111 protein-coding genes and 9 pseudogenes (1 of these 120 only partly in view) are annotated in these 108,803 nt (G+C 62.3%); 65 read left to right on the top strand and 55 right to left on the bottom strand.

Annotation, left to right across the window (positions count from 1 at the left end):
- The first annotated feature begins 263 nt into the window (after positions 1 to 263).
- The gene (locus HJB91_RS16550; RefSeq protein ID WP_221122622.1) at positions 264 to 1,301 is read left to right on the top strand and encodes a LacI family DNA-binding transcriptional regulator; all 1,038 of its coding nucleotides are present in this window, start codon (positions 264 to 266) and stop codon (positions 1,299 to 1,301) included.
- A 103-nt stretch (positions 1,302 to 1,404) separates the two neighbouring features.
- Complete coding sequence (locus HJB91_RS16555; protein WP_221155459.1) at positions 1,405 to 2,325, top strand: LysR family transcriptional regulator; 921 nt, start codon at positions 1,405 to 1,407, stop codon at positions 2,323 to 2,325.
- Between the two features lie 60 nt (positions 2,326 to 2,385).
- Here HJB91_RS16555 and HJB91_RS16560 read toward each other — a convergent pair whose 3' ends face one another.
- Both HJB91_RS16560 and HJB91_RS16565 read right to left on the bottom strand, forming a co-directional pair.
- On the bottom strand, positions 2,386 to 3,339 hold the full coding sequence (locus tag HJB91_RS16560) for an NmrA/HSCARG family protein (protein ID WP_210628720.1): 954 nt from the start codon (positions 3,337 to 3,339) through the stop codon (positions 2,386 to 2,388).
- A 207-nt stretch (positions 3,340 to 3,546) separates the two neighbouring features.
- Complete coding sequence (locus HJB91_RS16565; protein ID WP_221155462.1) at positions 3,547 to 4,518, bottom strand: quinone oxidoreductase; 972 nt, start codon at positions 4,516 to 4,518, stop codon at positions 3,547 to 3,549.
- 71 nt (positions 4,519 to 4,589) lie between these two features.
- On the opposite strand from HJB91_RS16565, the gene HJB91_RS16570 reads away from it, so the two are divergent.
- Complete coding sequence (locus HJB91_RS16570; protein WP_221155463.1) at positions 4,590 to 5,456, top strand: LysR family transcriptional regulator; 867 nt, start codon at positions 4,590 to 4,592, stop codon at positions 5,454 to 5,456.
- A 30-nt stretch (positions 5,457 to 5,486) separates the two neighbouring features.
- On the opposite strand, the gene HJB91_RS16575 is transcribed toward HJB91_RS16570, so the two are convergent.
- The 4 genes and pseudogenes from HJB91_RS16575 to HJB91_RS16590 all read right to left on the bottom strand — a co-directional run.
- Complete coding sequence (locus HJB91_RS16575; protein WP_221155464.1) at positions 5,487 to 7,784, bottom strand: PBP1A family penicillin-binding protein; 2,298 nt, start codon at positions 7,782 to 7,784, stop codon at positions 5,487 to 5,489.
- Positions 7,785 to 8,109: 325 nt separating this feature from the next.
- A complete protein-coding gene (locus HJB91_RS16580; protein ID WP_210631673.1) occupies positions 8,110 to 8,550 on the bottom strand; it encodes a hypothetical protein in 441 nt (146 codons plus the stop codon).
- 291 nt (positions 8,551 to 8,841) lie between these two features.
- Positions 8,842 to 9,249, bottom strand: a complete 408-nt coding sequence (locus tag HJB91_RS16585; protein ID WP_259669913.1) for a hypothetical protein — start codon at positions 9,247 to 9,249, stop codon at positions 8,842 to 8,844.
- A pseudogene (locus HJB91_RS16590) lies at positions 9,238 to 9,631 on the bottom strand (sulfate adenylyltransferase subunit CysN); the annotation flags it as partial. The pseudogene HJB91_RS16590 and the gene HJB91_RS16585, both read right to left, overlap by 12 nt.
- Positions 9,632 to 9,745: 114 nt before the next feature.
- On the opposite strand from HJB91_RS16590, the gene HJB91_RS16595 reads away from it, so the two are divergent.
- Together HJB91_RS16595 and HJB91_RS16600 are read left to right on the top strand one after the other, a co-directional pair.
- A complete protein-coding gene (locus tag HJB91_RS16595; RefSeq protein ID WP_221155465.1) occupies positions 9,746 to 10,720 on the top strand; it encodes a sensor histidine kinase in 975 nt (324 codons plus the stop codon).
- Between the two features lie 6 nt (positions 10,721 to 10,726).
- Entirely contained in the window at positions 10,727 to 11,107 is a 381-nt protein-coding gene (locus HJB91_RS16600) for a response regulator (protein WP_221155466.1), read from the top strand.
- A 113-nt stretch (positions 11,108 to 11,220) separates the two neighbouring features.
- Here the strand turns inward: HJB91_RS16600 and cysN are convergent, their stop codons facing one another.
- The 3 genes from cysN to HJB91_RS16615 form a co-directional block, all read right to left on the bottom strand.
- The gene (cysN, locus tag HJB91_RS16605) at positions 11,221 to 12,717 is read right to left on the bottom strand and encodes a sulfate adenylyltransferase subunit CysN (protein ID WP_210628714.1); all 1,497 of its coding nucleotides are present in this window, start codon (positions 12,715 to 12,717) and stop codon (positions 11,221 to 11,223) included.
- Position 12,718: 1 nt separating this feature from the next.
- Positions 12,719 to 13,672, bottom strand: coding sequence for a sulfate adenylyltransferase subunit CysD (cysD, locus tag HJB91_RS16610; protein WP_210628713.1), 954 nt, complete (start codon positions 13,670 to 13,672; stop codon positions 12,719 to 12,721).
- Positions 13,673 to 13,803: 131 nt separating this feature from the next.
- Positions 13,804 to 14,544, bottom strand: a complete 741-nt coding sequence (locus HJB91_RS16615; protein WP_210628712.1) for a phosphoadenylyl-sulfate reductase — start codon at positions 14,542 to 14,544, stop codon at positions 13,804 to 13,806.
- Positions 14,545 to 14,758: 214 nt separating this feature from the next.
- Between HJB91_RS16615 and HJB91_RS16620 the strand changes: the two genes are divergently transcribed.
- Together HJB91_RS16620 and HJB91_RS16625 are read left to right on the top strand one after the other, a co-directional pair.
- Positions 14,759 to 14,902, top strand: a complete 144-nt coding sequence (locus HJB91_RS16620) for a hypothetical protein (RefSeq protein ID WP_221102613.1) — start codon at positions 14,759 to 14,761, stop codon at positions 14,900 to 14,902.
- A 61-nt stretch (positions 14,903 to 14,963) separates the two neighbouring features.
- Complete coding sequence (locus HJB91_RS16625) at positions 14,964 to 15,410, top strand: Rrf2 family transcriptional regulator (protein ID WP_210628710.1); 447 nt, start codon at positions 14,964 to 14,966, stop codon at positions 15,408 to 15,410.
- Here the strand turns inward: HJB91_RS16625 and HJB91_RS16630 are convergent, their stop codons facing one another.
- From HJB91_RS16630 to betI, 4 genes are all read right to left on the bottom strand, one after another.
- Positions 15,411 to 16,754 (bottom strand): chloride channel protein, encoded by a 1,344-nt coding sequence (locus HJB91_RS16630; RefSeq protein ID WP_210631671.1) that lies wholly within the window; start codon positions 16,752 to 16,754, stop codon positions 15,411 to 15,413.
- Positions 16,755 to 16,864: 110 nt separating this feature from the next.
- Complete coding sequence (betA, locus tag HJB91_RS16635) at positions 16,865 to 18,517, bottom strand: choline dehydrogenase (protein ID WP_210628709.1); 1,653 nt, start codon at positions 18,515 to 18,517, stop codon at positions 16,865 to 16,867.
- Positions 18,518 to 18,730: 213 nt separating this feature from the next.
- The gene (gene betB, locus HJB91_RS16640; RefSeq protein WP_210628708.1) at positions 18,731 to 20,194 is read right to left on the bottom strand and encodes a betaine-aldehyde dehydrogenase; all 1,464 of its coding nucleotides are present in this window, start codon (positions 20,192 to 20,194) and stop codon (positions 18,731 to 18,733) included.
- Between the two features lies 1 nt (position 20,195).
- Complete coding sequence (gene betI / locus HJB91_RS16645) at positions 20,196 to 20,828, bottom strand: transcriptional regulator BetI (protein WP_210628707.1); 633 nt, start codon at positions 20,826 to 20,828, stop codon at positions 20,196 to 20,198.
- 139 nt (positions 20,829 to 20,967) lie between these two features.
- On the opposite strand from betI, the gene HJB91_RS16650 reads away from it, so the two are divergent.
- From HJB91_RS16650 to HJB91_RS16670, 5 genes and pseudogenes are all read left to right on the top strand, one after another.
- Positions 20,968 to 21,516 carry an HdeD family acid-resistance protein gene (locus HJB91_RS16650; RefSeq protein WP_210628706.1) on the top strand — a complete coding sequence of 183 codons (549 nt, stop codon included), beginning with the start codon at positions 20,968 to 20,970 and terminating at the stop codon, positions 21,514 to 21,516.
- Positions 21,517 to 21,710: 194 nt separating this feature from the next.
- Complete coding sequence (locus HJB91_RS16655) at positions 21,711 to 21,953, top strand: type II toxin-antitoxin system ParD family antitoxin (RefSeq protein WP_210628705.1); 243 nt, start codon at positions 21,711 to 21,713, stop codon at positions 21,951 to 21,953.
- A gap of 119 nt (positions 21,954 to 22,072) precedes the next feature.
- A pseudogene (locus HJB91_RS16660) lies at positions 22,073 to 23,930 on the top strand (GGDEF domain-containing protein).
- Between the two features lie 77 nt (positions 23,931 to 24,007).
- The gene (locus tag HJB91_RS16665) at positions 24,008 to 25,003 is read left to right on the top strand and encodes an NAD(P)H-quinone oxidoreductase (protein WP_210628703.1); all 996 of its coding nucleotides are present in this window, start codon (positions 24,008 to 24,010) and stop codon (positions 25,001 to 25,003) included.
- Positions 25,004 to 25,164: 161 nt separating this feature from the next.
- Entirely contained in the window at positions 25,165 to 25,944 is a 780-nt protein-coding gene (locus HJB91_RS16670; protein WP_210628702.1) for a class I SAM-dependent methyltransferase, read from the top strand.
- 58 nt (positions 25,945 to 26,002) lie between these two features.
- Here HJB91_RS16670 and HJB91_RS16675 read toward each other — a convergent pair.
- Positions 26,003 to 26,443, bottom strand: a pseudogene (locus HJB91_RS16675) (MFS transporter); the annotation flags it as partial.
- Position 26,444: 1 nt separating this feature from the next.
- On the opposite strand from HJB91_RS16675, the pseudogene HJB91_RS16680 reads away from it, so the two are divergent.
- Positions 26,445 to 26,817 (top strand): annotated as a pseudogene (locus HJB91_RS16680) (helix-turn-helix transcriptional regulator); the annotation flags it as partial.
- Between the two features lie 48 nt (positions 26,818 to 26,865).
- Here the strand turns inward: HJB91_RS16680 and HJB91_RS16685 are convergent.
- Positions 26,866 to 28,077, bottom strand: coding sequence for an MFS transporter (locus HJB91_RS16685; protein WP_210628701.1), 1,212 nt, complete (start codon positions 28,075 to 28,077; stop codon positions 26,866 to 26,868).
- Positions 28,078 to 28,431: 354 nt separating this feature from the next.
- Between HJB91_RS16685 and HJB91_RS16690 the strand changes: the two genes are divergently transcribed.
- The gene (locus HJB91_RS16690) at positions 28,432 to 29,439 is read left to right on the top strand and encodes an asparaginase (protein WP_221155467.1); all 1,008 of its coding nucleotides are present in this window, start codon (positions 28,432 to 28,434) and stop codon (positions 29,437 to 29,439) included.
- Between the two features lie 58 nt (positions 29,440 to 29,497).
- On the opposite strand, the gene HJB91_RS16695 is transcribed toward HJB91_RS16690, so the two are convergent.
- On the bottom strand, positions 29,498 to 30,253 hold the full coding sequence (locus tag HJB91_RS16695) for a DeoR/GlpR family DNA-binding transcription regulator (RefSeq protein ID WP_210628699.1): 756 nt from the start codon (positions 30,251 to 30,253) through the stop codon (positions 29,498 to 29,500).
- Positions 30,254 to 30,393: 140 nt separating this feature from the next.
- Between HJB91_RS16695 and HJB91_RS16700 the strand changes: the two genes are divergently transcribed.
- Positions 30,394 to 30,750, top strand: a complete 357-nt coding sequence (locus HJB91_RS16700; RefSeq protein ID WP_064692660.1) for a hypothetical protein — start codon at positions 30,394 to 30,396, stop codon at positions 30,748 to 30,750.
- Positions 30,751 to 31,007: 257 nt separating this feature from the next.
- Complete coding sequence (locus HJB91_RS16705) at positions 31,008 to 31,628, top strand: glutathione S-transferase family protein (protein WP_210628698.1); 621 nt, start codon at positions 31,008 to 31,010, stop codon at positions 31,626 to 31,628.
- 82 nt (positions 31,629 to 31,710) lie between these two features.
- Here the strand turns inward: HJB91_RS16705 and HJB91_RS30800 are convergent.
- The 4 genes and pseudogenes from HJB91_RS30800 to HJB91_RS16720 all read right to left on the bottom strand — a co-directional run.
- A pseudogene (locus tag HJB91_RS30800) lies at positions 31,711 to 31,949 on the bottom strand (type II toxin-antitoxin system Phd/YefM family antitoxin); the annotation flags it as partial.
- Positions 31,950 to 32,012: 63 nt separating this feature from the next.
- The gene (locus tag HJB91_RS16710) at positions 32,013 to 32,816 is read right to left on the bottom strand and encodes an ABC transporter permease (RefSeq protein ID WP_221155469.1); all 804 of its coding nucleotides are present in this window, start codon (positions 32,814 to 32,816) and stop codon (positions 32,013 to 32,015) included.
- 2 nt (positions 32,817 to 32,818) lie between these two features.
- A complete protein-coding gene (locus tag HJB91_RS16715; RefSeq protein WP_221155475.1) occupies positions 32,819 to 33,619 on the bottom strand; it encodes an ABC-2 family transporter protein in 801 nt (266 codons plus the stop codon).
- Positions 33,616 to 34,617 carry an ATP-binding cassette domain-containing protein gene (locus HJB91_RS16720; RefSeq protein WP_221146825.1) on the bottom strand — a complete coding sequence of 334 codons (1,002 nt, stop codon included), beginning with the start codon at positions 34,615 to 34,617 and terminating at the stop codon, positions 33,616 to 33,618. Before HJB91_RS16720 ends, HJB91_RS16715 begins: the two co-directional genes overlap by 4 nt.
- 186 nt (positions 34,618 to 34,803) lie before the next feature.
- Here HJB91_RS16720 and HJB91_RS16725 point away from each other — a divergent pair, with 186 nt between their 5' ends.
- Positions 34,804 to 34,947 (top strand): hypothetical protein, encoded by a 144-nt coding sequence (locus HJB91_RS16725; protein WP_210628694.1) that lies wholly within the window; start codon positions 34,804 to 34,806, stop codon positions 34,945 to 34,947.
- Positions 34,948 to 34,995: 48 nt separating this feature from the next.
- Here HJB91_RS16725 and HJB91_RS16730 read toward each other — a convergent pair whose 3' ends face one another.
- Positions 34,996 to 35,553, bottom strand: a complete 558-nt coding sequence (locus tag HJB91_RS16730; protein WP_210628693.1) for a DUF2087 domain-containing protein — start codon at positions 35,551 to 35,553, stop codon at positions 34,996 to 34,998.
- Positions 35,554 to 35,913: 360 nt separating this feature from the next.
- Between HJB91_RS16730 and HJB91_RS16735 the strand changes: the two genes are divergently transcribed.
- The 3 genes and pseudogenes from HJB91_RS16735 (at position 35,914) to HJB91_RS16745 (ending at position 37,285) form a co-directional block, all read left to right on the top strand.
- A complete protein-coding gene (locus HJB91_RS16735; protein ID WP_210631670.1) occupies positions 35,914 to 36,129 on the top strand; it encodes a DUF2945 domain-containing protein in 216 nt (71 codons plus the stop codon).
- Between the two features lies 1 nt (position 36,130).
- Positions 36,131 to 36,592: a DUF2231 domain-containing protein gene (locus HJB91_RS16740; protein WP_221155477.1), complete on the top strand. Its 462-nt coding sequence runs from the start codon at positions 36,131 to 36,133 to the stop codon at positions 36,590 to 36,592.
- A 201-nt stretch (positions 36,593 to 36,793) separates the two neighbouring features.
- Positions 36,794 to 37,285 (top strand): annotated as a pseudogene (locus HJB91_RS16745) (GNAT family N-acetyltransferase).
- A gap of 45 nt (positions 37,286 to 37,330) precedes the next feature.
- On the opposite strand, the gene HJB91_RS16750 reads toward HJB91_RS16745, so the two are convergent.
- Positions 37,331 to 37,522, bottom strand: a complete 192-nt coding sequence (locus HJB91_RS16750; protein WP_210628691.1) for a hypothetical protein — start codon at positions 37,520 to 37,522, stop codon at positions 37,331 to 37,333.
- Positions 37,523 to 37,701: 179 nt separating this feature from the next.
- Between HJB91_RS16750 and HJB91_RS16755 the strand changes: the two genes are divergently transcribed.
- Positions 37,702 to 38,598 carry a LysR substrate-binding domain-containing protein gene (locus HJB91_RS16755; protein WP_221146828.1) on the top strand — a complete coding sequence of 299 codons (897 nt, stop codon included), beginning with the start codon at positions 37,702 to 37,704 and terminating at the stop codon, positions 38,596 to 38,598.
- 2 nt (positions 38,599 to 38,600) lie between these two features.
- Here the strand turns inward: HJB91_RS16755 and HJB91_RS16760 are convergent, their stop codons facing one another.
- Entirely contained in the window at positions 38,601 to 39,266 is a 666-nt protein-coding gene (locus HJB91_RS16760; RefSeq protein WP_210628689.1) for a glutathione S-transferase family protein, read from the bottom strand.
- A gap of 235 nt (positions 39,267 to 39,501) precedes the next feature.
- Between HJB91_RS16760 and HJB91_RS16765 the strand changes: the two genes are divergently transcribed.
- Together HJB91_RS16765 and HJB91_RS16770 are read left to right on the top strand one after the other, a co-directional pair.
- Complete coding sequence (locus HJB91_RS16765) at positions 39,502 to 39,741, top strand: hypothetical protein (RefSeq protein WP_210628688.1); 240 nt, start codon at positions 39,502 to 39,504, stop codon at positions 39,739 to 39,741.
- A gap of 49 nt (positions 39,742 to 39,790) precedes the next feature.
- A pseudogene (locus HJB91_RS16770) lies at positions 39,791 to 40,251 on the top strand (YbhB/YbcL family Raf kinase inhibitor-like protein).
- Positions 40,252 to 40,270: 19 nt separating this feature from the next.
- Here HJB91_RS16770 and HJB91_RS16775 read toward each other — a convergent pair.
- Positions 40,271 to 41,638 carry a TIGR03808 family TAT-translocated repetitive protein gene (locus HJB91_RS16775; RefSeq protein ID WP_221155479.1) on the bottom strand — a complete coding sequence of 456 codons (1,368 nt, stop codon included), beginning with the start codon at positions 41,636 to 41,638 and terminating at the stop codon, positions 40,271 to 40,273.
- 250 nt (positions 41,639 to 41,888) lie between these two features.
- Here HJB91_RS16775 and HJB91_RS16780 point away from each other — a divergent pair, with 250 nt between their 5' ends.
- Positions 41,889 to 44,183, top strand: a complete 2,295-nt coding sequence (locus HJB91_RS16780; RefSeq protein ID WP_221155480.1) for an EAL domain-containing protein — start codon at positions 41,889 to 41,891, stop codon at positions 44,181 to 44,183.
- Positions 44,184 to 44,222: 39 nt separating this feature from the next.
- On the opposite strand, the gene HJB91_RS16785 is transcribed toward HJB91_RS16780, so the two are convergent.
- Entirely contained in the window at positions 44,223 to 44,945 is a 723-nt protein-coding gene (locus HJB91_RS16785; RefSeq protein ID WP_210628685.1) for a LuxR family transcriptional regulator, read from the bottom strand.
- A gap of 460 nt (positions 44,946 to 45,405) precedes the next feature.
- Here HJB91_RS16785 and HJB91_RS16790 point away from each other — a divergent pair, with 460 nt between their 5' ends.
- On the top strand, positions 45,406 to 47,196 hold the full coding sequence (locus HJB91_RS16790; protein ID WP_210628684.1) for a PAS domain-containing methyl-accepting chemotaxis protein: 1,791 nt from the start codon (positions 45,406 to 45,408) through the stop codon (positions 47,194 to 47,196).
- A 19-nt stretch (positions 47,197 to 47,215) separates the two neighbouring features.
- Here the strand turns inward: HJB91_RS16790 and HJB91_RS16795 are convergent, their stop codons facing one another.
- Positions 47,216 to 48,187 carry a glycerophosphodiester phosphodiesterase family protein gene (locus HJB91_RS16795; protein WP_221155482.1) on the bottom strand — a complete coding sequence of 324 codons (972 nt, stop codon included), beginning with the start codon at positions 48,185 to 48,187 and terminating at the stop codon, positions 47,216 to 47,218.
- A 122-nt stretch (positions 48,188 to 48,309) separates the two neighbouring features.
- Here HJB91_RS16795 and HJB91_RS16800 point away from each other — a divergent pair, with 122 nt between their 5' ends.
- The 10 genes from HJB91_RS16800 (at position 48,310) to HJB91_RS16845 (ending at position 56,504) form a co-directional block, all read left to right on the top strand.
- Complete coding sequence (locus HJB91_RS16800; RefSeq protein ID WP_210628682.1) at positions 48,310 to 49,113, top strand: alpha/beta fold hydrolase; 804 nt, start codon at positions 48,310 to 48,312, stop codon at positions 49,111 to 49,113.
- A 51-nt stretch (positions 49,114 to 49,164) separates the two neighbouring features.
- Positions 49,165 to 50,175, top strand: a complete 1,011-nt coding sequence (locus HJB91_RS16805; RefSeq protein WP_210628681.1) for a ligase-associated DNA damage response exonuclease — start codon at positions 49,165 to 49,167, stop codon at positions 50,173 to 50,175.
- A 267-nt stretch (positions 50,176 to 50,442) separates the two neighbouring features.
- Positions 50,443 to 52,068 carry a cisplatin damage response ATP-dependent DNA ligase gene (locus HJB91_RS16810; protein WP_210628680.1) on the top strand — a complete coding sequence of 542 codons (1,626 nt, stop codon included), beginning with the start codon at positions 50,443 to 50,445 and terminating at the stop codon, positions 52,066 to 52,068.
- A 119-nt stretch (positions 52,069 to 52,187) separates the two neighbouring features.
- Positions 52,188 to 53,111 (top strand): S9 family peptidase, encoded by a 924-nt coding sequence (locus HJB91_RS16815; protein WP_210628679.1) that lies wholly within the window; start codon positions 52,188 to 52,190, stop codon positions 53,109 to 53,111.
- A 122-nt stretch (positions 53,112 to 53,233) separates the two neighbouring features.
- Positions 53,234 to 54,040, top strand: a complete 807-nt coding sequence (locus HJB91_RS16820; RefSeq protein WP_210628678.1) for a L,D-transpeptidase — start codon at positions 53,234 to 53,236, stop codon at positions 54,038 to 54,040.
- A 141-nt stretch (positions 54,041 to 54,181) separates the two neighbouring features.
- Entirely contained in the window at positions 54,182 to 54,916 is a 735-nt protein-coding gene (locus HJB91_RS16825) for a L,D-transpeptidase (RefSeq protein ID WP_210628677.1), read from the top strand.
- Positions 54,917 to 55,172: 256 nt separating this feature from the next.
- Positions 55,173 to 55,382 (top strand): cold-shock protein, encoded by a 210-nt coding sequence (locus HJB91_RS16830; RefSeq protein ID WP_011424508.1) that lies wholly within the window; start codon positions 55,173 to 55,175, stop codon positions 55,380 to 55,382.
- 167 nt (positions 55,383 to 55,549) lie between these two features.
- The gene (locus HJB91_RS16835) at positions 55,550 to 55,834 is read left to right on the top strand and encodes a cold-shock protein (RefSeq protein ID WP_221155484.1); all 285 of its coding nucleotides are present in this window, start codon (positions 55,550 to 55,552) and stop codon (positions 55,832 to 55,834) included.
- A gap of 56 nt (positions 55,835 to 55,890) precedes the next feature.
- The gene (gene rpsU / locus HJB91_RS16840) at positions 55,891 to 56,127 is read left to right on the top strand and encodes a 30S ribosomal protein S21 (protein WP_011424510.1); all 237 of its coding nucleotides are present in this window, start codon (positions 55,891 to 55,893) and stop codon (positions 56,125 to 56,127) included.
- Between the two features lie 140 nt (positions 56,128 to 56,267).
- Positions 56,268 to 56,504, top strand: a complete 237-nt coding sequence (locus HJB91_RS16845; RefSeq protein ID WP_221155493.1) for a hypothetical protein — start codon at positions 56,268 to 56,270, stop codon at positions 56,502 to 56,504.
- 39 nt (positions 56,505 to 56,543) lie between these two features.
- Here the strand turns inward: HJB91_RS16845 and HJB91_RS16850 are convergent, their stop codons facing one another.
- Positions 56,544 to 57,026 (bottom strand): MarR family winged helix-turn-helix transcriptional regulator, encoded by a 483-nt coding sequence (locus HJB91_RS16850; protein WP_210628674.1) that lies wholly within the window; start codon positions 57,024 to 57,026, stop codon positions 56,544 to 56,546.
- Between the two features lie 125 nt (positions 57,027 to 57,151).
- Here HJB91_RS16850 and HJB91_RS16855 point away from each other — a divergent pair, with 125 nt between their 5' ends.
- Positions 57,152 to 57,574, top strand: a complete 423-nt coding sequence (locus HJB91_RS16855) for an organic hydroperoxide resistance protein (RefSeq protein WP_003580247.1) — start codon at positions 57,152 to 57,154, stop codon at positions 57,572 to 57,574.
- Between the two features lie 167 nt (positions 57,575 to 57,741).
- Here the strand turns inward: HJB91_RS16855 and HJB91_RS16860 are convergent, their stop codons facing one another.
- Positions 57,742 to 58,263: a MarR family winged helix-turn-helix transcriptional regulator gene (locus HJB91_RS16860; RefSeq protein WP_210628673.1), complete on the bottom strand. Its 522-nt coding sequence runs from the start codon at positions 58,261 to 58,263 to the stop codon at positions 57,742 to 57,744.
- 88 nt (positions 58,264 to 58,351) lie between these two features.
- Here HJB91_RS16860 and HJB91_RS16865 point away from each other — a divergent pair, with 88 nt between their 5' ends.
- The 3 genes from HJB91_RS16865 to HJB91_RS16875 are packed head-to-tail and all read left to right on the top strand — an operon-like array spanning position 58,352 to position 60,420.
- Entirely contained in the window at positions 58,352 to 59,080 is a 729-nt protein-coding gene (locus HJB91_RS16865; protein WP_210628672.1) for a thioredoxin family protein, read from the top strand.
- A gap of 42 nt (positions 59,081 to 59,122) precedes the next feature.
- Entirely contained in the window at positions 59,123 to 59,590 is a 468-nt protein-coding gene (locus tag HJB91_RS16870) for a DUF1579 domain-containing protein (protein WP_210628671.1), read from the top strand.
- Between the two features lie 50 nt (positions 59,591 to 59,640).
- The gene (locus HJB91_RS16875) at positions 59,641 to 60,420 is read left to right on the top strand and encodes a VOC family protein (RefSeq protein ID WP_210628670.1); all 780 of its coding nucleotides are present in this window, start codon (positions 59,641 to 59,643) and stop codon (positions 60,418 to 60,420) included.
- Positions 60,421 to 60,627: 207 nt separating this feature from the next.
- Here the strand turns inward: HJB91_RS16875 and HJB91_RS16880 are convergent, their stop codons facing one another.
- Positions 60,628 to 62,148 carry an ABC-F family ATP-binding cassette domain-containing protein gene (locus tag HJB91_RS16880; RefSeq protein WP_221155494.1) on the bottom strand — a complete coding sequence of 507 codons (1,521 nt, stop codon included), beginning with the start codon at positions 62,146 to 62,148 and terminating at the stop codon, positions 60,628 to 60,630.
- 388 nt (positions 62,149 to 62,536) lie between these two features.
- The gene (locus HJB91_RS16885; protein ID WP_221155496.1) at positions 62,537 to 64,129 is read right to left on the bottom strand and encodes an ABC-F family ATP-binding cassette domain-containing protein; all 1,593 of its coding nucleotides are present in this window, start codon (positions 64,127 to 64,129) and stop codon (positions 62,537 to 62,539) included.
- Between HJB91_RS16885 and HJB91_RS16890 the strand changes: the two genes are divergently transcribed.
- Entirely contained in the window at positions 64,128 to 64,322 is a 195-nt protein-coding gene (locus tag HJB91_RS16890) for a hypothetical protein (protein WP_221155498.1), read from the top strand. The two genes, HJB91_RS16885 and HJB91_RS16890, sit on opposite strands and share 2 nt — an antisense overlap.
- Before the next feature lie 168 nt (positions 64,323 to 64,490).
- On the opposite strand, the gene HJB91_RS16895 is transcribed toward HJB91_RS16890, so the two are convergent.
- Positions 64,491 to 66,047 (bottom strand): helicase HerA-like C-terminal domain-containing protein, encoded by a 1,557-nt coding sequence (locus HJB91_RS16895; protein ID WP_210628666.1) that lies wholly within the window; start codon positions 66,045 to 66,047, stop codon positions 64,491 to 64,493.
- Positions 66,048 to 66,250: 203 nt separating this feature from the next.
- On the opposite strand from HJB91_RS16895, the gene HJB91_RS16900 reads away from it, so the two are divergent.
- The 3 genes from HJB91_RS16900 to HJB91_RS16910 all read left to right on the top strand — a co-directional run bounded on the left by HJB91_RS16900 (position 66,251) and on the right by HJB91_RS16910 (position 67,613).
- The gene (locus tag HJB91_RS16900) at positions 66,251 to 66,643 is read left to right on the top strand and encodes a hypothetical protein (RefSeq protein ID WP_221155500.1); all 393 of its coding nucleotides are present in this window, start codon (positions 66,251 to 66,253) and stop codon (positions 66,641 to 66,643) included.
- Between the two features lie 76 nt (positions 66,644 to 66,719).
- On the top strand, positions 66,720 to 67,175 hold the full coding sequence (locus tag HJB91_RS16905) for an NUDIX hydrolase (RefSeq protein ID WP_221146838.1): 456 nt from the start codon (positions 66,720 to 66,722) through the stop codon (positions 67,173 to 67,175).
- Positions 67,176 to 67,295: 120 nt separating this feature from the next.
- The gene (locus HJB91_RS16910) at positions 67,296 to 67,613 is read left to right on the top strand and encodes a hypothetical protein (RefSeq protein ID WP_210628663.1); all 318 of its coding nucleotides are present in this window, start codon (positions 67,296 to 67,298) and stop codon (positions 67,611 to 67,613) included.
- A 12-nt stretch (positions 67,614 to 67,625) separates the two neighbouring features.
- Here HJB91_RS16910 and zwf read toward each other — a convergent pair whose 3' ends face one another.
- Both zwf and HJB91_RS16920 read right to left on the bottom strand, forming a co-directional pair.
- Positions 67,626 to 69,143, bottom strand: a complete 1,518-nt coding sequence (gene zwf, locus HJB91_RS16915; protein WP_221155508.1) for a glucose-6-phosphate dehydrogenase — start codon at positions 69,141 to 69,143, stop codon at positions 67,626 to 67,628.
- A gap of 171 nt (positions 69,144 to 69,314) precedes the next feature.
- Positions 69,315 to 70,193 carry a LysR substrate-binding domain-containing protein gene (locus HJB91_RS16920; RefSeq protein WP_210628661.1) on the bottom strand — a complete coding sequence of 293 codons (879 nt, stop codon included), beginning with the start codon at positions 70,191 to 70,193 and terminating at the stop codon, positions 69,315 to 69,317.
- A gap of 172 nt (positions 70,194 to 70,365) precedes the next feature.
- Between HJB91_RS16920 and speB the strand changes: the two genes are divergently transcribed.
- The 7 genes from speB to HJB91_RS16955 all read left to right on the top strand — a co-directional run bounded on the left by speB (position 70,366) and on the right by HJB91_RS16955 (position 77,664).
- On the top strand, positions 70,366 to 71,424 hold the full coding sequence (gene speB / locus HJB91_RS16925) for an agmatinase (protein WP_221146841.1): 1,059 nt from the start codon (positions 70,366 to 70,368) through the stop codon (positions 71,422 to 71,424).
- Between the two features lie 108 nt (positions 71,425 to 71,532).
- Complete coding sequence (locus HJB91_RS16930) at positions 71,533 to 72,615, top strand: PotD/PotF family extracellular solute-binding protein (RefSeq protein WP_210628659.1); 1,083 nt, start codon at positions 71,533 to 71,535, stop codon at positions 72,613 to 72,615.
- Between the two features lie 60 nt (positions 72,616 to 72,675).
- Positions 72,676 to 73,710 carry an ABC transporter ATP-binding protein gene (locus HJB91_RS16935; RefSeq protein ID WP_210628658.1) on the top strand — a complete coding sequence of 345 codons (1,035 nt, stop codon included), beginning with the start codon at positions 72,676 to 72,678 and terminating at the stop codon, positions 73,708 to 73,710.
- Positions 73,707 to 74,564, top strand: a complete 858-nt coding sequence (locus HJB91_RS16940; RefSeq protein ID WP_210628657.1) for an ABC transporter permease — start codon at positions 73,707 to 73,709, stop codon at positions 74,562 to 74,564. Before HJB91_RS16935 ends, HJB91_RS16940 begins: the two co-directional genes overlap by 4 nt.
- Positions 74,561 to 75,358, top strand: coding sequence for an ABC transporter permease (locus HJB91_RS16945; protein ID WP_210628656.1), 798 nt, complete (start codon positions 74,561 to 74,563; stop codon positions 75,356 to 75,358). The genes HJB91_RS16940 and HJB91_RS16945 overlap by 4 nt, the downstream gene beginning before the upstream one ends.
- 141 nt (positions 75,359 to 75,499) lie before the next feature.
- Positions 75,500 to 76,630 (top strand): alpha-hydroxy acid oxidase, encoded by a 1,131-nt coding sequence (locus HJB91_RS16950; protein ID WP_221155511.1) that lies wholly within the window; start codon positions 75,500 to 75,502, stop codon positions 76,628 to 76,630.
- A gap of 14 nt (positions 76,631 to 76,644) precedes the next feature.
- Entirely contained in the window at positions 76,645 to 77,664 is a 1,020-nt protein-coding gene (locus tag HJB91_RS16955; protein ID WP_259669915.1) for an Ldh family oxidoreductase, read from the top strand.
- A gap of 125 nt (positions 77,665 to 77,789) precedes the next feature.
- Here HJB91_RS16955 and tam read toward each other — a convergent pair whose 3' ends face one another.
- The 3 genes from tam to HJB91_RS16970 all read right to left on the bottom strand — a co-directional run bounded on the left by tam (position 77,790) and on the right by HJB91_RS16970 (position 80,783).
- Positions 77,790 to 78,560, bottom strand: coding sequence for a trans-aconitate 2-methyltransferase (gene tam, locus HJB91_RS16960; protein ID WP_221146845.1), 771 nt, complete (start codon positions 78,558 to 78,560; stop codon positions 77,790 to 77,792).
- A gap of 74 nt (positions 78,561 to 78,634) precedes the next feature.
- Positions 78,635 to 79,915 carry a hemolysin family protein gene (locus tag HJB91_RS16965; protein WP_210628652.1) on the bottom strand — a complete coding sequence of 427 codons (1,281 nt, stop codon included), beginning with the start codon at positions 79,913 to 79,915 and terminating at the stop codon, positions 78,635 to 78,637.
- Between the two features lie 406 nt (positions 79,916 to 80,321).
- Complete coding sequence (locus tag HJB91_RS16970) at positions 80,322 to 80,783, bottom strand: cupin domain-containing protein (RefSeq protein WP_210628651.1); 462 nt, start codon at positions 80,781 to 80,783, stop codon at positions 80,322 to 80,324.
- A 662-nt stretch (positions 80,784 to 81,445) separates the two neighbouring features.
- Here HJB91_RS16970 and HJB91_RS31275 point away from each other — a divergent pair.
- A complete protein-coding gene (locus HJB91_RS31275; RefSeq protein WP_405048793.1) occupies positions 81,446 to 81,625 on the top strand; it encodes a DUF1127 domain-containing protein in 180 nt (59 codons plus the stop codon).
- A gap of 215 nt (positions 81,626 to 81,840) precedes the next feature.
- Complete coding sequence (locus HJB91_RS16980) at positions 81,841 to 82,188, top strand: YciI family protein (RefSeq protein WP_221155518.1); 348 nt, start codon at positions 81,841 to 81,843, stop codon at positions 82,186 to 82,188.
- Between the two features lie 181 nt (positions 82,189 to 82,369).
- Here HJB91_RS16980 and HJB91_RS16985 read toward each other — a convergent pair whose 3' ends face one another.
- The 9 genes and pseudogenes from HJB91_RS16985 to HJB91_RS17020 all read right to left on the bottom strand — a co-directional run bounded on the left by HJB91_RS16985 (position 82,370) and on the right by HJB91_RS17020 (position 89,720).
- Positions 82,370 to 83,098: an SDR family oxidoreductase gene (locus HJB91_RS16985; RefSeq protein ID WP_210628648.1), complete on the bottom strand. Its 729-nt coding sequence runs from the start codon at positions 83,096 to 83,098 to the stop codon at positions 82,370 to 82,372.
- Between the two features lie 22 nt (positions 83,099 to 83,120).
- The gene (locus HJB91_RS16990) at positions 83,121 to 83,849 is read right to left on the bottom strand and encodes an SDR family oxidoreductase (protein ID WP_221155569.1); all 729 of its coding nucleotides are present in this window, start codon (positions 83,847 to 83,849) and stop codon (positions 83,121 to 83,123) included.
- A gap of 25 nt (positions 83,850 to 83,874) precedes the next feature.
- On the bottom strand, positions 83,875 to 84,945 hold the full coding sequence (locus HJB91_RS16995; protein WP_221155520.1) for an ABC transporter ATP-binding protein: 1,071 nt from the start codon (positions 84,943 to 84,945) through the stop codon (positions 83,875 to 83,877).
- Positions 84,946 to 85,075: 130 nt separating this feature from the next.
- A pseudogene (locus HJB91_RS30805) lies at positions 85,076 to 85,189 on the bottom strand (3-oxoacyl-ACP reductase); the annotation flags it as partial.
- A gap of 1 nt (position 85,190) precedes the next feature.
- A complete protein-coding gene (locus tag HJB91_RS17000) occupies positions 85,191 to 86,231 on the bottom strand; it encodes an NAD(P)-dependent alcohol dehydrogenase (protein ID WP_221155525.1) in 1,041 nt (346 codons plus the stop codon).
- 4 nt (positions 86,232 to 86,235) lie between these two features.
- Complete coding sequence (locus tag HJB91_RS17005; RefSeq protein WP_207241065.1) at positions 86,236 to 86,439, bottom strand: DUF2160 family membrane protein; 204 nt, start codon at positions 86,437 to 86,439, stop codon at positions 86,236 to 86,238.
- A gap of 4 nt (positions 86,440 to 86,443) precedes the next feature.
- Positions 86,444 to 87,277 (bottom strand): carbohydrate ABC transporter permease, encoded by an 834-nt coding sequence (locus HJB91_RS17010; protein ID WP_210628645.1) that lies wholly within the window; start codon positions 87,275 to 87,277, stop codon positions 86,444 to 86,446.
- Positions 87,274 to 88,152 (bottom strand): carbohydrate ABC transporter permease, encoded by an 879-nt coding sequence (locus HJB91_RS17015; RefSeq protein ID WP_097591494.1) that lies wholly within the window; start codon positions 88,150 to 88,152, stop codon positions 87,274 to 87,276. The genes HJB91_RS17010 and HJB91_RS17015 overlap by 4 nt, the downstream gene beginning before the upstream one ends.
- A 137-nt stretch (positions 88,153 to 88,289) precedes the next feature.
- Positions 88,290 to 89,720 carry an extracellular solute-binding protein gene (locus HJB91_RS17020; RefSeq protein WP_210628644.1) on the bottom strand — a complete coding sequence of 477 codons (1,431 nt, stop codon included), beginning with the start codon at positions 89,718 to 89,720 and terminating at the stop codon, positions 88,290 to 88,292.
- 243 nt (positions 89,721 to 89,963) lie between these two features.
- Here HJB91_RS17020 and HJB91_RS17025 point away from each other — a divergent pair, with 243 nt between their 5' ends.
- A complete protein-coding gene (locus HJB91_RS17025) occupies positions 89,964 to 90,896 on the top strand; it encodes an AraC family transcriptional regulator (RefSeq protein WP_221155570.1) in 933 nt (310 codons plus the stop codon).
- Positions 90,897 to 90,976: 80 nt separating this feature from the next.
- On the opposite strand, the gene HJB91_RS17030 is transcribed toward HJB91_RS17025, so the two are convergent.
- Positions 90,977 to 92,020 (bottom strand): zinc-dependent alcohol dehydrogenase family protein, encoded by a 1,044-nt coding sequence (locus tag HJB91_RS17030; RefSeq protein WP_221146851.1) that lies wholly within the window; start codon positions 92,018 to 92,020, stop codon positions 90,977 to 90,979.
- 250 nt (positions 92,021 to 92,270) lie between these two features.
- Between HJB91_RS17030 and HJB91_RS17035 the strand changes: the two genes are divergently transcribed.
- Positions 92,271 to 93,158, top strand: a complete 888-nt coding sequence (locus HJB91_RS17035) for a branched-chain amino acid aminotransferase (protein WP_210628642.1) — start codon at positions 92,271 to 92,273, stop codon at positions 93,156 to 93,158.
- A 232-nt stretch (positions 93,159 to 93,390) separates the two neighbouring features.
- Positions 93,391 to 94,224 carry an ammonia-dependent NAD(+) synthetase gene (gene nadE, locus HJB91_RS17040; RefSeq protein ID WP_221155529.1) on the top strand — a complete coding sequence of 278 codons (834 nt, stop codon included), beginning with the start codon at positions 93,391 to 93,393 and terminating at the stop codon, positions 94,222 to 94,224.
- A gap of 8 nt (positions 94,225 to 94,232) precedes the next feature.
- Here the strand turns inward: nadE and HJB91_RS17045 are convergent, their stop codons facing one another.
- Entirely contained in the window at positions 94,233 to 94,904 is a 672-nt protein-coding gene (locus tag HJB91_RS17045; protein WP_221122627.1) for a glutathione S-transferase N-terminal domain-containing protein, read from the bottom strand.
- A gap of 115 nt (positions 94,905 to 95,019) precedes the next feature.
- On the opposite strand from HJB91_RS17045, the gene HJB91_RS17050 reads away from it, so the two are divergent.
- Complete coding sequence (locus HJB91_RS17050; protein ID WP_210628640.1) at positions 95,020 to 95,637, top strand: TetR/AcrR family transcriptional regulator; 618 nt, start codon at positions 95,020 to 95,022, stop codon at positions 95,635 to 95,637.
- Here the strand turns inward: HJB91_RS17050 and HJB91_RS17055 are convergent.
- On the bottom strand, positions 95,599 to 96,864 hold the full coding sequence (locus HJB91_RS17055) for an MFS transporter (RefSeq protein WP_210628639.1): 1,266 nt from the start codon (positions 96,862 to 96,864) through the stop codon (positions 95,599 to 95,601). The two genes, HJB91_RS17050 and HJB91_RS17055, sit on opposite strands and share 39 nt — an antisense overlap.
- A 117-nt stretch (positions 96,865 to 96,981) precedes the next feature.
- Here HJB91_RS17055 and HJB91_RS17060 point away from each other — a divergent pair, with 117 nt between their 5' ends.
- Positions 96,982 to 97,323, top strand: a complete 342-nt coding sequence (locus tag HJB91_RS17060) for a nuclear transport factor 2 family protein (protein ID WP_210628638.1) — start codon at positions 96,982 to 96,984, stop codon at positions 97,321 to 97,323.
- A gap of 15 nt (positions 97,324 to 97,338) precedes the next feature.
- On the opposite strand, the gene HJB91_RS17065 is transcribed toward HJB91_RS17060, so the two are convergent.
- The 3 genes and pseudogenes from HJB91_RS17065 to HJB91_RS17075 form a co-directional block, all read right to left on the bottom strand.
- Positions 97,339 to 98,070, bottom strand: a complete 732-nt coding sequence (locus HJB91_RS17065) for a sulfite exporter TauE/SafE family protein (RefSeq protein WP_210628637.1) — start codon at positions 98,068 to 98,070, stop codon at positions 97,339 to 97,341.
- 59 nt (positions 98,071 to 98,129) lie between these two features.
- Positions 98,130 to 98,783, bottom strand: a complete 654-nt coding sequence (locus HJB91_RS17070; RefSeq protein ID WP_221155538.1) for a class I SAM-dependent methyltransferase — start codon at positions 98,781 to 98,783, stop codon at positions 98,130 to 98,132.
- 195 nt (positions 98,784 to 98,978) lie between these two features.
- Positions 98,979 to 99,302, bottom strand: a pseudogene (locus tag HJB91_RS17075) (hypothetical protein); the annotation flags it as partial.
- Between the two features lie 212 nt (positions 99,303 to 99,514).
- On the opposite strand from HJB91_RS17075, the gene HJB91_RS17080 reads away from it, so the two are divergent.
- The gene (locus HJB91_RS17080; RefSeq protein WP_012483135.1) at positions 99,515 to 100,117 is read left to right on the top strand and encodes a superoxide dismutase; all 603 of its coding nucleotides are present in this window, start codon (positions 99,515 to 99,517) and stop codon (positions 100,115 to 100,117) included.
- A 124-nt stretch (positions 100,118 to 100,241) separates the two neighbouring features.
- Positions 100,242 to 101,087, top strand: coding sequence for a metallophosphoesterase (locus HJB91_RS17085; RefSeq protein WP_221155541.1), 846 nt, complete (start codon positions 100,242 to 100,244; stop codon positions 101,085 to 101,087).
- Positions 101,088 to 101,291: 204 nt separating this feature from the next.
- Here HJB91_RS17085 and HJB91_RS17090 read toward each other — a convergent pair whose 3' ends face one another.
- On the bottom strand, positions 101,292 to 101,984 hold the full coding sequence (locus HJB91_RS17090; protein WP_210628634.1) for a YafY family protein: 693 nt from the start codon (positions 101,982 to 101,984) through the stop codon (positions 101,292 to 101,294).
- Positions 101,985 to 102,113: 129 nt separating this feature from the next.
- On the opposite strand from HJB91_RS17090, the gene HJB91_RS17095 reads away from it, so the two are divergent.
- The 3 genes from HJB91_RS17095 (at position 102,114) to HJB91_RS17105 (ending at position 104,380) form a co-directional block, all read left to right on the top strand.
- Positions 102,114 to 102,749, top strand: a complete 636-nt coding sequence (locus HJB91_RS17095; protein WP_221155544.1) for a LysE family translocator — start codon at positions 102,114 to 102,116, stop codon at positions 102,747 to 102,749.
- Between the two features lie 141 nt (positions 102,750 to 102,890).
- A complete protein-coding gene (locus HJB91_RS17100) occupies positions 102,891 to 103,331 on the top strand; it encodes a cytochrome c (RefSeq protein WP_210628632.1) in 441 nt (146 codons plus the stop codon).
- A 134-nt stretch (positions 103,332 to 103,465) separates the two neighbouring features.
- Positions 103,466 to 104,380, top strand: a complete 915-nt coding sequence (locus HJB91_RS17105) for a cytochrome c (RefSeq protein WP_210628631.1) — start codon at positions 103,466 to 103,468, stop codon at positions 104,378 to 104,380.
- A 34-nt stretch (positions 104,381 to 104,414) separates the two neighbouring features.
- Here HJB91_RS17105 and HJB91_RS17110 read toward each other — a convergent pair whose 3' ends face one another.
- Together HJB91_RS17110 and HJB91_RS17115 are read right to left on the bottom strand one after the other, a co-directional pair.
- A complete protein-coding gene (locus HJB91_RS17110; RefSeq protein ID WP_210628630.1) occupies positions 104,415 to 105,044 on the bottom strand; it encodes a glutathione S-transferase family protein in 630 nt (209 codons plus the stop codon).
- Between the two features lie 42 nt (positions 105,045 to 105,086).
- Positions 105,087 to 105,581 (bottom strand): GNAT family N-acetyltransferase, encoded by a 495-nt coding sequence (locus tag HJB91_RS17115; RefSeq protein ID WP_210628629.1) that lies wholly within the window; start codon positions 105,579 to 105,581, stop codon positions 105,087 to 105,089.
- 277 nt (positions 105,582 to 105,858) lie between these two features.
- Between HJB91_RS17115 and HJB91_RS31280 the strand changes: the two genes are divergently transcribed.
- Both HJB91_RS31280 and bla read left to right on the top strand, forming a co-directional pair.
- Positions 105,859 to 106,173: a metal/formaldehyde-sensitive transcriptional repressor gene (locus tag HJB91_RS31280; RefSeq protein ID WP_409079590.1), complete on the top strand. Its 315-nt coding sequence runs from the start codon at positions 105,859 to 105,861 to the stop codon at positions 106,171 to 106,173.
- Between the two features lie 151 nt (positions 106,174 to 106,324).
- Positions 106,325 to 107,230 carry a class A beta-lactamase gene (gene bla, locus HJB91_RS17130; RefSeq protein ID WP_210628628.1) on the top strand — a complete coding sequence of 302 codons (906 nt, stop codon included), beginning with the start codon at positions 106,325 to 106,327 and terminating at the stop codon, positions 107,228 to 107,230.
- Positions 107,231 to 107,258: 28 nt separating this feature from the next.
- On the opposite strand, the gene HJB91_RS17135 is transcribed toward bla, so the two are convergent.
- Positions 107,259 to 107,498: a DUF1127 domain-containing protein gene (locus tag HJB91_RS17135; protein ID WP_221146857.1), complete on the bottom strand. Its 240-nt coding sequence runs from the start codon at positions 107,496 to 107,498 to the stop codon at positions 107,259 to 107,261.
- Between the two features lie 175 nt (positions 107,499 to 107,673).
- Here HJB91_RS17135 and HJB91_RS17140 point away from each other — a divergent pair, with 175 nt between their 5' ends.
- A protein-coding gene (locus tag HJB91_RS17140) for a BTAD domain-containing putative transcriptional regulator (protein ID WP_221155546.1) crosses the window boundary here: on the top strand, positions 107,674 to 108,803 show its 5' portion. It continues 877 nt past the right edge of the window; 1,130 of the gene's 2,007 nt are visible here — the first part of the coding sequence; its start codon is at positions 107,674 to 107,676; the stop codon falls past the right edge of the window.

Consider the following 108,803-nt stretch of genomic DNA (forward strand, 5'->3'; position numbering starts at 1 on the left):
TGACCTGCATCGCCTGGGCATTTGGCCAGGCAAAGGCCGCCTCCGCCGCAAGGATTAATGAGCTATTTCAGGGCGGTGCAGTGATCCGAGCGTCGCTTCAACGCCCATCGCAAAGCAAGCCATCTCGCGCTTTCCATCGAAATCGTATCTCAGGAACCGGCTGTAAACATAAAAGTTAGTAGACTCTAAATTATTTCTTGGTCAGGAAGTAATGACCGGGGAATCGGCCGCGGGCTAGTCTCGTCGGCGGCATCTGAGGGGCGATGAAGAATTCGGTTGAGCGGAGACGGAAAGCCGAGCGCGGGATGCAGGTGAAGCTGAGCGATGTGGCGAAGAAGGTGGGCGTCAGCCCGATCACCATTTCGCGCGCCTTGCGCAATCCGGAAATCGTCTCGGAGGATCTGCGCAAGGAGATTCTGCGCACGGTCGAGGAGATGGGCTATATTCCCAATCTTGCCGCCCGGGCGCTGGCCGGCCGCCACAACGGCACCATCGGCGTCATCACGCCCGCCCTGCATCAGTACGGTTTCGCCGGCCTGATGATCGGTATCGAGGATCGCTTCCGCGGCACGGAGTTCACCGTGCAATATTCCAGCACGCTGCACCATGGCGAGGGCGAAGCCGGGCTGCTGAAATCCATCCTGACGCAGAAGCCGGCCGGCGTCATCATCGCCGGCGCCGAATCCTATCGCGATCTTCTGCCGCTGATGGCGAGCGCCGCCTGTCCCATCGCCCATATCACCGATCTCAGCCAGGAGCCGCAAAGGCTGGTCGTCGGCCTTGATCACCATGCGGCCGGCGCCGAGCCCACCCGCTTTCTGCTGTCGAGGGGCTATAGTCGGATCGCCTTCATCGGCCGCGGCGCCGATGTCCGCTCGCGCCGGCGCATCGAGGGTTATGAGGCGGTGATGCGGGAAGCCGGCCGGTTCGACGACGATCTCATCATCGGCGGGGATGCGCCGAGCCGCATCGGCCTTGGCAGAGAGCTGTTTTCCCGCCTGCTCGAGCGCGTGCCCGATGTCGATGCCGCCTTTGCCCAGAGCGACGAACTGGCCTTCGGCGTGCTGATCGAATGCAAGGCGCGCGGCATCCGCGTGCCGGAGGATGTCGGCATCTGCGGCTTCAACGATCTGGAATTTTCGCCCTTCATCGAGCCGTCGCTGACGACGGTGCATATCCCGCGCTACGACATCGGCAACCGCGTCGCCGACATGCTGCTGCGCGTCATCCACGACGAGCCGCCCGACGAAGACAGGGTCAATTGCGGCTTTTCGATCGTGCCGCGCGGTTCGACGCGATAATCTGGCACGTGCCGCCATAATGGAAGTGGAGTTGGACCTTGATGCCTGGGCACAGCAAGGATTATTCCGTATATGGAGCGGATGGCGATCACTGTGCTGAAAAATGGATAAGACGGAATTGTCCTTCGACAGGATGCGCACCTTTGTTCGGGTCGCCGAGCGCGGTAACCTGTCAATGGTCGCAAGGGAGCTCGGCGTCGGCCAATCCACCGTGACGCGGCACCTCAATGAACTCGAGGAGGCTGTCGGCGTGCCGCTTCTCAGCCGCACCACCCGTCGCGTCACCCTGACGGAGGAGGGCAGTCGCTATTATACCAACTGCCTGCAGATCTTGCGCCTGGTCGAACAGGCTGCCGAGGAAGCCAGAGATGCCCGTCAGGCTCCGGCGGGCGCTGTTCGGCTTTCCTGTACGGCAGCGCTCGGTGTGATGCATGTCACGCGAATGATCTTCGATTTCCAGGACAGGCATCCGGACATCCGCATCGACCTCAACTTGACGGACGAGCGCATCGACCTCGTTCGTGAAGGCGTTGACGTGGCGCTTCGCCTTGGACCTCTCGCCGACAGCTCAATGAAACTCCATGCGGTCGGGGAGAGCCAGCGGCTGCTGGTCGGCGCTCCGTCCTATTTGTCCGCCCGGGGACGGCCGGAGCGCCCGGCCGATCTGTCACGCTACGAAACCATCGTGATGTCGAACGTGGCAGGCAGCAATCAACTCCTTCTTTCCTCTCCCGATGGCGCCAGCCTGATCATCCCGGTCGGCGGTCGGTTGCGTGTCGATCATGGGCTTGCGGCGCGCGAGGCTCTTGCTGCCGGACGCGGCATCGGTCCGACACATCTCTGGCTGATTCAAGATCTTCTGGACGACGGCCGGCTCGAGGTGGTGCTTGGAGACTACAGGCCTTTGCCGGTTCCGGTGAGCTTGCTGATTGTTCCGGAGCGTGCAGCCATTGCCCGCGTTCGGCTCCTCGTCGACTTTCTTGCCGCGGAGATTGCCAAGCTGCCGGGAATCCGGCCGTCGTAAGTCTTTGCTTCAAACATGCCGTTGCCACGGAACCGCCGCCCCGCTTTTGCGAAACAGGCTTCAACCTCCGAAAGACCGCTTGTCGCCGCGCCATCCCGTCTTGCGCAGAAACTGCTCCCAGTTGAGCGTCTCGGGATTGAGCCGGCGGCTCCATTCGAGATCGTGTTCCTTGCCGAAATAGCCATATTCGACCGCATATTCGACCATCCCGAGAATCTCTCGAACGAGAAATTCGTTGGCGGCGAGTTCCGGAAAATAGCGGAGCAGGCCATCCCTGGTGAAAGCATCTCGATACTCGGCCTTGAGGCCGGTGACGCGCTGGAAGGTTTCGACCATCTCCCGCGGGGAGATGACATCGCCGACGATCGGCAGCGTTTTGCCGTTGTAGCGCTCGGGGTGCGAGAAGATCTCGAGGACAACGGGCCCGGTCGCCGTCAGCGGATCGACGAAGGGCGCGCTGAAATCTTCCGGAAGATAAATCGGCAAGAGCAGGGTGTCGCCTTCCATGCGCGGCGCATAATACTCGATGAGGTTTGTGTAGAAGAATGCCAGCATGACGAAGGAATGAGAGATCGGCAGGCCGCGTATGTAATCTGCAACGCGCGCCTTGTCGGTAAAATGCGGCGCATATTTCGTTCCACCGGTGATCTTGTCGACATTCTCCAGCGTGCTGAAAACAATGTGCCCGACGCCGGCCTCCACGGCCGCATCCGCCAGTTGCCGGCCGAGGGGAGCTTCGGTCGTCTCCGGCGGGGCGATCGGCGGCGTCATCAGAAACGCCCCATCCGCGCCCCTGAATGCCGCGACGAACTCCTTCTGAAGACCGAGTTCGAGGGGCACGGCGGCGATTTCAGCGCCGAGTTTCTCAAGACGCAAGGCTTCGGGCGAATCCTTTCTTCGGGTGAGCGCACGGACACGGAAACGTCGGCTTTCAAGAAGCGTGGCAACGACGCTGCGTCCCTGTTTGCTCGTTGCACCCGTGACTGCGATCAGTGGCTTGTTGTCTGTAGACATGTCTTCATCCTTTCCCGTCACTCGACGCGGCCGGACAGGCCGGCGTCTTTGCGAGGCAGGGGGGCGCGTGCCCCGTTGCCGATTGCCCACCTCGATGGCGGCACTCTACCGAAGCATGTTTTGTCGCTGTAGACGGGCGGAATGAATAAGATAATGCCATTTTTCGGATAGATCGCGGGCGCATGCCGGCGTTCTTTCCCGAATGAATCAAGGGATCAGCAGGATACTGCCCGCCGCGCGCCCGGATTCCATCTCTTCGTGCGCCGTCGCAACGTCGGCCAAACGGTATTCGGCACCGATCTGCGAAATGATGCCTGTTTCCATCGCCCCGATGGCAGCCAGAGCAGCCTCGCGATACTGTCCGACGTCAGCGCACCAGGCCATGATGCTCGGATGGCAGAGGGCCTTGCCCGGGCGAAGTTCCTCGACAGGCACCGGTGGAATGGCGCCGGCGGCCTGACCGATGGTGACAGCCATGCCGAATGGGCGGACGGAACGTATGCTCTTGAGAAGCGTCTCGCCGCCGATCCCGTCATAGGCGACGTCGACGCCGAGCCCGTTCGTCAGCCGCTTCACTTCAGCGACGATATCGGCGCCGCGTCCGACGATCAGATGATCGGCTCCACAGGATACGGCGAGGGCTGCTTTTTCGGAGGAGCCGACCGTGCCGATCACGGTGGCTTCGAGCGATTTGGCCCAGCGAACGAGGATGCTGCCGAGCCCGCCCGCGGCCGCATGGATCAGAACGTGGTTTCCGGCACGCACATGATAGATCTTCTGCAACAACATGTAGGCGGTCATGCCTTTGAGGAGCGAACTCGCCGCCGTTTTTGTCGAAACGGTATTCGGCAGCTTGATCGCCCTTTCAGCGGCAATGTTGCGCGCGGAACGATAGGCGCCGACCGGAGGCCCGGCATAGGCGACGCGATCACCTCTCTCGAACATTGAGACGCCCGGACCGACGGTCTCGACGATTCCAGCCGCTTCGGCGCCGATCACCGCGGGGTAGGACGGCAGCGGATAGATGCCTTTCCGGTGATAAATGTCGAGAAAGTTTGTTCCGATCGCCTCATGACGGATTCTGATCTCGCCATCGCCGGGACCGTCACACTGGTGCTGCTCGACATGGAACTGGGTGATCTCACCGGGGGTGTTCAGCCAAATGATCTGGTCAGTCATCGCTCGTGCTCTCCTTGTTTCGGACAAATTAAGCGATGGCGAAATGGGTGAAAATTCCCTATTGCTGCACAATGATTGGGAGAGATTTCACAAAACTCGATTGGGATGACCTTCGGCATTTCCTGGCGCTCGCGCAGTCGGGGACCTTGCTTGGCGCCGCAAGACAACTCGGCGTCGAACATGCCACTATCAGTCGGCGCGTTTCGTCGCTTGAAGCCAGTCTCGCACGCAAACTCGTGGACCGCCGCGGACGCCGCATCATCCTGACTTCGGACGGAGAGCAGGTCGCCAGGCACGCGGCTCTCGTCGCCGTCCAGACAGCGGCCATCGAGCAGCTTGGTCGCAGCAGCGCCACGGAATTGCGCGGCCATGTCAGGATCAGCGCACCTCCAGCGCTCTCAAGCATGCGGCTTGCAAAACCGATCGCAGCCGTCAGGCGAGACCATCCCGGCGTTGAGATCACCCTCGTCGGAGAAAAGCGGCTCGCCTCGCTCAACCGGCGGGAGGCGGATGTCGCCGTGCGAATGTCCCGTCCGGAGGACGGAGATTACGCGATCGCCAAGCTCGGCGAGACGAGCTTCCATCTCTACGCATCGAAGGCCTATCTCGAAACGGTTCCACCGTCGGACTGGACTTTCATCGGTTACGACGAAACCATGAATGCCTCACCGCAGCAGTTGCGGCTGCTCGAACTGGCCGCCGGCCGGCCGATCGCTGTGAGGTCGTCCGTTCTGGAGTTTCAGGCCGCAGCTGCAAGCCTTGGTGCAGGTGTCGTCATGCTCCCCGATTTCGCCGTCGCGGAGTCGAGCGGTCTTCAGCGCATCGTGACCGAACAGCCGTTGACGAGAGAGGTCTGGCTGGTGGTCCATGCTGATATCAAGGACGTTCCCTCCGTCCGCGTCGTCGTCGATGCGCTGAAAAACGCTCTGGGCAGGTAGTCCCCGCGGTTGAATCTCTGCCGAAACACATCACTTTTCGCAGAGCCGTCGGCCGCCGGAATAGGGCTGATAGGTACAATCGGACGGGCGAAAGGAGCGGTAGCTGCGCGAGCAGGCCGTGATGTTACAAGACTGCGGTGCGCCCTGACCATCGACGACTGCTTCGGTCGATCGCACGCCGTTCAGGCTCGGTTCGGTCGTCGCCTCGCGGATGAAGTCCCGCCAGATATGGGCCGGCAGGGCGCCGCCCGTCACCCCCTTCATCGGCGCATCATCATCATTGCCAACCCAGACGCCGACGACGAGGGCGTCCGTGAAGCCGACGAACCAGGCATCACGATTGTTCTGGCTGGTGCCGGTCTTGCCGGCCGCAAACGTGCCGGGGTCTGCTCCACGTCCGGTGCCGCGCTCGACCACCAACTGCAGCAGTCCGAGGAGATCGGACTGGTAAGGCGAAAGATCGACGCCCGGCTTGGATTGTGCGCCAACGCGAAAGGCCTTGGGCTGCCCTGCGGCTTGGAAGTCGATGATACCCCAGGGCTTGACGGGGGCCTTGCCGAGTTGGACGGACGCATAGGCGCTGGTGAGATTGAGCAGATTGACTTCGGAGGTACCGAGCGCCAAGGACGGCGTGTCGGCCAGTGGCGCATCAATGCCGAGTTCGCGCGCCGCGGCAATCACATTGTCCAGACCGACTTCTTGGGCAAGCGCCACCGACGCGGCATTGAGCGATCGCGCGAACGCCTCGGCGAGCGTCACCCACCCACTATAATTGCCGCCGGAATTTTCCGGCGACCAGCCGTCGATTTCGATTGGCGCGTCCAGAATCTGGTCAGACAAGGTGAGCCCAGCCTTCAATGCTGCGTAGTAGACGAATAGCTTGAAGGTGGAGCCCGGCTGGCGCATCGCAGTGACGGCGCGATTGAACTGGCTTGCCTTGTAGTCACGCCCGCCGACCATGGCGACGACCGCGCCGTCCGGCGTCATCGCAACCAACGCGGCCTGCGATGCTCCCACGGTTTTTCCTTCACCGTCCAAGGACCTCTTCACGATCCTTTCGGCGATCTGTTGCAACTGCGGCACCAGCGTGGTGCGCACTGTCGTCGACCCTGGCGAGGAGCCGGCGATTTCGCTCGCCTGCGGCGAAATCCAGTCGGCAAACCAGCTTCCCGAGCGCGGCGTCGGCGTCGTTGGGTGCAGCTTGGCAAAGCTCCCCTTGGCCTCCGCCGCCTCCTGCGCGGTGATCTTGCCATTGGCCGTCATCGCGTCGAGAACGACCATGGTGCGCTGCCGGGCGCCTTCGAAATTGTCGATCGGGTTCCATTGGCTGGGCGCCCGCAGCAACCCCGCCAGCATCGCCGACTCCGGCAGGTCAAGGTCGCCGATATCCTTGTTGAAATAGATCCGCGCGGCGGCTGGCATGCCGGTGGCGCCGGCGCCAAGATAGACGCTGTTGAGATAGCGCGTCAGGATTTCCCGCTTGCCGAGCTTCCACTCCAGCCAGAATGCGATGACGACTTCCTGTATCTTTCGTTTTATCGTTCGATCGCTGTCGAGATATTGGAGCTTGATGAGTTGCTGGGTGATCGTGCTGCCACCCTCCACCACCGAGCCAGCCTCCAGGTTGCGCAGAAACGCCCTGCCGATGCCCCTGGGATCGACGCCGAAATGGTCCATGAACCGGCGGTCCTCGATCGACAGGACGGCATCGATCAGACGGGGTGGAAACTGGTCGTATCGGGCATATGGTCCTTGATAAGGCCCCTGTCTCACCAATGGCGCGCCGTCGGCGGTTTCCAGCACCACGACCGGCTTCAAGGTTCCATCCCGGATTTCGCTCCAGGGCACGTCTTTCAGTGCCCACACCAGCACACTGGTTACGAGGAGGCAGACAAGCAACGCCGACCCCATAGCGAATTTCCACCAGCCCGCCAGAAGCGGCCGGCGATGGCTGTTTTCAACCGGATTGGCACGTCGATTGCGAATTCGGCGCCGGGCTTTGGCTAGAGCAGCGGTCATCCACATGATTGGCGCTGATGCGGCTACCAGGCCCATCGACCTCCTCAGCTTCCGCCTCAAAACCGAAGCGGCCGTCCTGCTCTTCGCCAACGCAGAACTTGCCTGCAAATCGTGACGCAGCGCACGGAATAGATTGCTCGCGGCCCGTCTGGTTTGGCCGAAGGATCCACGGGGCGGTTGCTGAGCGTCGACTTCAGTGCTCACCGGTGAATCCGAGGCAGCCGCTTGCGCCGCCGGATCTGCTGTCTGATTGCGACCCGAGCTCGTGCTGCTAACGCTTTCACCTGAGGAATCGGGAGAATTGGGCATCGGTTACCGCTAGAAGGCTAATGCAGCATGTTCTTTATAGCGGGGTGATGGTGCGTGTTCCACCGCAAAAGGGCCAACACTTCCAGACCCCGCTGAGCGCCACCCGGGCGGTGGGCGTCGATCCCGTGGAGCAGGTGCTTCTCTGGAGCGGTTCAGCTTTTCACGGAAGCGCAGAACCGCTCTAACCTTATGGATTCACGCAATTTCCGGCAAAAGCGCTTCTCGCTTTGCCTGGAATTGTTCTGGCCGCGTCAGGCCGACGCAGTCTTGTGCCTGGCCGATAATGGAAGGCCGCTTCCAGCGAAGACGAACGGAGCGGTGGCCCTTACTTTACCGTGATGGCGATACCGCTGAGATCGGCGTTGACTTGCAGGCCTACCTGCTTGCCCGAGAGTTCGAGTTGGGCGCCCTTGTCATTGGTCATGACGATCACCTGGGCCCCTTTGCCGACCGCGCCGCCGCCACCCGCCGCACCGTAGACCCCCGTCACATCTTGAGCGCGGCGGATATGGCGAACGGTACCATGAAAATTGGTCTTAGAAGCCCCGAAGGCGAGGCCGCCCGAGATGCCGCCGACAGAGATGGGATAGCGGCGACCATGGAAGGTCAGTGTGCCTTCGCCTCCGGAACCACCCACAAAGAAGGCAGCCTTGTAGACTGAGAAACTGATCGTACCGCTGTCGGCATGCGCGGAGCCGGCAAAGATGATTCCTGCTGCAGCGATAACCGCAACCGCGACTGAACGAATTCTGGATGAAAACTTCATGATGCAAGTCTCCTCAAAATCGAGGCTTACCCAGCCAGGAGGGCGTGTCAGCGTCATGCCAAAGTCACAGCTGAAACAGTCTCGCCTGTCATTGGTTCCCAAGCACGCGGCCAGAATCCGACTGGGAGAAAGCTGCCATAAAACGAAGCCGATGGCAAACCTGGTCTCGGTGGGAGTGGGAGCGGACCGTCATGCACAATGAAGGCGCAGGACAGTCGCTGCGCCTTCAAAATCGATCTACCGAACGGACTGAGCCCAATCGCAATTCGCGCTGAGTGACCGTTGGCCTCCTCAGCGGGGCTTCACGATGGCGTGCTTGTTGGCGGCCTCCGTGTCAGTGGCCGGCGTCTGGGTGTCGTGTCCGGTGAACGGACTTCCCTGGCCGGGCGCCAATGTACCACTGTGACCGGCTATGTTGGTCGTAAAGGCGTGCGTCGTGGAGGCTGCCGTGCTGCCGGACTTCAATCCATGCTGTTCCGCCTGGAAAAGGTGGTCGTCCGCCTGGGCAACGTCGCAGGTGGAAATCAGCAAGAACGCCGCGGTAATCAAGGGATGGATATTCATCGCAAGAACTCCTTCGTTTTCTGCCCTGGACGACAACACCCTGGCCATTGCCGATATTCGCGGATTTTTCATCACATCCTCGTGAGCCACCGCCTGAAGAGCAATCACATCGCTGCCAAGGGCACCCGTCACCATGCCGCCGGCGACCGTGTTTTCTGCTCGTAAGGATCGAAGATCGCCGCTTCGCAGAAGGCAAGGCGCACCTTGCCGATCGCATTCATGCAGAGCCGCCGGGCGGGGTTCCAGGTGCCGGTCTTCGGTTCGAGCTGGCTCAACGGATGCAGCTGAACGCGCGGTGCGAACCGCTCTTCAGCCGTCGATCGAGACGATCATGTCGCCGCGCGCCCATGTCGACCTGGCTGTCGAGCACCAGTGTGATCGCGTCGCTGGCAACCGCGGCGTTGCGCACCAGATCGAAGGTGACGATCTTGGAGACGTTGGCGACCATGCCCGACCGCCGGATCATGACGCTGTCGCCGGGCTTGACCGAGCCGCCGCCTGTCGGACATTGCCAGCCATGCAGAAAAGATTACTTTAGATGCAGGGGCTTTACCTGTTGACCGGAAGATCCCGGCTGTGGGGCTTCCATAGTGTCGAATCGTTAGCGTGCTGCAAGGAGGGGCCGGCACCTATGTTGCTGGAAGATTTGTATCGCCTGATGAAGACCGGGCATGTTCAGGCCCAGGGCATTGTCGACACGATGACCCAACCCGTTGTCGTGCTGGATCAGAATTTCTGTGTGACGACCGCAAACAATGCGTTCATCAAGGCTTTCGAAGTCGCGCGGGACGACATCCTCTCCCAGAACTTCTTCGGGCTTGGCAACGGGCAGTGGGATATTCCGGAACTTCGGCGGCTCATATCCTCGGTCATCCCACGGGCGGCCGCCGTCATCGGCTATGAAGTGAAGCATGATTTCCCGACAATCGGCCAGCGTACCTTTCTTGTCGACGCCCGTCGCCTCGTTCACCCCGATGATAACAGTCCCAACATTCTGGTGATCTTCGATGACGTGACGGAGCGCCAGCGCCACGATGCCGAGATGGACTTCATCGTCGCCGAGATGCGGCACCGGCTGAAGAACCTCTCGGCCATCGTTCAGTCGATCGTGAACAACACCAGGACCGAAGATCCGGCTGTGGCAAGCTTCAAGGAAGCGCTGCTTGGGAGGCTGAATACCACCTTTCAAGCTCAGGAAATTGCCGCTGGCGGGGCGGTAGATTTCGAAGCATTGTTGAGAGGCGCGGTCGGCACGATGGTCTCGGAACGGCTCGAATGCTCTGGACCTTCCGTGGAAATTGGAAGTTTAAAGGTTCTTCCGGTCAGCATGCTCCTGCACGAGCTCGGTACGAACGCGTTGAAGCATGGCGCTGCCTCGGCACCCGGCGGAAAGATACGGGTGACGTGGGAATTGGAAGTCGGGCCGCGGGATCGGACGCTGCTCGTATGCCGGTGGCGCGAGGAAGCCGGGCCGCCTATTCATGAGCCTGTACGCAAGGGCTATGGGACCGAACTGATCGAAGGCCTCGCCGCCCATATGGGTGGAAGCGTGGAACTCAACTATCCTCCCAGTGGTTTTACTGCGACAATCAAAATCCCGATGTGAGGTCATGTGAGCGAAATTGTCGACACGAGGGCAGGCGCGACCAAGGTCCTCGTCGTCGAGGACGAGTTCTTCATCGCCGATGAACTCCGACGCAAACTGACCGCTGCCGGGCTGCGGGTGCTTGGCCAGGTATCATCGAACGAGCACGCTCTCGATCTTTTGGAGCAGGAGCGACCGGACGTCGCCGTGCTTGACGTTCATCTCGGCGGGGCAAGAGCGACCCCGGTAGCCGCGAAGCTACGGCAGTTGAATATTCCGTTCGTCCTCGCGACAGCAAGTCCTGCCCATGAACTTGCATCCGATCCGGTCCTCGCGGACGCGGTCATCCTGGAAAAGCCAACTGATTTCGGTCTTCTCATCGAAACCGTCCGCAGGGTGGTCAAGTGACGGTTCACAGGACCGCCCGCTCTCGGCGTCGTCTGCGTCGGGAATCCGCCACCCCGCAATGGACGGATCCGGGCTTGGATAAGAGGCCGGTCTGGTCGGCCCCTTGATCCCGATCAGATATCGCTGGCGGCGCTCGACCACAGCTCGGCCGCCTCGGCCGCCGTCATCCGGCGCACCTCTGCCTCGTGGCTGCGGCTGGCGAATAGTTCGCTGGCCATAATCTGCTCGGCAAGATCGGCCGGCAGCGAGAGGATGACGCGGGCATCGCCATTGTGCAGGCCGCCGAGTTCGGTGCGCTTGCCCGTCACCATGCCGCCGGCGACCGTGTTGTTGGTCTCCGGATCGATCAGGATGAAGGAGCCGGACTGCCGGTTCTGTTCGTAAGGGTCGAAGATCGCCGCCTCGTCGAAGGCGAGGCGCACCTTGCCGATCGCGTTCATGTAGAGCCGCTGGGCGGGGTTCCAGGTGCCGGTCTTCAGTTCGAGCTGGCTCAAGGGCTGCACCTGGACGCGCTGGCGGCGCGAACCGCTCTTCAGCCAGTAGCGCTTGCCGGGCTCGATGCCCTCGGGCTGCAGGGCGACGATCTGCGCATCGAAGGCAAGGCCGACCTGCGGCTGGGCGTCGATCGAGACGATCATGTCGCCGCGCGCGACGTCGACCTGGCGGTCAAGCACCAGCGTGATCGCGTCGCCGGCAACGGCGGCGTTGCGCACGAGATCGAAGGTGACGATCTTGGAGACGTTGGCGACCATGCCCGACGGCAGGATCATGACGCTGTCGCCCGGTTTGACCGAGCCGCCGCCAACCGTGCCCTGATAGCCGCGGAAGCTTTCGCCCGGACGCGACACACGCTGCACCGACAGGCGGAAGCCGACGGTCTGCGACGAGCGCACGGTGGCAAGCTCCAGCGTCTCCACCAGCGTCGGGCCAGTGTACCAGGGCATGGCGCCCTGGCCGGAATAGACGACATTTTCGCCCTTCAGCGCCGACATCGGAATGGCGGTGATCTGCTTGACGCCGAGCGACAGGGCGAATTCGCGGAATTCGTGGCTGATCTTCTCGAAGCCGGCGCGGTCATAGCCCGTCAGGTCGATCTTGTTGACGGCAAGCACGAACTGCCTGATGCCGAGCAGCGAGGCGATCGTCGCATGGCGGCGCGTCTGTTCGAGGATGCCGAGACGGGCGTCGACGAGCAGGATGGCGAGATCGGCGGTCGAGGCGCCGGTCGCCATGTTGCGGGTATATTGCTCGTGACCGGGCGTGTCAGCGACGATGAAGGAGCGCTTGTCGGTCGAGAAATAGCGATAGGCGACATCGATGGTGATGCCCTGCTCGCGTTCGGCCTGCAGGCCGTCGAGCAAGAGCGCGAAGTCGGGCAGGCCGAGGTCGTTCTGCTTGCCGGTGGAATCGCGCTGCAGCGTGGCGGCCTGGTCTTCCTTGACGGCCTTGGTGTCCCACAGCAGGCGGCCGATCAGGGTCGACTTGCCGTCATCGACACTGCCGCAGGTAATCAGGCGCAGCGGGCGCGAGTCGCGTTGAGCCTTCTGCGGCTCGGCGGCGGGCAGGCTGGCGACGGTTGCGGCCGAGACGGCGGTTTGGACTGCGGTCATCTCAGAAATATCCTTCACGCTTCTTCTTTTCCATGGAGCCGGACTGGTCGCGGTCGATGGCGCGGCCCTGGCGTTCGGACACCGTTGCGATTTCGAGTTCGGCAATCACCTCTTCCAGCGTGGTCGCCTCAGAGCGGATGGCGCCGGTCAGCGGGAAGTCGCCGAGCGTGCGGAAGCGGATCATGCCCTCCTGGCGCACTTCGCCGGGCAGCAGTTCCAGGCGCGGATCCTCGGCCAGGATCATCATGCCGTCGCGCTCCACGAACTTGCGTTTGCGGGCGTAGTAGAGCGGCACGAGCGGAATGTCCTCGGCCTGGATGTAGCGCCAGATATCGACCTCGGTCCAGTTCGACAGCGGGAAGGCGCGCACGCTCTCGCCCTTGCGGATCATGCCGTTATAGATGTTCCAGAGCTCCGGCCGCTGGTTGCGCGGATCCCAGCGGTGATCCGGCGTGCGGAAGGAATAGATGCGTTCCTTGGCGCGGCTTGCCTCCTCGTCGCGCCGGGCGCCGCCGAAAGCGGCGTCGAACTGGCCGGCATCGAGCGCCTGGCGCAGGCTTTCGGTCTTCATGATGTCGGTGAAGGCCGCCGAGCCATGGGTGAAGGGCGTGATGTTTTCGGCCGCGCCGCGTGGGTTGATGTGCTCGATGAGATCGAGATCGTACTTCTTCGCCGTCTCGTCTCGGAAGGCGATCATCTCGCGGAACTTCCAGCCGGTGTTCACATGCAGGAGCGGGAAGGGCACGCGGCCGGGATAGAAGGCCTTGCGCGCCAGGTGCAGCAGCACCGAGGAATCCTTGCCGATCGAATAGAGCATCACGGGACGCTCGAATTCGGCCGCGACCTCACGAAAGATGTGGATGGATTCGTTTTCCAGCGCCTTCAGATGCGGGTCGAGCGGCGCCTTGGCGCTCTGCGGATTGCTGAGTTCCGTATCCGGACGGCTATCGGGCATGTCTTACTCCAGACTGTCGGTCCTTGCGGCTGCCCGCAAGCTTTTGTCGATTGTGGCTCTCCCCGGGGAAGCTCGCTTCCCCCAAGGCTGCGGCGACCGCCGCGCCCTGATCCGGTAAGCTGGGAAGGTGATTATTGTGCGACGATCGCTGAGGCCTCTTCGGCGACATGCAGGCCGCATTCGCGTGTCTCGTCCTGCTCCCACCACCAGCGGCCGGCGCGTTCCGGCTCGCCGGGCTTGATCGCCCTTGTGCAGGGCTCGCAGCCGATCGAGGGGTAGCCGCGGGCATGCAGCGGATTGACCGGCACGCCGTTTTCGGAAACGAAGGCCTTGATCGCCTCGATGTCCCAGTCGGCGAGCGGATTGACCTTCAGCAGGTGCCGTTCGGCGTCATATTCGGCAAAGGGCGTTTCGGCGCGGTTGGCCGACTGGCCGCGCCGCAGGCCGGTGATCCAGATCGTCGCCCCTTCGAGCGCACGCGCAAGCGGCTTCAGCTTGCGCACGCCGCAACAGGCATGCCTGGCTTCGACGCTCTCGTAGAAACCATTGAGGCCGTATTGCGCGGCATAGGCGTCGATATCGGCCTTCTCGGGCGAAAAGCGCTGGATATGGATGTCGTACTGGGCCTCCGTTTCGTCGATCAGCGCCAGCGTCTCGGCAAACAGGCGGCCGGTTTCCAGCGTCGCGATGTCGATCGGCAGGCGGTGCGTGCCGATTTCGGCGGTGATCACCTGGTCTTCGATGCCGAGCGAGGTGGTGAACACCACGCGGCCGCCAAGGCCTGCCACCAGCGACAGACGTCCGGCGAGGTCGAGGCCTGCCAGCTTGTCGTTCAGCGCCTCGGCTTCTGCATTCGGATTGATAACAGTCATGAGAATCCTGTCCTTAGTTGACCGGAGTATCGCAGTTCAAGCCTGGATCGGACAGAAAAAGGGATTTCGAAAGCTGCGGCCACAGGAGCAAATATCTCTCCGAAGCTGCCGCAATGCAGAAAAGCAGCCGCCCGCGGGGAAAAACCCGCGCCGACAGCCTCAATGTCTATAAAATTAGTAGGCTTACACGCAGCCTGTCAATCGGAAATCTGAAGTGATGCTGAAAATGGTGCGGAAGGCGCTGATTTGGCGTAGTTTGCAAGGGCTTGGCCAGCGTGAAGAACAAGGCCAAAAATACTTGTCCCTCAAGGCTTTCAGCCGGCGCGTTCAAATTCCGTTCATGCTGGTTGTGCCATAGAGGCGAATATACGTGTGAAGCGGCGCGAAAATGCGCGCCGCCTGTGTGTCGACGGTCTGAGATGATTACGCAAAAGGCGAAATATGCGCTGCGGGCGCTGACGGTTCTGGCGGATGCCGATGCCGACGAACCGGTGATGATTTCCGACATCGCGGCGCAGCAGAAGATCCCGAAGAAATTCCTCGAACAGATCCTGCTCGATCTCAAACATCACGGCATCGTCGTCAGCCGCCGCGGCAAGCAGGGCGGTTATCTCCTGCTCAAGCCCGCCCACACCATCACCTTCGGCGAAATCCTGCGCATCATCGATGGCCCGATCGCACCCTTGCCGTGCCTGTCGATCACCGCCTACCGCAAATGTGACGATTGCGACGGCGAACAGACGTGCGAAATCCGCCATGTCTTCGCCAAGGTCGCCGACGCCACCCGCAAGGTGCTGTTCTCGACGACCATCGCCGATGCCGTCGGCCCGGGGCATGGCGCCGAAGTCACCCGCCTGCTCGCCTGATCAGCTCTCAGCCGTTTCCCTGGCGCGCCGGGCCCGGATCGCCGCAGCGATGAAGACGCGCGACAGGCCGTGATAGAGCGGCTCGCGCGACAGGATCCGCGAGGTGATGTAGCCGATCATCGATACCGCCATAATCGGAATGATGGCCTGATGGTCGCCGGTCATTTCGAGGATGATGACAAAGGCGGTCATCGGCGCCTGCACCACGCCGGAGAAATATCCCGCCATCCCGAGAATGGCCGCAAGCGCGATGCTGCTGCCCATAATCTGGCCGATGGTGCTGCCGAAGCCGGCGCCGACGGAGAGCGACGGCGCGAAGATGCCGCCCGGAATGCCCGACATCATCGACAGAAAGCCGGCAAGAAGTTTTTCCAGGAAGAACAGCAGGGGCAGGGGATTGCCCTCGACGGCGCCTTTCGCCTGGTCGTAGCCCGTTCCGAAGGTCATGCCGCCCGAGAGGATGCCGATCGCCGCGACGGCAAGGCCGCAGGCTGCTGCCAGCGTTACCATCCGCCGCAGCGGCTGCGGATGCGCCCACCTGCGAACGTGCTGACCGAGATGGAGCGCAAGCCCGCTGAAAGCCGCACCCAGTGCGCCGCCGCCGATGCCGCAGACCAGCACCAGTTCCCAGTCGCGCACCGAGGCGGGCGCGACCGCGGTGGAGCCGAAATAATTGTAGCTGCCGGCAAGTCCGAGCGCTGCAAGGCCCGAAAGGATGACGGCCGTCAGCACCAGGCCGTTCGCACGGGACTCATAGGTCCGGCTCATTTCCTCGATGGCGAAGACGATGCCGGCGAGCGGTGTGTTGAAGGCCGCGGCGATGCCGGCCGCAGAGCCGGCGAGGATCAGGCCGCGCGCCTGCGCCATGCCGCCGAAGCGGGCGACGGCCAGCATGATCGATGCGCCAACCTGCACGGTCGGTCCCTCGCGGCCGATCGACGCGCCGCTCGCGAGCCCCAGCACGGTCAGCAGGATCTTGCCGAAGACGAGCCGCAGCGACAGCAGCCGCGCGCGGTCCTCCGGATCACGCAAATGCCGCGCGGCAATCGCCTGCGGAATGCCGCTGCCCTGCGCGTTCGGGAAGAATGTAGCGGCGAGATAGGCCGACAGCATGAAGCCGAGCGGGGTGATGAGAAGCGGCAGCAGAAAGCTCCATTGCCCCGAGGCGATCACGCCGGCAAAGCCGCGCTGCGCCAGATCGGCCAGCCTGGCGAAGCCGACGCTGATGATGCCGATCGCAAAGGCGCCGAACCAGAAGATCAGCCGCGGACGCCAGAGGGAGAAGGAGCCCCACAGGACACGCGATCTGCGAAGAAGTCTGGACTTGCGATGGAACACGGGCAGCCGAGGAACATTGGAGATGAGCTCTTCCTAAACCGGTTTGCAGGGAAGGGGCCACCTCTTTCTTCCGAAAATTGCTACTGTGATTGCGGCCTGACAGCTTTCGCCACTCATCACCGATCGCTGACCGCCGCCCGCGGGTTGACCCAGGGCTCCTGGTTCGAGCGCGCCAGCGGCTGCTTGCCGAGGATGTGGTCGGCGGCCTTCTCGCCGGTCATGATCGAGGGGCCGTTCAGGTTGCCGTAGGTGACGTGCGGGAAGATCGAGCTGTCGGCGACGCGCAGTCCATCGACGCCGATCACCCGCGTCTGCGGATCGACCACCGCCATCGGATCGTCCTTGGCGCCCATCTTGCAGGTGCCGCAGGGGTGATAGGCGCTTTCCAGATGTTCGCGCAGGAAGGCGTCGATCTCTTCGTCGCTTTGTACGCCTTCACCCGGCTGGATCTCCGGGCCGCGATAGGCGTCGAAGGCCGCCTGCCCGAAGATCTCGCGGGTCAGTCGCACGCAGTGGCGGAATTTCTCCCAATCCTCGGGATGGCTCATATAGTTGAAGCGCAGCACCGGCTCGGCCTTGGGGTCGGGCGAGCGCAGCGTCACGTTGCCGCGCGATTTCGACAGGTTGTAGCCGACATGCACCTGGAAACCGTGGCTTTTCGCCGCCGCCTTGCCGTCATAGCTGATCGCCACCGGCAGGAAATGATATTGAATGTCCGGCTGCTTCAGCCCGGGTGCCGAGCGCAGGAAGGCGCAGGCTTCGAACTGGTTGGAAGCGCCGAGCCCGCCCTTCGACAAGAGCCATTGCGCGCCCGCCACCCCCTGCCAGAACCAGGGCAGCCAGGAATAGAGCGACACCGGCTTGGTGCTGACCTGCTGGAAATAGAATTCCATATGGTCCTGCAGGTTGGCGCCGACACCAGGGCGGTCGGCCTTCACCTCGATGCCCATTTCCTTCAGATGCTCGCCCGGGCCGATGCCGGACAGCATCAGGAGCTTCGGCGAATTGAAAGAGGAGGCCGAGACGATCACCTCGCGGTTCGCCTTCACCACCTCTGTCCTGCCGCCGCGTTCGATTTCGACGCCGGTCGCGCGCCCGTTCTCGATGACGATCCGGCGCGCCATACCGTAGACGATCCCGACATTGTCGCGCTTCAGCGCCGGTTTCAGATAGGCATTGGCGGCAGACCAGCGGCGCCCGGCAAAGATGGTCTGCTCCATCAGTCCGAAGCCTTCCTGCTTGCTGCCGTTGTAATCCTCGGTCGTCTCGAAGCCCGCCTGCTTGCCGGCCTCGACGAAGGCCCGGAACAGCGGATTGGTGAAGCCGCCGCGCTGCACATGCAGCGGCCCGTTGGTGCCGCGCCAGCCCTCTTCGCCGCCATGCGAATGTTCCATCCGCTTGAAATAGGGGAGAACGTCGGCATAGGCCCAGCCGCTAGCACCGAGCTCTTCCCAGCGGTTGAAGTCCTCGGCATGGCCGCGCACATAGACCATGCCGTTGATCGATGACGAGCCGCCGATCACCTTGCCGCGCGGCGCCGTGATGCGGCGGTTGTTGAGGTTCGGCTCCGGCTCGGAGAGATAGCCCCAATTATAGCGCTTCATGCTCATCGGCCAGGCAAGCGCTGCCGGCATCTGAATGAACGGCCCGAAATCGCTGCCGCCCGCCTCGATGACGAGGACGCTGTTCTTGCCGTCTTCGGAGAGGCGATAGGCCAGCGCCGAGCCGGCCGAGCCGGAGCCGATGATGACGAAATCTGCTTGTTGCATCTTCTTGTTTTCCTTGAGCTGCCGTGATCTGGCTGCTTCTTGTTTTCTCAGAGCCGGCCCCTCATCCGCCTGCCGGCACCTTCTCCCCGTAAACGGGGCGAAGGGGATATGCCGCACTGGCTTCCCCTATCTTCGACGTTGCTTTGGGCACGTCGCCTCTCCCCGCGTGCGGGGAGAGGGTTAGGTGAGGGGCAAGGGCGTGGACAGATGTCTTCAATAAGGCGCCGCCACCGGCCCCATGCCGACGTAAACCGTCTTCAGCTCGGAATAATGCTCCAGCGCCGCCAGCGAATTCTCGCGGCCGAAGCCCGATTGTTTCGAGCCGCCGAAGGGGATCTCGACCGGGCAGAGATTATAGGTGTTGATCCACAGCGTGCCGGCCTCCAGCCGGTCGACGACGCGGTGGGCGCGGGTGAGGTCGGCGGTGAAGACGCCGCCGGAGAGGCCGAATTCGCTGGCATTGGCGCGGCCGATCACCTCGTCCTCATCGTCGAAATCGAGCACCGACATGACAGGCCCGAAGATCTCCTCGCGGGCGATCGTCATGTCGTCGGTGACATCGGCAAAGACCGTCGGCTGCACGTAATAACCTTCGCCCGAGACATTGTTCGGAATGCCGCCGCCGGCAATCAGGCTTGCGCCTTCGGCCTTGCCCTTTTCGATATAGGCGATCACTTTCTCGCGCTGCGCCCAGGAAACCATCGGGCCGATCTGCGTCGCCTCATCCATCGGGTCGCCGATCATCATCGCCTCGGTGCGCGCCTTCAGCCGCTTCAGGAACTCCGTCTTGATCCCCTTCTGCACGAAGACGCGGGTGCCGTTCGAGCAGACCTGGCCGGTCGAATAGAAATTGCCGAGCATGGCGCCGCCGACCGCCGAGTCGAGATCGGCGTCGTCGAAAACGATGAGCGGCGACTTGCCGCCGAGTTCCATGGTCACATGCTTGAGGCTGCCGGCCGCAGCCGCTGCCACCCGGCGCCCTGTTGGCACCGATCCGGTCAGCGACACCTTGGCGACGTCGGTATGGTTGACGAGCAGCGGCCCGGTCTCGCGGTCGCCTTGGATGACGTTGAAGAGCCCCTTCGGCAGCCCCGCCTCGTGCAGGATCTCGGCGATCTTCAGGGCGCCGAGCGGCGTGTTTTCCGACGGCTTGAATACCATGGCATTGCCTGAGATCAGCGCCGGGGCCGCTTTCCAGCAGGCGATCTGCTGCGGATAGTTCCAGGCGCCGATGCCGACGCAGACGCCGAGGGGGACACGCTTGGTATAGGCAAAATCCTGGCCGAGCGGGATATGAGAGCCGTTGAGCCCGGCCGGCGCGACGCCGCCGAAGAATTCGAAGGCGTCTGCGCCCGACGTCGGGTCGGCGACGATCGTCTCCTGGATCGGCTTGCCGGTATCGAGCGTTTCCAGTTCGGAAAGCTCGCGGTTGCGCTCGCGCATGATCTCGGCGGCGCGCTTCAAGATGCGGCCACGCGCCATCGGGCTCATTGCCGCCCATTCCGGCTGGGCGCGTTTGGCCGCCGCGATAGCCTGTTCGACGATCGCAGGCGTTGCCGCATGCAGCCGGGCGATCACCTCGCCGGTGGCAGGATAAAGGCTCTCGATGACAGTGCCATCGCTATCCTCGACATATTCGCCATCGATGAAGTGCGAGGCTTTTGGCTGGGCTTTCATGTCATTTGTCCTTGGATGGTGCGAGGTAGTTTTTCCTTCCCCCGTTAAAAGGGGAGGCGCTGGCCAGAAGGGCGTTTACATAATCCTCCGTCAGCGCGATCGAGGCTTCGATGCCGATCGGCGCCGATTTCAGACTTTGCCTGATATAGAGCCCGTCGATCATCGCCGCAGCGCCCTCGGCGATGCGTTCTGCGGCGTCGGCTGGCAGCAGCGCCTTGAGATCGGCGAGCAGGTTGGAGCGCAGCCTGCGGGCATAGATCACCAGGAAGCGGCGCGTCTCCTCCGAACGCTGCGCTTCGGCGTAAAAGGCAAGCCAGGCGGCAATTGTATCGGGCGCGAACTGGTCGGCATGGAAGCTGACGCGGATGACGGCCGAAAGCCGCTCACGCGGCGTGCGCGCCTCCTTCAGCGCCGCCACCGTATCGCGGCGCAGCTGCCGGAGCAGCGAGCGGATCGTCTCGATCAGCAATTGCTCCTTGCTGCCGAAATAATGATGGGCAAGCGCCGGCGAGACGCCGGCCTGGCGGGCGATATCGGACATGGTCACGGCGAGCGAGCCGTGATCGCCGATCACCCGCAGCGCCGCATCGACAAGCGCCTTGCGGCGCACCGGCTCCATCCCGACCTTGGGCACGCCCGCTACCTCCTGAAAACGAGGCCCATCTTATTTTTGATTGACTGATCAATCAACAAAAATCTTAAGCGAATTGATTTGGCTCACATCTTTTCCGGAAGAACTGGGGCAACATATTCAAATGATCAGGAGGTGTGCTATGACCAGCGTCTTCAATGATATGCCCGAATCCTCGCTGCGATCGAAATGGGCATGGTTCCTCGGCCTCGGGGTCCTGCTTCTTATCTGCGGCCTCATCGCTCTCAGCAATCTGTTGATGGCGACCGTTGCTTCGGTCTTTTACGTCGGCATGCTCATGCTGGCCGGCGGCGTCATCTATCTCGTCCACGCTTTTCAGCTGCGCCGCTGGGATCAGGTGCTCTTCTGGGCTTTGAGCGGCGTGCTTTACGTGCTTGCCGGCATCTGCGCCTTCGTCAATCCCATTTTCACCTCGGCGGCCTTGACCCTGTTTCTTTCCATTGCGCTGCTCGTGGCCGGCCTATTCCGTCTCTGGGTCGGGATGCGCATGCGACCGCTCAAGGGTTGGCGCTGGATCGCTATCAGCGGTGTCATAACGGCGCTTGCCGGGTTTGTCATCGCGCTGGGCTGGCCGGTGAACAGCCTCTGGGTCCTTGGCCTCTTCCTGGCCGTCGACCTGATCGTCCAGGGATGGACGATGATCGCCTTCGGCCTTGGCCTGCGCAGTTGAACGGCGATGGGCCTTTTCTTTTTTGACAAGGGAATGGCGGGGGATTAGACTTTAGGGATTAGAGCCGTCCGGCATCTCCGGATGCTTCCGGTGCGAATGCACCAATGGCACCGGCGCAAGCGCCTGGAATGCCGAAAATGGTCATGCGTCCCCCAAAGGCAGGGTACTGCCTGAAGAAAAAAGGGAGGAAGTCCATGCCGATGGTCACCGTTTCCATCTCTCCGCAACAGGCAGCGGGCATCCGTGCCGCCGTCGACACGGGTGGTTACGCCTCGAGCAGTGAGGTCGTCCGCGAGGCGCTGCGCCTCTGGGATACCGCCCGCAAGCTCGGCGAAATCAAGGCAGATCTCCTCGACGACGAGAGCGTCGCCTCCGGCGGCAGATGCGTCGCCGACATGTTTGCCGATCATGAGGCGCAGCGCAGTCGCTCCGCCTGAATAAGCCAATGCTTGTAATGGGGAATTCGAATTCACGCGCAACGCGTGCCGGCGAGCCGCGTCTTTCACAAAACTTTCATATTGGCGAAAGGGTTCGTTGATCCTTCTGCGGCAGGTTCCTGACCAAGAAGAACAAGTCGCAGTGGAGATCGGCCCACAGTGAACACTGCAATATCTTTGGCTGGCGCCGTCGAGCCTGGCGTGCTGCGTCGTTATGCGAGCGATCAGATTGTAACCCTTGCCAAGCTCGTGGTCGAAAACGCCTTCCAGCCGATCGTCGAAGCCGGCACCGGTACGGTATTCGGTTACGAGTCCCTCATGCGCGGCCAGGAACGCATCGGCTACGACACGCCGGCCGATATTCTCGACGAGGCGCATCGGACCTGTCAGCTGCTGCAGCTCGAACAGATGGTCGCCAGCCGCGCGCTCGCCAAGTTCGCGACGCTGTCGAATTTCTCCACCTCGACGCTGTTCCTCAATCTTGACGTCCGGCTGATCCACGATGGCGAGCGCCTGGTGGAGAGCCTGCTGCAACATTTGCGAACGGCGAATATTCCGCCGTCCTCCATCTGTTTCGAATTCTCCGAGCGCTTCGACAATACCAGCGTGCCGGAATTCGCCGCCCTGGTTTCAAAGTTGCGGCGGGCCGGCTTCAAGCTGGCGATCGACGATTTCGGCGTCGGTCACGGCGAGATGAAACTGCTTTGCGATTATGCCGTCGACTATCTGAAGATCGACCGCCATTTCGTCGCCGAGATCGACCGCAGCGCCCGCAAGCGTCATCTGCTGAAGAGCATCGTCAACATCGCCCATGTGCTTGGCACGCGCGTCGTGGCCGAAGGCATCGAGACCGAGGCCGAATTCATCGCCTGCCGCGAATATGGCGTCGATCTCGTCCAAGGATGGTTCATTTCCCGGCCGACCACGCACATGTCGGAGCTGGCGCCGTCCTTCCCGCATCTGCAGGAACTCGGTAAGAGCAAGCGGGCGAGCCAGTCGCTCGACGAAATCCTCATCCGCAAGCAGATCGAGCTCTTGCCGACGGTCTACGAAAACGACAGCATCGACAGCGTCTTCGAGCTCTTCCGCCGCAATCCGCGCCAGGCCTTTTTTCCCGTCCTCAACGCCAATAGCGAACCGCGCGGCATCATCCACGAGCAGCACCTCAAAGAGTATATTTATCAGCCCTTTGGCCGTGACCTCCTGAAGAACAAGATGTATGAGCGCAGCATCTCGCATTTCGTCGAGATGGCGCCGATCGTTGGCCTCGACAGCGATGCCGAGCAGCTGATGGCGATCTTCGCCAATATGGAGGGCAGCAACTGCCTGATCCTGACCGACAATATGCGTTATGCCGGCGTTGTTTCCGCCGCTTCACTGATCAAGGTCATCAACGAGAAACAGCTGAAGACCGCCCAGGACCAGAACCCTCTGACCGGCCTCCCGGGCAATCGCGCCATCCGCGACTTCATGCGCCAGTCCGGCCGCGACGGCGATGAGGTCCGCCACTTCTGCTATTGCGACTTCGACAACTTCAAGCCGTTCAACGATGCCTACGGCTTCCATCTCGGCGATCATGCGATCTCGCTCTTTGCCGCGCTAATGCGCCGCTATTTCTTCGCCGAGCGCCATTTCCTCGGCCATGTCGGCGGCGATGATTTTTTCATCGGCGTCGTCGGCTGGACGAAGGAGGAGCTGACCGAGATCCTCGACCGGCTGATCAGCGATTTCCACGACGACGTGCTCGATCTTTATTCCGGCGAGCACCGCGCCGCCGGCCGCATCCTCGGCCACGACCGCACCGGCACCGAGGCCCTGTTCCCGCTGATGCGCTGCTCGATCGGCGTTCTCGAACTGCCGGAAGGCCTCGTCATCGACGATATCAACCGCGTCAGCGCCGAGATCGCCGTCATCAAGTCGGCCGCCAAGGAGAGCGATGAGGGCCTTGCCTTCCATTTCCTGGGCGAGGCGAATTGACGCCCTTGCCGCTTGCAGCCTTCCCAAGCCGGCCGGGCTGATCTATTCCGAACCTTCGGGATCAGGAGGGTAGCGCCATGTCATTGCCTCAGGAAATGCGTTTCGTTGATCTCAAGTCCTTCGGCGGACCGGATGTGATGGTGATCGGCAAGCGTCCGCTGCCGGTCGCCGGTGAAGGCGAGGTCCTCGTGCGCGCAGAGGCGATCGGCGTCAACCGTCCCGATATTGCCCAGCGTCAGGGCAGCTATCCCCCGCCCAAGGATGCGAGCCCGATTCTCGGGCTGGAACTCTCCGGTGAAATCGTCGAGGTCGGGCCTGGCGTCAGCGGCTATGCCGTCGGCGACAAGGTCTGCGGCCTCGCCAATGGCGGCGCCTATGCCGAATATTGCCTGCTGCCATCAGGCCAGATCCTGCCTTTTCCCAAGGGATACGACGCTGTGAAAGCCGCGGCGCTTCCCGAAACCTTCTTCACCGTCTGGGCCAATCTCTTCCAGATGGCCGGACTGACGGAAGGCGAGAGCGTGCTGATCCATGGCGGCACGAGCGGTATCGGCACAACCGCGATCCAGCTCGCCCGCGCCTTCGGCGCCGAGGTCTATGCCACGGCCGGCTCGATGGAAAAATGCGAGGCCTGCGAAAAGCTCGGCGCCAAACGAGGGATCAATTATAGGAGCGAGGATTTCGCCGCGGTGATCAAGGCCGAAACCGGCGAGGGCGTCGATATCATCCTCGATATGATCGGTGCCGCCTATTTCGATCGCAACATCGCCTCGCTTGCTAAGGACGGCTGCCTGTCGATCATCGCCTTCCTCGGCGGGGCCGTCGCCGAAAAGGTCAATCTCTCTCCGATCATGGTCAAGCGCCTGACGGTCACCGGCTCCACCATGCGCCCGCGCACGGCCGAGGAGAAACGTGCCATCCGCGATGATCTACTCTCCGAGGTCTGGCCGCTGCTTGAGGCCGGCACGGTCGCCCCGGTCATCCACAAGGTCTTCGCCTTTGAGGACGTCGTCGAGGCGCACCGGCTGCTGGAGGGCGGCAGCCATGTCGGCAAGGTCATGCTCACCGTTTGAGGTCAGCTTCGGACCAGCATTCGTGCGCAAGGTGAAGTTGATCCTGGCTGTCTGTGAGTCTCCGGGGTCGTTGAACAGTCGTCTGATCGAAACTTGGCCCCGAAACTGCGCATCCCGATGTGGCGTTGCTTGCGCGTTGTAAGGTCCCTACGAGGAATACAATGGCTCTATTCCACGCCTGCCCCATCTGCCGCAGCAGAATTCCGCATTTCGTACCGCTTCCGCGCTACTACATCGACAAGGCGGTCGAACATGGCTTTCCCTATCGCATCGATGAATTCGAGACGATCAACCATCAGGCCTATAGCTGCCCCAATTGTCATTCGACCGATCGCGACAGGCTTTACGCGCTGTTCCTGACGCCGGTGTTCCAGCGGCTCGACCAGGCAAAGGCCGTGCGCTTCCTGGACATTGCGCCGGGCCGGGCCTTGAGCTTCTGGCTCAAAAGCCACCCGCACGTCTTCTACCGCAGCTGCGACATGCATATGCCGGAGGCAGACGACAAGGCTGATATCCATAACCTGCCCTATGCCGATGAGAGCTTCGACTTCGTGCTTTGCTCTCATGTGCTCGAACATGTCGACGATCCGGTGCGTGCCACCGCGGAAATCCGGCGTGTTCTCAAGCAGGACAGCGTCGCCATCCTGATGGCGCCCATCTGCCTGTCGATCGAAGACACCTATGAAAATCCCGAGGTGACGACGCCGGAAGGCCGCTGGGCGCATTTCGGCCAGGATGACCATGTGCGCATCTTCTCGAGGTCCGGCTTCATCGACGTGATCCGGCGCGCCGGTTTGGCGGTCCAGCAGATTCCGGTCACCGATTTCCTGACGCCCGACGTTTGCGATACCTATGGCATCGGCCGCGGCTCCGTCCTCTATCTCGGCGTGAAGCAGGAGGTTGTCCAGCAGGAGCCGGAACCGGAGCGCAACGTCGCCTGAGAGCACGGAAATCATTCAGTCGTGAAAAGGCGCCCCGAAACCGAGGCGCCTTTTCAATTCACCTGTCTCTCAGGGTTATCGCCGTCGCAATCGCGATGATGCCCGGCAGCGCCATCAGCAGATAAAGCCAATGCGCCGCCAACAGTGCTCCTGGCACACCGCCCGGTTCGACGAGGCCGGCGCCATTGGCGATGAGCCCGGCAAAGGCGGCACCGAATGCCCCGCCGAGCGAGCTCATCGTCGGGATTGCCGCCGAGGCCTTGTCCTGTTCGTTGCTGGCGACGAGCTTCAGCACCACGGCGACGAGATGCGCCCAGCCGAGACCGAGGCCGAAGCCCATCATGAACATGGCGGCCGCCGCCGGCATGATGAGCGGCAAATCCCCCTGCGGATTGTCCTTGGCGAGAAACAGGGCCAGCGAACCGGTCGCCGCCGTCTCGATCAGCGCGCCGGCGACGATCGCCAGATAGGCTTGTCGGCCGCTGAACGAGCTGCCGAGGGCCGTTCTCCTCGGCACCCTCGTCGACCAGCTTGGGGCGGGAGCGCTCGACGCCGTCATCTCCGCCCGCGAAACCGAGACGCTGCAGCGCTATCGCCACGAGCTCGAACGCCGGCGAGCTTGCCGCTCGTGCCGAGGGCCTGGCTGCGATCCGCACCCGTGAGGGTTACATGGCCGACAGTTGGCGGGAGGCGGACGGCTCCTTCATGCTGGTTGAAAATCACTGTCCGATCTGCGCGGCGGTCACCGCCTGCGCGGGCTTCTGCCGCTCCGAACTCGAAACCCTCCGCGCCGCCCTCGGCACCGACGTCGAGCGCGGCGAAGATAGCCTTGCCGGCGCCCGCCGCTGCGCCCACCGCATCATGGCGCGTTAGATTGAGGCGCGGCGATTGAACCGGTCGTGTGCCCTGCGCCGCCTGCAATCAGGCCGGCTGCCGCGCCTGCCGCCTGCTGCTTTCCAGATGGAGCAACGCCCCAATCGCCGCCAGACCCGCGCCGGCGCCGACGAAGGCGGTGCCGGAATAATCGGTGAGCGATGTTCCGAAGGCGAAGAGCCCGGCGGCGATGCCGGTGCCGATGAAGGTGTTGAGCGAGAGCAGCGAGGTTCCGAGCCCCGGCCGGTCGGCGATCAGGTCCTGCAGATAGGTGATCGGCACGCTGAGGATTGCCGCCGCGCCGCAGGCGTTGACGAGCAGCAGCGCATAGATGTGCCATGGTGCGGAAGCAAATCCGAGCAGCAGCAGATACGCGCAATAGATCAGCGCGCCGAGGGCGAGCACATGCGCGGTGCGGAAGCGCCGCTGCGTCATGCCCCACATCATCATGAACGGCATTTCGAGAAGCGCCGTCAGCCCGGCGATGAAACCGACGTCGGCGACGTTTCCGCCCGCCGCACGGGTGATGATCAGCGGCAGAAGCATGCCGTTCAGCCGCTGCAGCGCGAACAGCAGCGCCATGATGAAGACGCGGATCAGCACGTTGGGCATGAAGATTCGCTTCAGCGAAGCGAGGAAACCGACCGGATCCGGGGGAGGGCCGGCGCTGCCGTTGCCGGGGGCGAAGAAGAAATACAGGCAGAAGCAGGTGCAGCTGGCGAGCGCCGCGATGCCATAGGCCGGCGTCATCGATGGCGAGTTGACGAGATAAAGGCCGATCAGCCCCGGCGCCAGCGCCCAGGAGCCGGAAAACAGCGCCCGCACCGTTGCCGTCACCGCAGCGCCCTCGCCACGCTCCATCTGGTTGGTCCTGGCGCGCAGGCTGGCGAAGAGCAATGAATAGGTGGAGCCGCTCATCGGCACCAGCAGCAGCGTCGAAAAGATGAAGATTGCCGGGCTGTGGATGATCGCGATCGATCCGAAGCCGAGCATGCCGGCCACCGAAAGCGAGAGCACCAGCGGCCGGCGTTCCTTCAGCCTGTCCGACCAGATGCCGAGCGTCAGACTCGTCGCCACGTTGACGATCGCCGAAAAGAACACCAGCGCCGAATAGGCGCCGTTGCTCAAGCCGAGTTCGTTGATCCCGATGATCGACTGGTAAGGCGCGGTCGAAGCATAGGTAAAGGCAAGCGCGACGAGCGTCACCGCGGGAATGCGGATCCTGTTGTCGCGCAGGATGAGGGAGAAACTGGATGACATGGGGGCGGTTCCTGACGCACCACTCTTAGCTGCATCCCACACATCAGGAAAACGATAGTTTTCGATCGCATGCGTCAGTTTCTGTGATGAGTATTGCGATGAGGCGATCGCCGTCCGACGGAGTTGCTTGGTCGAGCCCCGGGGCTGGATTCCAGGCTCAAGGCCTGGAATGACGGAGGGTAGGGGCTCGACCGGCAGAAGGCGCGACTGTCCCGACGGAGAATTGGCGCAGCCACTTGCTACTCCGCCGTACGTCACGTACTTGCCGCGCGAAACAGGCCACCCAAACCCCGTTGGCTTTCGCGCCCTGACGCGTTATGCCTGCCCATCCCGCCAGCATCCGGATGAGAGCCCATGACCAATCCTGTCACCATTGAAGTCACCCGTGGCCTGCTCGTGGAAAGTCGTCATCGCGGCGCGGTGGCGGTCGTCGATGGCGACGGCAGGCTTGTCTTTTCGCTGGGCGACATCGACGCCGCGGTTTTCCCGCGCTCGGCCTGCAAGGCGATGCAGGCGCTGCCGCTGGTGGAGAGCGGTGCGGCCGATGCCTATGGCTTCGGCGACAAGGAGCTGGCGCTCGCCTGCGCCTCCCATAATGGCGAGGACGAACATGTGGCGCTTGCCGCCTCGATGCTGTCGCGTGCCGGCCGGAATGTCGAAGCGCTGGAATGCGGCGCCCACTGGTCGATGAACCAGAAAGTCCTGATCCATCAGGCCCGCACGCTCGACGCACCGACGGCGCTGCACAACAATTGTTCCGGAAAACATGCCGGCTTCATCTGCGCCTGCTGTCACCGGGATATCGACCCGAAGGGTTATGTCGGCTACGAGCACCCGCTGCAGGTCGAGATCCGGGCCGCGATGGCAAGCCTGACCGGCGCCGTGCTCGGCGCCGAGAGCTGCGGCACCGACGGCTGCTCCATTCCGACCTATGCCGTGCCTTTGCGCAGCCTGGCGCAAGGCTTTGCCAGGATGGCGACCGGCACCGGGCTGGAGCCGGTGCGCGCCAAAGCATCCCGCCGCCTGATCGAGGCTTGCATGGCCGAGCCCTTCTATGTCGCCGGCTCCGGCCGCGCCTGCACGAAACTGATGCAGATCGCCCCCGGACGCATCTTCGTCAAGACAGGCGCCGAGGGTGTCTTCTGCGCTGCGATCCCGGAAAAGGGCATCGCCATGGCGCTGAAATGTGAGGATGGCGCCACCCGCGCCGCCGAAGCCATGGTGGCGGCCGCGCTCGCCCGCTTCTTCGAGACGGAAGAGACGGTGCATGCCGCTCTGATGGCCTTTGCCGCAGCCGCGATGCGCAACTGGAACGGCATCCATGTCGGCGATCTCAGAGCGACCTCCGTCTTCTCGGCATGATGCCGAAATCGGTTCGCGGTTTTCGCACGACATCCTGCCCTGACTTTTTAGCGAATGATTAGGCTGCAGTGATTGTACCGTTGAGATCGCGATAAGGCTTCAGCCGCTCGGCCGTCATCTCCGTCGGTACGATCAGTCCTGCCACCTCGGCAATGCCGAGCACTGGGCAGGGCGAGACGAGGTCGAACTTCTCCTCCGTCAGCAGCACATGCGTTTCGGCCGAGCAGCGAGCGATGTGCCGCTTGATCGCCGCTTCCTCGAAATCGCCGGTGGAAAGCCCGTGCACGGGGTGGGCGGCGGTGACGCCGAGGAAGAACAGATCGGGGCGAAGCTGCGAAATCGCCGCCATCGCCGCAGCGCCCGTTGCCACCATCGAATGTTTGTAGAGCCGCCCGCCGGCCAGGATCACCTCCGCCGTCGGATGGTGCTCCAGCTCGGCGGCGATCGTCGGACTGTGAGTGGCAACTGTCAGCGCCATATCGCGCGGCAAATGCCGGGCAATCTCGGCGGTCGTCGTGCCGCCGTCGAGGAAGACCATCTGCCCCGGCTTGACCATCGCAGCCGCCTTAGCCCCGAGCCGCGCCTTGTTCTCGGACGAGACGCTGGCCCGCGCGGTAAAATCGGGCAGATCGGGCGCAAGCGGCATCGCGCCGCCATGCACGCGTTTCAAGAGCCCCTCCGCCGCCATTTCCCGCAGGTCACGCCGGATCGTGTCTTCTGAAAGCGAAAAATCCTCGGCGACACGCTTGGCGATCACCTGGCCGTCGCGGCGCAAGATGTCGAGGATCAGGGTCTTGCGCTGCGTCGTCAGCATTGTCTCTCCGCACGAAAATTCACGAGATGGCATGATATTGCATGAAATGACTCGACATTCAAGAAATATCGTGCATTTTCAGGAAATCCCGTGCATGAGGCCGGGAGTGCTCGCGCAGAAGCGGAGCGATGGAGTTGATCATGTTGATTTTGATTGCGGGGCCTTATCGGTCCGGAACGGGCGACGACCCGGAGAAGATGGCCGCCAACCTCAAGCGGCTTGAGGAACCATCTTATGCCTTGTTCAAGGCCGGCCATGTGCCGATGATCGGCGAATGGGTGGCGCTGCCGATCTGGCACGCCGCCGGCGGCAGATCGGTCGGCGACGCCCTCTACGAGGAAATCTTCCATCCGGTCGCCGGCCGGTTGCTGCAGCTCTGCGAGGGCGTGCTGCGCCTGCCGGGCGATTCCAAAGGCGCCGACAACGACGTGCGCATCGCCAGGGAACGCGGCATCCCGGTCTGGCACCGGCTGGAGGATGTACCGGGCTGCGGGTGAGAGCGGGGGTGTTGCCTCTCACCCTGACCTTCTCCCCGTTTTGACGGGGAGAAGGGACGTGCCAAACGCAACCTTGAGATAGAGGAAGCGGGTGCCGCACACCCCTTCTCCCCGTCAGAACGGGGAGAAGGGGTGGCGGCAGCCGGATGAGGGGCGGCAGCAAGGCACGCCGGCAATCGCCCGCAAACCATCGATCTCCCCGGTTCCGGCGCACCAATCCCCGCGCTATAAGACGTGCCGAAAGGGAGTGGACAACCATGCTGACATTATATTACGCGTCCGGAACCTGCGCGCTCGCAAGCCTTATTGCCCTGGAAGAATCCGACCTTGCCTTCGAGACTAAGAAGCTCAGTTTCCGCGATGGCGAGCAGCGTTCGCCGGACTATCTGAAGATCAATCCGAAGGGACGGGTGCCGGCGCTCGTCACCGATCGCGGCGTGCTGACGGAAACGCCGGCGATCCTCGGCTTCATCGCGGAAAGCGCCCCGGCCGCCAAACTCGCGCCGCTCGGCGATGTCTTCGAAATGGCGCGGCTGCAATCCTTCAACAACTATCTCTGCTCGACCGTGCATGTGAACCACGCCCATCGCCCGCGCGGCTCGCGCTGGGCCGACGATCCGGCGGCACTCGAGGCGATGAAGGCCAAGGTGCCGCAGAATATGGCCGATTGTTTCGGGCTGATCGAAGAGACGATGTTCAAAGGCCCGTGGGTGATGGGCGAGACCTATTCGCTGGCCGATCCCTACCTCTTCGTCATGACCGATTGGCTGCCGGCCGACGGCGTCGATCCCGCCCGCTTTGCAAAGGCAAGCGACCATCACGCTCGCATGCTGCAGCGCCCCGCCGTCCAGCGGGCGCTAGCCTTCGACCGGGGCTGAGGGGCCGGCATATAGAGCTCGTCCAGTTGCGCAGGTTCGGTCCTTGCCGTCCCGGTCGGCCAAAGACATCAGGAGATCGGCGTCGGCTTGGATTCTTGGCCCTCGCTTCGGCCGCATCGGTAAGGTTGTTGTCCCAGACGGGGCCGCCGAGCAGATCGTCGATGAGTGTCGGGTGAGCCGGCGCGCAGGGTGTCGTAATCGTGGGCCGACAGCACGACGGCCACGCGTTCGCCGCCCAGTGTGACGAATTGCGGCCCGTCGTCGCGCCTTGCGCACCACTTCCGATAGTCGGTTTCTCGCGTCCGGCAATCGCCATTCCATCATCCGCCCCCCAGTTGTGCGAGTATTCATGCTACGCCGGTCGGGGCGCCATCCCCAGCCCGATTACCCGCCAGCCCCTTGGTATCTGCGGGTGGCGTAGCGCCAGTGGGCGATGGCGAGCAGCACCCAGATGGGGCCGGCGGCGAGCGCCACCGGCCCGGCCCAGTCGCCGAGGATCGGGATTGGTTTGCCGAGCAGGGCGCCGACGGGAACCGAGCTGGTCAGCGCCAGCGGCACGGCGGTGATGAGGATGATCTGGATGCTGCCGGGAAAGATGTTGAGCGGGTAGCGCGTCAGCTCCCAGAAACCGAAGAAGATCGAGAACAGGTGGTTCGACCGCACCCACATCAGCGCCGTCGCGCCGATCATGGTGATCATCGCAGCGGTGAGCAGTGTCGCGCTGACGATCGCGACCAGCAGGAACGCCACGGACGGGGCCGTCCAGATGAAGTCGACCGACAGGACGGCCCAGCAGAGCAGCGGCACTGCCAGGATGATGTGGCCGGCATAGCCGACATTGAGGCCGGAGAAGACGAGATAGGCCCAAGGGCTGAACGGCTTGACCAGGAGTGTGTCGTAGGTGCCGAGCCGCACCAGCTCCTCGAGGTCGCGCAATTGCACGAAGCTCATTGCCGCACCGAGAGAGTAGGCGAGCAGCTGGAAGCTGAAGAGCAGCGCCAGCTCCGGCCAGGTCCAGCCGCCAAGCCTCTGGAAGCGGGCAAGCAGGATGCCGATCGTGGCAAAGACGCTGCCGTAGGAAAGGATCTGCGCAAGCCGGTCGAGCCAGAAGGCGCCGCGATATTCCATTTGTGAGCGCACATGCATGCGCACCAGCAGCGGAATGACGCGAAGGTGATGAAGGAACACGATCAGCCTCCCTGCACGGTGATGCGGCGCGAGGCCAGGCGCCACAGCCAGAGCACGCCCAAAAGGAACAGTCCGGCCCAGCCGAGGCCGAGGCCGAGATGCAGCCAGGTGTCGGCCACGGAGAGCCTGCCGAGATAGACCGCGTTGGGATAATAGACGACCCAGGCGAAGGGCAGGTGGCGGGCGATCGTCGCCAAGGGCTCGGGGAAGAACCAGAAGGGCACCAGCAGGCCGGAGAAGAGATGCAGCAGGGCGCCGAGGATCCAGTCCAGCGAGAAGCTCGTCATCAGCCAGAAGGCGATCAGGCCGAAGAGCGCCGACATCAGGAAGATCAGCGCGAAGGACAGCGCCCAGAAGGCGATAAACATCAGGCCGTGAAACAGGCTTGCCGGCGCCAGCATGCCGTAGAATAGGGCCGTGAAGGTGATGGTCGGGATTACCTGCGTCGCCAGCCGATAGGAAAAGCTGCCGCATTCATTGGCGAAGAGATAGAGCGGATAGGAGAGCGGCTTCAGCAGCCAGACGGCGATATCGCCTGTTTTGAGCGAGCGGCCGATCTCGCCGATGACCCTTTCCGGGCGGGTGGCGCCCATGACAGCGCCGCCGAGCAGGGCGTAGGTCACCATCTGCTGCAGCGAAACGCCGTCGACGACGGTCGCGCCGACGCCGGCATAGACGGCGAGCCAGATGGCGACGCGAGCGACGACCTGTACAAGCTTGCCGAAGATGTTGGCCCAGACCTCGTTGCGGTAGGCGAGCTGCGCGTGAAAGGAGCTGCGGGTGAAGGCGAGATAGGCGCTCATGAGGCCCTGGCCCTGGCGTTGCGACCCTGGTAGAAGGTGCGGATGACTTCTTCGATGTCAGGCTCGTGCAGCGCCACATCCTTGAGATCGCGGTCGCTGCCGACCTCCGAAAGAATTTTGACCAGCGACACGTCTTCGCGCTCGATCAGATATTCCTTACGCAGGCCCTCGTCGTTGACGAGCGATGCCGTGCTGAGCCGCAAGGGGCCGGGGTCGCTGGCAAATTCCAGCGTCAGCCGCCGGGCCGAGCCGAGGGCGGCGCGCAGGCTGCGCAATTCGCCATCGAAGATCAGCCTGGAGTGATCGACCATGATCAGCCGCGGGCAGATCGTCTCGATGTCCTGCAGGTCATGGGTGGTGAGAATGATGGTGACGCCGCGTTCGCGGTTGATCTCGGCGAGGAACCGACGCACGGCATCCTTGGCGACCACGTCGAGCCCGATCGTCGGTTCGTCGAGGAAGAGGATCTTCGGATCGTGCAGCAGCGACATGACGATCTCGGCGCGCATGCGCTGGCCGAGGCTGAGCTGGCGCACCGCGCGGTCGAGGAAGGGCGAGAGATCGAGCAGCTCGCTGAAGTGACGCAGATTGTCCGCATAGCGGGAAGCCCGGATATCATAGATGCGCTGGTGCAGGGTAAAACTGTCGATCAGCGGCAGGTCCCACCACAGCTGGCTGCGCTGTCCGAAGACGACGCCGATCTCGCGCGCATTGTCCATGCGGGAGAGATGCGGCGTGCGGCTGAGCACCGAAAGCGTGCCCTCGCTCGGCACCAGAATGCCGGTCATCATCTTGATCATCGTCGATTTGCCGGCGCCGTTCGGGCCGAGATAGCCGACGGCCTCGCCGGCCGTAATATCGAAGCCGATATCGGAAACGGCCTGAACCTCGGTATATTCGCTCGTCACCAGCGTCTTGAAGGCGCCGAGCAGGCCCGGAAATCTCTTGTGCTGCCGGAAGCGCTTGCTGACGCCCCGTGCTTCGATCAAAGCCGGCATGTCTATTCCCTCGGATGTGATGCGAGCCGACTCGGGCGGCGATGGGGCTTGCGACACAGGCTAGCGCGAAGTGAGATTCGTGCAAAGACAAGTTGAGTTTCGACCGATCGCTTCGGCCTTGTGTCGCCACCACCTTTGACCGATCCCCGCCTGCGCTACATTGAAGGCATGGAAATAATCTGCGCCTTGCTCATCGTCGCTGCAGCCATCGCGATCATCGTCCTTGCCGGCCGATGGAACACCTCGGATGCCGATCACTATATGGGCTTCGGCAATCTTCGTTCGCGCCGCAGGCGGCAGCCCGGCGACGATGATACGAAAGAGGAATGAGGCGCCGTTTCGAAGGCCGTCTTCGGTCGGGCGCCTCCGCAACGGCGGTCAGTGTGCCTGGCGCTGCGAACACTGACGCAGGATCGTCGCCGCATTGTTCGGCATCGGCCGTTCGACGCGCCGGTAGACGCTGCCGTCGCGCGTCCGGCGCATCAGGCCGAGGTCACAAAGTTCCCGACGCAGCAAAGCGTGATCTCCAAACAGGTGCCTGTCGCGAAGAAGAGCATTGACTTCTTTTTCGGACATATCCCTCGCTGAGGGAATATACGACCAGAGAATCCAAAGCGCCGTGATCTGATCCATGCGCCGCGAGGGCCAGCGTATCAGGCGAAGCTCTTGGTCGAACCTGCGTTGAACACGGTCGATATGCTTTCGGTCGACCGCGGGGTCGGCGACAGGCGCCGCTGTCGGGGGGAGGGCCTCGCTGTCAACGAGATCAGTTTGCGCCCGCAGGCTCTGGAAATTGCCGTAACCGGCAGCCCGTGCCAGCATGTTCAAGAACTGGAGGTGAGAGGGAAGCCCCTCATGGGCGGAGAGCTGCAGGCGAAGCGACTTGGCAAATGCGGAGGCATCGCTCACCTGGAGCGGGATGAGTTTTCTGGACATGACCTATCCTTTGGTCGTGCCGTTCCGGATGGATTATCGGTGATCGCCCTTCCGACATGGCACGGGATCGGTGTCCATATCTCAGTCATTGTCAGGTTTAGCGTGTTCCGGAGAACGGCGATGCCTGGGTGAACTGCAGACCCGATGCAGGAATTATCACCGCGCCCTCGATATTTCAACGGTCTTCACGCTCGGTGGCTCCGGCCGGGCGATAGCCTTTTGCGGGGCGGGGTCCATTCGCACGGGCCAAGCACGCAGGTCTCCACAGCTACGGGTTTCAGCTTGTCGGCCATGACCGGAACAAAGCAGGCGGTCTGGATGTTTGACGCATGCTCTGCGGCATCTGACGAATTGTGCGACATGGCCAAATCTGCTCGGGGAGATCACGTCACCTGGAATTCGGAGGCCGGGCAGGTCTCCGGCCACATCATTGCGATCCACACCCGGGATTTTGACTACAAAGGTCATCGCCGCCGCGCCACCGAGGCCTCACCCCAATACGAGATCAAGAGCGACAAGAGCGACCATATCGCTGCCTATAGGGAAGATGCATTGCGGAAGGTCAAAGGAGGATAGGATGAACCCGAAAAGCACGTTGAGCATTGCCGGTCATCCGATCCACCCGATGTTGATCCCGTTCCCCGTCGCCGCCTTCGTCGGCACGCTTGTTGTCGACATCGTCTACGCCAGATCGGGCGATCCGGCCTGGGCAGTTGCGACCAACTGGATGCTCGGCGCCGGCCTTGTCATGGCGGCGTTGGCGGCAGTTGCCGGCTTGATCGACTCTTTCGGCGACAGCCGCATTCGCGACCTGCGCGACGCCTGGTTTCACATGATCGGAAACGTCATTGTCGTCCTGATCGAGGCCTTCAACCTCGGGCGGCGGCTGGCCGAAGGCGGGGACTTCATCGTCCCGACCGGATTGGTGCTGTCTTTGATCGCTACCGCCCTTCTTCTATTCAACGGCTGGAAAGGCTGGGAAATGGTCTATCGCCACCGCGTCGGCGTCAGCGAGGATCCGGCCAATCCGACGAGATAATGAACGGCATCCCATCCAACGCCAGCATGTCCGCCCCATCCTTCGAGGCCCCCGCAGGGGCACCTCAGAGACTCTCTTGACTACCGGCGCTTGCTGCTCTGAAAATCATCATTGCGGCCGAGGCGAACGGCGAGACACCGCTCGAATTGATCGAGGGCTGGTCTCGCTCCATCGCTCGGCTTGACGCGTCAAAACCGGCGCATGCGCAATGTCGAGAAGAATATGATCATCGAATTGACGGCCCATGATTTCAACGCATTGCTGAAAGGTTTCGCGCCTGTAAATACCAGCCTGGTTTCCGATAGCGCCATCGCGCCTCCTGAGGTCCTGGAGATGCTGGCCAGGATTGCAGCAGAGATCGCCGCCCAATTCATCCCGTCGGCCTGGATGATTGTGGAGGCGACCGAAATCGTCGGGCTGTGCTCCATCATTCGCGCACCTCAGAACGGCGAAATCCACATCGGCTATGGGATCGCGCCCAGCCGCCAAGGACGTGGATCCGTCACGCGCGCCATAGGAGAATTGCTGGAATGGGCGCGGCAGGATCCGCGCGTAACCCTCGTTTCGGCCGATACGGCCATGGAAAACATCGCTTCGTAGCGTGTCCTCGAACGAAATGGCTTTATCCGCACCGGCGAGCGCATCGATCCTGAGGACGGTCCGGTGATTTGCTGGCAGGCATCTGCCGTTTAACGGACGCCGGCATAAGGCAAATTAGCAAATGCGCGGGAGCGGTGCTCACGCGCATTTTGCCAGCGGCGACCTGCCCTCGGCATGCAAACCGCTCTCCGCTCCCAGCGGCAGATCGGCGATTTCGCGCAGCGACATGCGTTGGACCTCGGGATGCCGAAGCGGGTCGTTCTTCCAGGCCGGGTCGATTTGCGCGCCCGCCGCAACGGCGGGCTTCAAGAAAAACTTCAGCCACGACATGGCAAGCCTCGCATTCTCCAGCGACGCGGAAAGGTGACCACCCGGCCGCTGGTGCCAAATAACCCTCTCCCTCTCACCGCGTCGTCGCCGGTCGAGTGGGATCCTCTATGCTTATAATGTCTGCCTGCACCGGTGCTTTTTCAATTGAGATTACCGCGGCGGCGTTATAGGAAAACTATATGAAGAACCTGAATAGCGTCCATCTCAACGGCCTCAGGGCACTGGAGGCCGTCGGTCGTCTTGGCTCGCTGCAGGCGGCCGCCGACGAGCTCGGCGTTTCGGTCGGCGCGGTCAGCCAGCAGGTGATCAAGGCCGAGGCGCAATTGGGGCAAGTGATCTTCGAGCGCACCGCCCGGGGCATGATCGCCACCGAAGCCGCCCGTCCGGTGCTCACAGCGCTCGACGAGGGCTTTGCCCGCCTTTCGGCGGCAGTCTCGATCGCAAGCCGCAAGGACGATACGATCCTGACCATCTCGGTGGCGCCGGTTTTCGCCGCCCGCTGGCTCGTCCATCGGCTTCATCGCTTCGCCAAACGTTACCCCGACATCAAGCTGCGGCTGGATGCGACGACCAATCTCGTCAATCCCGCGATCTCAGACGTCGACATCGGCATCCGCGTCGGCGCCGGCAAATGGCCCGATGTGAAGGCCGAGTTGCTGCTGGAGCAGGAGGTCTTTCCTGTTTGTTCGCCCGAGATGGCGGCCAACCTGAAACAGCCTGCCGACATCCTCGCTTTGCCTGCCATTATCGATGGTCCGGCCATGTTCAGCTGGGAAGTCTGGATGAGCGAGGCCGGACTGTCGGGCGCGACGCTTGCGACGCGCCACGTCTTCAACGACGCCTCGCTCTGCCTCGACGCGGCGATCGCTGGCCAGGGCGTCATGCTCGCCTGGCAGACGCTTGCCGCCTTTGCGCTGGCCGAAGGCCGGCTGGCAGCGCCGTTCGGCATTCGCGCGAAAACCGGCTTCGGCCATTATTTCGTGACGGCCGAAGGCACACGCGAGCCGAAGAAGGTCAAGGATTTCAAGGCCTGGATCCGCGAGGAAATGGCCGGCACGCTGGCGCTTTTTCGGTAGCGTTAAACCTCGATCGGCTCCTTGCTGCGGGCCGCCTGCATCGCCTTGTAGGCCGGGCGGGACTGGCAGCGTTCGATCCAGGCCTTGATGTTCGGATGCGCGTCGAAAAGATCCGCCTCGCTCTGGGCATAACGCAACACCTCGGCGATGTTGAGATCGGCGACGGTGAAGCGATCGCCGACGATCCACTGCCCGCCAGCGAGGTGACCTTCGAGCGCCGCAAGCGGCCGGCGCAGCCCGTAGCAGGCGGCGGCGATCGTCTGCTTGCCGTCGTCGCTGTTCTCAAGCCCGTTATCATAGGTCAGGACGATCCGCACCGAATGCGGCTCGACCTGCGAGGCCGCCCAGATCGTCCACATCGTCAGCAATCCGTCCTCCTCGACGGTTTGGCCGGAAAGCTGCCCGCCATGCTTGCGCGCGAGGTAGAGATTGATCGCCAGCGACTCGTGCATGATGAGGTCGCCGTCGCGAATGCTGGGGATCTGCGCCATCGGGTTGAGGGCGGTGAACTCGGGCGAATGCGTGTTGAGCGGCGCCTCTTCGGCGAGCGGGTCGGCAAGCCGCCTGGCCTGCAGCACGGGCACGGAGCGGAATTCGAGCCCGAGCTCCTCCGCAATCCAGTAGACGCGCGAAGCGCGCGATCGATAGACCCCATAGATTGTCAGCATGACGATATTCCCTCGCTGTGTCGCAGGAACCGTAGACGCTGGATCACCCTCGGAAAAGTCCTCGCCGCTGATGGGACGATGAAAGCTTTTGATGCGGCCGGGACCTTCCCGACCGGATCGAGCACAATTGGGAACAATGAGAGAGCCGGCGGGTTGGACCCTGAGATTGGCGCCCTCGCGGCGCCGAAAAGCGATGAGCCGCGTGCGCAGCGCAGGCCAGGCAAAGGAGGAACTCATGACGGGCAAGAAGACGCATGAACAACAGCTTCGTGTCATCGAGAAACGCGAGAAAACCGCAAATGCCGGCGAGGATTTCGACGCCGGGGCGGATCTGCAACGCAATGAGCAGGCGAAGGAAGCCTATCGCAAAGGCAATGATCTGAAGGCCGATCCGGACCTCCGCAACGACGACCGGGCCATGACGCGCGGCCGCAATCAGGAGAGCGAGCATAAAAAGGGAAGCGGTCGTCCCTGACGATGACGGAGCCCCGAACATCAAGGAGCCCCTTAGAAAGGAGAATGTCATGACTTTGACATTGATCAGCAAGGCTCCCAGGATCAGCCGATCCCGAAGAAATATGCGCGCGCCGGCGAGAACCTCTTTCCGCCCCTTACCTGGAGCGGCGCCCCCGAGGAGACCAGGAGCTTTGCTCTGGTGGTTGAGGATCCGGATGCTCCGCATGGCACGTTCCGCCATTGCGGCATTGCCAATATTCCCGCTGAGTGGAGAGCCCTGGCCGAAAGCGTCGATACGGCGCCGGAGCAGGCGCCGCGCTTCTACAAGAACGATTTTGGCAATGCCCGTTACGATGGCCCGCAGCCGCCGGCAGGCGATCGCCCGCATCACTACATCTTCCGCCTCGCGGCCCTCGACGTGCCGAAGCTTTCTACGCCGGATGCCGCCGGTATCAGCGCGATGTGGGCGGAGGCAAGGAAACACGCATTGGCGGAAGCGACCGTCACCGGCACCTATCAGACGCACTGAGCAAAGGCGGAGCCGCGTGTCAGGACACGCGGTTTCGCTCAACGGTCAACTGCGCATAGGGTGCGCCGCCGCCCGCCATTTCAGCGGAGACTTGTCTGTCCCACTCAAAACCGAGGACCGCCCCTTCGCCAACCTCCTGGAAGATGTTGTCGGTGATGACGGCCGTGCCTGCCCCCTCGGCGACCGAGACGGCGCATCCCACAGGCGCCTTGCGCACCACATTGCCGCTGACGACGACATTTCTGAGATAAGGCCCCCATCCGATCTGCAGGCCCCAGCGTGGCGCGCCCTCGATCACATTGCCGGACACCAGCGTATCGGCTTCCGCCGCAATGCCGATGCCGAAGCCGACCTCGTGCTTGTAGGGGCCTTTCAGCGTCAGGTTGCGCACGACATTGCCGGTGACGCTCGCGAGCCGTCCGCCCTCGTCGAAATTGGCGATCGAGATGCCGTTTGCCGCGCCGTCAACCATATTGGCGGAGACGACGGCGCCTTCGAAGGCGAATTCGACATAGATTGCCGTCTCGCCGGAGCGCCGGCACTGGTTGCTGCTGATCTGGATATTCGAGGCCGAATTGGCGCGGATGGCGGTAAAGGCGCAGTCGGAAATCTGGTTGTTCACCACCATCACCCCGTCGGCGCGAAAGACATTGATGCCGTTGCCGTTCTGGCCAGTGCCGCCGTCGTTGGCGCGGATGTTGAAAATCCGGTTGCCGGAAACGACCGTGCCGTCCTCCGCCTTCTTCCAGCGATGCACGAGGATGCCGCCATTGCCGCAATTCGAGACCGTATTGCCCGTGATCGACAGATTGGCGGAATCGACGGCGTAGAGCCCTGATTGGGCGGCGCCCGAAATGCGGCTGCGTTCGATCCGACCGCCGCAGCGCTCCAGTTGCAGGCCGTGTTTGCGGCTGCCGCCGATCTCGCAATTGTCGATCAGCACCTCGTCGACGCCGGTAAATTGCAGGAGCCCGCCGGCGTAATCGCCGAGCCAGCGGTTGCCGCCGTCGATGACGAGATTGGAAAGCTCGATGCGCCTGATGTTCTCGGCCGCAAACAGATGGCCGTCGCCGGTATAGACGATCCGCGAGGCGCCGGGCACGCCTGATATGCGCGTATTGTCGGGCAGGGTGAGGTTGGAGATCTTATAGGTGCCGGGCGGCAGGAAGACCGGCACGTTCTCGGCCGCCGCCTGCCTGATCATCTGCTCCAGGTTGCAGGTCTTGCGGTCGCCGCTTTCGGGAGCGGCGCGATATTCCACTGCGTCGATCGCGCCGCGCAGATCGGGCTGGCTGGCAGCCGTCAGCGGTGAGGCAAGCGCGCGCGATGTCCCTCCCGCAAATGCGGAGGCGGCGAGAAAGAGAAGCATGTCGCGGCGAAAGGGCATTCCGGGCTCTCCTGTCATGACGCGCCCGTAGCAGAAAACGTGCCAACCCGCCTGTCTTCTTTTGGCACAGGCCCTTCACAGCCGTTCAAAATTCTTGTTGCGGCGGAGGCCGATTGCAGGATCTCGCCGCTTATATTGGGGTGTTGTTCACCCTTTCATTTAAGCAACCCGAAGGGAATGCGGACTACTTTGAAGGGAAAATAAATGGATGTTGCGGGATAGGCCTTCAGCCACTGGGGAGAATGGCGTCATGCACGAACCGAGTGCCAGGCGACGGGAATCCGTCGATGCCCTGACGGCCGAAACACGGCGTTTCGTTGCCGCGAGCGAGGCGATGATGGCATCGACCGCCCATCACCTCGCGGAAGGCGTTGAGAACCTGCGCCTGAAGGCGATTATCCACGAGCTTCCGGACTTCCTCTACGTCAAGGACCGTGACAGCCGCTTTGTCTTCGCCAACGCTGTCACGGCGGCCAGCCTCGGCCTCAGCGCCGAAGAGATTGCCGGCAAGCGTGATTTCGACCTGTTCGATTTCGAGGCGGCGCGCCGCCATTTCGATATCGAGCAGCAGATCATGGCGACCGGCGAAGCCCGCATCGACATGGAGGAAACGGTCGTCCTTCCCGGCGCCGTCAAGCCGATATGCCGGCTGACCTCGAAGATACCGCTGCGCAACGATCGCGGCGAGGTCGTCGGCCTGATCGGCGTTTCCCGCGATATCACCGAACGCAAGCTGCAGGAGGAGCTCCATCGCGGCCAGGCGAAACTGCTCGAGATGATCGCCCGCAATGAACCGCTGCCGATGATCCTCGAGGCGCTGGTGCTGATGATCGAAGCCCAGCTGACGGGGATCGACGGCTCGGTTCTCCTGCTCGATGGCGAGGGCACCAGGCTCTATCACGGTGCGGCTCCCAATCTTCCCGGAGGCTACAGCCGGCTCATCGACGGTGTCACGATCGGCCCCAAGGTCGGCTCCTGCGGCACCGCCGCCTGGCGTGGCCAGCCCGTTATCGTCGAGGACGTCCTGAGCGATCCGCTGTGGGAGGATTTCCGCGCGCTGGTTGCCCCTTTCGGCTTTCGCTCCTGCTGGTCGACGCCGATCGCTACCTCTGAGAATAACGTGCTCGGCACCTTCGCGCTCTATTCCATGGAGGTACGCCGTCCGACGGAGCATGAAACGAGGCTGGTGGCGCTCGCCACCCATATCGCCGGCATCGCCATCGAACGCAAGCGCGTCGACGACCGCATCCATTTCATGGCGCATCATGATGATCTCACCGGCCTGCCGAACCGCGCCTTCCTGAAGGAAAGGCTGGCCGGCATCCTCGACCAGGCACGGCGCAACAATCGCAAGGTCACTGTCGCCTATATCGATCTCGATAATTTCAAGGACGTCAACGACGGCCGCGGCCATGCCGCCGGCGACGAGGTGCTGAAGGAGATCGCCACCCGCATGGCCAACAGCATCCGCGCCTCGGATATGGTGGTGCGGCTCGGCGGCGACGAATTCCTCGTGGTGCTCGTCCACCAGTCGAGCCATGATGCCGGAATCACCCGCCGCCTTCGCGACCTGCAGAAGGCGATCACTCGCCCGATGCCCGGCGAGAGCGGTGACATCGCCATCACTTCGAGCATCGGCGTCGCCGCCTTTCCCGTCGACGGCGTCACCTCGGAAGAGCTTCTTGCCAATGCCGACCGCGCCATGTACCGCGCCAAGCAGTTCGGCCGCAACACGCTGCAGCACCATGATGGCGACAGCAGCGGGGTCGGCATGCCGCGCGGCGAGCAGGACGAGCTTCACCAGGCGATCACCGGCGATCAGCTGTTCCTGGAATATCAGCCGCAGGTGGATGTCGCCAGCGGCCGTATCACCGGCATTGAGGCGCTGGTCCGCTGGAACCATCCGGCAAAGGGTAGGGTGCCGCCCTTCAATTTCATTCCGCTCGCCGAAGAGACCGGCCTCATCGTTCCACTCGGCCTCTGGGTGCTGAACGAGGCGTGCCGCCAGGCGCGCAGCTGGCAGGATATGGGCCTGACGCCGCTGACGATCGCCGTCAATGTATCGGCCAAGCAGTTCGCCGATCCGGATTTTGCAAGCCATGTCGCCGAGGCGCTGGAGCGCAACCACCTGCAATCCCGCTGGCTGGAGCTCGAGGTCACCGAAAGCGTGGTGATGCAGGATGCCGAGCGGGCGCTCGCCATGATGGAGCAGCTGAGGGCGCTCGGCGTACGCCTGTCGATCGACGATTTCGGTTCCGGCTATTCCAGCCTTGCGGCACTGAAGACCTTCCCCTTCGACCGGCTGAAGATGGACCGTTCGCTGGTCGAGGCCCTGCCGGGCGACAAAACAGCCGTCGCCATCGCCTCGGCCGTCATTTCGCTGGCGCAGACGCTGAAGCTGTCGGTTCTCGCAGAAGGCGTCGAGACCGATGCCCAGATGGCTTTCCTGCGCCAGGCGCATTGCGAGGAGGCGCAGGGCTACCGCTTCTCGAAGCCCGTCTCGCCGGAGGAGATTCCGGCATTGCTGCAGGCGCAGCTTCTCTGAACTTTTCCTCAGCTTGCTCGTCGCGAACGGATCGCTCGCTTAGACCCGAATGATGTTGAGACGCAGAGCGCTGACCACTGCCTGCGTTCTCGTCGTGCATCCCAGCTTCCTGATCACGCTGCCGATCTGATTGTTGACCGCGTTTTCCGAGAGATCGAGAAGCTTCGCGATCTCGCTGCTCTTCCTGCCTCCGGCCGTTAGCCTCAGGCAGTCCAGCTCGCTCCGCGTAAAGGCAACCGGCTTGTGTTTCTCGTTCAGTGTCAGCTGTGACAGCCGATCATAAATCAACGTGGCGATAAACAGGATCTTGGCCATTTCCACCATGCTGAAATTCCGGGGTCCCGAAATCGAAAGGGCGCCGCGTCCAGCCGCGGCATCGTGCACGGGAAAATAGGCGCCCTTTTCCATGCCGTAGCGCCTGAACAACTCGATGACGGTGGACTTCTTGGCTGCTCCGCGATCGGTATTGATCGCCTCGACATCATAGTTGAAGGGGCTGGTCGACCTCAGCATCCGCCGGATGACCGGACTGTCGACCAACAGGTTATGGGCGTCGTAATAGTCGACCATCTCCGCCGGCCAGTTGGTGATGATCTTTGTCGCGCCTATTTCGACGACGTCGACCGTCGGGAGCGTCATGATCAGGAAAGCCGTCATGCCCAGGTCCTGGGTAAGACGCTTCATATATTTGAAGACTTCGTAATGCGTGTTGAAGCCTGCAGCGACTTCTTCAATTCGGTTGAACTCGCCCTCGAGCGGCATGTCTTTCTCCGATCGCTTTCGCGGCGCCTGGCGGCTGAGGTGTCCACTTATCCGCTCGTACCGGAAGTTGATTCTGCATGCTCCAAGCACGGTGGAATATGCATCTGCCGAGAAAAAACGGAAAGGCCCTTAGCTGCCGGCAACAGACGGACGGCCGTTGCTTAACAAAGAGTTTACGGATCTTCGAACTATTCGAAGCGGCCGAGGCGAAAAAATCAGTGGCTTCGCGTTCGCCAACTTCCCAGAAAATCAGCTTCCGACGCGGAAATCGTGTTTCAAGCCAATGATTCTGTTTTCTTATTTGTCCGTACGGCTCGACCATTGGCCATCCGGTTTCGCAACGTCTCGGTTAAAGGAAGCTTAAAGAATATATCGGATTTTATTTCAGGGGTGCCCGTCCAGCGCAAATCCGTGATGGGTGGCGGCAGTCATTCGCTCGATGTGAGCAAGGGGGAAGAGCATGAAGACAATAGGATTCGGCTTCGGTTCGGATGCCAAGGCCGTACTGGCGGCGATGAGCAGGTCGCAGGCCATCATCGAATTCGACCTTACCGGCAAGATTCTCACGGCCAATGCCAATTTCTGTGCTGCCCTCGGTTATCAACTGTCTGAGATTGTTGGCCAGCATCACCGGATGTTCGTCGAACCCGCGGAAGCCTCGTCGGCCGGCTATCGCGAATTCTGGGCGAAGCTCGGCAGAGGCGAGTTCGACCAGCGCCAATACAAGCGGATCGGCAAGGGCGGCAAGGAAATCTGGATCGAAGCCTCCTATAATCCGGTCTTCAGTGGCGGCAAGCCCTACAAAGTGGTGAAATTCGCGACCGATATCACCAGGCAGAAGCTGCAAAGCGCCGAGGATGCCGGCAAGATAAGCGCGCTGTCGCGCGCCCAGGCGGTGATCGAATTCACGCCGAAGGGCGAGATCTTGACGGCCAACGAGAATTTCCTGTCGGCGCTCGGTTATCAGCTTGCCGAGATCCAGGGGCGCCATCATTCGATGTTTTGCGACAGCGCTTACGTCAACAGTGACGATTACCGGCGGTTCTGGGCGCGCCTGTCAGGTGGCGAATTCGTGGCGGATGAGTTTCTGCGCATCGGCAAGGGCGGCAGAAAGGTCTATATCCAGGCCTCCTACAACCCGATCTTCGACATGAACGGTAAGGTGTTCAAGGTCGTCAAGTTCGCGACCGACGTCACTGCCCGCGTCAATAATGTCGATCAGTTGGCGGCATCCTTGATGGCGCTCTCCGGCGGCGATTTAACCCAGGAAGTCGCAACCCCGTTCATTCCGACCCTGGAAAAACTCCGAACCGACTTCAATGCCGCTGTCGGCAAGCTGCGCGCAGCGATGCAGGCCGTGGCCGAAAACGCAACCGGCATCGCCGCCGGAGCTCAGCAAGTTCGCTCCGCCTCGGACGATTTGTCGAAGCGCACGGAACAGCAGGCGGCCTCCGTCGAGGAAACCGCCGCCGCCCTGGAAGAGATCACCACAACGGTCTCCGATTCCAGCAACCGCGCTCAGGAGGCCGGCCAACTGGTGAGAAGGACGCGCGAGAATGCCGAGCGTTCCGGCGCGGTGGTCCGCAGCGCCGTCGATGCGATGGGCAAGATCGAGACATCATCGGCGGAGATCGGCAATATCATCGGCGTAATCGACGAAATCGCCTTCCAGACCAACCTGTTGGCGCTGAACGCGGGCGTCGAGGCGGCGCGCGCGGGCGATGCCGGCAAGGGTTTTGCGGTGGTCGCGCAGGAAGTTCGCGAGCTTGCTCAGAGATCGGCCAAAGCGGCGAAAGAGATCAAGGAGCTCATCAGCGCCTCCAACGAGCATGTGAAGAGCGGGGTGACCCTGGTCGGCGAAACCGGCAGGGCGCTCGAAGAGATCGTCGCACAGGTTCAGCAGGTCAACGGCAATGTTCTCGCGATCGTCGAAAGTTCCAAGGAGCAGGCGACGGGACTGAAGGAAATCAACACCGCGGTTAACACCATGGACCAAGGCACGCAGCAGAATGCGGCCATGGTCGAGGAATCGACGGCTGCCGCCCACAGCCTCGCCAAGGAGGCGGACGCACTATTTCAACTGCTGGCACAGTTCAACATCGGCGGTCCCGCCGCACGCCAGCACCGCCCCGCCGTGGCGACCGCCGCTTCCAGACCGGTCGCATCGGCGCCGCGGGCAATGGCCGCGAAGGTGAGCGCGGCCTTCCGTGGCAATGCCGCCGTCGCCGGCGGCGATTGGGAGGAGTTCTGAGGCGCAGGGCGGCTCCGCCTCATTCCATCAGCTTGCCGATTGCCTCGATCTCATTCGTCCATAGGCCTGCCGCATAGTTATGCGGCAGCCGCGCCAGTTGCGCGGCATCGTCGATGCCGGTGGAAAAATCGCCGCCGCGATAGGGCCCGAGCACGAAAACCTCAGTGCCGGCATCGTCCATCCGGTTGAGAAAGCGGTCCGGCCAGCCCCAGAGCCAGGGCGCGATGTTGATCGGCACCAGCATCATCCGATGTTTGCAGGCATCAGGCAGGAGGCCGGTCCAGCCATAGCCGATATAGCCGAAAAGGCAGCCTTTCAGGCTCTTGCGCGATGCAGTTCTGATATCTGGCGCGAGCCGGCCGAGCACGTCGATCGGCTCATCGCCGCCATAGACGATGATGCCGGCCCGCCGAGCGGCCGTTAGTCCGTTCAGCACGGCTGCGAGCTTTTCCGCCTCGGACGGATCGCGGCTTTTGATGTTGATGAGGAAGCGCCGATCCGGAAAGGTCGAAAGCACTTGCGCCAGCGTCGGCATCATGCCGATACCCCGGCCGCGAAAAGGAAAGCTCCTGCCGCCATCGGCCGTATAGCCGTAGCCGATGTCGAGCCTCCTCATCTCCGCCATCGAATGCTCGCGCGTCACGCCGTGCCCATCGGTGCGGCAGTCGAGCGTCCAGTCGTGAAAGACGGCGAATTCGCCGTCCGTCGTCGGATGCACGTCGATCTCGACGATATCGGCCCCGGCTGCGAAGCCCGCCTGAATCGAGGGGATGGTGTTTTCCAGATAGTCGTGTTTCGGCGGCAGCATGCGGCTTGCCGTGCAGGTGTCGTTCTTCAGATCGGTCTCGTCGAACCGCTGGGCGATGCCGCGATGGGCGAGCAGCACCGGCTTTCCCGGCCGATGCTCGGCAATGAGGCTGGTATTGTTGAGATAGATGCCGGCGGCTGCGAGCGCGATAGCCGCCGCGCAATGGAAAAGCTTCCTGCCCATCTTTCCGCTCCTCCTGATTGCATCGATAGAGGAAGCAGCTAGAAAGCGATTCTGGTTGTTCTTGGGCTGTTTTCCGGCTTTTCTATGCGCGGGGTTATTCGCCGGAAAGGATTGGCATCGCGATGGAACGACAGGACGACGAACTCATCCATTTCGAAGCGCAGGGGGCCGCGCCGTTGCCGCCGGCTTCTGTCGAAGGCCATGTCGGGCGCGCCGGCGCCCGCATCTGGTATGCGAGCTACGGCACAGGCCCTGCCGTCATTCTGCTGCATGGCGGCCTCGGCCATAGCGGCAACTGGGGCTACCAGGTCCCGGCGCTGCTCGCCAGCGGCCGCCGCGTCGTGCTGATCGACAGCCGCGGCCATGGTCGAAGCACTCGCGATACCCGCCCCTACAGCTATGAGCTGATGGCCGCTGACGTGCTTGCGGTGATGGACGAACTGCGGCTGGAGACGGCGGCATTCGTCGGCTGGAGCGACGGCGCCTGCGTCGCGCTGATCCTCGCCATGACGGCGCCGTCGCGTGTCGAGGGCGTCTTTTTCTTCGCCTGCAACATGGATCCGAGCGGCACGCTGGAATTCGTTCCGACTCCGGTCATCGACCGATGCTTCAGCCGCCACGCCAAGGACTATGCGGCATTGTCCGCCACGCCGGACGATTTCAATTCCTTCGTCGAGGCGGTCAGCCTGATGATGCGCACCGAGCCGAATTATGGGGCGGAGGACCTCGGCCGCATCGGCGTTCCGGTCGCGATCGTGCTCGGTCAAAATGACGAATTCATAAAAGCCGAGCATGCCGAATATCTTGCCGCAAGCATCCCGGACGCTCAGATGATCTACCTGCCCGGCGTCAGCCATTTCGCGCCGCTGCAGCGGCCGGCGGAGTTCAACGCCGCGATTTTATCCTTTCTCGACGGGATCAGATGATGACGATCGCCTCCTCTGGCCCCGCGCCCATTTCCCGCTATCTTTTGGTCCATGAGAGCTGATGCGCTGCTTTATCCCGCCCCGGAAGGGCTCTATTGCCCGGAAGGCGGATTCTATGTCGATCCGGTGCGGCCGGTCGAGCGGGCGCTCGTCACCCACGGCCATTCCGATCACGCCCGGCCCGGCCATGTGAACGTGCTTGCCACCCGTCAGACGCTCGACATCATGCGCCTGCGTTATGGCGAGGGCTTCTGTGCCAGTGAGCAGGCAGTCGGTTTTAACGAGGAACTGCTGGTCAACGGCGTCAAGGTGAGCTTTCATCCCGCCGGCCATGTGCTTGGCTCCGCGCAGATCGCTATCGAGAAGGACGGCACGCGCATCGTCGTCTCCGGCGATTACAAGCGCCGCCCCGATCCGACCTGCGCCCCTTATGTGCCGGTCGCCTGCGATGTCTTCATCACCGAGGCGACCTTCGGCCTGCCGGTCTTCCATCATCCCGATCCGATGGATGAGACCGGCAAGCTGCTGGCTTCGCTCCGCCAATTTCCCGAGCGTACCCATCTGGTCGGTGCCTATGCGCTCGGCAAGGCCCAGCGCGTCATCCGGCTGCTGCGCGACGCCGGTTATGCCGAGCCGATCTATATCCACGGCGCCATGGAAAAGCTCTGCGACTATTACGTTGGCCAAGGCGTCGATCTCGGCGAGCTGCAACCCGCCACGATCGAGAGCCGAGACAAGTCCGCCTTCAAGGGCGCCGTCGTCATCGGCCCGTCATCGGCCTTTGCCGACCGCTGGGCGCGCCGCTTTAACGAGCCGCTGCCGGCCTTCGCCTCCGGTTGGATGATGGTGCGTCAGCGCGCCAAACAGCTCGGCGTCGAACTGCCGCTCGTCATCTCCGACCATTGCGACTGGCCGGAACTGACCGAAACCATCCGGGAGCTGCACCCGGCCGAGGTCTGGGTGACGCATGGCCGCGAGGAGGCCCTGGTGCGCTGGTGCCAGTTGCAGGGCATCAAGGCGAAGCCGCTGCATCTGGTGGGCTATGAGGATGAGGCGGATTGAGATGAGCTGCGTATTGGCCCTAAACCTGTCTACAGCCGACCCTGTTGCCTCTACCGCCACTCTGGATGTGGCGGCGACGTCTGCCTCACACTCCCTCATTCGCGTGCTCGTCACAGGAATCCAGCCACCGCGCGTCGGCGCGGGGAGTAACTCTTGCGACCCTGAAGAGTCTCCCGCGCCCAAGGACTTTGGCGCGCTGGATTCCTGTGACGAGCACGGGAATGAGGGAGTTCCTGTGGAGCTTCGTCATGCCAGAAGGAGGGCCTCATGAAAGCCTTCGCCGACCTCCTCGATCGCCTGGTTCTGACCCCCAGCCGTAACGGCAAACTGAAGCTGCTGACCGATTATTTCCGCGACACCCCCGATCCGGACCGCGGCTACGGCCTTGCGGCGATCGCCGGCACGCTGGAGGTGCGCAACGTCAAGCCGGCGATGCTGCGCGACCTGGTGCTGGAGCGCATCGACGAGGTGCTGTTCCATTATTCCTATGATTATGTCGGCGATCTCGCCGAGACCATCTCGCTCGTCTGGGACAATGAGCGGGATATCGACCGCTCGGCCCTGGCTCAGCCGCGCCTGGGTGAGGTCGTCACCCGCATGAACGGCCTCGGCCGCACCGAAGTGCGCGGCTATGTCCGAGATCTGCTTGACCGGCTGGATTCGTCAGGCCGGTTCGCCTTCATCAAGCTTGCGACCGGCGCGCTGCGCATCGGCGTTTCCGCCCGTCTTGCCAAGCAGGCGTTGGCCGATCTCGGCGGCAAGGACGTCACCGAGATCGAGACCCTCTGGCACGGCCTGCAGCCGCCTTACGAGACGCTGTTTCAGTGGTTGGCGGGCGGCGGCGAGAAACCGGCGCTGGCGACACCGGCGATCTTCCATTCCGTCATGCTCGCCAATGCGGTCGAGGAGGGGGACTTGGCGAGTCTCGAGCCGGCCGATTATGCCGCCGAGTGGAAATGGGACGGCATCCGCGTCCAGCTGTCGCGCTCCGGCGACAGGCGCAAGATCTATTCGCGCTCGGGCGACGACATATCGGGCGCCTTTCCGGATGTTCTCGACGCGATCAATTTTTCCGGCGTTGTCGACGGCGAGCTGCTGGTCGGCGGCACTGCCCGCTCCAACAGTCCGACGCGCACCTTCTCCGACCTGCAGCAGCGCCTGAACCGCAAGACGGTGACGGCGAAGATGCTCGACGACTACCCCGCCTTTATCCGTGCCTACGACCTGCTCTTTGCCGGCGACGAGGATATTCGCGGCCGCGCCTATGTCGACCGCCGCGCGCATCTGGCCGAGATTATCGAACGCGCCCCCCATGACCGGTTCGACCTCTCGCCACTCGTGCCTTTCTCCTCATGGGAGGAGCTCGACGCTCTGCGTGCCGCGCCGCCCGATCCGGTGATCGAGGGCGTGATGATCAAGCGGCGCGACAGCATCTACCAGGCGGGCCGCATGAAGGGCCCCTGGTTCAAGTGGAAGCGCAATCCTTATAATGTCGATGCGGTGCTGATGTATGCGCAGCGCGGCCACGGCAAGCGCTCCAGCTACTATTCCGATTTCACCTTCGGCGTCTGGGCCGATGACGAGGACGGCGAACAGCTTGTGCCCGTGGGAAAGGCCTATTTCGGTTTCACCGATGCCGAGCTCGAGCTGCTCGACAAGTTCGTGCGCAACAACACCACCGAACGTTTCGGCCCGGTACGGGCCGTGCGGGCCGACAGGGATTTCGGCTTCGTCGTCGAGGTGGCCTTCGAAGGCATCAACCGCTCGACGCGGCACAAATCGGGGGTCGCCATGCGCTTCCCCCGCATCGCCCGCCTTCGCCCCGACAAACCCTCCTACGAGGCCGACCGGCTGCGCACGCTGATCGCGATGATCGACGCAAAGCCTGGCTGAGCTTTGCGCTCCTGCGCAACAATGACGCAGGACAATATTTTCAACATCATGTGTATTGGCGGCACCGGTTTTCCGATGCAAATCTCGCGTGCCGGGGGAAATGATTTGGGTGCTGCGCCATGAGCTCGTATGAACAAAATTCCTTTTTCCGCCAACGCCGCGCCGTGCTGGCGGGGCTTGCCGGCGCGCTCATCCTGCCGCGCATGGCGGCCGCTTTCGATGTGCCGGACGAGCCGCGCCTTGCCAAGTACGACTATGCCACGGTCCGCCGGCGGTTCCGCACGAAGCTCCTGCAGAAGGGGCCGGCGCCGGACAAATACGAACCGCTGACCGCGCCTGCCGACGCCGAGAAGATATTCTATCGTTCCGGCTATGGCGGCGAACTGGAACTGGCGGCCTGGGTCTCCAGATACAAGCGCGAGCGCAAGCCCATGCCGGCCGTGCTGTTCCTGCATGGCGGTAACGCCATGGGGGCCGGCCACTGGCAGCTGATGAAGCCTTATGTCGACGCCGGCTATGTCGTGATGATGCCGTCGCTGCGCGGCGAAAACGGCCAGAGGGGCAATTTCTCCGGCTTCTACGATGAGGTCGACGACGTGCTTGCCGCCGCCGAGCGCCTGGCGCATCTGCCGGGTGTCGATCCCGGCCGCCTGTTCATCGCCGGCCATAGCATCGGCGGCACGCTCACCATGCTGACGGCGATGAGCACCCAAAAATTCCGCGCCGCCGCGCCGATATCCGGCAATCCCAACGCCTTCCGTTTCTTCAGCCGCTATCCCCAGGACATCCGCTTCGACGACAGCAATGCGCATGAATTCGAGGTACGCTCGGCGCTCTGTTACGCCCACAGCTTCAAATGCCCGGTCCGGGTGGTCCACGGCACGGAAGAGGCTCATTTCAACGACCGCGCCGATCTGCTCGCCCGCCGCGCCCGCGCCGCCGGCGTCCATATCGAAACCGACACCGTGGCCGGCAACCACACCTCGGCGCTGCCAGCCGAGATCGAACAGAGCATCCGCTTCTTCCACGGGGTGGCGGCGTAAGCTCTGCCGTCGGCGAAACAGCATTGTCCTGTATCGCGACGAACGCCAGCCTCGCACCAGCCGCGAATGCCATCGTCGCGCCAGATATCGCCGTCTCGCCGATCGTTGATTAGGGTGGTCCCATGAATTTTCTGCGCCGGGTTTTCCCGATTGCCGGGCTTATGATTGCTGTCGCGCCGCTCGGCGGCTGCAACATTCTGATCCCCGATGTCGCTGCCGATTCGCCGGCCCGCTTCGTTCAGGAAACCTCGCCGGTCTTCTACCAGCCGCCGGGCGTCGATCCGCGCCGGGTGCGGCCGATCCCCGATCAGCCGGTGCCCCAGACGCGCGAACTCTACAAGACCCAGTTCCACCAGACTTACGGCCTGCCGCTCACCAATCCCGTGCATATGGCAATGTATGGCGAGCAGCGCGCCGAGGATTTCACCCTGCCGGCGATCCCGATCAGCCGTGTGCAGCCGCAGTTCCTGCGCCAGGAGGTCGACTACCAGACGACCGAGCGCCCCGGCACTGTCCTCGTCGATACCAAGGCGCGTTTCCTCTATTTGATCGAGGCTAACGGCAAGGCGATGCGCTACGGTGTCGGCCTCGGTCGCGATGGCTACGCCTGGACGGGCCGCGGCGTCATCCAGTGGAAGCAGAAATGGCCGCGCTGGACGCCGCCGGTCGAAATGGTCTCGCGCCAGCCGGAAGTTCGCGCCTTCTCCGCGGAAAATGGCGGCATGAATCCCGGGCTTCAGAACCCGCTCGGCGCGCGCGCCATGTATATTTTCAAGGACGGGCAGGACACCCTTTACCGCATCCATGGCACGCCGGACTGGCAGTCGATCGGCAAGGCAACGTCGTCGGGCTGCGTGCGCATGCTGAACCAGGATGTCGTCGATCTCTACGACCGGCTTCCCGCCAAGGCCGAGATCGTTGTGATGTAGCGCTGCAACAGCGCTCTTCATATCGTCGGCTCCGGCTGGAACACGTCTGCGTGAAGCTATGGTTTATTTGGCGCAAGCCGATAGATTTCTTGATGTCGTTATTCCAGCATTCCCGCATCAAAAGGAAATCAGTCCCGCGTCATGAGTTCCGATAGACATCTTTCCCGCCGCAGCTTTCTTTCCCTTTCGGCTCTGACGGCAGCTTCCGCGCTCGCCGGCTGCGCCTCCTCCGCCAACACCGTGACATCCGGCGACACGTCGATCATCTACCGCTCGCCGATGCGCCTGTTCCAGTCACCGGGAGCGTCGAGCGTGCCGAGCGGTCCGGAGCTTGCCGTCATGTACGGACCCGTCGAGGACGGCGGCTTCCTCATTCCCGCCGTTCCCTATGAAGAAATCGATCCGCGCTACTATCGCCAGCGTGTCCTCGACCCCACCGGCCAGCCGCCAGGCACGATCGTGGTCGATACGCCGTCGCGCTTCCTCTATCTCGTCCAGGCCGACGGCATGGCGATGCGCTACGGCGTCGGCATCGGCCGCGAGGGCTTCGCCTGGCAGGGATCGGGCGTCATCCAGTGGCGTCAGAGATGGCCGCGTTGGAAGCCGCCGAACGAGATGGTTGCCCGGCAGCCGGAACTGGTCAAATATTCTATCGAGAACGGCGGCATGGAGCCGGGTCTGAAGAACCCGCTCGGCGCACGCGCCCTCTATATCTTCTCGAACGGCGAGGACACGCTCTACCGCCTGCACGGCAATCCCGACTGGCGCTCGATCGGCAAGGCCGTCTCCTCGGGCTGCGTCAGGCTGTTGAACCAGGATATCATCGATCTCTACGACCGCGTTCCGACAAAGGCGCCGATCGTCGTGTGGCAGTGATACCGCCGGGGCGGTCGCCAGCCGGCCGCCCAAGGCAATCTTTTCGGCAAACGCTTTCTCATTCGCTGCCTGTAGAGGAATTTATTTTCGAAAATCCATTGCTTAATTCGACAAACCCCCTACATGTGGCGTATCGAATATTGCTTGTGACTCTTTGTCCATGCGCTGAAAGCGCTTCGTCAGATCTCGTCTCAACATCGATATTGCCCGCGGAATCGTTCCCGGGCGCACTCAAACGGTTGAAAAGGAGATCGTTATGAATTCAGGCGTCGTCAAGTGGTTCAATGGCACCAAGGGTTTTGGCTTCATCCAGCCCGATGATGGTTCCACCGACGTTTTCGTCCATATTTCGGCAGTCGAACGTGCCGGCATGCGCGAACTCACCGAAGGTCAGAAGGTCCGCTACGACCTGGTCCGCGACAAGCGGTCCGGCAAGAATTCGGCCGATAACCTTCAGGCCGCATGATTGTCGTTCGCCTTGGCTGGCCACAGATTGCGGCGCGCTGACCACGGATGTACTGGCAGCGCGCTGACCATCAAAGGCAGCTTGGTGGCTGAATGACTGGAAGAGGTCGGGTTCAAGCCCGGCCTTTTGTTTTGAAATTGAGCAGCCGAAGAGTTGAGGGACGCAGAATGAGCAGACCAAGCTACAAGGTCGGCGACATGATCGTGCTGAAGTCCGGCATGACCCGCACGGCAAAGGCAGACAAGCGGTGCCGGATCGCCAGCATCCTGCCCAACGATCACGGGCACGTGCAATATCGCGTCCAGTTCACCGGCGAGAATTTCGAGCGCCGCATTACCGATGACGATATCGACATCGGGGAACCGCCACGGGCGGCGTCACTTGAGGCGGCTGCCAAAGCCGATGACGCCGAGCCGTGGCTGAAATTTTCGGGAATCCGCATGGGCAAGTAGCCCGCCATTTTTTATTATATGACAGCGGCCTCGCCGCCGACAGGAAGGATATTCGTTTGCAGGTACTCGTTAGGGATAACAATGTCGATCAGGCGTTGCGCGTGCTTAAGAAAAAGATGCAGCGTGAAGGGCTTTTTCGGGAAATGAAAGCGCGCAGCGCTTATGAGAAGCCGTCGGAGAAGCGTGCCCGCGAAAAGGGGGAGGCCGTTCGCCGCCAGCGCAAGCTTGCCCGCAAGAAGCTGCAGCGCGAGGGCCTGCTGCCGGCGCCGAAGAAGGCTGTCCGCGCTCGCTGATCCGGCCGTGGCATGCCGGCCCTGGTGTTACGGGCCGGTCGCCACATCTCGGCTTTGTGGAATTACGTCCCGGCCGTAAAATGATGTTGGCATCCGAAATGCAAGGATCAAACGCCGCCATCACCTGAGAAAGGGGGCACATGACCGCCACCAAGGGAGAATTCTTCAATCCCGCCAAGCTTTCGTCTCGCGAGAAGGCCGAAGCGACCGATCACACGGCGCGCGCCATTATTGCGGCCGAGGCATCGGCCCGTGACAAGAAGACGGAGAAGCTGAGGGCGCTTCGTCTGCAGCAGGCCGCCGAAGACGCGGATGCCGCACCTGCGCCTGCAAAAAAGCGCCGCTCGACGGCGAAGACCGCCACCCGGCGGTCCTGATCCCGCCGCAGACGTCACACCGGCGCGGGGCAGGGGCTTTCAGCCGTCGCCGGCCCGGCCGAGATTGGCCCGCAGCCGATGCAGCATGTCGCGCATCTCGGCCATTTCCTCGATCGTGCAGCCGGCGGCTTTCCCGATCGCCGTCATGATCGTATCGACCTCTCCCTTCATCGCTTCGCCCTTCAGCGTCAGCGACACGATCACCTGCCGCTCGTCGCGCAGATCGCGGATGCGCTTGATCAGCCCGCTCTGTTCCAGCCGTTTCAACAGCGGCGACAGCGTGCCGGAATCGAGGTCCAACTGCTCGCCGATCGTCTTCACCGGTAGGGCGCTGCGTTCCCACAGCACCAGCATCACCAGATATTGCGGATAGGTGAGGCCGACCCTGTCCAGGATCGGTTTATAGGCGCGGGTAAAAGCATGCGCCGTCGCGTAAACCGCAAAGCACAGCTGCTTTTCCAGCCGCTTCTCCTCCTCAGGTATCTCCATGGTCTTTGCCGTTTGCGCTTTCATATCCGTCATCCCCGAGGCTGCGATTGTCCTCTTTCCACTTGCGAAATGCAATTTGCAAAATTCACTTGCGTACAATTTAATTGTGCTATAGTAAAACTCCAACCCGATCGAAGGGCCAACCAAAGGAGATCGTCATGCCTATTCTCTATACGACCAAAGCCTCTGCCACCGGCGGCCGCGCCGGCCGCGCCGTATCCGAAAACGGCGTTCTGGACGTGACGCTGACCGTTCCAAAGGAACTCGGCGGCGACGGCGCGACCGGCACCAATCCCGAACAGCTCTTTGCTGCCGGCTATTCCGCCTGCTTCCTCGGTGCCTTGAAATTTGTTGCAGGCCAGCAGAAGGTCAAGATTCCCGAGGACACGACCGTCTCCGCCAAGGTCGGCATCGGCCCGCGCGAAGACGGCACCGGCTTCGGCATCGAAGTGGCCCTGACGGTCAATATCCCGGGCCTCGACCGCGAGACCGCCGAAAAGCTCGCCGCCGCGGCCCACATCGTCTGCCCCTACAGCCACGCCATGCGCACCTCGACCGAAGTACCGGTCACCGTCGCCTGATCGCAGCGACCTGCGATTTGCCCCTCACTGCAACCCTCTCCCCATTCTGACGGGGAGAGGGGAGTGCCCTGCGAAGATCGGCGTGGAACGGAGAGCTTGCGGCATATCCCTTCTCGCCGTCACAACGGGGAGAAGGTGCCGGCAGCCGGGATGAGGGGCAGGTCACTCTAATCGCCCGTCGCCCGTCCACTTTGACGCGGCCGGCGCGACCCCTCAGCCGGTTTCGGCGCTTCCACCGTCGCCCCGGACAGCGCCTGCAGATCCTGCCGCAGCCGCCCAACGCCGCCGCCCGGCAATCCGTCGTCGAGGGCCGCATGCGTGCTTTCCCAGATCGGCAACGCCGTTGCCAGCACCGCCTTGCCTTCCGCAGTAAGGCTGAGCAGCCGGCCGCGCCTGTCCTTCGGGTTCTCCGCCACCGTCACCCAGCCCCTGCGCTGTAAGGGCTTCAGCGCCGCCGTCAGCGTCGTCTGGTCCATGGCGAGCAGGGCGGCGACCGGCCCCATCGGGGGCGGTTCCGGCCGGTTCAGCGACATCATCAGGGAAAACTGTCCGTTGGTGAGGCCGGCCGGCCGCAACGCATCATCGAACAACCGGGCAAGCGCGCGTGCCGCCCGCTGCACATGCAGGCAGAGGCAGGTGTCGCGCACCAGCAGCGTCGTCGAAAACGGGATCTCGATCGAATTTGACATGCTCAATTTCTATTGATATCAATGCAATTAGTCAAGGAGAAGGAGATGAGCCGGCTTCACCGGCGGGCGCCGGAGGAGGGCGCAGTTCATGCAGAACGAAGTAGTTTCCCGCGAGGAATGGCTGGAGGCCCGCCGCGCCCTGCTGCTGAAGGAGAAGGAGGCGACGAAGCTGCGCGACAGCATCAACGCCGCCCGCATGGCACTTCCCTGGGTGAAGGTTGACAAGGATTACGTCTTCGAAACACCCGAGGGAAAGAAGTCGCTCGCCGATCTCTTCGATGGCCGCAGCCAGCTTTTGATCTATCATTTCATGCTCGGTCCCGGCTGGCAGGCCGGCTGCCCCGGCTGCTCCTTCCTGTCGGATCACGTCGATGGCGCTCTGCCGCATCTCAACCATCACGACGTCACCTGGGTCGCTGTTTCCCGTGCCCCGCTCGAGAAGATCGCCGCCTATAAAAAGCGCATGGGCTGGAAATTCCCCTGGGTCTCATCCTTCGGCAGCGATTTCAATTTCGATTATCACGTCTCTTTCAGTCCGGAGGACCTTGCCAAAGACAAAGTCTTCTACAATTTCACTGCTATCGAGCCGGCTGAGGCTCATGACGAGCTGCCCGGCCTCAGCGCCTTCTACCGCAACGACAAGGGCGAGGTCTTTCATACCTATTCGAGCTATGCCCGCGGGCCGGAAGAACTGATCGGCACCCTGATGATCCTCGACCGCGCGCCGAAGGGCCGCAACGAGGAAAGCACGATGAATTTCGTGCGCCGCCACGACGAATATGAGGATGCTCCGAAGACCTCGTCCTGCTGTCACTGAGCCATCAAACATCTGGAATATCGTCACCCGAAGGGAGAAGCGATGATGAAAACGGCCGAAGTGCTGAAGGAGCATTCTTTTTTGGAAAGACTGGTCGGCGACTGGAGCGTCACCGCACCCGAGATGTCCGACGGCAACGACTGGACGGAGACCGTGCGTTCGCTGCACGGCATCTGGTTCGTCGCCGAAGGAACCGGCCTCATGCCGAATGGCAAGCGGGCCACCACGATCCTGACGCTCGGCTACAACGCCGAGAAGGGCAGATATGTCGGCAGCTGGATCGGCAGCATGATGGACTATATGTGGGTCTATGAGGGCGAGGTCGACGCCTCCGGCAATGTTCTCGACCTCTATACGACAGGACCAGACTTCAGCGGCGATGGCCTTGCCGATTACCGCGAGCGGATCACCTTCATCGACGACAATCACCGCACTTTCACCTCCAGCGCCAAGCAGGAGGACGGTTCGTGGAAGCAGTTCATGGAAGCACATTACATCCGCAGAATCTGACAATCACGGCGCCCCCAGCGAAAGGGTGGCGTCACAAGAGGGAGAACGTGATGTCCAAGACGCATGGAAAGTTCATCTGGTGTGAGCTGATGACATCAGACACCGCAGCCGCCGCGAAATTCTACAGTTCCGTCGTCGGCTGGACCACCTCGGACATGCAGGTGGAGGGCATGCCGACCTATACGATCTTCGAGGCGAACGGCATCGGCGTCGCCGGCCTGATGGAGTTTCCGGCCGAGCTTGAAGGTCAGGGCATCCCGCCGAACTGGACGGGTTATGTCGGCGTCGACGATGTCGACCAGACGGCAAGGGATTTCGCCGCCAATGGCGGGGCGGTGCGCCGGCCGCCCCAGGACATCCCGAGCGTAGGCCGTTTCGCCGTCGTCGCCGACCCGCATGGCGCCGTCATTTGCATCATGACGCCGGCGCCGATGGAACAGGAGTGGCCGGAACTCGCCCCCGACGCACCCGGCAACATCGGCTGGCACGAGCTCTACGCCGGCAACGGCAAAGACGCGCTGGCCTTCTATTCCAATCTGTTCGGCTGGACGAAGGACAGCGAGATGGATATGGGGCCAATGGGCGTCTACTACCTCTTCTCGCATGATGGCAGGCAGATCGGTGGGATGATGACCAAGCCAGACAGCGTGCCCATGCCCTGCTGGAGCTACTATTTCATCGTTCCCGCCATCGACGCGGCGATCGAACGCGTCACATCGGGCGGCGGCAAGGTCGTCAACGGCCCGATGGAAGTCCCCGGCGGCAGCTGGATCATCCAGGCCACCGATCCCCAAGGCGCCTTCTTCTGCCTGGTGGCGCCGAAGCGGTAGCTGCTGTGCCGGACGGCGTGCCCCTCATCCGGCTGCCGCCACCTTCTCCCCGTTCTGACGGGGAGAAGGGACATGCCGCAAGCTCTCCGTTTCACGCGACCTCTCTTATGGCACGTCCCCTCTCCCCGTCAGAACGGAGAGAGGGCTGGGCTGAGGGGCTTGCGCCTGAAACGCTTTGGGCTACGGACGCCAGACCTCAAAAGCTTGTCACACTGCCACAGAAGCAAAAACCCCCTCCGGGCTCTCCACCTCCACCAGCCGCTTCTTCTCGATCAACCAGAAGCGGTTTCCAACCGCCCGCACGAAGCTGCGGTCGTGCGAGACCAGCAGACAACTCGCTTCATGCGCCATCAGCTCGTTTTCCAGCGCTTCCTGTCCCTCGATATCGAGATGGTTGGTGGGCTCGTCGAGCAGATAGAAATTCGGCTCCGTCAGCCTGAGCACCAGCATGCCGAGCCGCGCCTTCTGGCCGCCGGAAAGCTGGCCGATCGGCTTTGACTGCATGTCGATCGTCATGCCGGCTCCGGCGAGCAGTGCCCGCGCCCGCTGGTCGCCGACATCGAAGCGGCGGATGATCGTGCCGATCGGCGTATCCTTGTCGGCAAGATCGGCCAGCGCCTGATCGCCATAGCCGAGAACCAGCGACGGCGTCGCCTTGATTCCATTCTGCCCGGCCTCGGGTCTGTCGATCGCTTGTTTCAGCATCGACACCAGCCGTGATTTGCCGGCGCCGTTGAGGCCGAGGAGCACGATGCGGTCTCCCTGGCAGATGAATTGGCGGCCGGTCTTGAACAGCAGCGTCCCGTCCGGCGTCGTCACCGCCGCGTCGTCGAACGTCATCAGCACCTTGGCATGCGTGCCGCGGTTGGAAAGCCGGATGGCGCCGGCCGAGCGCTCGAGATGGGCCGGTTTTGCCGCGTCCTCCAGCTTCTCCGCCCGCTGCTTCAGCTGCTTCGTCTTGACGACCAGCAGGTCGCTGCCGGAATTGATGCCAATATTGTTGAGCTTGGCCGCCTGCTTGCGTAATTGCTCGGCCGCCTTCATGTCGCGCTCGTAACGCCGCGCCTCGGAAGCGTCGATCTTGTCGAGGGCGGCGCGTGCTCTGCTATAGGGGAGCGCGAAGACCGGCGATTGCTCCGGCCGCAGGAACAGCGTCCTGTTCGTCGTCGCATCGAGGAAGGCGCGGTCGTGGCTGGAGAGGATGACCGGCACCTCGCGCGGCAGCGCATTCAGCCAGCTTTCCAGCTGCGCGATCTTTTCGAGGTCGAGATGGTTGGTCGGTTCGTCGAGCAGCAGCACGTCGGGCTCGCTGACCCAGCTGCGCGCAAGCATCGCCAGCCGCTGCCAGCCGCCGCTCAATTGCTTCAGCGGCCGGCTGCGCATGACTTCCGGCACCTCCAGCGATTCCAGCACGACATCGACGCGCCAGCTCTCGCTTTCGGCCTGATCGGCCGGCAGCGCCTGCAGCACCGCATCATGGAACGGCGTGTCGAAAAGGGCGGTCGGCACATTCTGCGCGACATGGCCGATCGTCAGCCCACGCGCCTTGGTGATCTCGCCCGCGCTCGGCTCCAACGCGCCGTTGATGCAGGCAAGCAGGGTGGATTTCCCGCGGCCGTTGGCGGCGACGAGACCGATGCGGTCGCCTGCATTGACGACGAGATTGAGGTTGGAAAATAGCCGATTGGCGAGCGTCACGCCGAGATTGCGGATATTGATGAGGGTCATGTTCGTTCTCTGGTCCTGGCCGGGGGCGGGCGCAATCGGTGGCGTCAGGCCATCACGGATTGCGTCTTGCGGGCCCGGGAATGAGAGGAATGCGCGCAGTCATCCGACGGCGGCGCATCGGCCACGAAGGGCAGACCAGGAAGAGAGTGAAAGCGTCTCTGGTCAGCCCTGCAAACGCATTTGCAGGGCGTTGACTGGACCACGCTGGCGATGATGCCGGAAATAATACTGCATAGCGTGATCCTCCTTTCTCGAAAGGGTTGCAGGATGGAAATACCATTGCCGACAAAAGGAGGCAAGGGAGGTTGGAGGAGGCCGCGCTCTCATAAGCGGGGGTAGGGAATGGAAGGTGCCGCTGGCGGAGAGCACTGCTGCCCGCTGAAATCACCTACCCGCATCGCGGGCCCGGCAAATCCAGGCGCCGCGTTATGCCGATGGTTTCGAGAAACGTCTCGTCGTGGCTGACGACGATCAGCGCCCCGTCATAGGCGCTGAGCCCCGCCTCGACGGCAGATATCGAGTCGATATCGAGATGGTTGGTCGGCTCGTCCAGGATCAGCAGCGGCGGCGGTGCGGCGCCGAGCGTGCAGGCAAGACCGGCCCGCAGCAATTGGCCGCCGCTGAGGGTCGAAACCGTCTGCAATGCCGCATCCGCTCTGAACATGAAGCGGGCGAGCGCGGCCCGGCAGGTGTTTTCATCGGCTTGCGGATTGATTCGGCGAAAATTGTCGCGGATCGAGGCCGATGGATCGAGTAGGCCGATCTCCTGGTCGAGCATCGCGAAACCGGTCATCACCGCAACCGTGCCGGACCAGGCATTCAGCTCGCCGGTGATGAGCGCGAGCAGCGTCGTCTTGCCCGAGCCGTTCGGCCCGGTGACGGCGATACGTTCCGGTCCGGTCACGTCGAAGGAGAGATCGTCGATGATGGGTTGATCAGGCCGGTAACCTGCCGTCACGCCGTCGATCTTCAGCACGATCTTGCTGGCCGGCAGCCCCGTCGGCGGCAAGCTAACCTGCAGCGGCTGGAGGATCTCGATCTTCTCGCGCGCCGCCTTGGCCTCTTCAAGGGCCTGGGCGCGCCGTCGTTCGGCAAGACGGGCATTGTCGCCGCCGGTGGTTTCGCTCCGCTCCTTCATGCCGCCGAGCATGATGCGCGGGATGCCGCCCTTGGCGGCCATCTTCCGCCCGGCGCTGTCTCTCTGTGCCTGACGCTCGACGTTCGCCTGTGCCTTCCTGGCCACCTCCGTCATGCGTCTTTCGGCATCGGCAAGATCATGCCGGGCGGCGGCCAGCTCAAGCGCCTTGCGCTCGCGATAATGGCTCCAGTTGCCGCCGTAGCGTGTCGCGCCGAGCGAGGTCAGCTCGACAATCTGATCGACGCTATCGAGCAATTCCCGATCATGGCTGACGATGACCGCGCCGGCCCGCCAGCCTGAAATCAGCGTGATCACCGCGTTGCGGCCTTCGCGGTCGAGATTGTTTGTCGGTTCGTCGAGCAGCAGGAAGTCCGGCTCGCTGAAGATAAGCGCGGCAAGAGCGGCGCGTGTGCGCTGCCCGCCAGAGAGTACGGCAAGCGGCGTCTGCGGCTCCGCGTCGAGCCCCGTCCGGTTGAGCGCGGCGGCGATCCGCGCCTCCAGCGTCCAGTCCGCCGAAGCAAGCTCGTCGGCCGTTGCCGCGCCGGCTTCGGCACGCCGAAGAAGCGGGAGCGCCCCGGCCGCGCCGAAGAGATCGGCAATGGTTTCGCTAGGCGTGACCTGGACGCTCTGGCGCAGCACGCCGAGACTGCCACTGACTGAAACCGTCCCCGACTGAGGTTGGATCTGACCGGAGACGAGCTTCAGCAGCGTCGTTTTGCCGACGCCGTTGCGTCCGACGAGACCGCTGCGGTCCCTGCCGAAACTGAGGTCGAGATCGGAAAAAAGCGGCCGCCCGTCAGGCGTGGCCCAGGAGATTTGCGAGAGAGTGATGGAGGCAGGCATGGATATGGATTTCCCCGTTGGCAAGGCGAACTGGCATTGCGATCGGGTTGAGATCCATTGCGGCACACATCCTGTTGAAATGGTCGATGCCGGGCAATTTAGGAAAGAAAGGCCGAAAGTTCAAGGTAAAGCGGCGATTCTGCATTCTCTCCGGCAAACCGTGCCGATGCCCCTCACCCTCTCCCGTTTCTGACGGGGAGAGGGGACGTGCCCTGCGAGAGACTGGTGGGGAATGGATAGGTCGCGGTATGGTCCCTTCGCCCCGTTTGCGGCTTCCGAAGGACGGGTCGAGACCAGTGGCTCGACACGGTCGGTGTCGGCAGGCGGATGAAGGGCTCAAGCGCGCCGCCGCGCAAAACGCCTACCGCTTCAAGCTCCCTAGGATCCCCCGCACCAATGCCCGGCCGACCTGGGTGGCGACCGTGCGGGCGACGCTCTTCATTGCCGCTTCCACCACCGTTTCGCGCTGGTAGCCGGAAGACCTGCCGCGCGATTGGCCGCGGCCCTGGCGGTTGTCGTCATCGCCGAAGCCCGGCAGGCTCCAGCCGGAAGTCGTGCCCGGCTGCTCTGCCGCTTCTTCCTGTGCTCGCTTGGCGGCCTCGGCTTCCGCCGCCTTTTTGGCGCGCGCCGTCAGCATTTCGAAGGCGGATTCCCGGTCCACGTCCTCGTCATAGACGCCGAGAACCGGGCTCTTGTCCATGACCTGCTGGCGTTCGCCATCGCTCAGTGGGCCGACGCGGCCCGACGGGGGGCGGATCAGCGTCCGCTCGACGATGGACGGCGCGCCTTTGGCCTCCAGTGTCGAGACCAGCGCCTCGCCGGTGCCGAGAGTGGTGATGACGGTGGCGCAATCGAAGGCCGGGTTCGGGCGGAAGGTGTCGGCGGCCGTCTTCACCGCCTTCTGCTCACGCGGCGAATAGGCGCGCAGCGCATGCTGGACGCGGTTGCCGAGCTGGGCAAGCACTGTTTCCGGCACGTCGAGCGGGTTCTGCGTCACGAAATAGACGCCGACGCCTTTGGAGCGGATCAGCCGCACCACCTGCTCGACGCGTTCGACGAGAACCTTCGGCGCGTCGTTGAAGAGCAGATGCGCTTCGTCGAAGAAGAAGACGAGCCTCGGCTTTTCCGGATCGCCGACCTCCGGCAGTTCCTCGAAGAGCTCCGACAGCAGCCAGAGCAGGAAGGTGGCGTAGAGCCGCGGATTCATCATCAGTCTGTCGGCGGCAAGCACCGAAATCTGGCCGTAGCCATTGTTGCTGGTGCGCATGATGTCGGAAATCTTCAGTGCCGGCTCGCCGAAGAAGTGCTCCGCGCCCTGCTGTTCGAGCACCAGCAGCGCCCGCTGGATCGAGCCGACCGAGGCTTTGGAGATCAGGCCGTACTGGCTGGAAAGCTCGCTGGCGTTCTCGCCCATATAGTTGAGCAGTGAGGTGAAATCCTTGAGATCGAGCAGCGGCAGCCCGGCCTGGTCGGCGATCTTGAAGGCGATGTTGATGACGCCTTCCTGCGGCTCGCTGGCATCCATCAGCCGGGCGAGCAGCAGCGGGCCCATCTCGGCGACGGTGGTGCGCACCCGGTGGCCCTTCAGCCCGAACAGATCCCAGAAAATCACCGGAAACTGGTCGAATTCATAATCGGCAAAACCGATCTGTTCGGCACGCTTGGTGAGGAAATCCTTCGGCTCTCCCCTGGCGCCGATGCCGGAAAGATCGCCCTTGATATCGGCCGCAAAGACCGGCACGCCGGCCCGGGAGAAGCCTTCCGCCAGCACCTGCAGCGTCACCGTCTTGCCGGTGCCGGTGGCGCCGGTGACGAGGCCGTGGCGGTTGCCGAATTTCAGGTCAAGATATTCCGGCTTGTTGATGCTGTCGTCGGGATTGCGGCTTGCGCCGATGAAAATCTTGCCGTCCTCGATCATCCCCAAATGCTCCCTTCGGCGCTGCCGCCATTTGTCGAGAAGGTCCGGCGTCCGCGGCCTTCATCGAACCATCGTTTCCCTGTTATAAGCAGGCAGGCAGATGCGGACAACTGTTTGCATGGGAAGCGAAACCGCTGGCTTGAGTTGCAGTCGATTCTCGAATAACGTTGACGTTAACGTCAAAAAATAACAGGAGGCTGACGATGAACGAAATTGTGACTGATATCGCCGATCGCGTGGGTATTTCCCCCGAGCAGGCGGAGAAGGCGCTCGGCATGATGCTCGGCTTCCTGCAGCGCGAGGCCGCCGACGGTCCGGTGGCGCGGATGATCGAGGCGATTCCTGGCGGGGCCGATCTCGTCGCCCAGTTCAATGGCGCAGGCGCCGGCGGCGGCGGCCTGCTTGGAGGGTTGATGAGCTCGCTCGGCGGCGGCGGCATCATGGGTCTCGGTCAGCAGCTGATGGGCCAGGGCCTCGGCATGGGCGAGATCACCTCGCTCGCCAAGGAAACCATCGCGATTGCCAAGCAATATGCCGGCGAAGAGGTCGTCGACGAAGTCGTCGCTTCCGTTCCGGGGCTCAGCCAGTTCGTCTGAGCGATGGCCGAACATAGGAGCCTCGCCGTATTCGCTGCGAGGCTTTTCTATTCGTCCGCGCCCGAAGGAGAGCCGCATGACCGTCTGGCGCCCGCCGCAGCAGATCAGGGTGAAAGTGATCGGCCTTGCCTGGCGAGAGAACCGGTTGCTCGCTGCAGAAGTGGAAGATGACAGCGGCCGCATCAAGGGCGTTCGCCCGCTCGGCGGCTCGATCGAATTCGGCGAGACACGCGAACAAGCCCTGCACCGCGAAATCCGGGAGGAGCTCGAGACGGATATCCGCATCGTCGGCCCCTGGCATCTTCTCGAAAACATCTTCGAACACCATGGCGCAATCGGCCACGAATTCATCTTCGCCGCCGATATCGAGTTGGCCGACAATGCCCTCTACGATCGTGACGAAATCCGCTATTCCGAGCTGGACGAGACGGCGGCGACGGCACGCTGGTTCGGCCGCGACATGCTGCGTGATGCCGGCCTCGATCTCTATCCGACAGGCCTCGAGAGGGTGCTGTCGCGCTGGCGTGATTGAGGCTTGGGGAGGTTTTTAATCTGCTCGCCAAACTTTGATCGCCCGGGCCTGCCCGATAGGGAACAAGGGGCGTAGAATGGCTGTTTCTGCCGCATTGCCGACATTAGAAGGAACAGCATCATGCGCAGGTTCATTGCAGCAACGTCGATCGCTCTCCTCAGCCTCTCCGGCCCGGTTCTTGCCCAATCGAACATGGGCATGGATGCCAGCGGCCGCTTTGACGGCACGCCGCCGCTCGGCACCGCGCCGGGCGCCGAGCCGCAGACCGGGCTGGTCATCCCGCTCGACTCGATCGAAACCGGCAGTGTCGATAACGGCGCTCCGAGCGGTCGCGTCGACTGGGCGCGCTGTCCGCCCCGCAAGGCCCGCGGAGCGCTTGCCACGCAAGGTGGCAATAGCGGCGCCTCCGTCAGCCCCGCATGCAGCCAAGGTCAATGATCCAGGCAGGCTCTATTTGCTGTTCTTGCCGTCGCGGTGCAGGATGACGCCGAGTTCATGCCATTTGAGTCCGTCGCGCTCGATGAGCGCGTCGGCGCAGGCCGGTCCCATGCTACCCGGCGCGTAAGCTTCGGGCGTGCTCGGGTCCTTGCTCCAGACGTCGAGGAAAGGCTGCACCGCCGCCCAGCCGGCCTCAATGCCGTCGGCGCGCTGGAATAGCGTCTGGTCGCCGATGAAGAGATCGTAGAGCAGCGATTCATAACCGGTGGTCTTGCCGATATCGAACTTGTCGGCATAGCGGAAGTCGAGCGACACTGGCGTCGTATCGACGGAAAGCCCGGGCGATTTGATCGAGATTTCCATGCTCATGCCCTCGTCCGGCTGCACCTGGATCACCAGCCGGTTGGGCGGCAGGCGGCGATCGACCTCGGTCTCGCGAAACTGCGCGAAGGGCACCGGCTGGAAGGTGATGACGATCTCGGTGTCGCGCGCCGTCATTGCCTTGCCGGTTCTGAGGTAGAAGGGCACACCCGCCCACCGCCAGGTATCGGCATAGAGCTTCAGTGCCACGAAAGTCTCGGTCCGGCTGTCGGGTGAGACGTCCTTGCTGTCGCGATAGGCCGGAAGCTCGACGCCGTTGAGCGGGCCGGCCGCATAGGCGCCGCGCACGCCATGCGTCTTTGCCTCCTCGGGCGTATAGATGCGCAGCGCCTTCAGCACCTTGCTCTTCTCGTTGCGGATCGCCTCGGCATCGAAGCTGTTCGGCGGCTCCATGGCGATCATCGCCAAGAGCTGGAACAGATGGTTCGGCACCATGTCGCGCAGCGCCCCCGTGGCATCGTAGAATTTGCCGCGGCTGCCGACATCGACGATCTCGGCGGCGGTGATCTGCACATGGTCGATATAGCGACTGTTCCATAGGGACTCGATGATCATGTTGGCGAAACGCGCCGTCATCAGGTTCTGCACCGTCTCCTTGCCGAGGAAATGATCGAGCCGGTAAACTTGGCTTTCGTCGATCTGCGCGAGGATCTGCGCATTGAGCGCCCGGGCAGAGGCGAGATCGGTCCCGAACGGCTTCTCGATGGCCACGCGGCGGAAGACGCCCTCGCTTTCATCGGTCAGCCCATGAGCGCCAAGCTTCTCGATGATCGTGCCGAAGAAGGATGGCGGCACCGCCAGATAGAAGGCGGCATTGGCGTTCGGCCCCAGCCGCTTGCCGATCTCGAGGAAAACATCCTCCTTGGTGAAATCGCCCGACATATAGGAAATCCGCCGGCGCAGGCTCTCCCAGGCCTCGTCCTTAACCGTCTGCTCCTCGCCGTTCAGATGCTCGAGGAAGGCATCGAGCCGGCCGCGCAGGAATTCGTCGTCACCCGTTTCGATGCCGATGCCGAGGATATTGAGATCCTCGCCGACGAGGCGCTGACGCGTCAGGTTGATGATCGCCGGCACCAGGAGTCGGCGCGTCAGATCGCCGGTGGCGCCGAAGATGACGAGGGTGACCGGCGGGGTAGGGGCAGCGTGCATGTCTCACCTCCGAGATTTTGCGGCCGACTATAATGCCTGCCGGTTTCGCCGCAACCTGGGCGGCGAGGGGTAACAGGCATTTGACAATATTTGGAGCGGGCAGGTGCTGTGGCCCGGTCGTATGCAAAAGGTGTGGCGATGTTACAGTTGGCGCTCAGCCCCAAGGCATGCTCAGTTGCGGGCGAGCGAAGCGTAGAACCAGTCGATGAAGACGCGGACGATTGGCGTTGCGTGAGCTTCGGTTCGGCAGGCCACATAGACCGCGTCGTTGGCCGGAACCGTAAGGTCGAACGGCGCGATCAGCTCGCCACGCGCGATCATGTGCGCGGTGGTGATGTTATCGCCGAGCGCAATGCCATGACCGTGTATCGCAGCCTCGATCGACAGGCGCGCGTCGCTCATCATGTGTTGGCGTGCCGGCATCGCAACCCCGGCCGCGGTGAGCCAGGTGTTCCACTCATTGCCGCGATCAGCGTGCAGGAGCATATGGTCACGCAAATCGCGCAGGGAGCGTAGCGGGCGCCGGTTCATGAGGGCTGGGCTGACGACAGGGAAGAGCTCCATCCGGCTCCAGAGGCGCGACCAATAATTGGGCCAGTTGCCGCCGCCGTAAAGAATGCACAGGTCGACATTCGGGGAGCTCAGATTGTTCGGGTCGTTCGAGGCGCGCAAGTCAAGCAGGATGTCGGGGTACTGATCGGTGAACTCCTGTAGCCGCGGAATCAGCCAGAGTGACAGCACTGCCGCAACACAAGTCACTCGCAGCGTGCCGCCGGTCGCGGGCCGGGTCATCGCCGCCTTCGCTGCAGCGATATCCGAAAATGCATTGGAGACGACCGGCATCAACAACGCGCCCTGACTTGTCAGCTTCAGCCATTTGCCGCCGCGCTCGAACAGGCGCACGCCAAGCGACTCCTCCAATGTGCGTATCTGATGGCTGATCGCACCGTGCGTGACATTCAATTCGCGGCCCGCGGCGGAAACCGATCCATGGCGGGCAGTGGCCTCGAAGGCGCGTAGCGGGTTGAGGGGCGGAAGACGGCTGGTCATGGCGACAACCTGTGAGAAAAATTCGCATGAAACCGTATATTAATATCAATTGATTTTCCAGTGAGCTTGCCGTTCAATCAGTGGAAGAAGCCATCGGCCCCTGCCGCAGAGCTGCAGCCGAGGACCGACCTGCTACCCTGATCGCAGCATCGTAACCGTTAGGATGGCCGTCATGTCCTGGAATGAAACCAAGCTTTCCGAACTCCGAACCAGGTATGGCGACAGCCACGGCGGTGAGTTGCACGATCCTGAGTTCCGCAGGGTGGCCGAGAAGATCTTCAACAAGAGCGGCACCCGCCTTGCGCCCTATTCGGGCATTCCGACATTCCTCTCCGCCCCGCTCATGCAGATCGACAACGACAACCCGGATTTCGGGGACTTGCAGGTGGCGCTCCTCGGCGTGCCGATGGATCTGGGGGTAACGAACCGCCCGGGCTCGCGCTTCGGGCCGCGGGCGCTGCGCGCCATAGAGCGGATCGGGCCCTACAATCATGTGCTGGGCTGCGCGCCGGTTCAGGAACTGCGCGTGGCAGACATTGGCGACGTGGCGTTTCAGAGCCGGTACAGGTTGGAATTGTCGCACGAGGATATCGAAAAACGCGTGGCGCAGATCGTGGCGGCAGGCGTGCTGCCACTCTCGGTAGGCGGCGACCACTCGATCACCCATCCGATTCTGCGGGCCGTCGGCAAGGAGCGGCCAGTCGGCATGATTCATATTGACGCCCACTGCGACACCGGCGGTGCTTACGATCTGACCAAATTTCACCATGGCGGCCCATTCCGCAACGCGGTGCTGGACGGTGTGCTCGATCCGACGCGCGTGATTCAGATCGGCATTCGTGGCTCGGCCGAATATCTCTGGGAGTTTTCTTATGCCTCGGGCATGACGGTGATCCATGCCGAGGAGATCTCGGCGATGGGCATCCCTGCGATCATCGAAAAGGCCAAGGCCATCATCGGCGACGGGCCGACCTATCTTTCCTTCGACATCGACAGCCTCGATCCGTCTTTCGCGCCGGGCACGGGCACGCCGGAGATTGGCGGCTTCACCACCCGCGAGGCGCTGGAGCTTGTCCGCGGCTTCAAGGGCGTGAACCTGGTCGGCGGCGATGTCGTCGAGGTCGCGCCGCAGTATGACGCCACCACCAACACGGCCCATGCCGGCGCGCAGATGCTGTTCGAGATATTGAGCCTGATGGCGTTCAGCCCGGCAATCCGCCGCGCCGCCTGATGGCCTTGGCCGCAGCTCAAGGCGGCCCGGAATGACAAGAAGGCTGCAAAGGCCTCGAATAAACTGAAAGAGGGTAGCGGCGGTGCCGCATCGTTGAGGAGAAAGATCATGACGAAGTTGACAATGAACCGCCGCACCGTGCTCGGTGTCGGCATAGGTGCTGGTGTAGCCATGTTGGCGATGCCCAATGTGCTGCGCGCTCAAGCCAAGTCGCTGAAGGTCGGTGTTTATGGCGGCTACTTCAAGAACTCGTTCGACAAGAACATCTTTCCGGAGTTCACCAAGGCGACCGGCATCGCGGTCGAATCCGTCGCAGAGCCGACCGGCGAGGCCTGGCTGGTGCAGATGCAGCAGGCAGCCCAAGCAGGTCAGGCGCCGGCTGACGTTTCGATGATGTCGCAGGTGGCGATGCGCAAGGGTCAGGCCATAGAGCTCTGGGCTCCGCTCGACCTCGCCAAGATCAAGAATTCCAGCAACCTGCTCGAGCGCTTCATCAACAAATACCCGGATGGCCGCGTCGCCGGGATCGGCGCGGTCTCATGGTTCATCACCCTGGTCACCAACACCGATGTTTACAAGGAAGCGCCGGCCAGCTGGACAGCGCTTTGGGACCCGGCCAATGCCGACAAGCTCGGCCTGCTGGCGCTCGTCTCCAACTCCTTCCTGCTCGACGTGACGGCAAAGACCTATTTCGGCGGCGCCCAGGCGCTCGACACTGAGGAGAACATCCTCAAGGTGTTCGCCAAGCTGGCCGAGCTGAAGCCGAATGTCCGCCTGTGGTATCGCGACGAAGCGCAGTTCGAGCAGGCGCTGAAGTCGGGTGAGATCCCGATGGGACAATATTACCACGACGTGACCGGCCTCGCCGCCGCGGACGGCCAGCCCGTTCGCTCGACCTTCCCGAAAGAGGGCGGCATTCAGGACGCAGGCTCGTGGGCGCTGTCGAAGGCGTCGCAAAAGACGGAAGAGGCCCATATCTTCATCGACTATATGTGCCAGCCGTCCATCCAAGCCGTGCTGTCACGCAAGGTAGGCACGTCGCCAACGGTCAAGCGCGAAACGACCGACCTGAACGAGAAGGAATTTGCGGCGGTTTCCTCCGACATCGAACCGATCATCCCGCACTACGACATGTACACCTCCAAGGCCGACTGGCTGAATGAGAAGTGGACGGAAATGATCGCCAGCTGAGACTAATCGTGCTTTCGCAGGCCTCGTTCGCAGGCCTGCCTTTCAGTTGGGAAGAGGCATATGTCGGGACTCACGCTTCAGAATATCGTCAAGGACTTCAGCGTCATTCGCGCCGTCGACAATGTCGACCTGACGGTGCCGCACGGGGCATTCGTCTGTCTGCTCGGCCCCTCCGGCTGCGGCAAGACGACCTTGCTGCGCATGATAGCAGGTCTCGATCTGCCGACCTCGGGCCGCATCACGCTCAACGGGAAAGACATCACCAGGACGCCGACGCACCAGCGCGAGCTTGGCATGGTGTTCCAGTCGCTGGCGCTGTTCCCGCACCTGACGGTTGGCGAGAATATCGCCTATCCACTGCGCATTCGCGGCCGTCCGAAAGACGAACAGGCGAAGCGCGTCGAAGAGCTGTTGGCGATGATCTATTTGCCGGGCTACGCTGATCGCGCCGTGTCGAAACTTTCCGGTGGCCAGCGGCAGCGCGTCGCAATCGCAAGGGCACTGGCGATTTCTCCGAAACTCTTTCTGCTCGACGAGCCGCTGTCGGCGCTTGATGCGAAGCTGCGCGAAGCCATGCAGGTGGAGCTTCGCCAGCTTCATCAGAGGCTCGGCATCACCACGATCGCCGTCACGCATGACCAGCGCGAGGCGATGACCATGGCCGATACGGTTGTGGTCATGAACGGCGGTCAGATCCGCCAGGCAGCGTCGCCGACCGAGATTTATCGTAGACCGGCAGACAGCTTCGTCGCGGATTTCATTGGCCAGACAAACCTGGTCGAGGCCAGGCGGGAGGGCGGCGCGGTCAGCATATTGGGGCAGCCGGTCGCGGCCCTGTCGCTGTCGGCAGGGATCGAGCGCGCCACACTCTCAATCCGGCCGGAAGACGTGCGCCTGGGCCCGCCCGAGGCCGGCGCACTGACGGGCGAGGTCACCTTTGTGCGCGATCTCGGCGGCGTCGTCGAAACCTTTGTCAATGTCGGCGGTCAGCAGTTCATTGCGGTCTCGACGCCGCGCGAGCGCCCTGACGTGGCGGTGGGCCAGACGGTGGGCATTGCGCTCACCGACAGGGACTGTGTGGTGCTCGAGCAATGAGACGCGAAGCCCCGCAGACGCTTGGCGACTATGCCCCGCTAGCCTTCCCGGCGATCATGCTGATCGTCTTCTTCGTCGTGCCTTTCGGCACGATGATTTCCGTCAGCTTCTTCAAACGCCAGCAGGGCGGCTTCTACACGCCGGATTTCGTCTTCGACAATTATGTCCGCTTCCTCTCAGCCTTCTTCGGCGGAGTGCTCAGCTTTTCCCTGCTCCTCGCGGTCGCGGTGGCCGCGACCTGTGTCGTTCTGGCCCTGCCTTTCACATATCTGCTGATCCGCATGAAGCGGAGCACCCAGGTGGCCTGGTTGGTCGCACTTCTTTCGATCCTGTCCCTGTCTGAGGTCATCATCGGTTTCGCCTGGTCGACGCTGTTTTCGCGCACGGCCGGCATCACCAACCTGTTTGTATGGCTCGGCCTCATGCAGCAGGCCGTCGCCCTGACGCCGAGCATCGGGGCCGTTGTCACAGGCATGGTCTATCAGGCCTTCCCCTACACGGTCCTGGTCCTCTACCCCGCGCTGGTGCGGCTTGATCCGACGCTTTCGGAGGCCGCGCGCACGCTCGGCGCTTCGCCGGTCAAGGCCTTCTTCACGGTTGTCGTGCCAGCGCTGCGCGATACGATCGTCGCCACGCTGATCATGGTCTTCATTTTCGCGCTCGGATCCTATCTGTTGCCGCAACTGCTCGGCCGCCCGCAGCACTGGACGCTTTCCGTGCACATTACCGACCAGGCGATCTATCAATCGAATATGCCCTTCGCGGCTGCCATGGCGGTTTTCCTGGTGTTGGTCACACTGGCCCTTGTAGCGCTCACCTTGCTCGTTGGCCGCCACGGAGGGGCGAGCAAATGACCATTCTCCGCAACGTTCTTTTCGTGATTGTCGGACTGTTTCTCGCTTTGCCGCTGATCGTCGTCGCCGGCGTCTCGGTCAACGCAAGGCAGAGCCTCACCTTCCCGCCGCAAGGTTTCTCGCTCGGCTGGTACGGTCAGATATTTCTCGACATGGAATGGCGCAATGCGCTGATCGCGTCGCTTCTGCTGGCGCTCTCGTCGGCGGCGCTGGCAGTGCTGATCGCCCTGCCGCTCGCCTGGTTCCTCTGGCGCCGCTACGCGCCCTGGGCCAATATCTTCCAGTTGCTCGGCGTGGCGCCCTTTACCTTGCCACCGGTCATCACGGCGCTCGGCCTGCTGACTTTCTGGGCCACGACCGGATTCTACGGGCAACCCTGGACGGCGATGATCGGCCACGCCATCTTCTTCGTCACGCTGCCGCTGGTGACCATTTCGCTCGGCTTTTCGGCGATCGACCGCTCGCTGGTAGAGGCCGCCTCGACCCTGGGAGGCGACGACCGCACGGTGTTCCGAACCGTCGTTCTGCCACTGATCTCGCCGTACATCGTATCGGGCTACGCGTTTGCCTTTGTTCTGTCGCTTAACGAATACATCGTTGCCTACATGACGGTCGGTTTCACGCTGGAAACGCTGCCGATCAAGATCTTCAATTCGCTGCGTTACGGCTACACGCCGACCATGGCGGCGGTGACGATCCTGTTCGTGGCGACGGCAGCGATTGTCTTCAGTCTGGTCGCACGCTTCGGCGACCTGCCGAAACTGCTTGGCGCGATGACGTCCAACGAGCCCTGATCGAAGCAACCAGTCCCGCCAGGGAACGCCAGGACGATCAGCCGTTCCTTCCTCCTGAACATCGAAGCACCCGAGATGGACCTAGCGCTAGAACGACGTTTTCCCTGCGTCGCCGACATGAAAAAGGCCGCGCAAAGACGCATGCCGCGTTTCGCCTGGGACTACCTCGTCGGCGGACTCGGGCGCGAAGCTTCCGTGCGGCGCAATCTGGCGGCCCTGGAAGAGGTGGTGCTTATGCCGAGCTACCTCGCCGACGCCGACGAGCCCGATACTGGCGCAAGCCTGTTCGGCCATCGTTTCGACGCGCCATTTGCCGTCGCGCCGCTTGGGCTGGCCGGCCTCCTGTGGCCCGGGTCCGAGCTGCCGCTCGCACAGGCTGCCAGGCAGCATAACCTTCCCTATATCCTGAGCACTTTCGCCAACACCTCGCTTGAGACGATCCGTCCTGCAGGCGGTCATCACACTTGGTTCCAGTTCTATCCACCGAACGATCCCGCCATGGAAGACGACATGGTGGATCGGGCGCGCAGAGCGGGCTACGACGTTCTTGTCGTGACTGTCGACATTCCAGCGTCCGCCCGGCGCGAGCGCGACATCCGCAATGGTTTGACCATTCCGCCGGTCTTTGACTTTTCAACGATCACGCAGGTGGCGATGCGGCCGTCATGGGCAATGGGCATTCTGCAAAACGGGGTTCCCGACTTCGCCAATCTCTCGCCTTACTACCCGAAGGGCTCGAGCCTTGCCGCAGCGGCCCAATTTGTCGGCAGGGTGATGACGGGTCACGTCACCCGCGAGCGCTTCAAGAAAATCCGAGACGCGTGGCCAGGCAAGATCCTGGTCAAGGGTGTGCTTCACCCCGAAGAAGCGGAGGAATATATGTCCTTGGGCGGCGATGGTCTGATCCTCTCAAATCATGGGGGACGGCAGCTCGACGCCGCGCCGTCTGCGGCGGAGGTCATCGGTGAAATCCGCGCACGACTTGGCCCCAAGACCCTGCTGCTCGCAGACGGCGGCGTGCGCTCCGGCCCCGATATCGCCCGGATGCTGGCGCTCGGCGCCGATTTTGTCCTGATCGGCCGCCCATTCCTGTTTGCTTCCGCCGCCATCGGGCGTCGCGGCGGCGATCATTTGATGAACGTCCTGAAAGCCGAACTGACGGCAACGATGGCGCAACTGGGCTGCAGGACGGTCGAAGACTTGCCATCGAGCCGGTGGCGGCCGAAAGGCAGGGCGGCGAAAGAACTTGATCTCGGATGGAGAATTGCGTGACTGAAGCCGTTACGATGAGCATCGAAGCCCTGCAAAATCGAATCGTTGCGATCTTCGAGCGCGCAGGATTGAACAAGGTGCAGGCGGCGGCTTTGGGCCATGTCATCGTGGCCGGCGAGCGCGATGCCTGCAAATCGCACGGAATTTACCGCATCGAGGGGGCGTTGCGCACGGTGAAGGCGGGCAAGGTGAAGCCCGATGCCGCTCCTGTCCTTGCGCCGGATGACGGCAGCGCGATCGTCAGGGTCGACGCGCAGGGCGGTTTCGCCAGTGCGGCGTTTGAACTCGGCGTACCCGTACTCGCGGAACGCGCCAGGCGGCTTGGTATCGCCGCCATGGTCATCAACGATTGCTCGCACTTCTCGGCCCTGTGGCCCGAGGTCGAGGCACTGACCGCGCACGGCCTTGCAGCATTGGTGATGTGCCCGAGCTATGCGACGGTTGCCCCATCCGGAGGCAGCAAGCCTCTGCTCGGCACCAATCCATTCGCCTTCGGCTGGCCTCGCAAAGACCAACCGCCCTACGTGTTCGATTTTGCCACGTCGGTGGCGGCGCGCGGTGAGATTGAACTGCACCGCCGCGCTGGCAAGCAACTGCCGGAAGGTTGGGCGATCGACGCTGCCGGCAATCCCACCACTGACCCGGTTGCCGCGCTCGAAGGCGCAATGATGCCTTTTGGCGGCCACAAGGGGTCCGCCATCGCCACCATGATAGAGCTGCTCGCCGGCATCATGATCGGCGATCTTACCAGCCCCGAGGTTCTAGACTATCTCGGAACGACGACCTTGGCGCCGTTCCATGGCGAACTGATCATTGCAATGTCACCCGAAACCTTCGCCAGGGGCCGCCCCGGCGATCCGTTCGCGCGCGCCGAAATCCTCTTCGAAACGATCGTCGGACAAGGCGCTCGGCTGCCATCGCAGCGCCGCTTCGCCGCGCGCATGAAATCGGAAGCTGAAGGGATCAGCCTGACTGCAGCCGAACTCGCCCAACTGGACGCGCTGCTGGCTGGCGGACTGGCCGCCGTTAAATAAAGCACGTCGTTCGGAAATGTGCAGCGGTTTCGGGGCAACGAGAGATCCACCGACGTCGGAACCTCATGTGCAATCCCTGCGGACTGTGAGCGCAAGAGTGCGAAGAGCATGCCGGGCGCAGCCGGTCATTTCTTCACCGCCACAATGAAAAGCCGCGGAAATCTGAGCAGCACCCGCCCGTCCGCCAGCTTAGGATGGGTCTGTTCGACCCGCGCGAGGTAATCGGCGAGGAATGCCTCGCGATGCTCTGCGCCGGCACGGGCGAGATAGGGCATCAACCCGGTTCCCTTGACCCATTCGACGATCGCTGCCGCATCGGCCATCGGGTGATTGTAGATGGTGTGCCAGATATCGACGCGCGAGGCCTTGGCGATCAGCCTGTTGTAATAGGCCGACGGCGCGGGCAGGGGCCTGCGGCGCACGCTCTTTGCCTCGAATGCAACTTTCCAGGGGCCGGCATTGGCAGTTTCTTCCATCGCCAGATGTGAGGGTTCACCGAGATTGTCGGGCATCTGCACGGCAAGAACGCCGCCTTCGGCAAGCCCGTCCATCAGCCGCTCGAAAATGTCGAGGTGATCGGGCAGCCACTGGAAGACGGCATTGGCAAAGAGCAGGTCGGCAGGCTCCGTCGGCTGCCAGCTGCCAAGATCCGCCTCGACGAAGGCGGTGCCGGGAAGCCGCTTGCGGGCCGTCTCCAGCATGTTGATGTCGCTGTCGAGGCCGGAGACGCCGGCAGCCCCATAACGCTTGATGATGAGTTCGGTCGAATTGCCCGGCCCGCAGCCGAGGTCGACGGCGCGGCGAAGGTTCTGCAGCGGCACCTGCGCCAGAAGATCGCGCGCCGGCCGCGTGCGCTCGTCCTCGAACTTCACATACTGGCTGGCGGACCATGCCATGGCGATACCTCCTGATGTCGGGCCACGTCTTCCTGTGGCGGATGCGAATCGTGTCGTTGTTGCGCCCGTCGAACTCAGTCGCGAACTTCAGACACAAGGATCTTGTCCACGCGCCTGCCGTCGAGATCGACGACCTCGAAGCGCCACCCATCCCTTGTGAAGCTCTCCCCCAATTCCGGCAGATGTTTCAGCTCCTCCAACACCAGGCCGGCCACGGTCTGATATTCGAGATCGTCGTCGAGCTTGAGGTTCAGGAACTCGGCGAATTCATCGATCGGCGCCCAGCCGGAGACGAGATAGGAACCATCGTCTCGGCGAGCGATCGCCTGCTCCTCGACCGGCCCCTCCTGGAGCGCGCCCATGATCGCTTCCAGAATGTCGCCGGACGAGACAATCCCTTCGAAATGGCCGTATTCGTCAAACACCAGCACCATGTGAACAGGCGATTTCCTGATCGCCTCAATCACGCTGGTCGCGGTTGCAAGGTCTGAAACGACCGGGACGTCCTGCGTCAGAGCCTTGATATCGGCGCTGCCGTGTTCGGACATCGAATCGTAGAAGTCCTTCACCGGAAGGATGCCGATCACCTCGTCCGAACTGCCTTTGCGAACCGGCAATCGAGACCGCTTCGTCCGGTGCAGCTGCGCCCGGATTTCATCGAGGCTGTCGTCGATATCGATAATTTCGACGTCCCGTCGCGGCGTCATCAGCGCCCGGGCGGTGCGGTCCGCCAGCCGCATGACGCCCGAGATCATCGCGGACTCCTCGCTTTCGATGACGCCCGCCGATTGCGCCTCGGCCAGAACCGTCTTGATCTCTTCGTCAGAGACGTTGTCGCCCACTTTTCCTGTCTGGCCCAGCAGCTTGAGCACAAGATTTCCCGAGGCGTTCAGAAGCCAGACGAGAGGCAGCGCAATCTTTGAAAGCAGCGCCATGGCGGGTGCGACCCTCGCCGCAACCGCTTCGGGTTCCCGCAATGCGATCTGCTTTGGAACAAGTTCGCCGACGATCAGGGAAAGATAGGTGATCGCCACGACGACGAAACCGACGCCGATGGCGTCGGCAGCCGTCGATGACATCCCCTGCGCCTCCAGCCATGTCGTCAGGCGACCGCCGAGTGTTGCGCCTGAGAAAGCGCCGGAGAGAACACCGACAAGCGTGATGCCGATCTGAACCGTGGAGAGAAAGCGACCGGGGTTTTCGGCAAGTTTGATGGCTTGAGCTGCACCTTTGCTCCCATTTTCGGAGAGAACCTTCAGGCGGGCCGTTCGAGAAGACACGACGGCGAGCTCAGACATGGCGAGCACACCATTCAAGATGGTGAGAAACGCCACAATTCCAATTTCCAGAAACACAGGGACCCTATTCGTTGAGGTTTTGATGCCGCATAAGGCGAGGCGGCGGAAGCTTCGCAGAGACGCTATATATGCGCATCACCCATCGGCAAAGCTTTCTGTGAGCTCGGCTGGATGCAAGGCCAGGCAGACTTCGTCACACTGTCTACGACAGGCGCCAGCATCTTCTGCGGCGGCTTTCCGGTTTGAGCGGGCGGAGCGTGTACTGGATGGGTCGCTATCAGGCATGGCGCAATTTTGGCGGTGAAACAGGCCCGGCGCAAGAGGCGCTGGGCGTTCCTTATAGCGCCTTGATGTGACAGTTTCGAAAAACGGCGACAAGGATGCCTTCTTGCTGGGAGTTTCAGGGAAATTCGCATTCATGCGTGATGCCGAGCCGAACGCTCCGGCATCACGCGCGCGAATGTCACGCCGCCAGAATGGTGATCCCATAAGCATTGGCAGTGGCCGTCATCCGGGCGATGGTCTCAGGCGAGGGGGCCTTCAGCGGCTCGCTCGTGCCTTCCGCTTCGATGAACTCAGCCATCTCCCGATCGACGATGGCCGAAAAGACTGCGGGGACGGTCCCGCGGTTGGCATAGCCGTGCACCACGAAAGGCGGAATCGTGACGATGTCGCCAGCACCTGCTTCGATCTCTTCAGGGCCGCTGTCGGTCAGCCGCCAGATCGTCAAACGGCCCTCGAGAATGCGGAAGACTTCCGGGCTTGCATGCGCATGTCTAGGCGTCCGGCTGCCTGATGGCACGGTGACGTCGAAAATGTTGAACCAGGTTCCGCGGAGCCGAAGCCGCCGCTCGATCCGGTCGCCGAGCACGAAATATCGCTTCGTGTTTTCGGCAGGTAATTTCACAAACGAGTTGGACATCATGTCTCTTTCTTCTTCTTGACGAGGCTTTTCTTGCAGGCGCCTTCTTGCCGGCGCAGCCGTTAGACCTTTGCGCCGCCTTTGACAACCGCTTCTGTTGCAGGGGGCAAGATCGCTGGATGGCTTCGGCACGGGATGGACCTGATGAAGCGTCGCGGCCGATATCGGTGCGGCGAGCCCTTTCCGCAAGGTCCCCGATCCAGGGCGGCCTGCGTGAAAATGACACGGGCTCGGCCGGCTCGTCGAGCACGTGCAAGGGCTCATCATGTAATTGGGCCAATCCAGCAATGTCATTGCTTCTAAGGCAGCGCCCTCGACGGTGAGGCCAGCCGGAATATCGTTTGGCGTGAAGTTTCGACAAAACCCACCGTGAGTAAGCCCGCTGCCTTCATGATGAAAAGCACCTTCACAAAGTCCTGCCGGTCGGCCGGCGCCATTCCCTCAAGATCGTATCACTCATCAAGCCACGCCCGCACACCGTCTTGTCGCCCGCTCGGATCAAGCTCCTGACCCAGCGTGTCGATTTCGGCCGATCCTGTTCGATTAAGACGGAGCGCCGTGAGCCAGTCAAAGGAGAGACAAGTATGGCTGCCACTATGTATTCCGAGCAAGTCGAACTACAGTCGCCGCGCTTCAGTGCGGTGGGCACTTTGCAAGCCGTTTGGATGCTGCTGGAACATCAGCGAAGGTACCGTCGGAGCTTGAGCGAACTCTCGCGGTTTGACTCTCGGCTGCTCCGTGACATCGGATTGGCGCCCCCAGAGTCTCCACTGGAAAGATCGGAGAATGACCTCTCCACCCAGACGATCAGAGTGCTGGAACCAGAATCCGTCCACGATGTCTGACGCCGTCGCCCCTCTTCCGGTAGTCGGCGCGTGAAAGTGCCGGCGAGACGGCATGCGGCCGTTCTCATGTATCCTCTTCTTCGGCACTGTGAGGCACCGGTCACGCAGAGCAGCAAGCCGCTCTCACCGGAAAGCGCAACTGGCAGCATTTTTTTGCTCTTTGTCGATTCGCGGTATCCAAATGCGACCAGATCGGCAGCACCATGGAGGAACCGATGCGCTACCTTTGTCTCTTCTACATCGATCAAACACTTGCTGATGCCGCCAGCAAGGAGGAATGGGCCGAGATCGACCGGGAGTCCTTGGCTTCCAATGAAGAACTCCGACGATCAGGCCACTATATCGCCTCCAATGCTCTTGCCGACCCAAAGACCGCAAAGACATTGCGGGTTCGGGCCGGCAAGGCAAGTTGGATCGACGGGCCCTTCGCAGAGACCAAGGAGCATCTGGGTGGCTTCCTGCTCATCGAAGCGAAGAACATTGCGGAGGTAATGGAGATCGCGGTGCGGGACCCGCTCGCTCGGATGGGGGCGATCGAGGTGCGCGAGACCGCCGGCTTTTAGATTTGAGGTGTCCCGGCTAATGCCGTCGGCCATGCGCTCGACGTTCTGATTAGGGTCACAAGAATCCTTTTCGCCGGATTGTTCACGCTATTGACGAGACACGCCCTGAAGAGCCGGGTGGAGATCACTCAGGTAATCGAGAGCAACATGACGTCAGCGGAGGAAAACACTGCAGCTATACCTACACGTCGAAATTTGTCGGCAAGACAATCATGTCCCGGATCGTGACGTTTCGCGGGCGGGTCAGCATGAAGATGATGGCATCGGAGACCTCTGAGGGCTCGATAAGACTCCCACTGGCTTTTGCCTTCTCGAGGTTTTCCGCGGGCCAATCGGCCAGCAGAGCGGAAACGACCGGGCCGGGCGAGACCTGGCTGACCCTGATGCCGTGGTTCTTCAACTGCCGGCGCATGATCTGGACGAAACTGGTAATCGCCCATTTGGAGCTGGAATAAACCGGCTCCCACTGGATCGGCGCATGGCCGGCTACGGAGCAAGTCACCAAAATGTCCCCGGTCCCGCGCTCGATCATATGCGGAGCGATGTCGCGGACGTTCTTCATGACGGCGTTCACGTTGAGATTCAGCATCCGATCAATTGTCGCGGTATCGGTATCGATAAGATCCCCGCCAATGTAGGACCCTGCATTGCAGTGCAGGATGTCGAGATGATCGACCTTTGCCAGGATTTCCGGCACCATGGCCGCGCAACTTGCGGCGTCCAGAAGATCGGTGACCTGCATGACTACGGCGTCGCCGAACTCGGCAGCGTATGTTTCCAGTGCCTGTCTGTTGTAGTCGACCATCACGACCTTGGCGCCGGCGTCGACCAGGGCACGGGTCGTCGCCAGCCCGATACCGGAAGCTGCGCCGGTTACCGCAGCGATCTTTCCTTCGAGTGATTTAGTCATCGTCTTGTCTCGCTCTTGGTTTTCAGACAGCAAGGAAGCCGCCATCGACTGGCAGGACTGCGCCACTGATCATGACTGCGTCCTCTGAAATAAGCAGGGCGATCGAGCGTGCGACATCGTCGACCTCTGCAAAGCGCCCCATCGGGTGGCGAACAATCATCGGGTTACGTTTGGAAGGCTCGGACCACGCCTTCGCCGCAAGCTCCGTCATGGTAACCGTAGGCGCCACTGCATTGACCCGGATTCCATAGGCGCCGAGTTCCTTGGCCATGACACGTGTCGCGCCTTCCAGTCCCGCCTTTGAAGCGGCGTAAGCCACGTGATCCACGAAACCACGATGTCCGGCGATCGAGGTCACATTCACGATCGTACCGCCGCCGCCGTTCGAAATGCGAGCCCGCGCGAACTCCTGCGCACAAATCAGCGCGGCCCGCAGGTTGATGCCGAGGACCTGCTCATAGCCCTCCTCCGTCATATCGATGACGCTTTCAAGCACGTTGGTTCCCGCGCAATTGATCAGCGCGTCTGCCAGTCCCGCCTTCTTCATGGCGGCGCGCGCTGCTGCATTGTCGGCGAGATTGACCGATATTACCGTCGCGCCGAACTTTGCCGCAAGATCATCCAGATCGGCCTGCGTACGCGACAAGGCGACGATTCGGGCGCCGCGGTGGGTGAGCAGTTCAACGCAGGCGCGACCAATACCCTTGCCGGCACCGGTGATGATGACCGTTTTTCCTGTAAAGTCCGACATGGTTGATCCTTCCGATGCCTGTTGCTCAGAACGGGAGTCTTTGCTCGGTTTGCTTGTCGAACACATGAGCCGCGGCAGGATCGACGTCGAGCCGTATCCTGTCGCCCGGCTTCAGCGCGTGGCGCTCGCGAAAGGCGCACAAGACCCGCTTGCCCGCCAACTGGGCTGCCAGCAGAATTTCGGCCCCCGTCGGTTCGATCAACTCGACAGTTGCCGGTACGCCCGCATCGCCGTTCGACAGCATCCACTGGTCAGGACGTACCCCGTATATCACCTCCTGGCCGTGACTCGCCCGCGTGCCTTGTGGAAGGGGAAGGGCCGACCCTTCAGCCAGCCGCGCTGAGTTCGAAGAGAGATCGATTGTGGCCGGTAGCATGTTCATCGCCGGGGATCCGATGAAGCCGGCGACAAAGGTATTTGCCGGCCTGTCGTAAAGCTCCAGTGGCGCACCGATCTGCTCCACCTTGCCGTCGCGAAGCACTACAATGCGGTCCGCCATTGTCATGGCTTCAATCTGGTCATGCGTGACATACACGGAAGTCGCGCCGAGGCGCTGGTGAAGAGTTTTGATCTCCGAACGCATATCTACGCGCAACGCGGCGTCCAGGTTTGACAGCGGCTCGTCAAAGAAGAACGCCTTTGGGCGGCGAACCATCGCGCGCCCCATGGCAACACGCTGCCGCTGGCCTCCGGAGAGCGCCTTCGGATATCGGTCGAGATAGGGCGTAAGCCGCAACATCTCGGCAGCCTTGTCGACCTTGACGTTGCGATCCGCAAGGTTCTCGCCGCGCAATTTCAGTGCGAAGGCCATGTTCTCCCGAACGGTCATGTGCGGATAGAGCGCGTAGTTCTGGAAAACCATCGCCACGTCACGGTCCTTGGCGGCGATGTTGTCGACGCGATGTCCGCCAAGCTTGATCGTGCCGCCGGTGATCTCCTCAAGGCCGGCAAGCGACCGCAACAGCGTGGATTTGCCGCAACCGGAGGGACCGACCAGCACGACGAACTCACCGTCGGCTATGTCGAACGAGATGTTGCGCAGCGCGTGATAGGAGCCGTAATGCTTGTCGACCTGGTCGAGCTCGATCGTCGCCATGTGTCAATCCTCTGTCAGTTGTGGCGGCATGGCCGCCGATCAATCGGGACGGGTCCACGGGCAGTTTCACCATGAGGTGTATCCTGCATCCGCAACGACGATGCTGCCGGTCATCAGGCTGGCGGCATCGCACGACATGCGCGCCCGCTTCCGATAAGGCATCAGCGCAGGCATAGCCGATGTTGGGCCCCGCGCCGGTGACGACCGCCACTCTTCCACTGAGATCCAGCTTCCGCAGGTACATGCTACTTCCCAAGCTCGATCTGGATCTTGACGGAGGACGGCTTCGGTCGCACGGCGTAATCGAACGCTTCGACAGAATCCTCGAAAGCGTAGGTATCGGTGATCAGCGCATCGACATTGATCTGGTTCGATCCCAATAGCGCGACGATGCGCGGGTAGACATGGGCGTAGCGGAACACGTGTTCGATGCGCAGTTCCTTGGTCTGGGCGATGACGACATCGAGCGGGACCGGCTTCAGGGGCATGCCGACGAGGACGATGGCGCCGCCGGGGCAAGCATGGTGCGCCGTGTCTGCGATCACTTCGGCCGCGCCGGAACATTCGAAGACGACATCGACGCCCCAGCCGTCGGTTTCGCGGGCTATGACACTCTTCAGGTCCTGCGAGCGTACGTTGACGGTCATGATGGCAGGGCCGAGCTTGCGCGCCACGGCAAGCTTTTCGTCGACAACGTCGGTAACGATAACTCTGGCGCAGCCAGCCGACAGCGCCGCGATCGCTGTCACCATGCCGATCGGCCCGGCACCCGTGACCAGCGCGATCGCACCGGGCGTCAGCCTCGCCTTGGAGACTGCTTGAAAGCCTACAGCCAACGGCTCGACCATAGCGCCAGCGGCGTAGGAGACGTTGTTCGGAAGCTTAAAGGTGAAGGCCGCCGGGTGGACCACGCTCGGTCTCAGTACGCCATGCACCGGCGGCGTCGCCCAGAAGCGCACCGCGGGATCGAGATTGTAGAGACCCAGTCGCGACGCGCGACTTTGAGGATCGGGAATGCCGGGCTCCATGCAAACGCGGTCGCCGACTTTCAAGTTCTGCACCGTGCTGCCGACCTCTTCGATGATGCCGGCGGCTTCGTGGCCGAGGATCATCGGCTCGCGCACAACGAAAGGGCCGATCGCGCCGTGAGTGTAATAGTGAACGTCGGATCCGCAGACGCCAACGGTTTTGATGGCGATGCGCACGTCGGTGGGACCGAGCGCCTCCTTCGGGTCCAGGTCGCGAATGCGCAGTTCGTCTTTGCGTTCGAGGACGAGTGATCTCATGTCTTCAGCCCTTTCGGATAATGAACACGGCCAGCGCCAGGCAGAGCACCGTCGCCACCCATAGGGGCAACACGCCCTCAAGGAAGCGCATCCATAGAAGATGCACCAGGATCAGGATCACGACGGAGATGAAGCCCCTGTCGAAGCCGTTGGTTCGGATAGGCAGGAACCCGTCGCGTTGGGTTTTCTGGGGTTGAACGCCAGCCATCTTCTTACCCTTTCAACGCGCCGAACGTGAGGCCGGTCACGATGTGTTTCTGGACGAAGCCGAGCACGATTAGGGCCGGAAGCGTGGTCAGGAACGCCATCGCTGCCATCTCGCCCCAGTTCGTTCCGGTGACCGAGACATATTCAGCGAGCGCTGTCGTCACGGTCCTGGCGTTAGCCGAGGACGTTAGGGTCGCTGCGAACAGGTACTCGTTCCAGGCGAAAATCCAGGTCAGGATGAAGGTGACGGCCAACCCCGGCCGCGCCAGCGGCAGGATGACGTTGGACAGCACCTGGCCGGTTGTCGCACCATCGACCCGCGCCGCTTCGTCAAGCTCCAGCGGAATCCCGTCGAGCATGCCCTTCAAGAGCCAGACGGCGAAGGGCAGGTTGAAGACGCAATAAAGCAGGATCAGGCCAGTCTTCGTATCGAACAGCATGAAATCGCCGAACACGAACCACTTGGTGAAGAGCAGGAAGAGCGGCAGCAGAAACACGGCTGGCGGCGCCATGCGGTTGGTGATCAGCCAGAAAAACACATTGTCACCGCCGCCGATTTTGTAACGCGACAGCCCGAACGCCGCGAGCAGGCCGAGCGCGCACACCAGCGCTGCGTTCGATGTCGCCACGATCAGCGAATTCCAGAGATACTGCAGGAATGTCGAGCTGTTCAGCACCGCCAGAAAATTGTTCCAGTAAAGATCGTCGATGAGGAACGACTTCGAATAGAGCTTCACGCGGGGGCGCATCGAAACGACCAGCATCCACCAGACCGGAAGCAGCGTCAGAATGGTCAGGCATATCCAAAGGACGAACGAGGCTATACCGGAGCGTTTCATTGTGCGCCTCCCTTGCGGCCGGTCATGGCGACGAACAGCAGCCAGCTCAGAACGATCGTGACGTAAAGCGTCAGTAGCGACATGGCCGCACCGTAGCCGTAATCGGTCTTCGGAAAGACGTTGATCCAGATATGAAGGCCGATGAACCGGGTGGCCTCAGCCGGACCACCCTTTGTCAGCATCCAGATTTCGTCGACCGAGCGCAGCGCGTCCATCAGCCGGATGAAGACGGTTGTCAGCAGCACCGGCTTCAACATCGGAACGATCACGTACCAGAAAATCTGCAGCTTGTTGCCGCCGTCGATCTGCGCCTGTTCGAGCGGTTCTTTCGGCAAGGCGGTCAGTCCCGCCATGAGTGACAGCGTGACGAACGGCGTCCAATGCCACAGGTCCATGATGATCGCCGTGGCGAAGGCGTGATAGGCATTGGTCGAGATGTTGTAGTCGATGCCGAACCACAGTTTCAGGTAATAGGGCACGATGCCGAAGCCGGGAACGCAAAGCAGCCGCCAGGTAGCGCCGACTGCAATGGGCGCGACCACGATCGGCAGTGTGTGGATCGTGCGAAAGAACTGCCGGCCCCACAGCCGGTCTGCCATCAGCGCGCGGGCCAGGACATAGCCTAACAACAGCTCGCTCACAACGACGACGAATGCGAAGACCAGCGTGCGCGCAAGCGAGTTCAGGAATGTCGTGTCAAAAACGAGGCTGCGATAATTCTGCAGGCCTGCCCAGCGCAGGGTGGGGTCGACTGCGTTGGTGTTCCAGTCGAAGAAGCCGACATAGAGAATGTAGATGAAGGGAACAAACCCGACAACGAACAGAATTAGCGTGGCTGGTGCTAGAAACAGCCATCCGATGTTGGATTGTCTCATCCTGCGCTCCGTCAGATCGTCCTTGACACTCATTCGCCTGACTTCGAGCGTCGCGGGCAGGCCCCGCAAACCGCAGTCAGGAAAGGGGCGGCCACCTTGCTGAAGGCGACCGCCAACCGCTTGGGAGGTGCGGTCTTTTACTTGCGATAGCCGAGCTTCACGAGTTCGGCTTCGGCTGCGGTGGCGGCCTGGTCCAGCGCATCGTCCGGCTTGATCTCACCGACGATCGCTTTGTAGATGAAGGGCGCGACTACCTGCAGAACTTGCGCGTGGAACGGGAACGGCGGAGCTCCGGCGAACAGCTTTCCGTCCTCACGCATCAGCGTGTAGTAGCCGTTCATCTTCTTGTCCTGATCGACGATCTTGGGATCGTCGTAGGTCGAGTTCATGACGATGCGGGAGCCGGCCAGCGCCCAGTCGGTCTGCACTGAGGCCTGACCGATATACTGCAGGAATAGCAGCGCCGCGTCCTTGTTCTTGGACGAATGCGGGATGCCGAATGCACCACCATCGTAATAGCCGATATATCCCTTGCCGGATTCGGCTGCTTCCATGACACCCGCCTCGACCGGAGGCAATGACACTCCCACCTTGCCGACGACCGTCGATTTGCTTTCGTCGGTAGCGATCCAGGCAGCGTTTTCACCGTAGACGAGGCCTTGGGCTGCGCGGCCGGCGGCAAATGTCCCGGCAACCTCGTCCCAGGTGGACGACGTCGATTCCGGCGGCGCGTATTTCAGCAGGCCGATCCAGTAGTTGAGCGCCTTCTTCGCGGCGGCGGAGTTCATCTGGCCGCCGTTGGCTTCGGTGGCCGCGAAGGTCGTGCCATCGATGCCCCAGTTATACACGCCAAAGGTCGGCGCGACCGACTCGAAGAATTCGTAGAAGGCGGCGGGATGGCTCGACGAGGCCTGTACGGTGGTTCCCCAGAGCTCCTTGTCTGCGCCGTATTCGGTGAAGAACTTGGCGATCTGGGTATACTCGTCATGCGTCGTCGCGGGCTTCAGATCCGCACCGGTGGAATCCTTGTAGGCTTTCTGGATCGCCGGATCATCGAAAAGATCCTTGCGGTAGAGGTAAGGCTTGATGAAGGCTTCCATGGGGACGCCCATGACATCGCCCGACTTCGGATCCTTGAAATAGTTCAAGAAAGTAGTGAAATTCTCCGGCTTGAAGTCCGGCGAAGCGATCTTCGCATTATCGGTAAGCGACTTGGTGATGTCGACCAGGAAATTGCGAGCCAGATACGTATATACGATGTCCTGCTCGATATAGACGAAGTCATAGATGCCGGTATTGGCCTCCATGTCCTTGATCGCCTTGTCGTACATCTGGTCCCAGGATGTCGCTTCGAATTCGACCTTGATGCCGGTCTCTTCGGTGAACTTGGGACCGAGCACCTGCTCGACATATTTCGACGCTGGGGTCGATTCCGAGATGCCCCGGATGGTCGCGCCCTGGTAGGGTTGGGCGGCAGTTTTCCACCAAGAATCCTGAGCAAGAGCGGTCGAGCTCCAAAGGCCAAGCGAAATGAAGCCGACGCCCACGGCTTTGACGAAACTGTTCATTGTTCTCCTCCATTTGGATCGCAAAATCGGTCCGGTTGTGCGTGCTAAACTCTCCTCCGACACGCTCAACGGACCACAATAGTTGTAGAAAGAACGGGTGGACACAAGCGCGGCCGTTGCGCGATACTGATACTCTCATGCGCGAAATGCCGAAAATATCCATGAAATCTTGTGTGCGTTGCACAATCCAATATTGATTGTCAGCGCAACGACCATCGCGGGAAGCACTGGAGGATGTCCGCAATGTCAGTTGTTTCGCCAACGGTCGCGAGATTTGAATATGTCTTGACCGGCGCGGACGAGTCGTTCCTCTGGCGCCGCGACGACTATCCGTGGGAACGCAACGTCTGGAATTTCCACCCGGAGGTGGAGATCCACTACATTCCCAACGCCAGCGGCGTCCTGCTTGCAGGCGATCATGTCGGCGCGTTCACGCCGGGCCATATTTCCGTCATCGGCAGCAACCTGCCGCACGACTGGGTGACGCCGCTCGGACCGGGTGAGCGCGTTCCAGGACGTGACATCGTCATCCAGTTTCTGCCGGCCAAGCTGGAGCAGGCTTCGGCCTTCCTGCCGGAACTGGCGGGGCTGCGTGACTTTCTCGCCCGCGCACAGCGGGGGCTCTCCTTCAAGGGCCGGGCGCGGGAGCAGGCGGAGGCGCTGATACTCGACATGGAGTTCCAGACCGGCTCGCTGCGGCTTTCGACCTTCCTGTCATTGCTCTCGCTGCTGCGGGACACCGACGAGTTCGATATGCTGTCTTCAGAGGCTTATGTGCCGGACCTGAGCTATGGCTCGCTCGAAGCCCTGCAACAGGTCTTCGCGTATGTCTTTGCCAATCTGTCGGAGGATATCCGGTTGCCTGATATGGCTCGCATGGTCGGCATGAGCGACAGCGCTTTCTCGCGATTCTTCAAGAAAAACAGCGGCCACACCTTCACCGACCACGTCAACAAGCTTCGTATCTGGAAAGCGGGTCAGCTATTGACCGATACCTCTATGCCGATAACGGACATCTGCTTCGAGGTGGGCTATCGCAATCTGTCAAATTTCAACCGGGTGTTTCTCCGCCACCATAACCTAACACCGACGAAATACCGGAAACTGTCCACCAACCGCAGAACCGTTCCGTTACCTCAGGCAGTGACAGATCATATGCCTGTGCAGTCAGCCTAGCGATCAGTCGATGATACCTAGAGAGGAGGGAAGATGTATTCTCTCCTTGCGACTTCATTATGCCCAGACTCGGACGATCCCTATGAAAACCGCGTAATCACGCTGATCCCTATCGCCTCCGCCTTATCGAGCGCCATCAGCGCCGGCACGGCCTCCTCGAGACTGACGCGGCGTCCGATCAGTTTCTGCGGCGCGATCTTCCCCGCCGCCAGCATGGACAGCATGGCGTCGTAGCGCCAGGCCTGCATGCCGTGGCTGCCGTAGATCTCCAGTTCGTGGCCGATCACCTGGCCCATCGGAATCTGCGGTGTCGCGTATTCGCCGAGCATCAGCCCCACCTGCACATGCCGGCCGCGCCGGCGCAGATTCTTGATCGAGTTGAAGCAGGTGGCGGGGTGGCCGAGCGCGTCGATCGAGACATGCGCGCCGCCTTTGGTGATATCGCGCACCGCCTCGGCCACGTCGGCAACGCTTGAGGCATTGACCGTCGCCACCGCGCCGCACTCTCTGGCGAAGGCGAGTTTCTCCTCCGATATGTCGATGCCGATCGCATTGGCGCCCAGCGCGGTGGCGATCATGATCGCCGACAGGCCGACGCCGCCGCAACCATGCACGGCGATCCATTCGCCGGGTCCGGTGCGCGCCTGGTCGGCGACGGCGCGGAACGAGGTGGCGAAGCGGCAGCCGAGGCTTGCCGCTGTCGCGTCCTCGATCGTATCGGGCAGATGCACCAGATTGGTGTCGGCATAATCGATCGCCACATATTCGGCGAAGGAGCCCCAATGGGTGAAACCCGGTTGGAACTGGTTCGGGCAGATCTGCTGGTTGCCGGAATGGCATTCGCTGCAATGGCCGCAGCCGGACACGAAGGGCACGGTCACCCGGTCGCCCGCCTTGAAGCGCATGACGCCGCGGCCGGTGGCGACGACGCGTCCGGCAAGCTCGTGCCCCGGCACATGCGGCAGGCGGATATCGGGATCGTGGCCCATCCAGCCGTGCCAGTCGCTGCGGCAGAGCCCGCTTGCGCCGACTGCGATGACGACTCCGTCCTCGGAAGGTGTCGGATCGGGCAGCGTGCGGATTTCCGGCGCCTGCTCGAAGGCTTCGTAGAACATGGCTTTCATCGGCGTCTTCCCTTGCTGCTGTCCGGCGATTTCTCCTCATGATCGCATGCGCCAGCCCGCCATTCCAACAGAGATTCCATCATTTTTGCTGATGCACCCATCGCCAACGCCGCAGGTGTCGCGCACGAATATTGCGGCCGGACGCTGTGCTCCGGCATTTTCTTGCTTCCGTATTTCCGGCCGGGATTTGTCCTTGACCCGGCGTGCCGCCGGGGTTTTTGCTTTCCCGGATTCGCAAGGGAGATCAGCAATGGCCGTCGATACATCACCGCGTTCCACCACCTGGACTCATGTCGACGGCGAATGGCTTCCCGGCAATCCGCCGCTGATCGGGCCGACCTCGCATGCCATGTGGCTCGGCTCCACGGTGTTCGACGGTGCCCGCTGGTTCGACGGCATCGCCCCGGATCTTGATCTTCACTGCCAGCGCGTGAACCGCTCCGCACTCGCCATGGGCCTGAAGCCGGTGAAATCGGCCGAGGAGATTGCCGCGCTCGCCTGGGAAGGCGTTGGCAAATTCGACGGCGCGACGGCGATCTACATCAAGCCGATGTATTGGGGCGAACATGGTTCGCCCGGCAGCATTGTCTCCGTCGATGCCGAATCGACCCGCTTCGCGCTCTGCCTGTTCGAGGCGCCGATGGGCGGCCATGGCGGCACCAGCCTCACCGTTTCGCCCTATCGCCGTCCCTCGCCCGAAACGGCCATGACGGAGGCGAAGACCGGCTCCCTTTACCCGAACAGCGGCCGCATGATCACCGAGGCGCGCAGCCGCGGCTTCGACAATGCGCTGGTGCGCGATCTGAACGGCAATGTCGTCGAAACAGCCTCCTCCAACGTCTTTCTGGTGCGCGACGGCGTGGTGATGACGCCCGCCGCCAACCGCACCTTTCTCGCCGGCATCACCCGCGCCCGCGTCATCGGCCTCTTGCGCAAGGCCGGCTTCGACGTCGTGGAAGCCACGCTCTCGGTCGAAGATTTCCTTGCAGCCGACGAGATCTTCACGACAGGCAATTATTCCAAAGTCGCCGGCGTCACCCGCCTCGACGATCGCAATTTCCAGGAAGGCCCGGTCACCCGCAAGGCGCTGGAACTCTACATGGACTGGGCCCACGGGAGAAGTGAGAGCGAGGAGTGAGCAGTGGTTCGGCGTAGCCGAGGTAATCGATTCAGCGAATCGATTGCAACGGCGGACGTAGGTTTCAGTTCGTCAGGAACAGGGTCGTCACGCGACGATTTCAGCTTCGCAAATCGATCCCAAACCTTAACGCTCACTTGACGATGCAGAGCGGGCCTGCCCGAAACCGCTTCGCTTCCCCACACCTTTCCGCCATAGTGCGCCGAAATTTTCATACACAGAGGAACCACCCATGACCGTGCTCTCCGACGAACAAGGTGAGATCATCCGCGAGCTGGGCCTTGCCGCCGAGATCGATCCGGAGCACGAGATCGAGCGGCGGACCGCCTTCCTCAAGGATTATCTCGTGGCGTCGGGCATGCGCGGCTACGTCCTCGGCATTAGCGGCGGCGTCGATTCGCTGACGGCGGCGCTGATTGCTCAGAAGGCGGTGCGCGAGTTGCGTGAAGGTGGCCATGCGGCGGAATTCATTGCCGTGCGACTTCCCTACGGTGTTCAGGCCGACGAGGCCGATGCGAACCGGGCGCTGGAAACGATCGGCGCCGATCGTTCGATGGTGGTCAACATCAAGGAAGCGGCGGATGCGATGCTGGCCGCCGCGCAGAACGGCGGCCTTGCCTTTGCCGATGCCGGCCGGCAGGATTTCATCCTCGGCAACATCAAGGCCCGCCAGCGGATGATCGCCCAGTTCGCCTTGGCCGGCGCGCTCGGCGCCCTGGTGATCGGCACCGACCACGCCGCCGAGGCGGTCATGGGCTTCTTCACCAAGTTCGGCGACGGCGCCGCCGATATCCTGCCGCTCGCCGGCCTCAACAAGCGCCGCGTCCGCCTGCTGGCAAAGCGGCTCGGCGCTCCGGATGAGCTGGTCTTCAAGGTGCCCACGGCCGATCTCGAGGACCAGCGGCCGCTGCGTCCCGACGAGGAGGCCTATGGCGTCACCTATGACGAGATCGACGATTTTCTTGAAGGCAAGCCGGTCGGCGAGACTGCCCGCCGCCGGATCCTTTCCGCCTATCGGGCGACTGCTCATAAGCGAGCCCTGCCGGTCGCCGTCAACGCTCTCTAAGAGCGGCGCTACGGCCGCACCGGTTCGCCGGCCCGTCCGGCCGAGGCGAGATAGGCCTGCGGGGCGAAATAGACGCCGCCGGCCTCGAAGGCCTGGAGATCTTCGGCCTGCAGTGCCTCTCGCACCTTGGGGCGCGCCGCGACGCGAGCCATAAAGCCGCTCAGTGCCGGCCATTGTTTCAGATCGATGTCGATCCAGGGCGACCAGTTGAGGCAGACGAAGAGATAGGCGTCGGCCACCGTGAAGGCATCGCCGGTAAGATAGGGTGCGGTCACACGGTCGTTCAGCCAGGCGAGCCGTTTCGAGATCAGTGCGCGGATTTCTCCATGCACGCTGGAATAGATCGGGCTGAACAGCAGCACCATCGGCTTGTGCAGCTCGGCGGTGATGAAATTGAGATAGGATTGCACCTCGTTGCGCTTGATGTCGCCGACTTCCGGCAGCAGGCCCGAGCCTTCCGCCAGAAACTGCACGATCGCCGGCCCTTCGGTCAGTACCTTTCCATCGTCCAGCATCAGCGCCGGCACATAGCCGTTGCCGTTGATGACCAGGTAGTCTTCGCCTTTGCTTGTCCTGTGGGTCTTCCGATCGACCTGGACGAGCTCGATGTCGAGCCCCAGCTCCCGGCAGATGATGTGCGGCGAAAGCGAGCAGGCTGCGGCGTGCATATAGAGTTTCATCTCGGTTTCCTTTCTGCGGAGGCGGCAAGATGCCGCCGGCCGATATGTTTGGACATTTGTACTGTTTCGCATAAAATAACCGTCGTCAACAATTTAATGCGAAGCAGTACAAAATATGAAGGACGAGAAGAAACGCGGCCGCCCGAGGGCTTTTGACGCCAAGGCGGCGCTCGGCAAGGCGAGGGACGTCTTTTGGGACAGGGGCTTTGCCGCCGCCTCGCTCGACAATCTGAGTGCCGCGACCAACCTCAACCGCCCAAGCCTCTACGGCGCCTTTGGCGACAAGGAGGCTCTCTATCTCGAAGCCCTGGAGGCCTATCGGCAGGATGGCATGGACGTGCTGAAGCAGGCGCTCGACTCGTCACTGCCGCTGCGCGACAATCTCGCGAGCGTCTACGCCGGGGCGTTAGCGATCTATCTGCACGGCGAAACCGCCGCCCGCGGCTGCCTGCTGATCGGCACCGCCTCGGTCGAGGCGGTCCAACATGAGCGTGTGCGCGAGGTGCTCGGCCGCAGCCTCAACGAGTTCGATGGTGAGATCGAAAAACGCATGCGCATTGCCGTCGAAAGGGGCGAGCTTCCCGAGAGCGCCGATCCGCTGATGCTGGCAAGGCTCGCCTCCGCGGTCATGCATTCGCTTGCCGTGCGCGCCCGCGCCGGCGACAGCCGTGAGGTGCTGGAGTCGATCGCCCGCTCAGGCGTCGAGCTGATCTGCGGGAGCTCGCAGGTCTGATGTTGTGGCCTCCCTCGGCCGCACCAGCCAGGCATAGGCAGCACCGGCCAGAAGCAGCAGCGAGGTGCCGAGAAAAACCGAGCGCATGCCGATATGCCCGCCGACGAAGCCGCCGAGGATGGGGCCCGCGACCTGGCCGACATATTGCGACGAGATGGAAAGCCCGAGAATGCTGCCGGCCGCACTGTCCGGCACGCTATGGCGGATGACGGCGGCGATGCAGGGCAGCAGCCCGCCGAGTGCTGCTCCCATCAAGAAGCGCAGGATGATCAGCTGCCAGGGACTGGTGACGAGAGCCTGCGGGATCAGCAGCAGCCCGGCGACCACGAGCGCACCCGCGATCACTGGCCAGTGGCCGACCCTGTCGGCGAGCCTGCCGAGCCATGAGGCCGAAACGATGCTGCCGAGGGCGGCGGCCGACATGACGAGACCGGAGATCATCGTCACTTGCGCATCGACGGGCACGATCTCAGCGACATAGACGGTGATGATCGGCTCGATCGACATATTGGCGAGCATCAGCAGCATGCCGGTTGCCAGCATGGCAATGACGGGGCGCCTGTCGTTTATGGATCTCCAGCCGCCGCTCGCCTTGGCCGCCAGGCTGCGGGCCGGTGACTTCTCCTCCTTGATCAGCAGGGTGGTGGCGAGAAAGGCGAGGAAGATGATGGCCCCGGCGGCGAGAAACGTGCCGCGGATGCCGATGAGCTGCGGCAGTGCGCCGCCAATCAGCGGCCCGACGAGATTGCCGGCCATGATGCCGGAAGACAAGACGCCGAGCGCCCACGCCGAGCGGTCCTTCGGCGTCTGCGTCGCCACCAGCACCATCGAGCCGGAAGAGTAGCCGCCGGCAAGCCCGACGAACAGGCGCAGCGCCACCAGCTGCCAGACATTGCCGGCCATGCCCATCAGCGAGATCGCCAGCGTCATGCCGAGGCTGGCGCGCACCAGCATCAGCTTGCGGCCATAGATATCGCCGAGCCGCCCCCAGAGCGGCGCGACGAGAGCGGCGGCCAGGAAGGTGGCGCCATAGGCGATGCCCGACCATTGCACGATCGCCGCATGATCGGTCACGCCGAGCTCTTCGACATAAAGCGGCAGGAAGGGAAGCAGCAGCGTCATCGCCACGATCGTGGTGAAGGAGCCGATCAGCGAGACGGCAAGGTTGCGCCTCCAGTAGATCGAGCCTGGTCCAGCGCTGGCCGCGTCCCGTTGCGTGTCGGTCATTCTTGCCTCGGCATCGATCCTGCGGGGGCAGTTGCGCCGCAAGCTGGATCATCTCGGGTAGAAGTGGTAGAAGATAGCCGATTGCATAATGCAATCGGATAATCGGAAGGTTTTGCCATGAACGAGATGCGATCCAGGCAACAGACTGTCCGCGATCTCTACACCGCCTATCTCGCCGATCGCAAGGACCTTGTCGGCGCCATGCTGACGGAGGATTTCACCTTCTCCAGCCCGCGTGACGACCATATCGACCGGGCGACCTATTTCGAGCGCTGCTGGCCCAAGGAGCCGGTCTTCCGCGCAATCCACATCGAGTTCCTGTCGGTCGACGGCGACGAGGCTGTTGTTCGCTACCGGGCCGAAAAACTGGACGGCACGAGCTTCGCCAACATGGAAAGCATTCGTTTCCGCGGCGATAGGATCGCCTCCGTGGAGGTCTATTTCGGCCGCAATCTCTGACACGCCGAAACGCCTTTAGAAGATCCGCAACGCCGACGTCGTGATGATGACCATTGAGACCGCCACCATCAGCGCCCGCACCGGCAGGCGCTTGACGAAGATGGCGCCGAAGGGGGCGGCGATGACGCCGCCGATAATGAGGCCGATCGCCGAATTGAGCTCAGACCAGCCGAGCGTCACGACGAAGGTGAGCGAAATCGTCAGCGTCACGGCGAATTCGGTAAAATTCGTCGAGCCGATTACCCGTTTCAGATCATGACCGCGCCCGACCAGCGTACTGGTGACGACAGGACCCCATCCGCCGCCGCCGATCGCATCCAGCAGGCCGCCGCAAAAGCCGACGGGCGGCACGGCCCAGTCGCGCACCTCGCGTTTGCTCGGTGGTCGGAAGCCCTTGTAGAGGATCAGCAGACCGATCGCGATCAGATAGGCCGACACGAAGGGTTCGATCACCTTGCCGTCTATATTGGCAAGCAGAGTGGCGCCAATCGCGCCGCCGATCATGCCGGCCGGGGCTAGACGCGCCACCAGCCGCCAGTCGACATTGCGATGATAGGCATGCGACAGGCCTGACGCGGCCGTCGTAAACATTTCCGTCACATGCGTCATGGCGCTGGCATTGGCCGCCGGCACCCCGAAGGCCAAGAGGCTCGTCGTCGACAGCACGCCGAAGGCCATACCGAGCGCGCCGTCGACGATCTGCGCACAGAAGCCGACAGCGATGAAAAAGAAGATATCCGATGGCATGCTGTCCCCTCAGGCGAACGGTAGCATCAGAATCGCCGATGCGGAGAAAACTTTTGCTCTCAGGAGGAAAAGCCGCGCTGCTTCAACCGGACGATCTTGAAAAAGCCGTTCGGAAAGACCGGCAGAATATCGGTCGTTGAAAAATCGCCGCGGCGTTCGGCCCAGGCGACGATGCGGTGGATGCGGAAGGCGGACGACCAGCCGATGTGACGCACCAGCGGCGCCACCGCCGCCTCGATCGCGCCCTGAAGGCCGGCGCCGTCGCCGAGCTTGCTGGCTAGGATGATCTCGCCGCCCGGCCGCAGCACCCGGGCGCATTCGTCCAGCGCCCGTTCGGGCTCGGGAATCAGCGTGATGACGAAGGGCAGGCAGACCACGTCGAAAGACTTGTCGGTAAAGTGCAGCGCATGTGCATCCATCACCTCGAGCGCCTGCACATGCTGCAGGTTTTCGCGCCGTACCTTTTCGCGCGCGCGTGCGATCATATGTTCGGAAATGTCGATGCCTGTCACCCGGCAGCGGCTCGGATAGTGGGCGAGCGTTAGACCGGTGCCGACACCAACTTCAAGAATATCGGTGCCGGCTGCGGCAGCCAGCGCGGCCAGCTTGCGGTGGCCGTCGCGCAGGATGCCGCGATAGACGCGGTCATAGACCGGTGCCCAGCGCTGATAGATTTTCTGCTGATCTTCCGCCCGGTTGCGAAGCTCCGACATGCATAAACCTCCCTGCGCCTGACCCCGAGAATCGAATCGATTTCGGAAAGCATCATGCGTTTATCGCAAACATAGAGCGCCTTGGCGCCTCTCATAGAGGCGCGGGGCTCTAAAAACTGAGCACTTCAACTCCTGAGAGTGGGTTTGGGTTCCGCTCGCAATGTGACCAAAGTCACATGCCGCTGCGGTGGCCGGCTTCGCTGGCGCCAAGCCGAGCTCTTCAGCATCGATCTCGCTGCCGATCTCGACCGATTCCGTCTGCTTGTCATAGACGCAGATCTGGACGATGAGCCCCCTGGCCCCCTTCGACTTTCCCGTCACCAGGTCCAGCCCGTAATGCGAGGTGCCGAAGGGATCGACCACGGCCTTCGGCTTCTCGATTGCGACCGCCGCCTTCCTGCACTTGTCTTCCACGTCTGCGGCCAGCTGTTTCCAGGCCTCGTCCGAAGAGGCATGCGCCGCAGGGACAAGAGAGGGAAGCGCGGCAATGGCGAGATGCGGGATTATATTCCTGTTCATACCGGATCTCCATTGATGTCGGTGGCCGGTGAAGCGGTTTTCGGGGCGTCATGCCGGCGATTTTGCACGCCCGAATCCCGCCCTGAAACTGAGGCAAATTTTCCTCCGTCCGGTCGTTTTTTGATATTTCGGCGGTTGCCTCTCCCCCTTTCCCCTCCTATGTTCCGCCTCACCTGCCGATGACGCAATCTATTGCCAAGAGGAGATCTGACATGGCTTTCGAATTGCCTGAACTTCCCTATGATTACGAAGCGCTTGCCCCCTTCATGTCGAAGGAAACGCTGGAGTTTCACCACGACAAGCACCACAAGGCCTATGTCGACAACGGCAACAAGCTCGCCGCCGAAGCCGGCCTTTCGGACCTCTCGCTCGAAGAGGTCGTGAAGAAGTCCTTCGGCACCAATGCCGGCCTCTTCAACAACGCCGCCCAGCACTACAATCACATTCATTTCTGGAAATGGATGAAGAAGGGCGGCGGCGGCAACAAGCTGCCGGGCAAGCTCGAAGCGGCCTTCGCCTCCGATCTCGGCGGCTATGACAAGTTCAAGGCCGATTTCGCCAATGCCGGCGCCACCCAGTTCGGCTCCGGCTGGGCCTGGGTTTCCGTCAAGAACGGCAAGCTCGAAATCTCCAAGACCCCGAACGGCGAAAACCCGCTCGTCCATGGCGCCACGCCGATCCTCGGCGTCGACGTCTGGGAACACTCCTATTACATCGACTATCGCAACGCCCGCCCGAAATATCTCGAAGCCTTCATCGATAGCCTGATCAACTGGGACTACGTCCTGGAACGTTACGAAGAAGCCACGAAGTAAGCGCCCGGTCTCGCCGCCAGCCGCGGCGATCTCTCGATTTCGCACCCGGCGTTTTCCGAACGTCGGGTGTTTTCGTGACGCGAGCCGTCACATCCCTGTCACCGGCCGATCCTAATCACGCTCGATGTCCTCTTCCGATGTTTCCCCGCTCCGCCTCGGCATCATCGCCGATCCGCAATATGCGGCGATCCCTCCGCATGCGGCCATGGACCGCTATTACGCCAACAGCCTCGCCAAGGTCGCCGAGGCGATCGAGGTCGTTAACGGCTGGGAATTGAGCTTCGTCATGACGCTCGGCGATATCATTGACCGCAGCTTCAGGAGCTTCGACGACATCCTGCCGGTCTACGGCAAGCTGAGGCACGAGGCGCTCTTCCTGCTCGGCAATCACGATTTCTCCGTCTCGGCGGGGCATCTCTCCGAAGTCGCCGCGCGACTCGGCATGCCGTCGCCCTATTACAGTTTTTCCCGCCACGGCTGGCGCTTCGTCGTGCTCGACGGCAATGAGGTCAGCACCTTCGCGCCGCCCGAGGGCCATCCGCACCGCGCCCTTGCCGCGCAAATGCTGGCCGAGCTGGAGGAGAAAGGCGCCAGGAATGCCCATCGGTGGAATGCTGCGCTGAGCGACGTGCAGTTCGCCTGGCTAGGCGATGAAATCGCAGAGGCAGCTGCGACCGGCGAGAAGGTGATCGTCATGAATCACTATCCCGTGCATCCGCCAAGTGAGCACGGCATGTGGGACAGCGAGCGCATCGTCGCGCTGCTCGCCTCGCATGCCAATGTCGTCGCCTATCTCAACGGTCACGACCACGTCGGCAATTACGCCAAGGCCGGCGCCTGCCACTTCGTCAATTTCAAGGGCGTAGTCGACACCGAAAGTGAAAACGCCTTCGCGATTGTCGAACTCCACCCTGACCGCATCGATATCCGCGGCTTCGGCCGCGAGGAGAACCGCACGCTGGCTTATTAGGCCAGAGATCGCCGCGTGCCCCTCATCCGGCTGCCGCCACCTTCTCCCGCACGCGGGGAGAAGGGAACATGCCGCGACCTCGCCGCTCCTAGCAGGCCTCTCGCAGGGCACGTCCCCTCTCCCCGTTTTTACGGGGAGAGGGTTAGGGTGAGGGGCAGCGCTCAACGTCAACCGACGCGTCGATGATTGGCCAAGTAGCTGATTTCACACCGTCACAGCCTTTTCCGCCCACCCGCTCGTCCACAATTGCCGCAGCCGGTCACCGTCGCCCTTGAAGAAATCGTCGCTCGCATCGCAACGCTCCACCCGGTCGCTGCGGAAATTGCGGATTGCCTGGCGCAGTTCGCACCAGGCGACGATATTGGCGGTCTGCGAATAGTAGATCAGCGCGATCGGCTGCACCGTCCGCTCGCTGGCGCGGCCGAGCTCGTCGCGATAGGCGAGCGTCAGCTTGCGTTCGTCGCGGATCGCCCGGCGCACGATCGCAAGGTCGAAGCCCACCGGCTGCACGGTCGAGCCCCAGGCATAAAGCGCCTTGTTGTCCAGCGCCTCGCGCAGCGGCGCCGGCACGGCGCCTGATATCTTCCGGTTGACTCGGCGGGCGGCCTGCTTCAGCTCCTCGTCGCCCGTACGTTCGAGCAGCGCCAGCGACAGAACGATCGCCTCCATCTCCTCGATCGAGAACATCAGGGGCGGCAGGTCGAAGCCCGGCCGCATGATGTATCCGATGCCGCGCCCGCCTTCGATCGGCACCCGCATTGCCTGAAGGGCGGCGATGTCGCGATAGATCGAGCGCACGGTCACTTCGAGCGTCTCGGCCATGACAGCCGCCGTCATCGGTTTTCTGGCGAGCCTCAGGATCTGGATGATCTCGAAAAGCCGCGAGGCCTTGCGCATTCTTGTCTCTCCATCCTCACGCTCCTGACAATACACTGTCAGTTGGGTTTGCGTATAGACCCGCCTATCGGATTGAAATCAATCGGGGCCTTTTGAAAGTGGCCCGCGGAACTGAGGGTGGCAACTGACATGAATTACCATGAAAACCTCTGGCTATTCTTCACCCTTCTCTTCGGCATCATCATCGTGCCGGGCATGGACATGCTCTTCGTGCTTGCCAATTCGCTGACCGGCGGTATCAGGCGGGGGCTCGCGGCGACGGGCGGTATCATGGCGGGCGGCGCCGTGCATTCGGCCTATGGCGCGGCCGGCGTCGGCGTGCTCGTCACCATGCTGCCGCAGCTCTTCAACCTGCTGCTCTTTGCCGGCGTCGGTTATATGATCTGGATTGGCGTTTCGCTGATGCGCAGTTCGATCACCGTCGAGGTGGTCGGGCCGGCGACGGCGCGCTCTGGCTGGCGCGCCTTCTGCGAGGGCGCCGTCACCTGTCTCGTCAATCCCAAGGCCTATATTTTCATGTTCGCGGTCTACCCGCAGTTCCTGAGACCGGAATATGGCCCGGTCTGGATGCAGGGTGTGATCATGGGCGCCATGACTATCGTCACGCAGTTCGCCGTTTACGGAACGCTGGCGATGACGGCAGGCCGCAGCCGCGACCTGCTGGTGGCAAATCCCGACGCCACGGCCTTTGTCGGCCGTTGCGCCGGACTGCTCCTGGTTGCGGTCTCCGCTTTCAGCCTCTGGCAAGGTTGGAAAACCACCTGAGACGCCGGTTATCACATTGTTTTTATGACCCTCCGGCAAAACGTGACTGCCTGGACGCATGGATTTTGTCATGCTCCCGGTGCAGATTGGCCATCGGCCGCCTTGGCCCCAGCAACAATGCTGAGAAAACGGAGAGGAAATATGAATTGGAAAGCAGTAGCTGCCGCCGCAGCGATGGCCGGCATCGCCTTCGGGTCGGTGACCGCCGCCGATGGCACCCATGATTCGCGCATTGCGCTGATGAAGAAGATCGGCGGTTCGGCGGGCGCCATGGCCGCCATCGCCAAGGGCGAGAAGCCCTATGATGCCGAGACGGTAAAGGCGGCGCTGACGACGATCGCCGCCACCGCCAAGGTTTTCCCCGATCAGTTCAATCCGGGCAGCGATATGAACGATCCCGAGGTCAGCCCGAAGGTCTGGGAAAACATGGACGACTTCAAGGCGCGTGCCGCAAAGCTCTCGACTGACGCCGAGACCGCGCTGGCTCAGCTTCCGGCCGATGCCGCCGCTGTCGGCGCGACCATAAACACCCTCGGCGCCAATTGCGGCGGCTGTCACAAGGCCTATCGTATCAAGAATTGATAGACCGTTCGATCTGGAACTTGATGCGCGATCCGCGCCGGCCTGGCCGCTGGCGCGGATCACCTTGTTCTCCGCGTGTGGGCTGGTGCCGAATCGTTCCGCACAGGAAAATCTCGGAAAAAGGGAGGCGGAGCATGATCCGCAGGTTCATCCGGTTTCTGCTCTGTCTGATCGGCGTCGTCGTTCTCGGCGGCGGCGCCTTCTATCTCGTCACCGCGCCCGATCCGCTGCCGGAGAGCCATTGGGCCGGTCTCGGCGCGCCGGATCCGGCAAACGGTGAGATGGTCTTCCGGGCGGGCGGCTGCGTCAGCTGTCATTCAGCACCCGGTTCCGAAGGCGATGCCAGGCTGACGCTGTCGGGCGGCCTGGCGCTGAAGAGCCCGTTCGGCACCTTCCACGTGCCGAACATTTCGCCGGATGAAAAGGCCGGCATCGGCGCCTGGACGCTGGCCGAATTCGGCAATGCGATGAAGCGCGGCGTCGGCCCGGATGGCCAGCATCTTTACCCGTCTTTTCCCTATGGCTCCTATTCCCGCATGAGCGACAAGGACGTCAACGATCTCTTCGCCTTCCTGAAGACCCTGCCGAAGAGCGCCAACGTCGCGCCCCCGCATGAACTGCCCTTTCCTTACAACATCCGCCTTGCGCTCGGCGGCTGGAAATTCCTCTATTTCAACGATCAGCCCCGCGTCGCGCTCGCCAAGAACGACGACAAGATCAAGCGCGGGCAGTATCTCGTCGAAGGCCCCGGCCATTGCGGCGAGTGCCACACTCCGCGCAATGGGCTCGGCGGCTTCCAGGCCGATTTGTGGCTCGCCGGCGCTCCTAACCCCGAGGGGAAGGGGCGCATACCCGATATCACCCCGGCCTCCAAGAGCATCGGCGGCTGGAGCGAGGCCGATATCGCCAACTACCTCGAAACCGGCTTCACGCCCGATTTCGATTCCGTCGGCGGTTCGATGGTCGATGTGCAGCAGAACATCGCCCGCCTGCCGGCTGCCGACCGCGAGGCGATCGCCGCCTATCTGAAGGCCGTGCCGGGGCGTTAGACAACATGGCTAGGCCCTGCCTTCATGCGCCCCCTTAAAGGGAGGTGGGACCCGGCATCAGATCATAGGGATGGCGCCAGCCGGGCATGCTGCTGATCCGGTCTTTCCAGGCCGCGATAGCCGGATAGGCGCTGTGATCAATCCCGGTTTCCTCTGGCATGAAGACGTAGCCTGCCAAGGAGAGGTCTGCGATTGTCAGGCGGCTCCCGACCATAAAGGCCCGGTGGGCAAGGTGGCCGTCGACAATTGCATAGGCAGCCTTGGCCCGCAGCCTCAAAAACTCGACGACCGGTGTCTCGCCGCTCTTCTGAAGGCCGTAAATGAACCTCAGGGTCGCGTAATAGCTCGTGAATTTATGGTTGTCGAAAAGGATCCAGCGCATGATCTCGCGCCGTTCTTCGGCTGTCTGCGCCCCAAACTGCCCCGTCACCTCTGACAAGTAGTCGAGGATGACCCCCGATTGGCTGATCTTCGTTTGCCCATGTTCGAGGACGGGCGCCTCGCCCTGTTCGTTGATGGTTTCTCGCCATTGTTCGGTTCGCGTTTCACCGCCGAGATAATCGACGAAAATGCTCTCCCACTCGATGCCGGCAAGGGCGAAGAAGAGGGCGACCTTGTAGGCGTTCCCCGAGAGAGCGAAGCAATGGAGTTTGAAGTCAGGCATGCAATCTCCTCATGACAACAAAGACTTAGACCCGCGACGCGGTTAAGCGATCGACTGCATGTAACGCATGCCGGTCACCGGCCTCGGCGTGAAATCCATCTGTTCGTAGAAGCGGTGGGCGAGCACATTGCCGGTCGCGGCGCTGACGGAAAGGTAGCCGCAGCCGGCATTGCGCGCCGTCTCGCGGGCCCGGTCGACGAGCAACTGGCCGGTGCCGTGGCCGCGATGGCCGTCGCGCACGAAGAGATGGTGCAGGTCCATGCCGCGCTTGCCTTCCTGCGCCCTGTAGAGCGGCACCAGAATCGCGTAGCCGATCAGCCCTTCGCCGGTTTCGGCGACAAGCGCGGTAATCCAGGGCAGCGGGCCGAACAGGTCGCGCTCCAATTGCTCCGGCGTCGTGGCGGCCGCATCGCCGTGATGGGCGGCAAGCAGGGCGATCATGTCGTTGAGCTCGGGCAGATCGCGCGGTTTGGCGGTGCGGATCGTCACCACCGATGGCCGCATCAGTGAAATTTCGCTGTCTTCGATTTCGGTCATGGTCTTCGCGTCCTTTGATAATCTGCCGTCAGGACGCTGCCGATACAACAAAGCCGCCTGACGGCGGCTTGTTGACAATATGATCTGTCCGGCCGCCCTTTACAGGTACAGCCAAAAATACGAGCGGCTCTGGTGCACGTTCTTGATCATGCAGCATCCATCGCCGCAAACGCGGCATTTGTCAATGGCGTGAGCGCATGACGCTGAAACATGTCAGACCCTCGAATCCAGCCGAGAACGCCAATAGGATACCCCCTATACTAAACGAAGGTCTGCGATGTCCCACCCCACTCTGCAGAAGAAGAAGCTCGTTGCCCGCGTCAGCCGCCTGAAGGGGCGGCTGGAAGCCGTCGCGCGGGCGCTCGAGGCTGAACGCCCCTGCGGCGAAATCCTGCAACTGCTCGCCTCCATTCGGGGCGCGCTGACCGGGCTGACCAGCGAGGTTTTGGACGATCACCTGCGCCCCGGCCATCACGCGGCAATCGTCGCCATCGTCACCCCGCAGCCGCACGAGCCGGCGTTCTACAAGGGCAGGCTTTCGGCGCTTGAAGAATTGTCGCATGTGACGGTCGAGGTCACGCGCGCCGCCTGATCGGCTGCGGGGCGGAGGACGAAATCGCCGCTGCTCAACAAGGTTGCAGCAGCTGACAACAAGTTGCAGCAGCTGACAACAAGTTGCAGCGGGGACGAGATGCCGCCGCAATCGGTCCTTAGCTCTATTCTCCGAATCGTCGGAGGAATTCATGGATATCAGCCTTACTCGCCGCACGCTGATCGGCTCGGTACTCTGCCTGCCTGCTTTGAGCCTGTCCACGCTGGCGCGTGCCGCCAATGCGCAGGAAACTGCCGGGGAGGGCGACGACAATATCGAGCATCGCCTTGCCGCGCTCGAAAAGCGCACCGGCGGCCGTCTCGGCGTCTCGGTGCTCGATACCCAGACGAGCATCTCCTTCGGCTATCGCGGCAGCGAGGCCTTTCCGATGTGCAGCACTTTCAAGGCGCTGGCCGCAGGCTTCGTCCTTGCCCGCGCCGACAAGGGGCAGGAGAGCCTCGAGCGGCGGGTGACCTACGGTAGCGACAAGCTCGTCGACTATTCGCCGGTCAGCGAAAAACACGCCGGTGCCGACGGCATGACCCTCGCCGAACTCTGCGAGGCGGCGGTGACCGTTAGCGACAACACCGCCGGCAACCTGCTGCTCGAAAGTTTCGGCGGTCCGCCGGCGCTGACCGACTGGCTGCGCTCGATCGGCGACGGCACGACCCGTCTCGACCGCACCGAACCGACACTGAACGAGGGTCGCAAGGGCGATCCGCGCGACACGACGGCACCCGACGCGATGCTCGATACGCTCGGCAATCTGACGCTCGGTTCGGTGCTGACTGGGGCCTCTTGCGACAAGCTGATCGCCTGGCTGGTGGCAAGCACCACGGGCAAGGAGCGGCTGCGGGCCGGCCTGCCTGCCGATTGGAAGGTCGGCGACAAGACCGGCACCGGCCAAAACGGCTCCCTCGGCGACATCGCCGTCATCTGGCCGCCCGACCGCGGCCCGATCGTCGCAGCCGTCTATATCGCCGAGGCGACCGTGCCGGCCAAGGAGCTCAACCTGATCTTTGCCGAAGTCGGCAAGATGGTAACCGAGATGGTGTGAAGCAGGGGGTCGCTTCAGAAGCAATTGATTACCGCATCGACATCAAGTTCGTGATAAGACCCGCTTTGATGTCGAGCACCGGCCGATTGGCCTCGGGGTGACCGATGTCTCTCAGCTGATAAGGTGTCAGCTCTGCCAATTGTTTCCGACTCGCGATAGCCCGCTGCCATGTTCTCAGGGCAGCAAACAAAGTCGTTAGGATGTTCATGGGACCAGCCATCTGCCTTGTCGGCGCGCTGACGAAGGTCTGTGTTTCCGTATGAGCCATTTCCGATCTCCCACCTGTGATGTGCAGGTGGAAATCTCCCATGCGGGCGTTTTCAGCCTGTTCGGCTGAGCGTGAACGGGGAAGAAAACTTCGACAAGCCGCCGCTAAATCGGTGTTAAATCCGTCTTTCCCAAATGCTATTCTGCCAACGGCGGTCCAAAGCTGGAGGCTTTCTGTGCGCATCAGGATGCTAGGCGGTCTCGAGGTTATCTCCGGAGAGGGCCGGCAAGTCCGCTTCGCCACGCGCAAGACGTCGCTGCTGTTTGCGGCTCTCGCCCTGGCAGGCCGCCGCGGCTGTCGCAGGGAGGTGCTTTCGGAAGCGTTCTGGCCGGGGCGAAGCGATGAGCAGGCCCGCAACAGCTTGCGGCAGGCGCTGGTCGATATCAGGCGGTCGTTCCCGGCAAGCAGTGACGCCACCACCTATATCGAGGGGGATCAGGAGACGGTGGCGCTGATTGTCGCTCCCGATGAAGTCGACATTTCACTCTTCGACCGGAAGCTGGGGACGGGCTCGAGCGCAGATCTCGCCTCCGCGGCGGATCTCTACCGCGGCGACCTGCTTGAGGGCGAGTCCATTCCGGATGAGTTGGGTGAGTGGTTCGCACCTTACCGGAGCACATATCAGCGCAAGGCGCTGCAGCTCGTGGAACGTTTGAGCCTTGCCCTCTTCGAACCAGGTTCCGCGGAAGAATTGCCCTGCGAAGCGCTTGCCGCGAGACTACTCGCCTCCGACCCGACGACGGAGGCTGCCCACAGGGCGCTGATGCGGATCCACGCTCTCCGCGGCCACGAGAACATGGCCTTGCGCCAGTTCGAGACCTGCCGGGCTCTCCTGAAGAAGCATCTGGACGTCGAACCCGAAGCGGAGACCTCGTCTCTGGCCGCCACGCTGCAACCGCGGCAGCGACCCGGTGATCGGCGGGCTGCGGCCGCAGTCGAGCCGCAGCTGCAAGTCTTCTCAGCCCCGGCCAAGCATCATGACCGTCCATCGGTTGCGGTGCTGTCCTTCCAAAATTTGAGCGGCGATGCGGAACAGGACTATTTTGCCGACGGCATCGTGGAGGATATCACGATCGCTCTCGCGCAGTTCCGCCACCTCTATGTCATCGCCCGCAATTCGAGCTTCACCTACAAGGGACAGGCCGTCGACATAAAGCGGGTCGGGCGCGAGCTGGACGTGGACTATGTGGTCGAGGGGAGCGTGCGCCGCGCGGGCGACCGGCTTCGTATCGCCGGACAACTCATCGACACCTCGACCGGCGCGTATCTCTGGGCAGACCGTTTCGACGGGACGCTGGCGAACCT

This window comes from Rhizobium sp. NLR10b (genome assembly GCF_019685435.1).
In the GTDB taxonomy this organism is placed as follows: Bacteria; Pseudomonadota; Alphaproteobacteria; order Rhizobiales; family Rhizobiaceae; genus Rhizobium.

What these genes read in the sequence shown, in the direction of transcription:
- HJB91_RS16550 (WP_221122622.1), top strand. Translation starts at nt 264, where the DNA reads ATGAAGAATTCGGTTGAGCGGAGACGGAAAGCCGAGCGCGGGATGCAG.
- HJB91_RS16555 (WP_221155459.1), top strand. Translation starts at nt 1,405, where the DNA reads ATGGATAAGACGGAATTGTCCTTCGACAGGATGCGCACCTTTGTTCGG.
- HJB91_RS16560 (WP_210628720.1), bottom strand. Translation starts at nt 3,339, where the DNA reads ATGTCTACAGACAACAAGCCACTGATCGCAGTCACGGGTGCAACGAGC.
- HJB91_RS16565 (WP_221155462.1), bottom strand. Translation starts at nt 4,518, where the DNA reads ATGACTGACCAGATCATTTGGCTGAACACCCCCGGTGAGATCACCCAG.
- HJB91_RS16570 (WP_221155463.1), top strand. Translation starts at nt 4,590, where the DNA reads ATGATTGGGAGAGATTTCACAAAACTCGATTGGGATGACCTTCGGCAT.
- HJB91_RS16575 (WP_221155464.1), bottom strand. Translation starts at nt 7,784, where the DNA reads ATGCCCAATTCTCCCGATTCCTCAGGTGAAAGCGTTAGCAGCACGAGC.
- HJB91_RS16580 (WP_210631673.1), bottom strand. Translation starts at nt 8,550, where the DNA reads ATGAAGTTTTCATCCAGAATTCGTTCAGTCGCGGTTGCGGTTATCGCT.
- HJB91_RS16585 (WP_259669913.1), bottom strand. Translation starts at nt 9,249, where the DNA reads ATGGTGACGGGTGCCCTTGGCAGCGATGTGATTGCTCTTCAGGCGGTG.
- HJB91_RS16595 (WP_221155465.1), top strand. Translation starts at nt 9,746, where the DNA reads ATGTTGCTGGAAGATTTGTATCGCCTGATGAAGACCGGGCATGTTCAG.
- cysN (WP_210628714.1), bottom strand. Translation starts at nt 12,717, where the DNA reads ATGACCGCAGTCCAAACCGCCGTCTCGGCCGCAACCGTCGCCAGCCTG.
- cysD (WP_210628713.1), bottom strand. Translation starts at nt 13,672, where the DNA reads ATGCCCGATAGCCGTCCGGATACGGAACTCAGCAATCCGCAGAGCGCC.
- HJB91_RS16615 (WP_210628712.1), bottom strand. Translation starts at nt 14,544, where the DNA reads ATGACTGTTATCAATCCGAATGCAGAAGCCGAGGCGCTGAACGACAAG.
- HJB91_RS16625 (WP_210628710.1), top strand. Translation starts at nt 14,964, where the DNA reads ATGATTACGCAAAAGGCGAAATATGCGCTGCGGGCGCTGACGGTTCTG.
- betA (WP_210628709.1), bottom strand. Translation starts at nt 18,517, where the DNA reads ATGCAACAAGCAGATTTCGTCATCATCGGCTCCGGCTCGGCCGGCTCG.
- betB (WP_210628708.1), bottom strand. Translation starts at nt 20,194, where the DNA reads ATGAAAGCCCAGCCAAAAGCCTCGCACTTCATCGATGGCGAATATGTC.
- HJB91_RS16650 (WP_210628706.1), top strand. Translation starts at nt 20,968, where the DNA reads ATGACCAGCGTCTTCAATGATATGCCCGAATCCTCGCTGCGATCGAAA.
- HJB91_RS16655 (WP_210628705.1), top strand. Translation starts at nt 21,711, where the DNA reads ATGCCGATGGTCACCGTTTCCATCTCTCCGCAACAGGCAGCGGGCATC.
- HJB91_RS16665 (WP_210628703.1), top strand. Translation starts at nt 24,008, where the DNA reads ATGTCATTGCCTCAGGAAATGCGTTTCGTTGATCTCAAGTCCTTCGGC.
- HJB91_RS16670 (WP_210628702.1), top strand. Translation starts at nt 25,165, where the DNA reads ATGGCTCTATTCCACGCCTGCCCCATCTGCCGCAGCAGAATTCCGCAT.
- HJB91_RS16685 (WP_210628701.1), bottom strand. Translation starts at nt 28,077, where the DNA reads ATGTCATCCAGTTTCTCCCTCATCCTGCGCGACAACAGGATCCGCATT.
- HJB91_RS16690 (WP_221155467.1), top strand. Translation starts at nt 28,432, where the DNA reads ATGACCAATCCTGTCACCATTGAAGTCACCCGTGGCCTGCTCGTGGAA.
- HJB91_RS16695 (WP_210628699.1), bottom strand. Translation starts at nt 30,253, where the DNA reads ATGCTGACGACGCAGCGCAAGACCCTGATCCTCGACATCTTGCGCCGC.
- HJB91_RS16700 (WP_064692660.1), top strand. Translation starts at nt 30,394, where the DNA reads ATGTTGATTTTGATTGCGGGGCCTTATCGGTCCGGAACGGGCGACGAC.
- HJB91_RS16705 (WP_210628698.1), top strand. Translation starts at nt 31,008, where the DNA reads ATGCTGACATTATATTACGCGTCCGGAACCTGCGCGCTCGCAAGCCTT.
- HJB91_RS16715 (WP_221155475.1), bottom strand. Translation starts at nt 33,619, where the DNA reads ATGAGCGCCTATCTCGCCTTCACCCGCAGCTCCTTTCACGCGCAGCTC.
- HJB91_RS16720 (WP_221146825.1), bottom strand. Translation starts at nt 34,617, where the DNA reads ATGCCGGCTTTGATCGAAGCACGGGGCGTCAGCAAGCGCTTCCGGCAG.
- HJB91_RS16730 (WP_210628693.1), bottom strand. Translation starts at nt 35,553, where the DNA reads ATGTCCAGAAAACTCATCCCGCTCCAGGTGAGCGATGCCTCCGCATTT.
- HJB91_RS16735 (WP_210631670.1), top strand. Translation starts at nt 35,914, where the DNA reads ATGGCCAAATCTGCTCGGGGAGATCACGTCACCTGGAATTCGGAGGCC.
- HJB91_RS16740 (WP_221155477.1), top strand. Translation starts at nt 36,131, where the DNA reads ATGAACCCGAAAAGCACGTTGAGCATTGCCGGTCATCCGATCCACCCG.
- HJB91_RS16750 (WP_210628691.1), bottom strand. Translation starts at nt 37,522, where the DNA reads ATGTCGTGGCTGAAGTTTTTCTTGAAGCCCGCCGTTGCGGCGGGCGCG.
- HJB91_RS16755 (WP_221146828.1), top strand. Translation starts at nt 37,702, where the DNA reads ATGAAGAACCTGAATAGCGTCCATCTCAACGGCCTCAGGGCACTGGAG.
- HJB91_RS16760 (WP_210628689.1), bottom strand. Translation starts at nt 39,266, where the DNA reads ATGCTGACAATCTATGGGGTCTATCGATCGCGCGCTTCGCGCGTCTAC.
- HJB91_RS16765 (WP_210628688.1), top strand. Translation starts at nt 39,502, where the DNA reads ATGACGGGCAAGAAGACGCATGAACAACAGCTTCGTGTCATCGAGAAA.
- HJB91_RS16775 (WP_221155479.1), bottom strand. Translation starts at nt 41,638, where the DNA reads ATGCCCTTTCGCCGCGACATGCTTCTCTTTCTCGCCGCCTCCGCATTT.
- HJB91_RS16780 (WP_221155480.1), top strand. Translation starts at nt 41,889, where the DNA reads ATGCACGAACCGAGTGCCAGGCGACGGGAATCCGTCGATGCCCTGACG.
- HJB91_RS16785 (WP_210628685.1), bottom strand. Translation starts at nt 44,945, where the DNA reads ATGCCGCTCGAGGGCGAGTTCAACCGAATTGAAGAAGTCGCTGCAGGC.
- HJB91_RS16790 (WP_210628684.1), top strand. Translation starts at nt 45,406, where the DNA reads ATGAAGACAATAGGATTCGGCTTCGGTTCGGATGCCAAGGCCGTACTG.
- HJB91_RS16795 (WP_221155482.1), bottom strand. Translation starts at nt 48,187, where the DNA reads ATGGGCAGGAAGCTTTTCCATTGCGCGGCGGCTATCGCGCTCGCAGCC.
- HJB91_RS16800 (WP_210628682.1), top strand. Translation starts at nt 48,310, where the DNA reads ATGGAACGACAGGACGACGAACTCATCCATTTCGAAGCGCAGGGGGCC.
- HJB91_RS16805 (WP_210628681.1), top strand. Translation starts at nt 49,165, where the DNA reads ATGAGAGCTGATGCGCTGCTTTATCCCGCCCCGGAAGGGCTCTATTGC.
- HJB91_RS16810 (WP_210628680.1), top strand. Translation starts at nt 50,443, where the DNA reads ATGAAAGCCTTCGCCGACCTCCTCGATCGCCTGGTTCTGACCCCCAGC.
- HJB91_RS16815 (WP_210628679.1), top strand. Translation starts at nt 52,188, where the DNA reads ATGAGCTCGTATGAACAAAATTCCTTTTTCCGCCAACGCCGCGCCGTG.
- HJB91_RS16820 (WP_210628678.1), top strand. Translation starts at nt 53,234, where the DNA reads ATGAATTTTCTGCGCCGGGTTTTCCCGATTGCCGGGCTTATGATTGCT.
- HJB91_RS16825 (WP_210628677.1), top strand. Translation starts at nt 54,182, where the DNA reads ATGAGTTCCGATAGACATCTTTCCCGCCGCAGCTTTCTTTCCCTTTCG.
- HJB91_RS16830 (WP_011424508.1), top strand. Translation starts at nt 55,173, where the DNA reads ATGAATTCAGGCGTCGTCAAGTGGTTCAATGGCACCAAGGGTTTTGGC.
- HJB91_RS16835 (WP_221155484.1), top strand. Translation starts at nt 55,550, where the DNA reads ATGAGCAGACCAAGCTACAAGGTCGGCGACATGATCGTGCTGAAGTCC.
- HJB91_RS16845 (WP_221155493.1), top strand. Translation starts at nt 56,268, where the DNA reads ATGACCGCCACCAAGGGAGAATTCTTCAATCCCGCCAAGCTTTCGTCT.
- HJB91_RS16850 (WP_210628674.1), bottom strand. Translation starts at nt 57,026, where the DNA reads ATGACGGATATGAAAGCGCAAACGGCAAAGACCATGGAGATACCTGAG.
- HJB91_RS16855 (WP_003580247.1), top strand. Translation starts at nt 57,152, where the DNA reads ATGCCTATTCTCTATACGACCAAAGCCTCTGCCACCGGCGGCCGCGCC.
- HJB91_RS16860 (WP_210628673.1), bottom strand. Translation starts at nt 58,263, where the DNA reads ATGTCAAATTCGATCGAGATCCCGTTTTCGACGACGCTGCTGGTGCGC.
- HJB91_RS16865 (WP_210628672.1), top strand. Translation starts at nt 58,352, where the DNA reads ATGCAGAACGAAGTAGTTTCCCGCGAGGAATGGCTGGAGGCCCGCCGC.
- HJB91_RS16870 (WP_210628671.1), top strand. Translation starts at nt 59,123, where the DNA reads ATGATGAAAACGGCCGAAGTGCTGAAGGAGCATTCTTTTTTGGAAAGA.
- HJB91_RS16875 (WP_210628670.1), top strand. Translation starts at nt 59,641, where the DNA reads ATGTCCAAGACGCATGGAAAGTTCATCTGGTGTGAGCTGATGACATCA.
- HJB91_RS16880 (WP_221155494.1), bottom strand. Translation starts at nt 62,148, where the DNA reads ATGACCCTCATCAATATCCGCAATCTCGGCGTGACGCTCGCCAATCGG.
- HJB91_RS16890 (WP_221155498.1), top strand. Translation starts at nt 64,128, where the DNA reads ATGGATATGGATTTCCCCGTTGGCAAGGCGAACTGGCATTGCGATCGG.
- HJB91_RS16885 (WP_221155496.1), bottom strand. Translation starts at nt 64,129, where the DNA reads ATGCCTGCCTCCATCACTCTCTCGCAAATCTCCTGGGCCACGCCTGAC.
- HJB91_RS16895 (WP_210628666.1), bottom strand. Translation starts at nt 66,047, where the DNA reads ATGATCGAGGACGGCAAGATTTTCATCGGCGCAAGCCGCAATCCCGAC.
- HJB91_RS16900 (WP_221155500.1), top strand. Translation starts at nt 66,251, where the DNA reads ATGAACGAAATTGTGACTGATATCGCCGATCGCGTGGGTATTTCCCCC.
- HJB91_RS16905 (WP_221146838.1), top strand. Translation starts at nt 66,720, where the DNA reads ATGACCGTCTGGCGCCCGCCGCAGCAGATCAGGGTGAAAGTGATCGGC.
- HJB91_RS16910 (WP_210628663.1), top strand. Translation starts at nt 67,296, where the DNA reads ATGCGCAGGTTCATTGCAGCAACGTCGATCGCTCTCCTCAGCCTCTCC.
- zwf (WP_221155508.1), bottom strand. Translation starts at nt 69,143, where the DNA reads ATGCACGCTGCCCCTACCCCGCCGGTCACCCTCGTCATCTTCGGCGCC.
- HJB91_RS16920 (WP_210628661.1), bottom strand. Translation starts at nt 70,193, where the DNA reads ATGACCAGCCGTCTTCCGCCCCTCAACCCGCTACGCGCCTTCGAGGCC.
- speB (WP_221146841.1), top strand. Translation starts at nt 70,366, where the DNA reads ATGTCCTGGAATGAAACCAAGCTTTCCGAACTCCGAACCAGGTATGGC.
- HJB91_RS16930 (WP_210628659.1), top strand. Translation starts at nt 71,533, where the DNA reads ATGACGAAGTTGACAATGAACCGCCGCACCGTGCTCGGTGTCGGCATA.
- HJB91_RS16935 (WP_210628658.1), top strand. Translation starts at nt 72,676, where the DNA reads ATGTCGGGACTCACGCTTCAGAATATCGTCAAGGACTTCAGCGTCATT.
- HJB91_RS16940 (WP_210628657.1), top strand. Translation starts at nt 73,707, where the DNA reads ATGAGACGCGAAGCCCCGCAGACGCTTGGCGACTATGCCCCGCTAGCC.
- HJB91_RS16945 (WP_210628656.1), top strand. Translation starts at nt 74,561, where the DNA reads ATGACCATTCTCCGCAACGTTCTTTTCGTGATTGTCGGACTGTTTCTC.
- HJB91_RS16950 (WP_221155511.1), top strand. Translation starts at nt 75,500, where the DNA reads ATGCCGCGTTTCGCCTGGGACTACCTCGTCGGCGGACTCGGGCGCGAA.
- HJB91_RS16955 (WP_259669915.1), top strand. Translation starts at nt 76,645, where the DNA reads ATGAGCATCGAAGCCCTGCAAAATCGAATCGTTGCGATCTTCGAGCGC.
- tam (WP_221146845.1), bottom strand. Translation starts at nt 78,560, where the DNA reads ATGGCATGGTCCGCCAGCCAGTATGTGAAGTTCGAGGACGAGCGCACG.
- HJB91_RS16970 (WP_210628651.1), bottom strand. Translation starts at nt 80,783, where the DNA reads ATGATGTCCAACTCGTTTGTGAAATTACCTGCCGAAAACACGAAGCGA.
- HJB91_RS31275 (WP_405048793.1), top strand. Translation starts at nt 81,446, where the DNA reads ATGCTGCTGGAACATCAGCGAAGGTACCGTCGGAGCTTGAGCGAACTC.
- HJB91_RS16980 (WP_221155518.1), top strand. Translation starts at nt 81,841, where the DNA reads ATGCGCTACCTTTGTCTCTTCTACATCGATCAAACACTTGCTGATGCC.
- HJB91_RS16985 (WP_210628648.1), bottom strand. Translation starts at nt 83,098, where the DNA reads ATGACTAAATCACTCGAAGGAAAGATCGCTGCGGTAACCGGCGCAGCT.
- HJB91_RS16990 (WP_221155569.1), bottom strand. Translation starts at nt 83,849, where the DNA reads ATGTCGGACTTTACAGGAAAAACGGTCATCATCACCGGTGCCGGCAAG.
- HJB91_RS16995 (WP_221155520.1), bottom strand. Translation starts at nt 84,945, where the DNA reads ATGGCGACGATCGAGCTCGACCAGGTCGACAAGCATTACGGCTCCTAT.
- HJB91_RS17000 (WP_221155525.1), bottom strand. Translation starts at nt 86,231, where the DNA reads ATGAGATCACTCGTCCTCGAACGCAAAGACGAACTGCGCATTCGCGAC.
- HJB91_RS17005 (WP_207241065.1), bottom strand. Translation starts at nt 86,439, where the DNA reads ATGGCTGGCGTTCAACCCCAGAAAACCCAACGCGACGGGTTCCTGCCT.
- HJB91_RS17010 (WP_210628645.1), bottom strand. Translation starts at nt 87,277, where the DNA reads ATGAAACGCTCCGGTATAGCCTCGTTCGTCCTTTGGATATGCCTGACC.
- HJB91_RS17015 (WP_097591494.1), bottom strand. Translation starts at nt 88,152, where the DNA reads ATGAGACAATCCAACATCGGATGGCTGTTTCTAGCACCAGCCACGCTA.
- HJB91_RS17020 (WP_210628644.1), bottom strand. Translation starts at nt 89,720, where the DNA reads ATGAACAGTTTCGTCAAAGCCGTGGGCGTCGGCTTCATTTCGCTTGGC.
- HJB91_RS17025 (WP_221155570.1), top strand. Translation starts at nt 89,964, where the DNA reads ATGTCAGTTGTTTCGCCAACGGTCGCGAGATTTGAATATGTCTTGACC.
- HJB91_RS17030 (WP_221146851.1), bottom strand. Translation starts at nt 92,020, where the DNA reads ATGAAAGCCATGTTCTACGAAGCCTTCGAGCAGGCGCCGGAAATCCGC.
- HJB91_RS17035 (WP_210628642.1), top strand. Translation starts at nt 92,271, where the DNA reads ATGGCCGTCGATACATCACCGCGTTCCACCACCTGGACTCATGTCGAC.
- nadE (WP_221155529.1), top strand. Translation starts at nt 93,391, where the DNA reads ATGACCGTGCTCTCCGACGAACAAGGTGAGATCATCCGCGAGCTGGGC.
- HJB91_RS17045 (WP_221122627.1), bottom strand. Translation starts at nt 94,904, where the DNA reads ATGAAACTCTATATGCACGCCGCAGCCTGCTCGCTTTCGCCGCACATC.
- HJB91_RS17050 (WP_210628640.1), top strand. Translation starts at nt 95,020, where the DNA reads ATGAAGGACGAGAAGAAACGCGGCCGCCCGAGGGCTTTTGACGCCAAG.
- HJB91_RS17055 (WP_210628639.1), bottom strand. Translation starts at nt 96,864, where the DNA reads ATGACCGACACGCAACGGGACGCGGCCAGCGCTGGACCAGGCTCGATC.
- HJB91_RS17060 (WP_210628638.1), top strand. Translation starts at nt 96,982, where the DNA reads ATGAACGAGATGCGATCCAGGCAACAGACTGTCCGCGATCTCTACACC.
- HJB91_RS17065 (WP_210628637.1), bottom strand. Translation starts at nt 98,070, where the DNA reads ATGCCATCGGATATCTTCTTTTTCATCGCTGTCGGCTTCTGTGCGCAG.
- HJB91_RS17070 (WP_221155538.1), bottom strand. Translation starts at nt 98,783, where the DNA reads ATGTCGGAGCTTCGCAACCGGGCGGAAGATCAGCAGAAAATCTATCAG.
- HJB91_RS17080 (WP_012483135.1), top strand. Translation starts at nt 99,515, where the DNA reads ATGGCTTTCGAATTGCCTGAACTTCCCTATGATTACGAAGCGCTTGCC.
- HJB91_RS17085 (WP_221155541.1), top strand. Translation starts at nt 100,242, where the DNA reads ATGTCCTCTTCCGATGTTTCCCCGCTCCGCCTCGGCATCATCGCCGAT.
- HJB91_RS17090 (WP_210628634.1), bottom strand. Translation starts at nt 101,984, where the DNA reads ATGCGCAAGGCCTCGCGGCTTTTCGAGATCATCCAGATCCTGAGGCTC.
- HJB91_RS17095 (WP_221155544.1), top strand. Translation starts at nt 102,114, where the DNA reads ATGAATTACCATGAAAACCTCTGGCTATTCTTCACCCTTCTCTTCGGC.
- HJB91_RS17100 (WP_210628632.1), top strand. Translation starts at nt 102,891, where the DNA reads ATGAATTGGAAAGCAGTAGCTGCCGCCGCAGCGATGGCCGGCATCGCC.
- HJB91_RS17105 (WP_210628631.1), top strand. Translation starts at nt 103,466, where the DNA reads ATGATCCGCAGGTTCATCCGGTTTCTGCTCTGTCTGATCGGCGTCGTC.
- HJB91_RS17110 (WP_210628630.1), bottom strand. Translation starts at nt 105,044, where the DNA reads ATGCCTGACTTCAAACTCCATTGCTTCGCTCTCTCGGGGAACGCCTAC.
- HJB91_RS17115 (WP_210628629.1), bottom strand. Translation starts at nt 105,581, where the DNA reads ATGACCGAAATCGAAGACAGCGAAATTTCACTGATGCGGCCATCGGTG.
- HJB91_RS31280 (WP_409079590.1), top strand. Translation starts at nt 105,859, where the DNA reads ATGTCCCACCCCACTCTGCAGAAGAAGAAGCTCGTTGCCCGCGTCAGC.
- bla (WP_210628628.1), top strand. Translation starts at nt 106,325, where the DNA reads ATGGATATCAGCCTTACTCGCCGCACGCTGATCGGCTCGGTACTCTGC.
- HJB91_RS17135 (WP_221146857.1), bottom strand. Translation starts at nt 107,498, where the DNA reads ATGGCTCATACGGAAACACAGACCTTCGTCAGCGCGCCGACAAGGCAG.